This is a genomic window from Bianquea renquensis (assembly GCF_014384895.1).
GTDB lineage: Bacteria > Bacillota > Clostridia > Lachnospirales > Bianqueaceae > Bianquea > Bianquea renquensis.
Map to the genome: position 1 here is coordinate 1 of NZ_JACRSQ010000006.1, position 115,343 is coordinate 115,343.

At 52.4% G+C, this 115,343-nt stretch carries 96 protein-coding genes, 1 tRNA gene and 1 riboswitch (1 of these 98 running past the window's edge); of the genes, 26 read left to right on the top strand and 71 right to left on the bottom strand.

Annotated features, from left to right (window positions below):
• Positions 1 to 336: 336 nt before the first annotated feature.
• Positions 337 to 1,305 carry an AraC family transcriptional regulator gene (locus H8730_RS05455; RefSeq protein WP_177715334.1) on the bottom strand — a complete coding sequence of 323 codons (969 nt, stop codon included), beginning with the start codon at positions 1,303 to 1,305 and terminating at the stop codon, positions 337 to 339.
• A gap of 138 nt (positions 1,306 to 1,443) precedes the next feature.
• On the opposite strand from H8730_RS05455, the gene H8730_RS05460 reads away from it, so the two are divergent.
• The 5 genes from H8730_RS05460 to H8730_RS05480 all read left to right on the top strand — a co-directional run bounded on the left by H8730_RS05460 (position 1,444) and on the right by H8730_RS05480 (position 6,415).
• Entirely contained in the window at positions 1,444 to 3,264 is a 1,821-nt protein-coding gene (locus tag H8730_RS05460) for an ADP-ribosylglycohydrolase family protein (RefSeq protein ID WP_177715333.1), read from the top strand.
• Positions 3,261 to 4,052 carry an HAD family hydrolase gene (locus tag H8730_RS05465; protein ID WP_177715331.1) on the top strand — a complete coding sequence of 264 codons (792 nt, stop codon included), beginning with the start codon at positions 3,261 to 3,263 and terminating at the stop codon, positions 4,050 to 4,052. The genes H8730_RS05460 and H8730_RS05465 overlap by 4 nt, the downstream gene beginning before the upstream one ends.
• Before the next feature lie 21 nt (positions 4,053 to 4,073).
• On the top strand, positions 4,074 to 4,889 hold the full coding sequence (locus H8730_RS05470) for a sugar phosphate isomerase/epimerase family protein (protein WP_177715329.1): 816 nt from the start codon (positions 4,074 to 4,076) through the stop codon (positions 4,887 to 4,889).
• A 42-nt stretch (positions 4,890 to 4,931) separates the two neighbouring features.
• Positions 4,932 to 6,149, top strand: coding sequence for an NPCBM/NEW2 domain-containing protein (locus H8730_RS05475; protein ID WP_177715327.1), 1,218 nt, complete (start codon positions 4,932 to 4,934; stop codon positions 6,147 to 6,149).
• A gap of 89 nt (positions 6,150 to 6,238) precedes the next feature.
• Positions 6,239 to 6,415, top strand: coding sequence for a hypothetical protein (locus H8730_RS05480; protein WP_177715325.1), 177 nt, complete (start codon positions 6,239 to 6,241; stop codon positions 6,413 to 6,415).
• Positions 6,416 to 6,467: 52 nt separating this feature from the next.
• Here H8730_RS05480 and thiD read toward each other — a convergent pair whose 3' ends face one another.
• The 4 genes from thiD to H8730_RS05500 form a co-directional block, all read right to left on the bottom strand.
• Entirely contained in the window at positions 6,468 to 7,259 is a 792-nt protein-coding gene (gene thiD, locus H8730_RS05485) for a bifunctional hydroxymethylpyrimidine kinase/phosphomethylpyrimidine kinase (protein WP_249289550.1), read from the bottom strand.
• Entirely contained in the window at positions 7,259 to 8,554 is a 1,296-nt protein-coding gene (gene thiC / locus H8730_RS05490; protein ID WP_177715196.1) for a phosphomethylpyrimidine synthase ThiC, read from the bottom strand. Before thiC ends, thiD begins: the two co-directional genes overlap by 1 nt.
• Positions 8,555 to 8,725: 171 nt before the next feature.
• Positions 8,726 to 8,824: riboswitch (TPP riboswitch) on the bottom strand.
• Positions 8,825 to 8,897: 73 nt separating this feature from the next.
• Complete coding sequence (locus H8730_RS05495) at positions 8,898 to 9,560, bottom strand: peptidoglycan recognition protein family protein (RefSeq protein WP_177715195.1); 663 nt, start codon at positions 9,558 to 9,560, stop codon at positions 8,898 to 8,900.
• A gap of 65 nt (positions 9,561 to 9,625) precedes the next feature.
• Positions 9,626 to 10,093 carry a diacylglycerol kinase family protein gene (locus H8730_RS05500; RefSeq protein ID WP_177715193.1) on the bottom strand — a complete coding sequence of 156 codons (468 nt, stop codon included), beginning with the start codon at positions 10,091 to 10,093 and terminating at the stop codon, positions 9,626 to 9,628.
• 50 nt (positions 10,094 to 10,143) lie between these two features.
• Between H8730_RS05500 and mnmL the strand changes: the two genes are divergently transcribed.
• Positions 10,144 to 11,046 carry a tRNA modification radical SAM protein MnmL/YtqA gene (mnmL, locus tag H8730_RS05505; RefSeq protein WP_177715191.1) on the top strand — a complete coding sequence of 301 codons (903 nt, stop codon included), beginning with the start codon at positions 10,144 to 10,146 and terminating at the stop codon, positions 11,044 to 11,046.
• 3 nt (positions 11,047 to 11,049) lie between these two features.
• On the opposite strand, the gene H8730_RS05510 is transcribed toward mnmL, so the two are convergent.
• From H8730_RS05510 to miaB, 12 genes are all read right to left on the bottom strand, one after another.
• The gene (locus H8730_RS05510; protein WP_177715189.1) at positions 11,050 to 12,033 is read right to left on the bottom strand and encodes an N-acetylmuramoyl-L-alanine amidase family protein; all 984 of its coding nucleotides are present in this window, start codon (positions 12,031 to 12,033) and stop codon (positions 11,050 to 11,052) included.
• 16 nt (positions 12,034 to 12,049) lie between these two features.
• Positions 12,050 to 14,218, bottom strand: a complete 2,169-nt coding sequence (locus H8730_RS05515) for an ATP-binding protein (protein ID WP_177715188.1) — start codon at positions 14,216 to 14,218, stop codon at positions 12,050 to 12,052.
• Between the two features lie 11 nt (positions 14,219 to 14,229).
• A complete protein-coding gene (locus tag H8730_RS05520; RefSeq protein ID WP_177715186.1) occupies positions 14,230 to 15,369 on the bottom strand; it encodes a metallophosphoesterase family protein in 1,140 nt (379 codons plus the stop codon).
• 11 nt (positions 15,370 to 15,380) lie between these two features.
• Positions 15,381 to 16,508, bottom strand: coding sequence for an FAD-binding protein (locus H8730_RS05525; RefSeq protein WP_177715184.1), 1,128 nt, complete (start codon positions 16,506 to 16,508; stop codon positions 15,381 to 15,383).
• Entirely contained in the window at positions 16,501 to 18,441 is a 1,941-nt protein-coding gene (locus tag H8730_RS05530) for a YgiQ family radical SAM protein (RefSeq protein WP_177715182.1), read from the bottom strand. Before H8730_RS05530 ends, H8730_RS05525 begins: the two co-directional genes overlap by 8 nt.
• A gap of 11 nt (positions 18,442 to 18,452) precedes the next feature.
• Positions 18,453 to 19,835: an RsmB/NOP family class I SAM-dependent RNA methyltransferase gene (locus H8730_RS05535; protein WP_177715180.1), complete on the bottom strand. Its 1,383-nt coding sequence runs from the start codon at positions 19,833 to 19,835 to the stop codon at positions 18,453 to 18,455.
• Between the two features lie 176 nt (positions 19,836 to 20,011).
• Positions 20,012 to 21,307, bottom strand: a complete 1,296-nt coding sequence (locus H8730_RS05540) for a methionine gamma-lyase family protein (RefSeq protein WP_177715178.1) — start codon at positions 21,305 to 21,307, stop codon at positions 20,012 to 20,014.
• A 5-nt stretch (positions 21,308 to 21,312) separates the two neighbouring features.
• Entirely contained in the window at positions 21,313 to 21,561 is a 249-nt protein-coding gene (hfq, locus tag H8730_RS05545; RefSeq protein WP_249289551.1) for an RNA chaperone Hfq, read from the bottom strand.
• Between the two features lie 215 nt (positions 21,562 to 21,776).
• Positions 21,777 to 22,745: a tRNA (adenosine(37)-N6)-dimethylallyltransferase MiaA gene (gene miaA / locus H8730_RS05550; protein WP_177715174.1), complete on the bottom strand. Its 969-nt coding sequence runs from the start codon at positions 22,743 to 22,745 to the stop codon at positions 21,777 to 21,779.
• Positions 22,746 to 22,760: 15 nt separating this feature from the next.
• Positions 22,761 to 24,563, bottom strand: a complete 1,803-nt coding sequence (mutL, locus tag H8730_RS05555) for a DNA mismatch repair endonuclease MutL (RefSeq protein ID WP_177715172.1) — start codon at positions 24,561 to 24,563, stop codon at positions 22,761 to 22,763.
• A 27-nt stretch (positions 24,564 to 24,590) separates the two neighbouring features.
• Positions 24,591 to 27,224 carry a DNA mismatch repair protein MutS gene (gene mutS / locus H8730_RS05560; protein ID WP_346726557.1) on the bottom strand — a complete coding sequence of 878 codons (2,634 nt, stop codon included), beginning with the start codon at positions 27,222 to 27,224 and terminating at the stop codon, positions 24,591 to 24,593.
• Positions 27,217 to 28,653, bottom strand: a complete 1,437-nt coding sequence (gene miaB / locus H8730_RS05565) for a tRNA (N6-isopentenyl adenosine(37)-C2)-methylthiotransferase MiaB (RefSeq protein WP_177715169.1) — start codon at positions 28,651 to 28,653, stop codon at positions 27,217 to 27,219. Before miaB ends, mutS begins: the two co-directional genes overlap by 8 nt.
• Positions 28,654 to 28,970: 317 nt before the next feature.
• Here miaB and H8730_RS05570 point away from each other — a divergent pair, with 317 nt between their 5' ends.
• A complete protein-coding gene (locus tag H8730_RS05570; protein WP_177720316.1) occupies positions 28,971 to 29,531 on the top strand; it encodes an SF0329 family protein in 561 nt (186 codons plus the stop codon).
• Positions 29,491 to 30,690, top strand: coding sequence for a ribonuclease H-like domain-containing protein (locus H8730_RS05575; RefSeq protein WP_177720318.1), 1,200 nt, complete (start codon positions 29,491 to 29,493; stop codon positions 30,688 to 30,690). The genes H8730_RS05570 and H8730_RS05575 overlap by 41 nt, the downstream gene beginning before the upstream one ends.
• Here H8730_RS05575 and H8730_RS05580 read toward each other — a convergent pair.
• The 17 genes from H8730_RS05580 to H8730_RS05660 form a co-directional block, all read right to left on the bottom strand.
• Positions 30,641 to 31,675 carry a sugar kinase gene (locus H8730_RS05580; protein WP_177720320.1) on the bottom strand — a complete coding sequence of 345 codons (1,035 nt, stop codon included), beginning with the start codon at positions 31,673 to 31,675 and terminating at the stop codon, positions 30,641 to 30,643. The two genes, H8730_RS05575 and H8730_RS05580, sit on opposite strands and share 50 nt — an antisense overlap.
• Positions 31,676 to 31,727: 52 nt before the next feature.
• Entirely contained in the window at positions 31,728 to 32,651 is a 924-nt protein-coding gene (gene pfkB, locus H8730_RS05585) for a 1-phosphofructokinase (RefSeq protein ID WP_177720322.1), read from the bottom strand.
• A gap of 74 nt (positions 32,652 to 32,725) precedes the next feature.
• Positions 32,726 to 34,675, bottom strand: coding sequence for a bifunctional 4-hydroxy-3-methylbut-2-enyl diphosphate reductase/30S ribosomal protein S1 (locus H8730_RS05590; protein WP_177720324.1), 1,950 nt, complete (start codon positions 34,673 to 34,675; stop codon positions 32,726 to 32,728).
• Positions 34,672 to 35,340, bottom strand: a complete 669-nt coding sequence (gene cmk / locus H8730_RS05595; RefSeq protein ID WP_177720327.1) for a (d)CMP kinase — start codon at positions 35,338 to 35,340, stop codon at positions 34,672 to 34,674. The genes H8730_RS05590 and cmk overlap by 4 nt, the downstream gene beginning before the upstream one ends.
• A 17-nt stretch (positions 35,341 to 35,357) precedes the next feature.
• Positions 35,358 to 36,626 (bottom strand): BaiN/RdsA family NAD(P)/FAD-dependent oxidoreductase, encoded by a 1,269-nt coding sequence (locus H8730_RS05600; RefSeq protein WP_177720329.1) that lies wholly within the window; start codon positions 36,624 to 36,626, stop codon positions 35,358 to 35,360.
• Positions 36,623 to 37,522, bottom strand: coding sequence for a MurR/RpiR family transcriptional regulator (locus tag H8730_RS05605; RefSeq protein ID WP_177720331.1), 900 nt, complete (start codon positions 37,520 to 37,522; stop codon positions 36,623 to 36,625). The genes H8730_RS05600 and H8730_RS05605 overlap by 4 nt, the downstream gene beginning before the upstream one ends.
• A gap of 255 nt (positions 37,523 to 37,777) precedes the next feature.
• Complete coding sequence (locus H8730_RS05610; protein WP_249289552.1) at positions 37,778 to 39,190, bottom strand: oxaloacetate decarboxylase subunit alpha; 1,413 nt, start codon at positions 39,188 to 39,190, stop codon at positions 37,778 to 37,780.
• A gap of 28 nt (positions 39,191 to 39,218) precedes the next feature.
• The gene (locus tag H8730_RS05615; RefSeq protein WP_283243877.1) at positions 39,219 to 40,382 is read right to left on the bottom strand and encodes a sodium ion-translocating decarboxylase subunit beta; all 1,164 of its coding nucleotides are present in this window, start codon (positions 40,380 to 40,382) and stop codon (positions 39,219 to 39,221) included.
• Positions 40,383 to 40,442: 60 nt separating this feature from the next.
• Positions 40,443 to 40,835: a biotin/lipoyl-containing protein gene (locus H8730_RS05620; RefSeq protein ID WP_249289553.1), complete on the bottom strand. Its 393-nt coding sequence runs from the start codon at positions 40,833 to 40,835 to the stop codon at positions 40,443 to 40,445.
• Between the two features lie 40 nt (positions 40,836 to 40,875).
• Complete coding sequence (locus H8730_RS05625; RefSeq protein ID WP_177717652.1) at positions 40,876 to 41,268, bottom strand: OadG family transporter subunit; 393 nt, start codon at positions 41,266 to 41,268, stop codon at positions 40,876 to 40,878.
• 15 nt (positions 41,269 to 41,283) lie between these two features.
• The gene (locus tag H8730_RS05630; RefSeq protein ID WP_177717650.1) at positions 41,284 to 42,762 is read right to left on the bottom strand and encodes an acyl-CoA carboxylase subunit beta; all 1,479 of its coding nucleotides are present in this window, start codon (positions 42,760 to 42,762) and stop codon (positions 41,284 to 41,286) included.
• Between the two features lie 193 nt (positions 42,763 to 42,955).
• Positions 42,956 to 43,534 (bottom strand): tRNA 5-(aminomethyl)-2-thiouridylate-methyltransferase MnmM, encoded by a 579-nt coding sequence (gene mnmM / locus H8730_RS05635; RefSeq protein WP_177717648.1) that lies wholly within the window; start codon positions 43,532 to 43,534, stop codon positions 42,956 to 42,958.
• Positions 43,531 to 44,283, bottom strand: coding sequence for a pseudouridine synthase (locus H8730_RS05640; protein WP_249289554.1), 753 nt, complete (start codon positions 44,281 to 44,283; stop codon positions 43,531 to 43,533). The genes mnmM and H8730_RS05640 overlap by 4 nt, the downstream gene beginning before the upstream one ends.
• 8 nt (positions 44,284 to 44,291) lie before the next feature.
• Positions 44,292 to 45,470: a D-alanyl-D-alanine carboxypeptidase family protein gene (locus H8730_RS05645; RefSeq protein ID WP_177717646.1), complete on the bottom strand. Its 1,179-nt coding sequence runs from the start codon at positions 45,468 to 45,470 to the stop codon at positions 44,292 to 44,294.
• Positions 45,471 to 45,526: 56 nt separating this feature from the next.
• A complete protein-coding gene (scpB, locus tag H8730_RS05650; RefSeq protein ID WP_177717644.1) occupies positions 45,527 to 46,111 on the bottom strand; it encodes an SMC-Scp complex subunit ScpB in 585 nt (194 codons plus the stop codon).
• Positions 46,092 to 46,859, bottom strand: coding sequence for a segregation/condensation protein A (locus H8730_RS05655; protein WP_177717642.1), 768 nt, complete (start codon positions 46,857 to 46,859; stop codon positions 46,092 to 46,094). The genes scpB and H8730_RS05655 overlap by 20 nt, the downstream gene beginning before the upstream one ends.
• Before the next feature lie 120 nt (positions 46,860 to 46,979).
• On the bottom strand, positions 46,980 to 48,149 hold the full coding sequence (locus tag H8730_RS05660) for a D-alanyl-D-alanine carboxypeptidase family protein (protein ID WP_177717640.1): 1,170 nt from the start codon (positions 48,147 to 48,149) through the stop codon (positions 46,980 to 46,982).
• A 150-nt stretch (positions 48,150 to 48,299) separates the two neighbouring features.
• Here H8730_RS05660 and H8730_RS05665 point away from each other — a divergent pair, with 150 nt between their 5' ends.
• Both H8730_RS05665 and H8730_RS05670 read left to right on the top strand, forming a co-directional pair.
• Positions 48,300 to 49,178, top strand: coding sequence for a DegV family protein (locus tag H8730_RS05665; RefSeq protein WP_177717638.1), 879 nt, complete (start codon positions 48,300 to 48,302; stop codon positions 49,176 to 49,178).
• A 24-nt stretch (positions 49,179 to 49,202) separates the two neighbouring features.
• On the top strand, positions 49,203 to 50,120 hold the full coding sequence (locus tag H8730_RS05670) for a S66 peptidase family protein (RefSeq protein ID WP_177717636.1): 918 nt from the start codon (positions 49,203 to 49,205) through the stop codon (positions 50,118 to 50,120).
• Positions 50,121 to 50,127: 7 nt separating this feature from the next.
• Here the strand turns inward: H8730_RS05670 and H8730_RS05675 are convergent, their stop codons facing one another.
• Genes H8730_RS05675 through H8730_RS05685 form a run of 3 tightly spaced genes read right to left on the bottom strand, consistent with a single transcriptional unit; the run spans position 50,128 to position 52,479 of the window.
• The gene (locus H8730_RS05675; RefSeq protein ID WP_177717633.1) at positions 50,128 to 51,309 is read right to left on the bottom strand and encodes an iron-containing alcohol dehydrogenase; all 1,182 of its coding nucleotides are present in this window, start codon (positions 51,307 to 51,309) and stop codon (positions 50,128 to 50,130) included.
• The gene (locus tag H8730_RS05680) at positions 51,296 to 52,075 is read right to left on the bottom strand and encodes an inositol monophosphatase family protein (RefSeq protein ID WP_177717631.1); all 780 of its coding nucleotides are present in this window, start codon (positions 52,073 to 52,075) and stop codon (positions 51,296 to 51,298) included. The genes H8730_RS05675 and H8730_RS05680 overlap by 14 nt, the downstream gene beginning before the upstream one ends.
• An 11-nt stretch (positions 52,076 to 52,086) precedes the next feature.
• Positions 52,087 to 52,479, bottom strand: coding sequence for a MerR family transcriptional regulator (locus H8730_RS05685; protein WP_177717629.1), 393 nt, complete (start codon positions 52,477 to 52,479; stop codon positions 52,087 to 52,089).
• A gap of 141 nt (positions 52,480 to 52,620) precedes the next feature.
• Here H8730_RS05685 and H8730_RS05690 point away from each other — a divergent pair, with 141 nt between their 5' ends.
• On the top strand, positions 52,621 to 53,730 hold the full coding sequence (locus tag H8730_RS05690) for an aldo/keto reductase (RefSeq protein WP_249289555.1): 1,110 nt from the start codon (positions 52,621 to 52,623) through the stop codon (positions 53,728 to 53,730).
• 58 nt (positions 53,731 to 53,788) lie between these two features.
• Here the strand turns inward: H8730_RS05690 and H8730_RS05695 are convergent, their stop codons facing one another.
• Positions 53,789 to 54,886: a sialidase family protein gene (locus H8730_RS05695; RefSeq protein WP_177717627.1), complete on the bottom strand. Its 1,098-nt coding sequence runs from the start codon at positions 54,884 to 54,886 to the stop codon at positions 53,789 to 53,791.
• 149 nt (positions 54,887 to 55,035) lie between these two features.
• Between H8730_RS05695 and H8730_RS05700 the strand changes: the two genes are divergently transcribed.
• Positions 55,036 to 56,733 carry an ABC-ATPase domain-containing protein gene (locus H8730_RS05700; RefSeq protein ID WP_177717625.1) on the top strand — a complete coding sequence of 566 codons (1,698 nt, stop codon included), beginning with the start codon at positions 55,036 to 55,038 and terminating at the stop codon, positions 56,731 to 56,733.
• A gap of 5 nt (positions 56,734 to 56,738) precedes the next feature.
• Here H8730_RS05700 and H8730_RS05705 read toward each other — a convergent pair whose 3' ends face one another.
• The gene (locus tag H8730_RS05705; RefSeq protein WP_177717623.1) at positions 56,739 to 59,231 is read right to left on the bottom strand and encodes a GH116 family glycosyl-hydrolase; all 2,493 of its coding nucleotides are present in this window, start codon (positions 59,229 to 59,231) and stop codon (positions 56,739 to 56,741) included.
• A 1,312-nt stretch (positions 59,232 to 60,543) separates the two neighbouring features.
• Positions 60,544 to 61,338: a hypothetical protein gene (locus tag H8730_RS05710; protein WP_177713921.1), complete on the bottom strand. Its 795-nt coding sequence runs from the start codon at positions 61,336 to 61,338 to the stop codon at positions 60,544 to 60,546.
• A 182-nt stretch (positions 61,339 to 61,520) separates the two neighbouring features.
• On the opposite strand from H8730_RS05710, the gene H8730_RS05715 reads away from it, so the two are divergent.
• Positions 61,521 to 62,492, top strand: a complete 972-nt coding sequence (locus H8730_RS05715; protein ID WP_177713920.1) for a LacI family DNA-binding transcriptional regulator — start codon at positions 61,521 to 61,523, stop codon at positions 62,490 to 62,492.
• Positions 62,493 to 62,515: 23 nt separating this feature from the next.
• Here the strand turns inward: H8730_RS05715 and H8730_RS05720 are convergent, their stop codons facing one another.
• From H8730_RS05720 to H8730_RS05740, 5 genes are read right to left on the bottom strand one after another with little or no spacing between them, the layout of a single operon-like run.
• The gene (locus H8730_RS05720; RefSeq protein ID WP_177713919.1) at positions 62,516 to 62,935 is read right to left on the bottom strand and encodes a GerW family sporulation protein; all 420 of its coding nucleotides are present in this window, start codon (positions 62,933 to 62,935) and stop codon (positions 62,516 to 62,518) included.
• Between the two features lie 11 nt (positions 62,936 to 62,946).
• Complete coding sequence (locus tag H8730_RS05725; protein WP_177713918.1) at positions 62,947 to 63,783, bottom strand: DUF2953 domain-containing protein; 837 nt, start codon at positions 63,781 to 63,783, stop codon at positions 62,947 to 62,949.
• A gap of 4 nt (positions 63,784 to 63,787) precedes the next feature.
• On the bottom strand, positions 63,788 to 64,495 hold the full coding sequence (locus H8730_RS05730) for a TIGR01906 family membrane protein (protein ID WP_177713917.1): 708 nt from the start codon (positions 64,493 to 64,495) through the stop codon (positions 63,788 to 63,790).
• Entirely contained in the window at positions 64,492 to 64,803 is a 312-nt protein-coding gene (locus H8730_RS05735) for a hypothetical protein (RefSeq protein WP_177713916.1), read from the bottom strand. Before H8730_RS05735 ends, H8730_RS05730 begins: the two co-directional genes overlap by 4 nt.
• Before the next feature lie 32 nt (positions 64,804 to 64,835).
• A complete protein-coding gene (locus tag H8730_RS05740; protein ID WP_177713915.1) occupies positions 64,836 to 65,300 on the bottom strand; it encodes a hypothetical protein in 465 nt (154 codons plus the stop codon).
• A gap of 165 nt (positions 65,301 to 65,465) precedes the next feature.
• On the opposite strand from H8730_RS05740, the gene H8730_RS05745 reads away from it, so the two are divergent.
• The 3 genes from H8730_RS05745 (at position 65,466) to H8730_RS05755 (ending at position 68,148) form a co-directional block, all read left to right on the top strand.
• On the top strand, positions 65,466 to 66,476 hold the full coding sequence (locus tag H8730_RS05745) for an ABC transporter substrate-binding protein (protein ID WP_177713914.1): 1,011 nt from the start codon (positions 65,466 to 65,468) through the stop codon (positions 66,474 to 66,476).
• Positions 66,477 to 66,542: 66 nt separating this feature from the next.
• Entirely contained in the window at positions 66,543 to 67,307 is a 765-nt protein-coding gene (locus H8730_RS05750; protein ID WP_177713913.1) for an ABC transporter ATP-binding protein, read from the top strand.
• Positions 67,297 to 68,148 (top strand): ABC transporter permease, encoded by an 852-nt coding sequence (locus H8730_RS05755; protein ID WP_249289556.1) that lies wholly within the window; start codon positions 67,297 to 67,299, stop codon positions 68,146 to 68,148. The genes H8730_RS05750 and H8730_RS05755 overlap by 11 nt, the downstream gene beginning before the upstream one ends.
• Positions 68,149 to 68,197: 49 nt before the next feature.
• Here H8730_RS05755 and H8730_RS05760 read toward each other — a convergent pair whose 3' ends face one another.
• The 4 genes from H8730_RS05760 to H8730_RS05775 form a co-directional block, all read right to left on the bottom strand.
• Complete coding sequence (locus tag H8730_RS05760; RefSeq protein ID WP_177713912.1) at positions 68,198 to 68,557, bottom strand: type II toxin-antitoxin system PemK/MazF family toxin; 360 nt, start codon at positions 68,555 to 68,557, stop codon at positions 68,198 to 68,200.
• A gap of 124 nt (positions 68,558 to 68,681) precedes the next feature.
• Entirely contained in the window at positions 68,682 to 69,836 is a 1,155-nt protein-coding gene (gene alr, locus H8730_RS05765) for an alanine racemase (protein ID WP_249289557.1), read from the bottom strand.
• A complete protein-coding gene (locus H8730_RS05770) occupies positions 69,837 to 70,529 on the bottom strand; it encodes a LolA family protein (RefSeq protein ID WP_177716761.1) in 693 nt (230 codons plus the stop codon).
• A gap of 64 nt (positions 70,530 to 70,593) precedes the next feature.
• Positions 70,594 to 72,165: an NAD(P)H-hydrate dehydratase gene (locus H8730_RS05775; protein ID WP_177716759.1), complete on the bottom strand. Its 1,572-nt coding sequence runs from the start codon at positions 72,163 to 72,165 to the stop codon at positions 70,594 to 70,596.
• Between the two features lie 390 nt (positions 72,166 to 72,555).
• On the opposite strand from H8730_RS05775, the gene H8730_RS05780 reads away from it, so the two are divergent.
• Positions 72,556 to 73,722: an amidohydrolase gene (locus tag H8730_RS05780; RefSeq protein WP_177716757.1), complete on the top strand. Its 1,167-nt coding sequence runs from the start codon at positions 72,556 to 72,558 to the stop codon at positions 73,720 to 73,722.
• 2 nt (positions 73,723 to 73,724) lie between these two features.
• On the top strand, positions 73,725 to 74,399 hold the full coding sequence (locus H8730_RS05785) for a uracil-DNA glycosylase (protein WP_177716755.1): 675 nt from the start codon (positions 73,725 to 73,727) through the stop codon (positions 74,397 to 74,399).
• A 73-nt stretch (positions 74,400 to 74,472) separates the two neighbouring features.
• Here the strand turns inward: H8730_RS05785 and H8730_RS05790 are convergent, their stop codons facing one another.
• A complete protein-coding gene (locus H8730_RS05790; RefSeq protein ID WP_177716753.1) occupies positions 74,473 to 76,197 on the bottom strand; it encodes a homocysteine S-methyltransferase family protein in 1,725 nt (574 codons plus the stop codon).
• Between H8730_RS05790 and H8730_RS17560 the strand changes: the two genes are divergently transcribed.
• On the top strand, positions 76,187 to 76,321 hold the full coding sequence (locus H8730_RS17560) for a hypothetical protein (RefSeq protein ID WP_283243872.1): 135 nt from the start codon (positions 76,187 to 76,189) through the stop codon (positions 76,319 to 76,321). The two genes, H8730_RS05790 and H8730_RS17560, sit on opposite strands and share 11 nt — an antisense overlap.
• A gap of 13 nt (positions 76,322 to 76,334) precedes the next feature.
• A complete protein-coding gene (ispD, locus tag H8730_RS05795; protein WP_249289558.1) occupies positions 76,335 to 77,072 on the top strand; it encodes a 2-C-methyl-D-erythritol 4-phosphate cytidylyltransferase in 738 nt (245 codons plus the stop codon).
• On the opposite strand, the gene H8730_RS05800 is transcribed toward ispD, so the two are convergent.
• The 12 genes from H8730_RS05800 to pheS form a co-directional block, all read right to left on the bottom strand.
• Positions 76,999 to 79,659, bottom strand: coding sequence for a family 78 glycoside hydrolase catalytic domain (locus tag H8730_RS05800; protein WP_177714509.1), 2,661 nt, complete (start codon positions 79,657 to 79,659; stop codon positions 76,999 to 77,001). The genes ispD and H8730_RS05800 overlap by 74 nt on opposite strands.
• A gap of 18 nt (positions 79,660 to 79,677) precedes the next feature.
• The gene (locus H8730_RS05805) at positions 79,678 to 81,819 is read right to left on the bottom strand and encodes a helix-turn-helix domain-containing protein (protein ID WP_177714508.1); all 2,142 of its coding nucleotides are present in this window, start codon (positions 81,817 to 81,819) and stop codon (positions 79,678 to 79,680) included.
• 135 nt (positions 81,820 to 81,954) lie between these two features.
• Entirely contained in the window at positions 81,955 to 83,667 is a 1,713-nt protein-coding gene (locus tag H8730_RS05810; RefSeq protein ID WP_249289559.1) for a type 2 periplasmic-binding domain-containing protein, read from the bottom strand.
• 131 nt (positions 83,668 to 83,798) lie between these two features.
• Positions 83,799 to 84,722: a carbohydrate ABC transporter permease gene (locus tag H8730_RS05815; RefSeq protein WP_177714506.1), complete on the bottom strand. Its 924-nt coding sequence runs from the start codon at positions 84,720 to 84,722 to the stop codon at positions 83,799 to 83,801.
• A gap of 16 nt (positions 84,723 to 84,738) precedes the next feature.
• Positions 84,739 to 85,695 (bottom strand): ABC transporter permease, encoded by a 957-nt coding sequence (locus tag H8730_RS05820; protein WP_177714505.1) that lies wholly within the window; start codon positions 85,693 to 85,695, stop codon positions 84,739 to 84,741.
• A 254-nt stretch (positions 85,696 to 85,949) separates the two neighbouring features.
• Positions 85,950 to 86,918, bottom strand: a complete 969-nt coding sequence (locus H8730_RS05825) for a uroporphyrinogen decarboxylase family protein (protein WP_177714504.1) — start codon at positions 86,916 to 86,918, stop codon at positions 85,950 to 85,952.
• Between the two features lie 170 nt (positions 86,919 to 87,088).
• Entirely contained in the window at positions 87,089 to 88,930 is a 1,842-nt protein-coding gene (locus tag H8730_RS17850) for a heparinase II/III domain-containing protein (protein WP_177714503.1), read from the bottom strand.
• A 155-nt stretch (positions 88,931 to 89,085) separates the two neighbouring features.
• Positions 89,086 to 89,733, bottom strand: coding sequence for a hypothetical protein (locus tag H8730_RS05835; RefSeq protein WP_177714502.1), 648 nt, complete (start codon positions 89,731 to 89,733; stop codon positions 89,086 to 89,088).
• Between the two features lie 71 nt (positions 89,734 to 89,804).
• Positions 89,805 to 91,037 (bottom strand): helix-turn-helix domain-containing protein, encoded by a 1,233-nt coding sequence (locus H8730_RS05840; protein WP_283243873.1) that lies wholly within the window; start codon positions 91,035 to 91,037, stop codon positions 89,805 to 89,807.
• Positions 91,038 to 91,243: 206 nt separating this feature from the next.
• Positions 91,244 to 91,316 (bottom strand) — tRNA-Trp (locus H8730_RS05845).
• A gap of 179 nt (positions 91,317 to 91,495) precedes the next feature.
• Positions 91,496 to 93,877: a phenylalanine--tRNA ligase subunit beta gene (gene pheT, locus H8730_RS05850; RefSeq protein ID WP_177716482.1), complete on the bottom strand. Its 2,382-nt coding sequence runs from the start codon at positions 93,875 to 93,877 to the stop codon at positions 91,496 to 91,498.
• A gap of 21 nt (positions 93,878 to 93,898) precedes the next feature.
• Positions 93,899 to 94,927, bottom strand: a complete 1,029-nt coding sequence (pheS, locus tag H8730_RS05855) for a phenylalanine--tRNA ligase subunit alpha (RefSeq protein WP_249289560.1) — start codon at positions 94,925 to 94,927, stop codon at positions 93,899 to 93,901.
• A 461-nt stretch (positions 94,928 to 95,388) separates the two neighbouring features.
• On the opposite strand from pheS, the gene H8730_RS05860 reads away from it, so the two are divergent.
• From H8730_RS05860 to H8730_RS05870, 3 genes are read left to right on the top strand one after another with little or no spacing between them, the layout of a single operon-like run.
• Positions 95,389 to 98,625, top strand: a complete 3,237-nt coding sequence (locus H8730_RS05860; RefSeq protein WP_177716486.1) for a UvrD-helicase domain-containing protein — start codon at positions 95,389 to 95,391, stop codon at positions 98,623 to 98,625.
• Positions 98,626 to 98,668: 43 nt separating this feature from the next.
• Positions 98,669 to 99,286, top strand: coding sequence for a flavodoxin family protein (locus H8730_RS05865; RefSeq protein ID WP_177716488.1), 618 nt, complete (start codon positions 98,669 to 98,671; stop codon positions 99,284 to 99,286).
• Between the two features lie 38 nt (positions 99,287 to 99,324).
• Positions 99,325 to 100,302: a uroporphyrinogen decarboxylase family protein gene (locus H8730_RS05870; RefSeq protein ID WP_177716490.1), complete on the top strand. Its 978-nt coding sequence runs from the start codon at positions 99,325 to 99,327 to the stop codon at positions 100,300 to 100,302.
• Between the two features lie 42 nt (positions 100,303 to 100,344).
• On the opposite strand, the gene H8730_RS05875 is transcribed toward H8730_RS05870, so the two are convergent.
• Positions 100,345 to 100,590: a YgaP family membrane protein gene (locus H8730_RS05875; RefSeq protein ID WP_177716492.1), complete on the bottom strand. Its 246-nt coding sequence runs from the start codon at positions 100,588 to 100,590 to the stop codon at positions 100,345 to 100,347.
• A gap of 167 nt (positions 100,591 to 100,757) precedes the next feature.
• On the opposite strand from H8730_RS05875, the gene H8730_RS05880 reads away from it, so the two are divergent.
• The 3 genes from H8730_RS05880 to H8730_RS05890 all read left to right on the top strand — a co-directional run bounded on the left by H8730_RS05880 (position 100,758) and on the right by H8730_RS05890 (position 103,101).
• Positions 100,758 to 101,546, top strand: coding sequence for an amino acid ABC transporter substrate-binding protein (locus tag H8730_RS05880; protein ID WP_177716494.1), 789 nt, complete (start codon positions 100,758 to 100,760; stop codon positions 101,544 to 101,546).
• A 73-nt stretch (positions 101,547 to 101,619) separates the two neighbouring features.
• Complete coding sequence (locus tag H8730_RS05885) at positions 101,620 to 102,294, top strand: amino acid ABC transporter permease (RefSeq protein WP_177716496.1); 675 nt, start codon at positions 101,620 to 101,622, stop codon at positions 102,292 to 102,294.
• A gap of 15 nt (positions 102,295 to 102,309) precedes the next feature.
• Positions 102,310 to 103,101 carry an amino acid ABC transporter ATP-binding protein gene (locus H8730_RS05890; protein WP_177716498.1) on the top strand — a complete coding sequence of 264 codons (792 nt, stop codon included), beginning with the start codon at positions 102,310 to 102,312 and terminating at the stop codon, positions 103,099 to 103,101.
• 1 nt (position 103,102) lies between these two features.
• Here the strand turns inward: H8730_RS05890 and H8730_RS05895 are convergent, their stop codons facing one another.
• From H8730_RS05895 to smc, 8 genes are all read right to left on the bottom strand, one after another.
• Positions 103,103 to 103,867: a transposase gene (locus H8730_RS05895; protein ID WP_177716500.1), complete on the bottom strand. Its 765-nt coding sequence runs from the start codon at positions 103,865 to 103,867 to the stop codon at positions 103,103 to 103,105.
• 273 nt (positions 103,868 to 104,140) lie between these two features.
• The gene (locus tag H8730_RS05900; RefSeq protein WP_249289561.1) at positions 104,141 to 104,713 is read right to left on the bottom strand and encodes an L-rhamnose mutarotase; all 573 of its coding nucleotides are present in this window, start codon (positions 104,711 to 104,713) and stop codon (positions 104,141 to 104,143) included.
• 15 nt (positions 104,714 to 104,728) lie between these two features.
• Positions 104,729 to 108,550, bottom strand: a complete 3,822-nt coding sequence (locus tag H8730_RS05905) for a glycoside hydrolase family 2 protein (protein ID WP_249289562.1) — start codon at positions 108,548 to 108,550, stop codon at positions 104,729 to 104,731.
• 91 nt (positions 108,551 to 108,641) lie between these two features.
• Positions 108,642 to 109,925, bottom strand: a complete 1,284-nt coding sequence (gene hemL, locus H8730_RS05910) for a glutamate-1-semialdehyde 2,1-aminomutase (RefSeq protein WP_177719752.1) — start codon at positions 109,923 to 109,925, stop codon at positions 108,642 to 108,644.
• Complete coding sequence (gene hemB / locus H8730_RS05915; protein ID WP_177719751.1) at positions 109,925 to 110,902, bottom strand: porphobilinogen synthase; 978 nt, start codon at positions 110,900 to 110,902, stop codon at positions 109,925 to 109,927. The genes hemL and hemB overlap by 1 nt, the downstream gene beginning before the upstream one ends.
• A gap of 25 nt (positions 110,903 to 110,927) precedes the next feature.
• Entirely contained in the window at positions 110,928 to 111,758 is an 831-nt protein-coding gene (kduI, locus tag H8730_RS05920) for a 5-dehydro-4-deoxy-D-glucuronate isomerase (protein WP_177719750.1), read from the bottom strand.
• A 30-nt stretch (positions 111,759 to 111,788) separates the two neighbouring features.
• Positions 111,789 to 112,697: a signal recognition particle-docking protein FtsY gene (gene ftsY, locus H8730_RS05925; RefSeq protein ID WP_177719749.1), complete on the bottom strand. Its 909-nt coding sequence runs from the start codon at positions 112,695 to 112,697 to the stop codon at positions 111,789 to 111,791.
• A 21-nt stretch (positions 112,698 to 112,718) separates the two neighbouring features.
• Positions 112,719 to 115,343 carry the 3' portion of a chromosome segregation protein SMC gene (smc, locus tag H8730_RS05930; RefSeq protein ID WP_177719748.1) on the bottom strand. Its footprint extends 936 nt past the window's final position, so 2,625 of the gene's 3,561 nt are visible here — the last part of the coding sequence; its start codon lies off the right edge, out of view; it ends in the stop codon at positions 112,719 to 112,721.

Below are 115,343 nucleotides of genomic sequence, written 5' to 3' on the forward strand. Positions count from 1 at the left end.
TTCTCAGGGCAGCGCCCTGAGCCCTCGGAGAGCTTTTCGGAATCAATATCTGCAATTTTCAAGGTTCATTTGAGCCTGTTTTTTTCGGCTCAGTTTTTCATAGATTACTTGACACTACCTTTGAGGGCAATAAAATACAAGTTTGATATACCATACAATCGGAATAATTACAATGCATATTCTGGATATTTCAATTTTATTTTGCCGATAGTGAATTTTTGGAGAGTATGCGCCGAATCCTTTTGAATGTGCAGGCCTTTAAAAAGCATTTAGCAGAGCAGGAGCGCACCAAAGCAAAAAGGGCATAGCCAAAGGCTATGCCGCTTAACGAAATCTTCACCAGACTTGCGGATTCTTTTTATATTCCAGCGGCGTCATCTTCATGACCTGTTTGAAGATGCGGTGGAAGTACTCTACACTCTCGTAGCCAACCGCGTAGGCAATGTTCTGTACCGGGAGCGCCGAACTTCTCAGCAACCGGCACGCATGGTACATCTTAATATCGATCACGATCCTGTTGAAAGAAGAATTGGTATATCGCTTAAAGAGCCGGCATAGATGCGTCGGCGTATAATTGAATCGCCTGGACAGCTCCTCCATCGTCACGGAGCGATAATGGTCCTGCACATACTGCAGAATCTCTACGATCCGCTCTTCCTTGGAGCAGGATTCTCCCTCTTCGCTCTGCCACCCCGTACATGTCCGAAGGATCCAGGCAAAAAATTGCACGAGCATGGCTTCCAGGCAGGGATTGCTGTAGCGGTCATACTCCACGCTCTCCTCAATCATTTTCTCCACCAACGCTTTCATTGGATCGCAGGGCGGACATTGCATGTATAAATACTTTTTGCGATTCGTCCCATACAGGATACCGCCGAGAAATTCTGACAGCGGATTGTCCTCCTCCTCCGCTACAGGGTACAGCGATGTCAAATACTCCTTTGTTACCAGGATATTGATGATGATTCCGTCGCACGCTTCAATGAGATGGTAGATCTCCGGCGAGATTATACACACGTCCCCTGTGGTCATCTGCATCGTCTTTCCCTCCACAAGGTGAACGCAGTTTCCACTGTATAAGTACAAAATTTCAACAAAACTGTGCATATGGTACTCGCCAGTTGTAAACCGGGGATGGCGGCAAATGGCCACCTTCTGCCCTTCTTGAAAGACAAAGAAGGAATCTGTAAACTTTTTTCCGTTGGGATATACGCGATCAATGGCTTCCTCCTGGGGCCTTGTGTCCCTGTCACGGTCCTCCACTGCGAAACTGAATAACCACTCTTTTAATTGCTCTTGCGTCATGGGATCTTCTCCTTCGTGTGCTTTCTCCCTCTAGTATGCACGAAATGTTGAAAATAGTCAACCAATAATGTCGGTCTCGGTCATTCCAATTTCCGCCTTGTGTGATATAATTTGGGAAACTTCGAAAGGGGACTTTCTATGACTCTATCCTATACAACCTATCACAATAAGCTCCGCAGCTGTTTTCTGGGAAAGACTGTGGGCGGAACACTGGGAATGCCGTACGAGGGAAACTTGGACACGAGGGCCGTAACCTTCTACGATCCGGTTCCAACCCGCATGGTTCCCAATGATGATCTGGATCTCCAGGTCGTCAACCTGGAGACGCTTTTGCGATACGGCTTTCCTGTCAATCGCCGGCACTTAGGTGACCTTTGGAGACGCCACATACTGGACTTTCCGGATGAGTACGGTGTGGCGCAGCATAACACCCTGGCAGGACTGTATGCCCCCCTGAGCGGACGCTACAATAATAAGTTCCATGGCGGAATGGGCGCGGCCATTCGCAGCGAACTGTGGGCCTGCTTAGCTCCGGGGGATCCCAACCTCGCCGCCGCTCTCGCCCGGGAAGATGCCTGTACTGACCACACGGAGGATGGCATCGATGCCGCCATGTTTCTGGCTGCCGTAGAAAGCCTCGCCTTTGTGGAAAGGGATCTTGCGGCACTAGTACACACAGGAATGTCCTGTATTTCTCCTGAAGGACGTTTATACCGCGCACTGCAAAGTGTGCTGGACTGGTGGGACCAGAGCCTTGATACGCTGAAGATCCGAGAGCTGATCCTCAGCACATATCCCTCTGACAACTGGACCGACGTGTCCATCAACCTGGCCTTCATCCTGTTGGCTTGGCTTGCCGGCGAACAGGACTTCTCAAAGGCTATCTGCACCGCCGCCGGTCTCGGCTATGACACTGACTGCACTTGCGCAACCCTCGGCGCCATCATGGGGATTCTGTATCCGGATGGGATCGAAAGACGATGGCTGGAACCCATCGGCGAGGATTTGGTTCTATCGGACTGCATCGTAGGCATCCATGAGCCGAATTCCATCTCCTCCTTCTGTGAGATCATCGCGTCTCTTTGTCCACAGACGCTTCGGTATTACCACAGTTTCATGCAGCTCGCCGATATACCGGAGACAGCACAGAAAGTATCCCTTCCCGCTCCCTGGAGCCCATCGCCCTGTGTCATCGAGTGGGATCGCGACTCCGCTGAATCCCTGGTGGCCCTCTCACCCCTGGCGATACTCCTACAGTATCCTTCCACTGTGGCCTTACAGCCCAATGTGCCGGGTGATTTCACTGTCAAACTTCGCAATAGCAGCCCCTCAGCCTTTGACGGGACCTTATGCCTCCGCGTTCCCCTTGGCTGGAAGATCACCCCGTCCACCTTTTCTCTGCACATCCGTCCTCTGGAGGAGGTCACACTGCCTGTGGTGATCACCCCAGGCCCCTGCACCAAGCGCCGGCCCAATTACAATCCAATTCTCTTTGTCCTGGAGCGCTCTGATGGGTTTCGCTGGCAGGAGGAGGCAGGACTCGTTCTGACAATCCCGTGGATGCGAAAAGCGGAGTCCTCCAACGACTGGGAAGCCATCGAGGCTGCGCAAAACTTTCAGATCGTGCCGCGGGGAGCCTATCATTACCGCACTGCCGTCAAATTTCCATCCGGAAAGGGCCTCTGCCGCATGACAGTACAGGGAACGCGCAAGCTGACGGCCTCCTTAAACGGCACGCCGATCCTCAGCCATGATGGCCTCGTGTATGTTCCGGCCTTTCACCGGAGCGCGCCTGTCGCCGCGTTTACCATGAAAAGCGGATGGAATATTCTAGATATTGCCGTGGAAGATGGGGATGCAGGGGAAATCTTCGTTGGATTTGCATCCATCGCCGGATGCGGCGAATGGATCAATGGGTGTGAATGGAGTACGGCGCCGCTGGAGGTGGATGGCGTATGATTAAGCTGCTGGCCTTGGATTATGATTGGACGATGTTGGATTATTCCGCCCATAAGCCTGCTTTCAGTCAGGATCTGTTGGACTATCTGACCCGCTTCATCGCCGCGGGGGGGATCGCTGGCATTGTATCTGGCCGCACAGAGGAATCCTTGCGGCATGAGGCCTCCGCCAATGGGTGGGACTGGGAAGCCCCATTCCCCTCCTTCTGCGTCCTACAGGAAGCTTACGCCAAAGTTCCCCAGGATGCCCTGGCCGAGCTCAACCTTCAAAATCGAAGGAAAATCGATGCACTCTCCCGTCAGCTGTCCCATTTTGTGGACCCCTGGCTTACAATTTTTGCCGAAAGAGGACTGCCTCCTCAGACCTGGAGCCTTTCCAGCTCCTATCCCCTGGCTTTTGAATTCTCGTCGCCTGCGGAAGCTTCAAAGGCATGGCCTGTCTTAGAACAATGTCTCGCCAGCGCGCATCTGGACGCATGCCGGATTCACCGGAACTGTCACATTCTAGCCCTGTATCACCCCGCCTGCTGTAAGGGAAGTCTGCTGAAAGCTGTTGCGGAGCACTATGGGATTGCACCCGGTGAAGTTCTGGCCATCGGGGACAGCTTGAACGATGCCACTATGCTGGATGGCGAATACGGTTTTTACTGCGGAGCGCCTGAGAACGCAGACCCTTTGATCCGATCCTTGGTCTTGTCCCGAGGCGGAAAGCTGGGCAAGGGGACGGCTTATACCGGCGTTCTGGATATCTACCGCCAGTACCGGGACGAGCATCTATTGCCATTTTAGATTAAAGAGGAGAGGTGTATCATGAGACAATATAACGTAGGCTGTAGTATGGTAAAAGACGGGTCTAACGGCAAATATTCCTTGGAGGAACGCTTGTCCATTCTGCGTCAGTACCACAAGCTGGGGGTGCGGCATATTGAATACTCCCATCCCCAGACCACAACGGAAGAGGAAGCACAAACTCTTCGCCGCTATGCGAGACAGCTAGGGCTCATTCTGTGGTCCGCCCACGCCACTTGCTATCGTGAAAGCACGAGGGAGGCCTCCATGGCCCAGCTTCGGCATGATGCCAAAATCGCAGCGTTACTAGATGCTACAGTCCTTGTATTCCACCCGACAGAACTTCTGCCAGACGGTTCCCACCATATGGATGTATACCGGTGGATGGCAGATGTCGCGGAAGAAAATGGGTTGCAGCTGGCTCTGGAAACAGGAATTCCCACAGACAACTCTATGCTGGGCTATCTTCAACTTATCGACCTAGTCGATGCCATCGACCGCCCTCACGTCGGCATCTGTATTGATACCGGTCACTCGTATATGCGGGACCGGCCGGATGTGGAATCGGTTGTGCGCGCTGTGGGAAATCGCCTAAAGACGCTGCATCTTCACGATAACTATGGCCAGCACGACGATCATCAGATGCCCGGTCTCGGTCTAATCAACTGGCCGGAGGTCATCCGCGCGCTAAAGGAAAGCGAGTACGACGGTCCCCTCATGCTGGAAATGTCGGATATCAAGGAGGGGCGCACGGTTCCCCAGCTTTCTTTATTGACAATTGAGAAAGAAATTCTTTTCTCCAACGCGTATCTCCGATATCTCTGGGATCTTGTCTGATGTCTGCGAGGACATTCCAACCACAGAAGGAGTCTTGTCTAGATGAATGGTATCAATCACAAACGAATTGCGGGCAAAAGCCTACATTATTTAAGTGAACCTGTCCGCAAGTTTTGGCAACCGCAGGAGCTTCTGGAGGATGCCTCCAACTTTCCCGATATCTTCTGGCCAGGGGAAAACTCTTCCCCAGACTATATACAGAAATATCCGGATTGGAAAGAGTACATCATGATCCCTTGCAACGACACACTCGTCAATTGTCATAGTGCCTTTGACTCGCTGAAGATCTGGGAGACGTATCCTGTGGTCCTGAATTTTTTAGTCCACAGAGCCCTGGACGCCATGGATTCCGGTGATCAGGAACTCGCTGTCAAAATCGCGGGCGTCCTGTCCCATATCATTGGAGATACTGGACAGGCCGCCCACGTGTTTGACAGCATGCAGCTGAGTTTGCTTTTTCAAGGCGATGAGGATATCTACCTAATCCATTCGCTAATAGAAAACAATCCCATGGTGTCGTACCCGGATCACCCCTATACGGCGCGCTGTCTGGGTGACAATGTGGATGAATTCTTGTGGCGTCTGCTTCAAGAGCTCGTCAAGCTGAAAAAGCGAAGTACAAGGACCATCGTTCCCATCATGACCGCAACGCTCAAGGATGACTTGGATACCGCAGCCCAATACGCCTCCGCAACTGTTGGGGAGTGCGCCGATCTCTTTGCCGATGTGCTCTACACACTGACGCTGATCCACCTCAGAGAGAAAAAGGGGCCCGACGCCATGTCTCTGCTTCAGCTGGAACCGGAGCGATGGCACTGCGACGGCATGTTCAATTTCCTGCCGCAGAAAAATTATATTCCCGGGCCGACTCGCAGAACACCGCTACCGCTCCATATTGGAAATGGACCTCAGCTCGGCATCGCTCTGCTGCCGGATATGTTTCCCGGCTGTACCGGCGGCCGCTGCGCCTTTGTGGAATATCCGCTTCCGCCAGGGGTGTTTCAAAAATTTACTTTTTCCTGTGGATTGAATCGTGCCGCCGACCGCAATGAAACGGCAGGAATCTTTGAAATCCGACTGGATGACAAAACGGTCTGGGAGTCGCCGGCTTTAGATATCCACTCCCCTTCCGTCAGCGCGGAAGTCAATCTCGGCCGTGCCGAACGGCTCCAACTATTGGTAAAGGACGCGCGGCGTGATACTGCGGAGACCAAGTTTTTCTATCCCTGTTTCATTGAACCTGTCCTTTGGCGGAACTAAAGGCCGGCTTTTGATCCCGCACACAAATTTGGCAGATCGCCCGCATAGCACCGTTCCATTCTGCACATCCTATAGCCGAGGTGATTCCAATGCAAAACCAATATTCCGATCTTCGCAGTATGCTAGCCCAAGATGAAGAGGCCTACCAGTATTTCATGGGGCTGCCTGACTACGTGAGGGATCAAATTAACCAGCGCAGCGGCAATGTCAAAACTTTCGAGAGCTTGCAGGATTATGCAGAAAATTTGCTCCGCGGGGATGACTGACTCGCAGACGGGGTGTAGCAGAAAACAAGACTGCTACACCCCGTATTTTGTCCTATCCCTTCACCTTCCAGCGATACCCGTGATCCAACGGGCCTCGCCCATGGCCAATGGTAAGCCCTGCGGCTATGGCCTCTGTGATATAGATCTTAGCGTGCCGCACCGCTTCCCGGAGCGTTAGCCCCTTCGCCAAACCCGCCGCTATGGCCGACGATAAAGTACAGCCTGTCCCGTGCGTGTTGGGGTTCGCCTGCACCTCGCCGGGATACCAGGTTATCTGTCCCTGGCTGTACAAAAGATCATCGCAGCAACCAGCCAAATGGCCTCCTTTAACGAGAATCGCGCCGGGATAGTCTCCGCCAATGGCCTCCGCCGCCCGCGCCATATCCCTCTTATCCCGGATCGGTAGACCACTCAGCCGCTGAGCTTCCGCAAGATTCGGCGTTATCACATGGGTCAAGGGCAGCAGAGTATCCTTCACACGGGCAAAGGCGGACTCCCCCATCAGCGAAGTACCGCTGGTGGAAGCCATGACCGGATCATAGACGATATGCGCCGGCTGGAATTCCTCCAATATCTGGGCGGTCACCAGCACCGCCTCCTCGTCGCCCAACATCCCAATTTTAACTGCGTCCGGCGGGATATCCTCAAACACCGCTCTGAGCTGGGCCTCAATCATAGACGGCGATACAGGATCAATCCTGGTCACCCCCAAGGTGTTCTGGGCGGTGATCGCCGTCACGGCGCTCATCCCGTAGACGCCAAGAGCCATATAGGTTTTCAGGTCCGCCTGTATGCCAGCGCCGCCGCTGCTGTCGGAGCCGGCAATGGTCAGAACCGTCTTCATCACACTACGTCCACGGCGGTCCCATTGAGAATGGCATTCATATTCCGAACCGCGCACATTTTCCCGCACATGCTACAGGAATCTTCATGCTCTGGCTTTGATTCTTCCCGATACCGGCGCGCCTTTTCCGGATCCATGGCTAGCCGAAACATCTCATCCCAATCCAGATTTTTCCTTGCAGTGCTCATCTGCCGGTCCCAGTCCGCCGCGCCCTTGATTCCCTTTGCGATATCCGCCGCGTGGGCCGCAATTTTGGACGCGATGATTCCCTCCTTCATATCGTCCAGGGTGGGAAGCCGCAGATGCTCCGCCGGCGTTACATAGCACAGGAAAGAGGCTCCAGCCGATGCTGCAATAGCGCCTCCGATGGCGGATGTGATGTGATCGTATCCAGGCGCAACATCGGTGACGATGGGGCCCAGCACATAAAAGGGAGCTCCTTTGCAGATCTTCTGCTGAAGCTGCATATTCGCGGCAATCTCATTCAGCGGCATGTGACCAGGGCCTTCGATGATCACCTGAACATCTCGGTCCCATGCCCGCTGGGTCAACTCCGCTAAGGTCACCAGCTCTTCAATCTGGCTGATATCCGTGCTGTCCGCGATGCAGCCGGGCCGGCACGCGTCGCCAAGGCTGATGGTCACGTCATACTGAGCACAGATTTCTAAAACCTCGTCATAGTATTCATAAAAGGGATTCTCCTGCCCCGTCATCTCCATCCAGGCGAAGATCAGCGATCCGCCTCTGGATACAATATTCGTGAGCCTTCCCGCTTTTTTAAAGCGCTCCCCTGTCGCCTTGGTGATGCCACAGTGGATCGTCATGAAATCTACACCGTCCTCCGCATGCATGTGCACCACATCCAGCCACTCTTTCGCCGTGATCTCCTGCAACGGCTTGTTGTAATACACAATGGCATCGTAGATGGGCACGGTCCCAATAATCGCCGGGCATTCCTGGACCAATTTTCGCCGAAAGGCCGCTGTATCGCCAAAAGAGCTGAGATCCATGATGGATTCTGCTCCCATCTCCACCGCCTTCTGTACTTTTTCCATCTCCACGTCCAAGTTGACGCAATCCCGGGAGGTCCCCAGGTTGACATTGATCTTAGTCTTTAAGGCATGTCCAACTCCGTGAGGAACCAAACACGTGTGCCGGTGATTGGCAGGGATCGCCACCTTCCCCTCCGCCACCAATTCCCGAAGCTCCTGAACCTCCGTTCCCTCTTCCCGCGCCACCGCTTCCATCTGCGGCGTAACAATCCCTTCTCTCGCGGCTTTTCTCTGTGTTGCCATACATATGCTCCTTTCCAAATTGTTAAATTTCTGGCCTGGAAAGCGTATCCGCTTTTTCCGAGGAAGACACTTCGCAGAAAATATAGATACGTTCGCCTCTTCCAATCTCGGTCCGCCTCACGGTGGACTTTCCTATAGGATGAAAAAAACGTCCGCCATAAGCGAACGTCCACCCTTCGATGATTTGCTCCCTACGCCAGTATTAACTAACAGGTTCCAAGGGTCAGGTTTTAACCTTCTCAACTATTGCTAGTCCCCCTGCAAATGCCTACCCTATATTCAATTCCATATCAGTATATCACACCCACGGCCAAAAGTAAAGAGGCCAATCGATGACGCATCTCTATATCGTGCCCATGTAATGTTTGACAGCCTCCAGGAAAGCATCCCAGCGCCCTTCCTCCCGGATACGATGAGGACAATCTTTACCGGAATACTCATGGTGCTGATAGACATCATCCAGACTCAAATGGTATTGCTTCACCAGATAGGCCGTAAGCTGTGCCGCGTTGTCCAATGCTTTCTCGAAGTCTCCGTCCTCATTGACGCAGATCTCAACACCGATCCCCTCCTCATTTCCCTCCGCCGTTCCCGCATGGTACCCTATCTCCTGATCCGGCAGATGATGATAGATCTCATGGTCGTCAACGGTATAATGCCAGGAGATTTTTGTGCTCTTCGCCTCATTCATCAGATACCGGCTATGATTTTCGCTGTCGGTCCCTTTTGCCGTATTGGCCGTCTCATGGATGACGACGCTTCGAATTTCGCGCAGCGTACCGGGGCGCCCCGCATATCCCTCCGGAATATACTTGGTATGTACAGGGATAGCACCTATGAAATCGGGTGTTTCTCCCTCCTGAATCACGTTCGGATTCAGAATCTGGATCAACCGAACTACCAGCACGAGGATGGCGACCGCTGCCACTGTCAGCATCCCTCGCAGGATTTTAACCTGTCGCTTTCTCTTGCGCCTTTGCTTCGATCTCCTCTCCGCGTTTGTCATTTTTTTCGTCCCCCCATCTATCTTTCCCCTTTTTCCATTTGTGCTTTTGGCCGGCCTGTGCTATACTAAGATCCACTGTGGGGTTTCCATCCAAAAATAAACCACACCGCTGCACCGGCATAAACGGCAGTCAGCAAGCCAGACCACCATGAGCTGAACAACCTTCCTATGACGTCGACGATCCGCGTCCAATCGTGGAATACGATTACGGCAATCCCAACGGCAAATAGAGCGGCCAAAAGAACCATGCCCGCCGCCACATCCTTGGCAATTTTTGCATATACGTTCTTCTCCTGTGTGATAAGGTCCACAACGGCTTCAATGGCGGTATTCATCATCTCCATGGTCATGACCGTGGCCACCGCCACCGCCAGCAAAGCCCTCTGGCCGGTGTCTACGCCGTAGAGCCAGGCAAACAGGACCACGGTTACGGCCGCCACCGTATGGATTCGAAAATTGCGTTCATGGACGAGGCAACGCCCAATCCCGTCAATCGCATGGCGCAGACTTTCTCTCAGCGTTATCTTGGTCATAGGGTCCCTGTCCCTCCCTTTCGTCTTCGCTTACCTCAAATAAAAAGGCTGTGATTGTCATTCATACTATCTATACTGCAAATCAATATTTTCAAGACTGTTTTGGTCAAAAAGTTTACAAAATCGCCATCGACGCTGGATTGACCTGTCCCAATCGAGATGGCACCGCTGGCTACGGCGGCTGCACCTTTTGCAGTGCTGGTGGAAGCGGAGAGTTCGCACAGCGCTGGGATGGAACCCCGGCATCCATCTCCGCGCAACTCGAACAGGGCGCGGCCCGCCTGCGGCAAAAATATAAGGGAAATGCCTATATCGCCTACTTCCAAAGCTTCACCAATACCTATGCGCCGGTGGAAATTTTGGAAGCGCTGTACCGCCCAGTCCTGGCGCATCCCTCCATTGTCGGCCTCGCCATCGCGACTCGGCCAGACTGCCTTCCCGACGATGTGATCAGGCTATTGCGGGATCTGGCACTCCAAAAACCGATCTTTTTGGAACTCGGCCTCCAGACGGTTCACGAGGCAACCGCCAGGCGAATCCACCGGGGGTATTCCCTGGACCTTTTCGAAGACACTTGGGCACGCCTTCAAGGACTTCCCTTCCACAAAATTATCCATGTGATTTTGGGGCTCCCAGGGGAAACTATGCAGGACATGTTGGATACGGTGGACTATGTGGTGAGGATCAGGGCAGATGGAATCAAGCTGGCACTTCTCCACGTTTTAAAGGGGACGCCACTGGCGGCAGACTATGAGGCGGGAACACTCCCTCTGCTAAGCCGGGAGGCCTATATCGACATCGCCGCCCGCTGCCTCAGCCGTATCCCCCCCTCCATGGTCGTGCATCGGATTACCGGTGATGGACCTCGCTCTCTGCTGCTGGCTCCGCTCTGGAGCACTGACAAAAAGGCCATTCGAAATCATATTTTGAGACGGCTATCCGAGATCACCTGATGGTCACGATTCCGAGGAGTCCTCCCCTGAATCTTCGGCGGAGCCGTCCCCTGAATCCGAGACATTTCGCGGCTCATAGCCCCTGAGAATCTCCACGACGGCATCCGCCATGGCCTGAGCACCCTGCTCTTGGATCTCAGGATCGCACAGAGCCGCGTCGTCCTCCGCATTGCTCAAATACCCCAGCTCCATGAGAACAGCCGGCATTTCACAGCTGTACAATACCTCCAGCGTCTGTTTGGAAGCTTCCCTCTGGCGGAGTCCGAATCCCGCGGCCGCTTTTTCCAGCAGCACCTGCGCCGCCGCCTGGGATCTCATGCCAATCTCCTGCTTTTCCTCCGCCTTGGCAATCCAGTACCTTGTCTCCAACCCATTGACCGAGGTATCATCCTGGAAAGAATTGCAGTGAATGCTGATAAAGAAATCCGCCTGCAACTCATTGGCCAGCTTAGCGCGCTCCTCAAGGCTCACATAGGTGTCGTCCTCCCTCGTCATGATGACCTGGATCTCAGGGGCTTTTTCGCGCAAAGCGTTTCGAAGCTTAAGGGCAATCTCAAGATTCAGAACGCTTTCTTTCACCTCCCCCTGATCATTGCCGCCATCGTTGCCGCCGTGGCCCGGGTCAATCACTAAACGGTAGACGTAGGAGGCCGGATTCGAATTCTCGCTGTACGATTCTTCCGGCTCCAAATCCGGCACTGTAGGATAGTTTCCAGGATTGGCCAAAATCATACCCGTCATATAGCCGACCATCTGGTTCTTAATACTGCTGATGTCCGAGGCCGAAACGGTTTGTACCGCTGGCGGAACATACGAGGTCTCGGATGACTGGGAAATCTCCTGCACCACCGCTTCGCTCTTAGGTGGGCTACCGCTGATCAGCAATTTTAATAGCAGTGCCAGCAATAGAATGACGATGCATAACGTGAAGACAAGCCTCCAAGGCTTTACAAGCTTATACTGCTTTCTACGCCTCTGTTTTGCCATCCTCTCGCCTCCTTTTCTAGACTGTAACGATTTTGCAGGGTATGCCCAAATCTCGGATTCGCCTGCCTTCTCGCTCCTGACAGGTCATGAGCAGGATCTGCCTTTTTTTCTGTTCCTGGTTAAGAAATTGCAGCATTTGGCCAAGGCGTTCCTCATCCCAAAATCCCAGAACGTCATCCAGAATCAGAGGCAGAGACCGTCCTTTTGTCAAGATTTCCGCCATCCCCAGCCGAAGGGCGAAATAGATCTGGCAGACCGTGCCGGCAGAGAGCTGTTCCAGTGCCACCATGCGCTTTTCCTTTGGCTCCTGCACCATCACTTTCATTTCTTCGAGAATTCGGACGTGCCCATAGCGCTGGCTCGTCAAATTCTCTACATATCGCTGAACCGTATCATTCAATGCGGGCCCTAGCTGCCGTTCCATCTCGCTGGACAGCTCTTCGATGGTATCCACCGCCATTTTTAAGGCTGCCTGCCGCTTATCCAGCTGCGCCCACTCTTGCCGCAGACCCTCCAACTCTTCCTCAATCTCATCGGTGGACCGCCCACCCTCCCGCAGGAATCGTCTCTTTTCCTTGAGGCGTTCCATCTCCAGCTTCCATGCTTCCAGCTCCCGCTCATAGACGGCTAGCTGTTCGTCCAATTCCGCGGAGCCAATGACCGCAGGCGCTGTCCGGGCGGCTTCCTCGAGTTCAACCTGAAACTCTTCCTCGTCCATGCTCTCCGGCATTCCCTTTTGCTTAAGCCAGCGGCTTTTCTCCTCTGCTAACATCTCCTGCTTATCCATCAACTTCTGACAGGCTATCTTCCGCTCGAGACAGCGCCTATATTCCTCTATGGAATCAACGCCAGCCTGCTCCAACAAAAGGCGCAGCTTCTCCTCCACGGCCAAACAGTCAGATCTGCGCTCCATTGCCATCTCCCTCGCGTCCTTCTGGAGCATGGACAATCCATGATGGTCCTTTTCCATCTGCTCCTGCCGCTGCCGCCAAATCTCCTGACGATTCGCCTGAAAACGCCGGCTTCCGATGGAGACGAAAAATAAAATCAGCGCCGGGAGAGCTCCCAAGGCCAGCACCGGTTTCTCAAAAATAAAGCTGAGCAGCAAAAACAACGCGCAGCACGCCAGGCCAGTCCATTGCAAAACTCGATTCCCCCATATTCCTTTTCCTGCCGTTCGGATTTCCCGGTCTAGCTCATTTTGATTCTCCACTGAGATCTGTATCTTCGCTTCGATCTCCTGCACGGCTTTCTTCGCCTCTGCCCAGCTCTGCCGGGCACTCCGCACCTGTGCGGAACAGCGCACGGCCTCCTCATACCCGGATACGGACACGAGGCGAGAATCTTCCATGCCCGTCATCTGCTCCTGGACCTCCTGAATCCTCTGATTCCAGGACTCCAGCTCTTGTAGGCAGAGAGCGGCGGATTGACCCGCCAGCTGCTTCTTTCGAGTGGCCAGCAGCGGCTCCTTCTCGCGGAGACTTCGGATCGCCGCCTGAACCTGGGCAAGTTCCGTTTCCCGCTGTAGCGCTTCCCTCTGCTCCGCCTCCAGCACCTGAATTCGCTTGGAGAGATATGTCTTCTGTCCATTCTTCGCCTGCCGGAGCGTTCCAATATCCGTGATCTTAGCGCGCAGCCGCTTGACCGCCCTCTCCACGGAAATATCGTCCCCGCCCCCCTCCTGCGCATTAGCCAGGTATTCCTTGACCTGCGCCGCCAGCTCCGGTCCATTGGGATGAGGGGCATCTTGCGATATCAACAGTGTATTTCGAAACGTGGCCGCGCTTAAGCCCATGTCCCGGGATGCAGGCTGCACTTGCCGGTAGCTCTCCGAATAGGCAAAGAGCTGGGTCATCTCCTCCCCTGTCTGCTGGTCAAAAATGTGAACTGTATCGCGGTTCTTTGCAAAGCAGCGCTCGATCCGGACTTGTTGTTCGCCCTCCTGGTAAATCAGGACCCCGCCGTAGGAGCCTTGATCCCACGGCTCGTAAAGGTCGCGATCCTCTGTATATTGCCGGCGCTTTGTCGGCTTGTAGAACCCATACAGCATTCCCTCTATGAATTTGACGAGAGTCGTCTTTCCAGCTTCGTTGGGAGCCTCCACGAGATTCAAGCCCTCCTCGAATTCAAAGGTGGTATCGCGGAACCGGCCGAATCCCTGAATATGTACTGTCTGAATCCACATATGGCCGCCTCCTATCGCTTCTTCATTTCCTGTAAAAGCGCGTCCAATCCTTGGTACAGCGCTTCCTGGGCATACGGCTCCTGGCGGTCGATCTTCTCTTCCATTGTCTCGATGAAGCGGCCAATGATGGAGCCGGCGTACTCTTTTTTCAGGCTGTCCAGGTCATAGAATGGCTCCGTCTCATCCTGGACCTCCACATAGTAGAAGCCAGAATCCAAGAGTCTCCAGCGAAGCTCTTCCACATCCAACCCCTCAAAATTCTCCCGATATCCGGTGAGGCGGAAACGGCATAGATCGCGTTTTCTCTCCATTTCTCCTACTCCTGCCTCCATCCGGGCAAACACTTCCTGTTCCGACAAATCAGGTGTCAGAGCAAAATCGAGTATCCGAAATTGTCTCTGTGCCACGGGAATGAACTCAAAGTCAAGGCGGACTTCGCCTCCTTCACGCCGCAAAGTCCCTTTGATTACGCCATGGGATCCTGTTTCCGAGAAATCTAACGGCTCAGGACTTCCCGGGTAGGCCGCCCCGCGCCCGTCAGGAAACCGAAAGATATCCGGTTTGTGGATGTGCCCTAGGGCTGTATAGTGCGCCGGAATCTCCTGCAACCGCTGGAGGTCCAGGGGCAGATAGGGGCTATCCTTGCCGTACAGATCCCCGTGAAGGAGTAGGATGTGGAACAGGGAGTCATCTCCATCCCACGCCATTTCAGGAAGAGCCGTCATCTCCGCCGTATCCCAGCTGACAGCCCCGATCGCCGTTTTTTTATCGACAAAACGCTGTACGGAAAAACCCGGTGGCATGACTGTCACGTTAGACGGCCATGCGGAATCCGCATAGATACTGTCCTTTGACAAATAATCATGATTTCCCGCAATCAAAATAACCTGGAGATCGCTCTGCCCAGCCGCCTGCTCCAGTTTCCACTGAATGTTGCGCAGATCTCGCCTGCTGATGTACTCCGCTTCCACCAGGTCGCCCGCTATCAAAAGAAAATCGACCCTCGCCTCCACCGCCATATCCACAATGCGGTAAAACGTGTCCATAATCTCTCGCCTGCGGGACTTTCCAAGAACTGAGCCGAAGCTGGCATGGTGGAAATTTTTCCCGGCGTGCAAATCTGCCATGTGCAGGAATGAAATTGAATCCATGGCGCCTCTCCTTACCACATTTGTTTTGGAGACCAAGCAAACGCTCCCTTTTCCTCAACTGGCATACTTAGAAGCCTGCTTCGGAACACGAGGCCCCGAGGAATCGGGGAATACATAATCGGGGATTTGAAGCTTTTCAGGAAAATGCTGAGGCGGAGCGCGCTGGTTTTCTGGTAATACATCCGCTGTAGCGCCTCTTCCTCTGCGCTCATAAAGGTATGCACCAATGCCAGGGCACTGTTTAGGGCATAGCTTATCCCTTCCGCGGAGCAAGGGCTGATGAGGCCCGCCGCCTCGCCAGTGAGGAACACACGGCCACCGCCTGTATCGACACTGCCGAAGGGGCGCGGCCGCAGGATAATCGCACCCCGCGTCTTCTCCGGCTGGCACAGCCCAAATCCCCTCTCCATCAGTCTGGCCTTGAGGTACTCGAATTTCAGCCGCGCATCCGGCGATTTTGGAATGGCGCTTCCCAGCAGAACACGCCCGTTTTCCGGGATCATCCAGGAATAGAAATCCGTAATATATTGGTCAAAGATCGCCAGAAAGTACGGCATATCCTCCTTTACCGGCAGCCACTGCTGTATGCTCACATATTCTCGAGGCATTCGGGACACCAGCGGATATGAGAATTCTTTATGACGGCGCACCATGGAAGCCGCGCCGTCCGCCCCCACTAAATACCGGGCGTTGGCATACTGCACCTTTCCATTCTGCTTGATCTTGACCTGAATAAAATGCGGGTCCTCCCGGAAGCCCACGACAGAGGCTTCCTCCATCAGCGTCACCCCCCGCTGGGCGATGGCCTTCTGGACCAGCCATCGGTCAAACTCCCCTCGATCCACGTTGACATACTGTTTCTGATAATACCGCTCCATTTTGTTGTCCAGGTCGATGGCGCGGATGGCAAAGACTTGCGGAGAGGCCAGCACCGACTTCGGCAGAGCCAGATTTAATCTCGTCAGCGCCTTTTGTGCGCTTGGGTCCAGCAGTCCCCCACAGCTCTTCTCGTGGTGCTCCCTCCTAGCCTCACTGTCAAAATTCCGCTTATCTACCAGCAATACCCGATAGCGCTGTCCCAACCCTCTTGCCAGTGTGGCTCCTGCGGGCCCTGCTCCAACGATGATCATATCATACATGTCGATACCGTCCTTTCTTTTTGCCGGATGCCTTTCTGGGGTTCACGGCCACCGGATGCTTTTCTAGATACCGTTCCCATTCCCTCTGCACCGATGGATCCTGAAAAGACATCTGGATGCCCTGCCGCTTCGGCGGCGCAATCAGCGCATTTTTTCCATATCCGATGAGATCCCAGCGCTTTGTCCGGAGCAATGCTTCCAAGACTAAACTGTAGTTTCGAGGATCGCTATATTGAATCAGAGCTCTCTGCATTGCTTTCTCATGGGGAGACCGCGGTACATATACCGGTTTCAGATCCCGCGGGTCCAAACCGGTATAGTACATGCAGGTGGATGCGGTGGATGGAGTCGGGTAGAAATCCTGCACCTGCTCCGGCCTGAGCCCACAGTCCCGCAAATACTCGGAGAGCAAAACCGCATCTTTCAGCGTCGAACCTGGATGGCTCGACATAAAATAGGGGACCAAGTATTGCTTTCTGCCAAGCTTCGCGTTAACATCCTCATATTTTTGAACAAAGCGGTCAAAGACAGCGTGGTCTGGCTTTCCCATGTAATATAATACCCGGGGCGAGACATGCTCCGGCGCCACTTTCAGCTGGCCGCTCACGTGGTGGGCCGCCAAAACCCGCAAAAAATCGGAATGCGTATCGGCTAGCACATAGTCAAACCGGATGCCAGAGCGGATAAAAACCTTCTTCACGCCTGGCAGCTGGCGCAGCTCTCTCAGCAGTTCCATATAGTCTCGGTGATCCGCCTCCAGATTCGGGCACGCCTGTGGAAACAGACACTGCCGATGGGCGCAGGCTCCGTGGCTGGCCTGCTTCGCGCAAGCGGGGCCTCGAAAATTAGCTGTCGGCCCCCCCACGTCGTGGATATACCCTTTAAAGTCCGGCTGCTCTATCATTCCCTTAGCTTCCTCCACAACCGATTCCCGGCTGCGGGATGTGACGATTCGCCCCTGATGAAAGGTCAGAGCACAAAAATTGCATCCCCCAAAACAGCCTCGATTATGTGCGATGGAAAACCGCACCTCCGAAATCGCGGGGACGCCGCCCTCCGCTTCATACAGCGCCGGGTACGTTCTCTGATACGGAAGACCCATGATCCGGTCCAACTCATCCCGGTCCAAAGGGTAGGCTGGCGGATTCTGCACGATATACCCATCCTCATAGGGCTCCACAAGCGTCTTGGCTGTATAGGGATCGGTGTTGCTCATCTGTGTCTGGAAACTGCGCGCGTAGTCCAGTTTCCCTTCCTTTGTCGGCCTGCTGACGGAGGAAAAGGGGGGCAGCGTCAAGTAGTCTACCTCCCGGTCCAACACGGGATTTTGATAGACCGTCCCCCGCACATAGGTGATCTCACCGATGGGGATTCCGGATTCCAGACTCTGTGCGACCTCCACAATGCTGGTCTCGCCCATCCCATAGATGAGAAGGTCGGCCCCACTGTCCAGCAAAATGGAGGGCATAACCTGATCTCTCCAGTAGTCGTAATGCCCCAGCCGGCGCAAGCTGGCCTCCAGGCCCCCCAGGAGAACAGGGCAATCTGGATACGCCCTTTTCGCCAGCCGGGAGTATACCACCACAGCGCGGTCTGGCCGTCTCCCCGCCTTTCCGCCCGGTGAGTACAGATCCTGGCCCCGTTTTCGTTTCGATACCGTATAGGCGTTGACCATGGAATCCAGATTTCCAGAGGTGATGAGAAATCCGAGGCGCGGCCGGCCAAACCGTGTAAAATCAGTGGGCCGGTCCCATCTAGGCTGAGACAGGATGGCAATGCGGTAACCATAGGATTCCAGCACACGGCTGATGACCGCGATTCCGAAAGAGGGATGATCAACATACGCATCCCCTGTGACCGCAACAAAATCCACACCGTCCCAGCCTCTCTCCTGAACCTCGCTTCGACTCATGGGCAGAAAGCCTGTCCCCATCCCATCACCTCCTATTGATATCGCCAACCTCTTAAATATTTATTTTTTAACAGGCTGCCGCTCGCCTTCCCCCAGCCAAGGCCAAAGGGACCGGCGCACACCAGGTTCCAGCCTGGAGCAAACTGGCTGGGCAGTGTCTCCCCCTTCAAATAGCGAATCACCATTGGATCCTCCGTATCAAACACCGCCAGTTTGCGGACCTGCTCTTTTTTCAGGGCAAGGGCGAATGCCTGCGACGGTTCAAACCGTCCCCCTTTGACGTCTCCAGCGTACAGGCCGTTGCGCAGGATGCGAAGACCCGCCAGCGCCTCCATCTCCACAGGCATCCAGTACAGCCGCTCTCCCAAAAGCTGTGGCATTTGGTGTGCGCCAGGCAACGACGCCGCTTCCACCGCCAACGTATCCTCCACAAATCGATAGAAGGGCTCCAACTCTCGCTTTCGCCCGGCGGATTCGGCCTTATCTCTCCACGGCAACGCCGTTCCTTCCTTCTGAAAGAGGGCAGCAAAATGGCCTTCTCCCCGCAGACGGTGGGGCCAAAATCTGGCGCACCGACGCAGCGCGGAGTCCCCCTCAGGGATCCACTCCGGCCGCCCGTCGGCCATCCCTCCACATTTCGGGATCTCCACAAGCTGATACTCCCTGTGCCGCTGCAAAAAATTCTGCACCGTCTGCTCGTCCTCCAGCGGCGAAAAGGTACATGTGGAATATAGCAACATCCCGCCAGGGGCTAACATTGCAGCCGCACTGTCCAGGATCTCCTCCTGTATCTTGGCGTAATATTCGTTGCCGTACTGTTCCCAATTCTTCACAATGGACGGGTCCTTGTGAAACATCCCCTCCCCGGAACAGGGGGCATCCACGAGAATCTTGGAAAAATATCCCGCAAACCGGGACGCAAGCTTATACGGCGCCTCCGACGTGACCACCGCGTTCTCCGTGCCAAAGAGCTCCAAATTCTTGAGCAGCGCCTTTGCCCTGGAAGCGCTGACATCGTTGGAGACGAGGACCCCTCTCCCTTCAAGGCGCGCTGCCAAATGGGTACTTTTTCCCCCTGGAGCCGCACAGAGATCTAAAACCCTGTCCCCCGGTTCAACGGGAAGGATAGCCGCCGGCGCCATGGCGCTGGGCTCCTGCAAATAGTATGCCCCCGCAAAATAAAATGGATGTTTCGATGGAGGTTTTCCCCCTGGGCTCAGATAAAATCCCGCCGGGCACCATGGCACGGACTCCAAAGGATCACCCCAAAGTCCTAAAAATGCTTCCGGGGATATCTTTCTCGTGTTGACCCGGAGCCCCTGGCTGTACTCCCGCTCAAACGATTCCATGTAAGCCTCGCACTCATCCCCCAAAAGCTCTTGCATCCGACGGGCATATGTTTCAGGCAGCCGCATAGCATCCCCCTGTTCTATTGTTTGCGCTCCGCGGCATAGCCGCCATTCCGCTTAACCAAAAGTTCGCCTTGCGGCGGAATTTCCCATGCTGTGAAAAAAGGGCGCATCCTTCCCCGCTCCTGTCCGTCCGGCGCAGATAGGATCGGAAAAACGCCCCCATAATCTTTCTCATTTGTTCAACGGCCCTTTTGGAGCAGACCGTCATTCTTCAATTCCTGCAACGCTTTCATAATTCCGAATTTTCCATGGCTCCATGTCAGCCCCCCCTGGAAATACACAATGTATGGTGGCTTCATTGGTCCGTCCGCCGATAGTTCGATGGAGGATCCCTGCACGAAAGCGCCCGCGGCCATGACAACTGGGCAATCATAGCCAGGCATGTCCCACGGCTCCGGGGTCACATAGGAGTCAACGGGAGCCGCCTTCTGAATGCCCCGGCAGAAGGATAAGACCGCCTCCGGCCTCCCCAGTGCAATCGCCTGTACGATATCATGGCGGCTCTCTTCCGGCCCCGGTGAAACCTGATATCCAAGCCGCTGAAACAGGGCGGAGGCAAAGACGGCCGTTTTCACCGCCCCGGCTGTCACCTGGGGCGCTAAGAACAGCCCTTGATAGAGGGACCGGTTCACTCCCAGTGTGGCGCCAGCTTCCTTTCCAAGCCCTGGAGCTGATAACCGGACGGCGCACCGTTGGATCAAATCTTTGCGCCCCACAATATATCCCCCGATGGGCGCCAGCCCCCCACCTGGATTTTTGATCAGCGAGCCTACTGTCAGATCTGCCCCAACTTCGCAGGGTTCCTGGTCTTCCACAAACTCTCCGTAACAGTTGTCAACCATGCAAATGCAGTCGGGATTGGCGCTCTTCACCGCGCGGATGATCTCTCCGATCTCTCCGATGGACAGGGAATGTCGAAAGGAATAGCCTTTGGACCTCTGTATCGTCACCATCCTGGTGGAGGCTTTGACCGCGCGGGCAATCCCCGCTACATCCGGCCGGCCATCCCGCCCGAGCTCTACCTGCTCGTATCGGACTCCCATTTCCGCCAGGGAGCCCACCTCAGGCCGAATTCCGATGACGCCCTGGAGCGTATCGTAGGGTGCACCAACCGCTGATATCAGCTCATCCCCCGGCCGCAGACACGCGAACAGCGCTGTCGAGAGGGCATGGGTCCCGGAGATCATCTGCGGGCGGACCAGCGCATCCTCCCCTGCAAAGACTTTCGCATAGACTGCCTCCAGGCAGTCCCGGCCCACATCGTTATATCCATATCCTGTGCTCGCTTCGAAGTGCATCGGGGCCACCCGCTGATCCTGCATCGCCCCCAATACCTTCCACTGATTTTCCTCCAGGATCTGTTCAATACGGGTGAACTGACTTGTAAGAGACTGTTCAGTCTCCTCACAGAAACGAACAGTCTCCTGGTCAATGCCCATATCGAACAAACGCTGTCCCTTACCCCTGAAATCCATCTGAACTATTCCTGATTGCCTGTTGTCTCACGGGGAGTCACAAAGACAACGGGACGTGACGGTGCGATGGTCGAAATGGCGTGCTTATACAGCATCTGCTGTTTTCCGTCCGAATCCATCATCACCACAAAATTGTCATAGCCTTTGATACACCCTTTCAGCTGATACCCGTTGGTCAGAAACACGGTCACTTCCGTGCGCTCCTTCCACAGCGTATTTAAGAACATGTCCTGTAAATTAATCTGTTTGGTCATCCCAAGCTCCTCCTCAAAAAGTAAAATCCCCTCCGGCCATATTTTCCAGGTTCCGGTAAGGTGTATAAGCCCCTGACATTCCCATTTTAACCCGATTTGCAGGCTCTTATATCTCTACAGTCTATTGTATAGTATTTGCGCCTCAAGTTCAAGTATTTTTTCCAGGTTTAAAAAAATTTAATCTGCCTGTAAGGTCCCGCTGTGTTTGGCGGGCGTCAAATCTCTTTCTGTTGGGCGGCCCCCTGTGTCCGCCTCCAGAGCTCAATGGCTGCATCCACAAGACTAACGCCGTCCCGCTCCGCCTCCTCAGGTGACAGCCAGATCGCCTCCTTCTCCGCCTTGAACCACGTGATCTGCCTTTTGGCGAAATGTCTCGTATCCCTCTTTAAAATGTAGACCGCTTCTTCTTTCGTCATGCGGCCCTCAAGATAGTCGATCATCTCCTTGTACCCCAGGCCCTGCATGGAGACCATTTGGCGGTGGCATCCGTTTTGGATAAGCCGGCGCACTTCCTCCTCCAACCCCTGCTCCACCATGCTGTCCACCCGCGCATCGATTCTCCGATAGAGCTGCTCCCTATCCATAGAAAGGACCAGATAACAGAGCCGGTAGGGTGTCGTTTTCTGCTTTTCTCTTCGGTTGTGGACACTGATTGGTTCTCCCGTCGCCTGATAATACTCAAGAGCGCGGATCACCCGCTTCACATTATTCCTGTGAATCGCATGGGCCGATTCGGGATCGATCTCCGCCAATCTCCGGTGTAAGCTCTCAGCCCCCAACTCCCGCGCTTGCTGCTCCAGTTCTCTTCGAAGCCCGGCATCCCCGGGCTGTTGGGTAAAATCCGTATCATAGGCGAGAGCATGGAGATAAAACCCCGTTCCACCTACGACGATGGGCAAGTGCCCTCGGGAGCGGATCTGCTCCATCGCCTCCTTCGCCTTCCTGACAAAAAGCATCACATTCCATTCATCCCACGGCTGGCAGACATCCAACAGATGATGCGGGATGCCCTCCATCTCCTCCTCTCGGATTTTGGCCGTCCCGATATCCATTCCCCGGTACACCTGCATGGAATCTCCCGATAGGATCTCCCCATTTAGCCGTTTGGCAAGCTCAATCGACAGCTTTGTCTTGCCTGCCGCCGTGGGGCCTGCCAGTAGTAACAGTGGCTGTCGCTCGTCCATTCCCTGCCTCGTCTCCTATGCCCGCTTAAATTTTCGTTCCAGCTCATAGCGCGTCATGGTGATCATCGTCGGCCTCCCGTGGGGACAGTTGTACGGGTTCTCCGACGCTAATAGCTGCTCAAGTAGCCCCTTCATCTCCTGGAAAGAAATCGCATCGTTCCCCTTTACCGCCGCCTTGCAGGACATCATCGCCATCCGGTCTAGACATACATCCAGGGACACATTGTGATTGCCCTCCTGACAGAGATCCACCATACTCTGAAAATCCTGTTTGTCAAGCGGGCCATTGAAGATATATGGCACCGCCCGCACCAACATCGCGTCCTCCCCAAAAGCCTCCATCTCATACCCCAGCTGTTCAAACACCGGCCGGCATTGCTCTAATCGAAGCATCTCCTTTTCCGTGACAGAAAATACCTCCGGCTCAAGTAAAATCTGTGAGTCAAGCTTTCCATCCCGCAGACGGGCGCGAATGCGGTCATACAGGACCCTTTCATGTGCCGCGTGTTGGTCAATGATGTACAGCTGCTCCTGACTCTCTGCAAACCAGTAGGTTCGAAATGCCTGGCCAATCAGCGCAAAGTCAGCCCGTTTCTGATCCTCCCTCCGCGCTCCCACCTCCGGCTCCAGCAGCGGCGTTTCCTCGACAAACATCTGCTCGCTCCGGGGCGGCTCTTGTTCCGCCGGTGCCACCGGTTCCTTCTGTAAAAGCTCTTCTCTCCTCCTCATGAGCTCCGCCAGCAGCGCTTCCTCTGCCGGATCCGCTTTCTTCGCTTCCATAGCCGGCGGCTCGGACCTCGGCGGCTCGATATGGAGGGATGCCGTAAGGTTCGACTCCCGCAGCTTTCTGGAAACGGCTTCAAACACCGCCTCCCTCACCTGCTCCTCCGCCGAAAACCGCACCTCCATTTTCGTTGGATGGACATTGACGTCGAGAACCTGCGGATCCATTCGAATGTGCAAAATCGTCACGGGATAGGTGCCTGGAACAACATAATCTTTGTAAGCTTCCTCCAGCGCCTTCTCGATAACCTGGCTCTTAATATAACGGCCGTTTAAAAAATAGTTCTCATAGCTTCGATTGGCGCGAGTCAGCTCCGGCTTCGAGATGTATCCATCTATGCTGATCTCACCTGTCTCCTCCAAACTCAGCAATTGGGACAGCATCTCTTTCCCAAAGACGGCAAACACACAGTTCTTAAGCTGATTGTTGCCTGGCGTATGCAGAATCGGAGTCCCGCCGCCGCGCATGTATTTAAAGGAAATCTCCGGATGCCCCAGCGCCATCTTCTGACAGAAATCCGTGATGTACGCCGCTTCCGCCGCCGGCTTCTTCAAAAATTTTTTTCTGGCAGGTGTGTTGAAAAAAAGATTTTCAACCCGAAGGGTGGTTCCCGCCGGGCAGGCGATCTCCTCCAGTATCTGCGGCCGTCCACCTTCGATTACATATCGAACTCCCGTCATGTCCTCCGCGCGTCTCGTCAAAATCTCAACCCGCGCCACCGCCGCGATACTGGCCAGCGCTTCCCCCCGGAAGCCCAAGGATGAAATGGTCTGCAAATCCTCTGCTCTCTCGATTTTGCTTGTGCTGTGACGCAAAAACGCGATTTCTACTTGATCCGCCGCAATCCCCGCCCCATTGTCCGTCACGCGGAGATAGGAAATGCCACCGTCGCGAATATCCACGGTTATGGTACTGGCGCCAGCGTCGATGGCATTCTCCACCAGCTCCTTGACAATGGACGCGGGCCTTTCAATCACTTCGCCAGCGGCGATTTTATTGATCGTGGCTGGATCTAACATCTGAATCTGTGCCATTTATGTCCTCCCCTCCTCGGGCGCCCCTCATCCGAGGGTCTTCGCTTTATTTTGCAGATCGTACAGCGTCTGCATCGCCTGGAGCGGCGTCATCTCCATGACGGAAAGCCCTTTGAGCTCCTCCAAGAGGGCCTCCTTTTCACTGTCCCCAGAGCCAAACAGCGAAATTTGTAGGGGATCCTCCTCCACCTGCTTTTTCGCTTTTATATTGGACGCTTTTTTTGCCACATCCTTTTGGAGCAGCTCCTCCAGTATCTCCTGGGCGCGCTTAACGACCCATCCCGGCAGCCCCGCCAGCTTTGCCACCTCGATGCCATAGCTCTGATCCCCGCTGCCCCGCTGGATCTTGCGGAGAAAAATTATATCCTCTCCACTCTCCTTGATGGCGACACAGTAATTCTTCACGCCGCTCAATTGCCCCTCCAGCTCCGTCAGCTCGTGGTAGTGGGTCGCAAATAGGGTCTTAGCCCCGATGATCTTCTTATCGCTGATGTATTCCGCCACCGCCCAGGCAATGCTGAGCCCGTCAAAGGTGGAAGTTCCCCGCCCGATTTCATCTAAGATCAGCAGACTTGCGGATGTGGCATGGCGCAAAATATTGCTCACCTCAGACATCTCCACCATGAACGTGCTCTGGCCGCCCGCCAGATCGTCCGAAGCCCCTACCCGGGTAAAAATCCGGTCCGCAATGGAAATGCTGGCCGATGAGGCCGGAACAAAGGAGCCGATCTGGGCCATGAGCTGAATGATGGCCACCTGCCGCATGTACGTTGATTTTCCGGCCATGTTGGGTCCCGTAATAATGGCAATGCGGTCATCCTTTGTGTCAAGATAGGTATCATTGGGAATGAATGCCTCGTCCGGCAACATCTTCTCCACAACGGGATGCCGGCCCTGATGAATCTCCAGGACCCCTTTTTTATTGTGCAAAATCTCGGGTTTACAGTACTGATTCCGATACGCCGCCTCCCCCAGAGAGCGCAACACATCCATCTGGGCGATATCATCGGCGGTCTTCTGGATTCGCGTCATCTGCGCGTTAACCCTATCCCGGATCTCGCAGAACAGCTGATATTCCAGCTCCACAACCTTATCCTGTGCCCCCAGCAATGTATCTTCGATCTCTTTTAGCTCCTGGGTGATGTACCGTTCCCCATTGGTTAACGTCTGTTTGCGGACAAAGCGGTCCGGCACTAGCGGAATGTTTCCCTTGCTCACTTCAATATAATACCCGAATACCCGATTGTAACCGACCCGCAGGTTCTTGATCCCTGTCGCTTCCCGCTCTTTTGCCTCCAGCTTCGCCAGCCATGTTTTCCCATCCACGGATGCCAGCCGGAGTTTATCCACCTGTGGATCGTATCCCTCCTTGATAATCTGGCCCTCGCGGATTGTGATGGGTGGCTCCTCATGGATTCCTCTCTCCAGCAGCTGACACACGTCCGCCAAATCATCGAAGGTCTTTTCCATGGCCTGAAAATGTGGGACCTCCAGCGCACGCAGGAGCGCCTTCACTCCCGTCAGTCCTGCCAGAGAATTTTTCAAGGCCAGCATATCCCTTGCATTGGCCGTACCGTAGGAAATCTTCCCCATGAGCCGCTCCATGTCGTAAATGCCACTGAGCATCTCCCGCAGTTCCTCACTCACCATAGGATCGCTGACAAAGCATTCCACCGCGTCCAGCCGGTCCTCGATGGCCGCCTTATCCACCAGCGGCTGTTCTAGCCATTTGCGCAGTAGTCGTCCGCCCATGGCCGTGCTGGTATAATCCAACACCCACAGCAGTGAGCCCTTCCTCCCTTTGTCTCGCAGAGTCTGGGTCAATTCTAGGTTGCGCCTGGTGGTGGCGTCCAGCATCATGTACTGTTGTAGTGAATAAGTGGTCAGCTTGCTGATATGGCCGAGATCCCGCTTTTGGGTCTCCAGCAGATAGTCCAGCAGGGCTCCCGCCGCCGTGGCGCCGAGAGGCATCTCCTGTAGCCCCAGCCCTTCCAGGGACAGAACCTTAAAATGCTGAAGAATCCTATCTTTACAGCGCTGATATTGGTAGTGATAGTTGGGATAGGGGTTGACGAACACGGAGTACGTCTTGGCAATCCGGTCAAAATCCAGGCTCTCCATATTTTTCAAGTCTTCGCTGACCAAAAGCTCTGTGGGGCGGTATTTGGCCAGCTCATCCCAGAATTTTTCTTCCTCGGTCAGCTCCGTCACCAAAAATTCGCCTGTGGTGACATCCGCCACCGCCAGCCCCATGACGTCCTCCACCCGATTGACTGAACAGATGTAATTATTCTTGTTTTCTTCCAGCGACTCGGCGTTCATATTGGTGCCCGGCGTCACAATCCGCGTGATCTCCCGCTTGACAATCCCTTTGGCAAGCTTCGGATCCTCCATCTGTTCGCAGATGGCAACTTTATATCCCTTTTGGATCAGCCGCTGGATATAGGTCTCCGCCGCGTGATACGGCACACCGCACATGGGAGCCCGCTCCTCCTGGCCGCAGCTTCTGCCCGTCAGGGTGATCTCCAGCTCCTTTGACGCGGTGAGCGCGTCATCAAAAAACATTTCATAAAAATCCCCGAGTCGGAAAAACAACAGGCATCCGGGATTTTGCTTCTTGACTTCAAGATACTGCTCCATCATTGGTGTAAGCTTATTCACTTGGGATTCGCTCTCCTGTAAAATAAAATGTCTGATTCTCTACAATTTTGACCGGCACGACGGATCCGATCAGGGCTCTGTCTCCCTGAAAATGGACTAACTGATTGTGAGGTGTCCTCCCTGTCAGCATCCCCTCGTCATGCTTGCTCGTCTCCTCCGCCAGCACCAAAACCGTGCGTCCAACCCATGTTTCATTTTTCGCATGGATATCCTCCTTCAAGACATCCAACAGCCTGTCAAAATGTCGTTTTGCTTCTTCCTCCGGCACTTGCTCCGCCATGGCCGCCGCGGGCGTTCCCTCCCGCTTGGAATAGAGAAAGGTAAAGGCGCTGTCAAATTGCACATCCCGCACAACTTTAACCGTCTCTTCAAAATCATCGTCCGTCTCTCCTGGAAACCCGACGATGATATCCGTCGTCAGGGAGATATCCGGAACCGCCTCCCGAAGCCGTCTCACCACATCCAGATACCGCGCCTGGTCATAATGGCGGTTCATCTTCTCTAAAATCCGGCTGCTCCCAGACTGAAGCGGCAGATGGAAATGGGGACAGACCTTGGGCAGAGTTGCCATGGCATCGATCAAGTCCTGGGACAGATCCTTGGGATGCGAAGTCATAAAACGGATTCTCTCAATGCCGTCGATCTGGCTGATCTCCTGTAATAGCTGGGCGAAAGAGATGGGGTGCTCCAGTGTCTTGCCGTAGGAATTGACGTTCTGTCCCAGCAGCTGGACTTCCTTTACGCCGTCCTGGGCCAACTGGGAAATTTCTTTCAGGATCTCCTCCGGCCGGCGGCTGCGCTCGCGCCCCCGCACATAAGGTACAATACAATAGGTACAAAAATTGTTGCACCCAAACATAACGTTGACGGAGGCTTTAAAGGAGTATTTCCGGTTGGAGGGCAGATCCTCCACAATCTCTCCGTGCTCCTTCCAGATGTCGATGATCCGCTCTCCGCTGGACAGCATGGCCTGTAGAAGTTCCGGGAATTTATACAGATTGTGGGTTCCAAAAATTAAATCCACTTGTGGATAGGATTTTTTCAGCTTCTCCAGCACAAGATTCTCCTGCATCATGCAGCCGCAGAGGGCGATCTTCATCTCGGGACGGCGCTTCTTATAATTCTTCAGGTATCCTAACCGGCCGTACACCTTTTGTTCCGCATTCTCCCGCACACAGCACGTATTGTAGATGACCAGGTCTGCGCTTTCCTCCGCCTCGCTCCTGCGGTAGCCGATCTCCTCCAGAATGCCGGACAGCTTCTCCGAATCCCTGGCGTTCATCTGACAGCCCAGTGTGGTAATCCAGTATGTCTTGTTCCATCCTTTTTGAGTGAATTCATCCCGCAGTTCCCGAATAATGGCTCTCTGTCTGGCGGATTCCTCCACCCCGGGATCAATGGAAACCCCTGCATCTTTTTCCTTGGACATGGTTGCCTCCCTGCCGGCAGCGCCGGCTTTATAAAAAAGAACCTTCGGTTCTTCGAATTATGTCCGCCTTACGGCGGTCTTTCCTATTTCAAATTTAAACTGCCTTATGGCAGACCATCCTATAGGCAAAAAGGGACGATTCGCCCTCCAAAAACTCCATGGTAGGTATATTGTAGCATAGAATCCAGGGTCCGCGCAACCCTGGATTTTGGTTTTTGCGACAGATTCCGACTCTTTTCCGTCCTCAAACCGCGTTGAAATCGACACAAGCCTGTGGTATACTCTATCTGTATAAAGGGTAACCGGGAGGCGGCATAATGGAACACTATAAATCATGGTCGAATCTTAACAAATTCTTGCATCAAATGCTCTGCGACAGCTTAAAGGGACAAATCCATTATTTTTTAACTCGCTACCACCAGGTCCACAATTCATATGGCAGAGCCGCGATTCAGCTGAATGGAAGGGAAATCGTATGTTTTTCATGGATCGAGATGTACCATCAGGAACGCGATGCTTCAACGCTATATGAAAAAAATCCCCATCTCTCTTGCGACGATATTGAAGCCATTATGAAGCCCAAATGGGATGATGCGTGCACCTACTGTGAAATGGATTTTTTGTCGGCGGCGCTCCAATTCCGCAATATGCCAATCCAAACGGCTCTACATTCAGACAATTCTATTATAAAGATATTGGCGATTCTGGATGGCCGTGTTGGCAAAAGAACGTTGCAACAGATTGCTGATGAAGATGCCTATACGGAATATCCATTCTGGGTGCGACAGTTTTACCATCTACGATTATCTGATTTAAATCCAACTATAGGAGGAGATCATGAAAATTTTGAAGACTCAGCTTTCCCTATCGTCCAATGAGACGGAAAGCATCAAGGCTCAACTGCTGACGCTAGGCCCTCTTGAACAGAGCGTGTTCCTCGATATTGAAACCACCGGCTTCAACCGCACCTATGACAGCGTATACCTCATCGGATATCTGTACTATGAAAACCACTCCTTTTACATAGAACAGCATCTAGCCTCCTCGCTGCAAGATGAGCCGGTATTGTTGACATCCTATACAGAGCGGATGCAGGATTTTTCCCTGTGCATCACCTACAATGGGGATATGTTTGATCTCGCATTTCTGGAAAGCCGCATGAAAACGTTGCATATTCCCTGTGACTTTCTTTCCTTCCGCTCCCTGGATCTCCTGAAGCAGTATCGCCCCTACGCCAAATTTTTTGGCTGGGACAATTGCAAGCTGAAAACAGTGGAGCAATTCTTAGGAACTCGGCGCGACGACGCTTTTGACGGTGGACAGCTCATCGACGTGTACTATGAGTATATCCGCCGGGATGACCCCGCCTTGGAGCGCGTTCTCCTGCTCCACAATTTTGAAGATGTTCAGAACCTAGCGAGGCTCATGCGGATACGGGAATTTTTATCCATCTTGACAGACAGCGCTGTGCTGACCGTAGCACTTCGAGACTCTCTCATCAGTGAAGAGGGCGAGTGGAGGTCCCTAGAGATTCATCTCGACCGCCAGATCCCCTTTTCCCATGAGACATGGATACCTCTACAAAAAAAGAGCCCCCTGGAAGGACTCTTCTCCTTTGAAGCGGGAAGCTCCATCTGCTATGTAACACTCCCCGTAACAGAGGAAACCTTGCGCTATTACTTGCCGAATCCGAAAGACTATTATTATCTGCCAGAGCAAGATACAATCCTTCATAAATCCTTAGCTGCGGACATCCCGCCGCGCCTTCGCAGAGCCGCAACCGCCGCTACCTGCTGTGTCCCAAGGCAGGGGCTCTTCTTATATGGCGGGCCTCCCCTAGCCGACGCCAGCGCGCATCCTCTTCACGGGTTCCGCCGCGGCCCGAAAGACGCCACTGTGTACTATGAGCTTGACGAATTGACCCACTGGTTCTCCCAACAGACGTCCCCCATGCTCACCGCTTATATCCGGGGGCTGTGGAAAATCCCTATCGCTTCATCTCACTCTGGGGCCCCTTCGACTGATGCGCCGCGATGATCATTTTGATCTCCTCCGCGTCGCTGGCCGGCAGATCGCCCGGTATTGTATTTTTCACTGCGGACATGGCGTTGCCGAATTCCACAGCTCGCTGACAATCCTGGTACTGTAACAACCCGTACAGGGCTCCCGCCAGATACGCATCTCCGCTTCCTACCCGGTCCACGACCTCGATATCCCGGTACGGTTCTTCCCGATAAAACCGATCCTCCTGCGCATCATACAGCGTCGATCCAAAGGTGTGCCGGGTGGGACTCGTAACCTGCCGCGCCGTCGTCGCGACCATGGAGACGCCATAGTCTTGGGCATACCTCTTCATAATGTCCTCCAGATCTCCGGTCTTTCGGAACATCCGCCGGGAAGATTCCTCCGACACGAATAAAATGTCCACAGACGGCAGCAGCGCTTCAATGGTTCTGCGCGCCTCATCCTCGCTCCACAGCGAAGCTCGATAGTTGACATCAAAGGAGATGAGCGTTCCCCTCTCCTTGAATCTCCGGATTACCTCCAGCGCAGTGGACCGGCACGTAGGGCTAAGCGCCAATGAAATACCGCTGGTGTGGAACAGCTGCGCCTTCTCATAGATCGCAGGGTCAATTTCCTCCACGGACAGGGTGTTGATGGAGGAGGCTTTCCTGTCATACACCACGGATGGCCGCCGCGGATATACGCCTCCCTCGTAATAGTAAACCCCTAGTCTGGCGTCATCGCTGGTGTCATAGACTACGCAATCATCGCTGACGCCACAGAAACGGACTTGGTTCTTGACAAATTTTCCAATCTCATTGTCCGGCAGCTTGGTGATAAGCCCCGTCCGAAGTCCTAGCATGGAGATTCCAGACACGACGTTGAGCTCGGAGCCCCCCGCCCGCTTTTCGAAAGTCTCTCCCTGGGAGATCCGTTCCTTTCCCGAAGGCGACAGACGGAGCATCACTTCTCCAAATCCCACGGCGCTGAATTCTCTCTGCTTATCGATGGTGACCATTGTAACCTCCATTCTGCCGCTTAGCGGCAAATTATCAGTGTTGTTTTCATCGCTATGACTTTCTAGTCACTTGTACCGGCTGAATCTCCGCTGCAAGGCGCATAACCAGAGACCGGCACCCGAGCCCCGGGCTGAAGGCCGTGGCACTGCCTGCTGCGACTGCCATGCTCAATGCTTTGCCCAAATCCGGTTTCTTCGAAAACTCGCTCAAAAAACCGGCAACCATGGAATCTCCAGCGCCGACAGTTCCTATAACCTTGCCCTGAGGGGCCTGTGCGCGGTATACAGCGTCTTCCGCTGCGAGCAGTGCTCCGCCTCCGCCCATGGAGACGAGGACATTCTGCGCCCCCTCCCTCCGCAGCTCGTCGGCTGCGCGAAGCACCTCTTCGTCCGATTTCAGCGGTTGACCAAAAAGCTCCTCCAGTTCCTGCAAGTTCGGCTTGATTAAAAAGGGATGGTACGGAAGACAGTCCCTCAACAGTTCTCCTGTGGCATCGACGGCGAGAGGAATCCGTTTTTGTTCCGCCCAACAGGCGATTTCTCCATAGATGTTCATGGGCAAAGTCGCAGGGATGCTCCCGGAGAGGACAATGATATCCTGTTTCTCCGCCTTTTCCAGTACGCGGAAAAGCCGTCTCACATCGGAGCCGGCGACCATTGGACCGGTTCCGTTGATCTCCGTCTCCTCCTCAGCCCAAAGCTTTACATTGATCCGTGACAAACCGCTTACCGTCAGAAATTCTGCCGCAATCCCCTCTCCGCTGAGCTGCGCGGTAATTTCATCTCCCGTAAAACCGGCGACAAATCCAGTCGCTCTGTTCTCCACGTTCAGTCGATTTAACATCAACGAAACGTTGATACCCTTTCCGCCCGCCCGAATGTACGTGCCTTTCGCTCGATTCGTCCTGCCAAGCCTTACCTGCTCGAGCTCGACCACATAATCCAGACATGGATTCATGGTAACTGTATAGATCAACCGCACCACTCCCTAAAACTATAAAAAGAACAAGTCCGCCTCAAGGCGAACTTGTATCGACACGGAACGGCAGGTTACTCCTGCTCCTCCGTGATCTCCTCCGGCTCTGGATTCTCCACAATCTCCACAGCCTCGTCCTCAGGCTCCAGATCCCGAAGACTCAGGCTGATCCGCTTCTGTTCCAGATCCAGGTCAATGATTTTCGCCTGGATTCGTTCTCCGATGGTCAGCACATCCGAGGGCTGCTTGACAAACTTTCTGGACAGGTGGGAGATATGTATCAACGCATCCACGCCTTTCTCCAGCTCAACAAACGCGCCAAAGTCCGCAAATCGAACCACGGTCCCCTCCACAATACTGCCGACGGCGTACTTTTCTTCCGCGCCATTCCATGGGTTGGTCTCAGGAAATTTGGTGCTCAACGAGATCTTTCGATTCTCCAGATCCATATCCTTAATCATAACCTCGATCTGCTGGCCTTCCTTCAGAACATGGGCCGGGTGCCGGACTACGCTCCATCCCATCTCCGAAATATGCAACATCCCATCGATGCCCCCAAGGTCAACAAAGGCACAGTAGTTGGTCAGCGTCTTGACCACGCCGTTGACGCGAGCTCCGATCTCCAGCTTCTTCAATGTCTCTTCCCGCTTTTCATTCAGCTCCTCCAGCAGAACGCTTCTGCGGTCGCCCAAAATCCGATTGCGCTTGCGCTGTAGCCGAATAATCCGAAATTGAACTTCCTGTCCCACCAATGTCTTCAGGTCCACCCTCCGAACGTCGGCCAACGATGCCGGGATGAAAACTTTGCTTCCCTTATACTGCACAGTGACGCCATTGTCAAAGGCTTCCTGAACTGTACCCGTCAGAATCGCCTTTGTCTCGAAGGCCTCCTCCAATTCCGCATAGGTCTTGTCCTGAAGCAGACGGCGGCGACTCAGCAAGATCTCGCTATCCCCCACCTTGACGACCAGAACCTCCATCACATCGCCCACTTTGACCTGCTCCGTCAACGGCGCATCCGTACCGCCGTACTCCTCCCGGGTCATGGTTCCATCACACTTGTAGCCTATATTCAAAACGATCTCACTGTCCGTTACCTGAACCACGGTCCCGGTGACGATATCCCTGGAATGAACTTCTTTAAAACTTTCATTCAATAACTCTTCAAACGTATTGATCTCACTCATCTTCCTAATAACCTCCTGCATGATAAAATTCGGCGTGGATGCCCCGGCTGTAATCCCCACCTTCTCCATCTTCATGGATCGGATCTCCTCCGGGGAAAGCTCTTGGGCGTTCTCGATATATAGAGCCTTCGGACAGCGCTGAAGGCACAGCTCATAAAGCTTCCGGGTATTCGAGCTATGTTTCCCGCCAATTACGATCATCACATCCACTTGCTCTGCCAAATCAATCGCTTCCTGCTGGTGCTCATGGGTTGATTTGCAAATCGTAGGAAACACTCTTAAATTATACCCTATTTCTCTCAATTTCTCAACAATTTTCTGAAATTTAAATATATTAAATGTCGTTTGGGCGACCAGGCAGATTTCTTGTTCTTTTCTTTGTGGAAGTTTTCCAAAATCTTCCTCAGACTGTATAATAAAACAGTCATTTTGACACCATCCCTGGATCCCCTTCACTTCTGGGTGTTCTGGATTCCCTAAAATGATCACCGGACATCCCGCAAGGCTTTCCTCCCGGACGATGTTGTGTATCTTCTTGACATAGGGACATGTGGCATCCAGGATGTCAACCTGTTGTTCCTCCAAACGGCGGTATACCGCCTCCCCTACGCCGTGAGCCCGGATTGCCGCCTCATCGCCAGCGCCCAGCTCACTCACATCGGCTACTGTTTTAACCCCCTGTCCTTCCAGGCGGGCCACCACATCCGGATTGTGAATCAGGGGACCAATGGTGTACAGCGTCTTCCCATTCTTTTCAGCCGCTCGCTTTTCCACAAGCTCCAGCGCATTTCGAACGCCAAAGCAAAATCCCGCCGTCTTTGCCACCTGAATGGTCATGACACCTTTCCTCCGGCTAACGTGCAGATACGGTCAACAACCTCTTGCACCGTCAGCTGTGTCGAATCCACCATAACTGCATCCTCCGCCTGTCGAAGCGGCGCAATGGCGCGATGTGTGTCCCGATAATCTCGGGATGCAATCTCCTCCTGGATGGCCTCCTGGGAAAAGCCAGTCTCGCCTTTATCGCAGAGCTCTTGATACCGCCTTCTGGCCCGCTCTTCCACTGAGGCAGTCAAATAGATCTTCACACCTGCGTCCGGCAAAACCGCTGTCCCGATATCCCGCCCATCCATAATGACATCATATCGCACGGCAAGTTCCCTCTGTAACCCTAACAGCTTGTCTCTGACACATGGATAGACCGCTATTTTGCTGGCGGCCTCCCCCACATCCTGGGCGCGAAGCAGGTCCGTCACATCCTGCCCTGCAATGTACATTCTCTGTACTCCGCCGGAAAACTGGATGGTGGCGCTGACAGAAGATAGCGCGTCTTCCACAGCCGCCTCATCTGAAAGGCAGACCCCCTCCTGCAGCAAATACCATCCCAGCGTTCGGTACATGGCGCCGGTATCCACATAATGAATTCCCAACTGTTTTGCTACTAATTTAGCCACCGTGCTCTTCCCTGCGCCGGAAGGCCCATCTAACGCAATCGTCCGCATTCGATCCTCCTCATTTCCTATTGAAATCGCCTATCCGCCGCGTACACGCCTGCCGCAACGCCGGTGGAGAAGGCTATCTGCAAATTAAAACCGCCGGTCAGCGCATCCACATCCAACACTTCTCCTGCAAAAAATAGCCCTGGACACCGTTTGGATTCCATCGTCTTAGGATTGATCTCCCGCACATCCACGCCTCCCATGGTGATGATGGCTTCCTCCATTCCACGGCTCTGGTGAACTGTCACCGTAAAATCTTTGAGAAGATTTCGCAGCGCCGACCGCTGCTCTCTCGTAATGGCGTTGACCTTTGTTCCTGCGGGAATACCCGACCGCTCAAGGATGACAGGGATAAGCGTTTGCGGCAGCAGATCATCCAGCGCATTCTGAAAATCGCGCAGAGCGAATTTTTCAAAATCGCGGAGCAAGCGCTTGTCCAAAGCATCCTCATCGAGCCCAGGCTTTAAGTCCATGTGAAATACAAAACCTGCCTCACCAAAATCCAATCCATTTTGGGCTAGCCAGCGCTGCATATAGCTGGATGCGCTCAACACCACCGGACCGCTTATGCCAAAGTGGGTGAAGAGTAGCTCTCCGAAATCACGGCAGACCACCTTTCCTCCCCTCTCCGTAACCCAAACCGCTGTATTTCGAAGGGATAGCCCTTGCAGTTTGCGGATCCAGCTTTCCCGGCAGACTAGAGGAACCAGACCTGGCCGCCGCGGAGTTACACTGTGCCCCAGAGTTTCGGCCCATCGGTAACCATCGCCAGTGGATCCCGTCCTCGGATAGCTCCTGCCTCCCGTGGCAATGACCACAGCTTTGCCACGATACGCGCCTTGCCCCGTGATGACAGACCAATACCCCTCTTCCGGCTCAACGGCATTCACTTCTTCCTTCAGATGAAGTCTGGCACCGGCTTCCGACCCATAGCGGGCCAACGCCGCCACGATATCGGAGGCCCGATCACTCACAGGAAAAATTCGGCCTCCCCGTTCTTCTTTCACTGGCACGCCCATCTTCTCGAAGAACTCCATCACATCCAGGTTGGAGAAGCTGTGAAAGCTGGAGTACAGAAAGCGTCCGTTGGACACCACATGGTCCATAAATGTTTTCACGTCCGCAATATTCGTGACGTTGCACCGGCCCTTGCCAGTGATGCCGACCTTAACGCCGGGACGTGGATTTTTTTCTAACACCAGCGCGCTGGCCCCTTCTTCAGCGGCCTTCCCTGCCGCCATCAAGCCGGCTGCCCCGGCGCCGATGACAATCACATCCCATGTCCTCATGGCAACGGCTTCCCAAACACAAGATCATCTCTCTCCTCGCTGTCATAGACATCATACTCTTTCCAGATGCTCTCCAGACTGCTGAGGGAATGGGTGATCTCATCCCTGCGCCCTATGCTCAGCGCAACGATGAGGGAATTCAATAAACTCAGAGGCGCCACGAGGGAATCCACAAAGGATACCATGTCACTCCTCGCTTTCAAGGTATAGTCGGAAAAAGGAATTAATGGCGAGACGTCGCTGTCTGTGACGGCCACGACTTTCGCACCCCTGGACTTGGCAAATTCCATAGCGCGGACGGTTCGCTTGGAATACCGCGGAAAACTGATTCCAATCACCACGTCCTCCGCACCAATCTTCAACATCTGCTCAAAGGTCTCGCTGACACTGTTCGTATGGATCAACCGCACATCGTCGAACAGCAGATTCATATAAAATCCGAGAAAGGCGGCTAGCGACGCACAGCTTCGGACACCGAGAATATAAATCCGGCGTGAGCGCAGGATCGCATCCACTGCCTTTTTAAATCCTTCTTCATCCGCCATCTCCAGCGTAGCCTTGATATTGTCCATGTCCGCCTGCAAGATGGACGTAAGAATATGGGATTGATCCATCCTCCCCTTGGACACTTCCATTCTTTGCAGCGCTGTCAGCCGGACTTTGACTAACTCTTCCAGTGCGCGCTGCAAACTCGGATAGCCATCGTACCCCAGCTCATTGGCGAACCGGACCACCGTGGACTCGGATACACCTACAATCTGCCCCAGCTTGGATGCCGTGAGATACACTGCCTTCTCATAGTGCTCCGTGATATAGTTGGCCAATAGCTTCTGCCCTTTGCTCAAATGAGGATACCGCTCATTGATTCTCTTTAACACATCATTGCCCTGTGCCATGACTCCACCTTCTTGTTCCTCTTTCCTTCAATTTTCCAACGATTGAATTTTTCTGCTACGCAAAAATCACATCTATCATTATAACGCAGATTTTGAGATTTGCAAGTCCCTTCCAAAGATTTTTCCGCGGAGGATGACTGCAAAAAAGGTTGCAAGAACCTTCGGTTCTTTAAATCTAGGTCCGCCTCCCGGCGGACTTTCTGGTGGATAAAAAACTGCTGTCTCCTGGGAGACAGCAGCTTCCTACTCTGCTTATTATACCGGGTACACTTTATGATCCGCATCGACGAGGGTCGGGTCGATCTTCGTCTTCTGCGCTTCCCGGTACTTGAAAAATTCCTCCGCCACCTGGGGGAACAGCGCATAGGACAGCACATCCTCGTCCTGCTCCTTCCACTGCTTCATCTGAGCTTCGATGGTCGCCAGCTCCGGTTTCAGCAGATCTGCCGGCCGGCAGGTGATGGGCTCTTCATCTCCGATAATTTTCTTTCGGATTTCTTCCGATATGGGAGCCGGTGTCTGTCCATACTCGCCGCGGACGATGGCCTTGGATTCCTTCGTCACGTTCTTATAGCGCTCTCCCATGACGACGTTGAATACGGCCTGGGTGCCCACAATCTGGCTGGACGGCGTGACAAGCGGCGGATATCCAAAATCTGCGCGAACCCGCGGGATTTCTTTAAGGACTTCCTCATATTTATCTTCTGCCCCCAGCGTCTTCAACTGGGATAGCAGATTGGAGAGCATTCCACCTGGAACCTGATACAGAAGCGCCTGAATATCCACACCCAAAACTTTCGGGTTCAGCAAGCCGGTATCCAGCGCGCGCTGACGGATGGGGCGGAAGTAATCCGCAATCTCGGCTAACAGGTTATTGTCCAACCCTGTGTCATAAGGGGTTCCCTTAAAGGTTTCCACCATGACTTCCGTTGCCGGCTGGCTGGTTCCCAGGGCAAAGGGCGAGATCGCCGTATCGATGATATCACACCCTGCCTCAACTGCCTTCAACTGCGTCATGGACGCGACGCCGGAGGTGTAATGGGTGTGCAGATCAATGGGCAGGCTCACGTTTTCTTTCAGCGCCTTGACCAACTCCGCAGCCTTGTAGGGTACCAACAATCCGGCCATATCTTTGATACAGATGGAGTCAGCGCCCATATCCTCAATGCGCTTTGCAAGATCGACCCAGTATTCCAGCGTATGCACGTCGCTCAGCGTGTAGCACAGCGCCAGCTGCGCATGACCGCCCTCTCTCTTCGTCGCCGCCACGGCCGTCTTGACATTTCGAAGGTCATTGAGCGCGTCAAAGATACGGATAATGTCCATACCGTTGGCAACCGCTTTCTGCACGAAGTATTCCACCACATCGTCGGCATAGTGACGGTATCCAAGAATATTTTGTCCGCGCAGGAGCATCTGCAACTTCGTATTTTTAAATCCATCGCGGAATTTGCGAAGGCGTTCCCACGGATCTTCCTTCATGAATCGAAGACAAGCGTCAAAGGTAGCGCCTCCCCAACACTCGACAGCGTAGTATCCCACCTTATCCATCTTCTCAACGATGGGCAACATCTCCTCTGTCGACATGCGGGTCGCGATCAGAGACTGCGGCGCGTCGCGAAGGGCCGTGTCCACAATCTTCACAGGTTTGTTTATATTTTCAGCCATATGCGATTATCCTCCTTATTTATTCGCCTTAACCAAAGAACTTCAGGAATACGCCGGCGGCAATGGCGGAGCCGATGACTCCAGCCACGTTGGGTCCCATCGCGTGCATGAGCAGGAAATTGGTGGGGTCCTCCTGGCTGCCGACCTTCTGTGCGACACGGGCCGCCATGGGCACCGCCGACACGCCCGCCGCTCCGATGAGAGGATTCACCTTGCCGTGGGTTGCCTTGCACATGATCTTTCCGAACAGGACACCTCCCGCCGTACTCACCATGAAGGCGACGACGCCCAGCAACAAGATACCCAGCGTCTGGAAGGTTAAAAATGTCTCTGCCTGTGCCGAAGCGCCCACCGCTGTTCCCAGCATGATGGTTATGATATACATAAGGGCGTTGGACGCAGTCTCCGCCAGCTGTTTTGTAACCAGGCATTCCTTTAACAGATTGCCGAACATGAGCATACCGATCAAAGGCGCTGTATCCGGCAAGATGAGAATGACCAGAATCGACACGACGATGGGGAATAGAATCTTCTCCCTCTGGGAAACCGGCCGCAGCTGTTCCATCTTGATGCAGCGCTCTTCCTTCGTCGTCAGCGCCTTCATAATCGGCGGCTGAATAACTGGCACCAACGCCATGTAGGAATACGCAGCCACCGCAATGGGAGCCAGATAGTCCGTCGCCAACTTCGTCGTGGTCAGTATCGCCGTGGGACCGTCAGCACCGCCGATAATTCCGATGGAAGCCGCCAATCCGTACGTCATGTTCATGCTCGGGAAGGCGAGCCCTAACACAATAGCCCCCAGGAAGGCGAAGAAGATTCCCATCTGCGCCGCCGCTCCCAGCAGGATGCTCTTCGGGTTGGCGATCAGCGGCCCAAAGTCCGTCATGGCGCCGACGCCCATGAAGATCAGGGACGGGAAAATTCCCTTCAAACTATAAAAAACATGGAGAAGCCCTTCCTCCTGGATGACCGTGTCACCCTCCTTCACCAGTTCGTTCATCATTCCGGACAGCGGCAGATTGGACAGAAGCATCCCGATGGAAATGGGCACGAGCAATAAGGGTTCATATTGTTTGCCGATGGCTAAATACAGGCATACCAATGCGACCCCGATCATAATCAGATTTTTCCAGCCAACGCCGTTGAAAAACTGAGCAAATCCGGATTCGACGCCAAACTTTACAAGCATGTCGCCCAAATCCGACAAGAAATTCATTGCAATGAGGTTCATTGTCTTTCCTCCTTAAAATTAGCCGATGGTAATCAACACATCTCCCGTTTCCACAGAAGCTCCTTTATTCACATTGACAGTGGCAACCTTGCCATCGACCGGCGCCACGATCTCATTCTCCATCTTCATTGCCTCTAAGATCGCCACGACCTGTCCTCTCTTCACATCGTCGCCGGCGGCAACCTTCACATCCAAAATCTTTCCGGGCATGGGAGCGCTGACCTTATTGGCTCCGGCGGCTCCAGCGGGCGCGGCAGGTTTCGCGGCGGGTGCGGGCGCGGCTTTCGGCGCAGCGGGCGCGGCCGTGGGGGCAACAGGTGCAGCCGTGGCCGCAGCCGGTGTGGATGCGCCAAGTTCCTCTACTTCAACCTCATATGCAGTACCATTAACGGTAATCATGAACTTTCTCATAATCGAATCCTCCTGATTTAATATAATGTCGTTCTATCCATTACCGCCCTGTCCAGGAACGGCCATTTCCTCCAACCCGCCGGTATGAGCGAACTACCAGCCCATCAGCCGGCCGGTCCATGCAAGCGGCAACCGCCGCTGTCAGCACCGCAACAAGCTCTTCCTCGTCCACAGTCTCTTCCACTTGGGTTACAGGCGCAGCAGGCTCCGGCACCGCTGCCGGCTCAATCTCCGGCAAGGGCTTTTGCTTTCCCTCCGCCAGCCTGGCAAAGACGCTGATCAGGGCGGCAATGATCAGGAGAGCCGCGAAAACGATGACCAGTCCTGCGACGGTGACGCCCAGCCCTTGTCCCAGGGCCCCCAGCCAGCCGTCTTCCGTGACCAACCTGTCGGCCAATCGTCCGGACGCTTCCAATACTACAGTATTCATCATAGGATCGTCACCTCACTACAGTATGGTGCCATGTTTTTTGGCAGGGCCTTCCTGGCGCTTGCTGATCAGCATTCCCAGAGCAACAAGAAGGTGTTTGCGCGTCAACGCCGGTTCGATGATATCATCGATATACCCGCGGCTGGCCGCCGCATAAGGGGAGGACAGCACCTCAAAATCCGCCGCTTTCTCCGATAAATCAGCGCCCGCCTCCACATCCTTGGCAAACATGATCCGCGCTGCCGACACGGAATTCATAACGGAAATATCAGCGGTCGGCCAGGCGTACACAACATCGGCTCCGATGTGCTTGGAATTCATGGTGACATAGGCGCTGCCATAGGCCTTCCGCAAAATCACATTGATCTTTGGCGCCGTGGCGCTGGCAAAGGCAAACGTCATCTTCGAGACCGCATCGGCCAGACCTCCGTTTTCTTCCTGCACACTCGCCGCGAATCCAGCGGTATCCGTCAGCGTCAGAATCGGAATGGAGAAAGCATCACAAAAGGCAACGAATCCGGCTGCTTTCCGGCATCCAGCGATGGTCAGAATGCCATCCTCCACCGCGCTGTTATTGGCGACGACTCCAACAGTTCCCCCGTTGAGCCGCACAAAACCGGTCACCATCCCTGGAGCAAAATCCGCTTTCGTCTCCACAAAGATTGCGTTGTCCGCCAGCTCGCCGATGACGCCCCGCACATCGAATCCTTCCCCGTCTTCCGGTACTATGGAATCCAACACCTCACTCACTCGGTTGAGATCATCCATGTCCTCGTAGACCGGAGCATCCTCCGCATTGTTGGCCGGCAGCAGGTCCACCAGAGTGCGCACCTTGGCAAAGCAGTCCGCCTCATCCTCGCAGACAAAGTCTGCCATGCCGCTCTTCGCTCCGTGAACCTTGGCTCCCGCGATATCCTCCTCCTTCGTCCCCTTTTCCATGGCATTGGGACTGGAGACAAACACCTTAGATTGCTTTTCCAGCATAAATGTAAAATCCGACATGCCGGGCAACAATGTCTCTCCGCCAGCACACATACCCGCAACGACGGTAATCTGTGGTATCACACCGGAGGCTTTCGCTTTGACCTGGTAGATGGCGCCATAGCCCTCCAGCGCATCTGTCAACTCCTGCAAGCGAAGACCGGCGGAATCCAGAATCCCGATCACCGGCGCTCCCATCTCCAGCGCCTTCTCATAAAGCTTTGCAATCTTTCTGGCATGCATCTCCCCAACGGCTCCGCCCATGACGGACGCGTCCTGGCTGTATACATAAACCAGTCTCCCCTGGATGGTTCCGTACCCGGTTACCACGCCATCGGCAGGCGTATCCTGGGAAACCATGTTAAAATCTGTGCTCCTGTGGTTGACAAAGGCGCCGATCTCAACGAAGCTCAACGGATCCAATACCATGGAAATCCGTTCTCTTGCCGCTTTTCCGCTGGATTCAAGCGCTGCGCGACTCTTTTTGAGTTCTTGAATCTTCTCCACTGTACTCATTGGCTACCTCCACTATAAAATTATTTTATTCTTGGCCGAAGGTTCACAGTTCAACCAAATGTGAGTCCTTTCGACTCAGAACTGTTATAAAAATAACAACCCAACTTTTGACCAAGATAAATTATACATCAGTTTCCGTCAATTTACAATGGCAAATTTAATATAAAAAAAAGAAATTCTTTCGAATTTCATACTACATGGGATACGAAATTGATTTTTCTATCAAAATCAGGACCGGTGGCGACTGGGGACTATTGCTCCATCGCATCTCCACCACCTGCGCCATGTGCCTGTCCAGCCGCGACGCATATGCCGATACGGCCCTGTACTCGTCCATTCCCCCCGGATGGCCTGTGTAGCACAGAAGTGATATGAAACCGCCCTTTTTTAGCAGCGCCAGCGCCTTGTCCAACGCCTCACAGGTACTTTCTCCCCTTGTCACCACAGTTGGATCGCCTCCTGGAAGGTACCCCAGGTTAAACATCATGCCGTCTATGGGCGCCTTCACATATGCGTCTAGCTTCGCATGGGAATCGAGGATCAAATCCACCGAAGCCGTGACCTCATGGGTTAACAGTCTTGCTCTCGTCTGTACAAGCGCCTCTCCCTGAATGTCAAAGGCGTAGATCTTGCCAGCTGCTCCAACATGGCTCGCCAAAAACAGCGTGTCCCGTCCACCTCCTGCCGTCGCATCGACGTACACGCCACCCTTTTGAATGTGCGGCTCCAGCATTGTATGCAGCTGGCCCGTGATATGGGATGAAATGATCATAGCGTCTCCTGGATCAGAGCGCTGTCTTTCAGAGCCTGAATCTCCTCCTGGGTTAGGACTCGGTATTCGCCCTCCTCCAACCTTCCCAGTCGCACACTGCCCACCGCCACGCGCCGGAGTTTCAGCACTGGATGGCCAATCGCCCTGGCCATTCTTCGCACCTGGTGGTTCTTTCCCTCATAGACAGTAATCTCCACACGGCTGTGGCTGCCCGCAGCTCCAAGATATTTAGCCTGCGCCGGCCTCGTCACGTAGCCATCCTCCAGTGTCACGCCTGCCCGCAGCTTCTCTATGTCCTCCTGCTGCACCATTCCTTTTAGTATGCCGTGGTACACCTTTGCTACATGGTGTTTCGGATGGGTCATGGCGTAGGCAAGCTCCCCATCGTTGGTCAGCAGCAGTAGACCTGTGGTCTGATAGTCCAACCGGCCGATGGGATACAGCCGCACCCCTGGGAGGTCGATCAATTCACACACATTGGGCCGGCCAAATTGGTCCTTACTGGTGGTGATGTAGCCGGCTGGTTTATTTAGAGCGACGGTCACCTTTTTCTCTTCCAGTTGTATTCTTTTCCCACGGAACTGGACTGTATCCTGCTCTGGATCGATCTTCGTGCCCAATTCTGTGACAATCGCGCCATTGACCCGCACCTGTCCATCGGCAATCCAGGCCTCACATTTCCTCCTGGATCCACATCCAGCCAAAGCCATAAACTTTTGTAAACGCATGTTCTCCATTGTACTCTCCATTTCTTCTCCTACATTTGAACTTCTGTATGAAAAAAACCTTCCAACACCCTATGTAAAAAATAGGTAAAATCCATTCGCGCCGATCCCTCCGCCGTTACAACCGGCAGAGACTGCGCTGCCTTTCCATCCACATAGACCGTAGCCTCTCCCACCACCTCACCGGCCTCAACCGGCGCCTCCAACACATAGGGGAGGTCATAGTGAATCTCCAGCTGGTCATCGTCTTTCATAAAATATTTGAAATCGCCTTCGATTTTGGTTCCCACCTGCGCCGTCGTACCGCGGGACACCTCAATCGCCTCTTGGGTATCCTTTCCATCAAGGGGTACGGTCTTCCAGGTATAATTCAGGAACCCGTAGTCCAATAACTTCTTTGTATCCGCGATTCGATATTGGGAATGGGGCGGCCACCCAGATCCTAAGACCACGGAGATAAGCTGAACACCATCGCGGGAGGCGATCCCCACAAGGCAAAGCCCCGCTTGGGAGGTAAACCCCGTCTTGCCACCGGTGGCGCCGGGGTAGGCTGTCAACAGCGGATTTTTATTGGATAGGGATACACTGCGGCTGTTCCCCCGATTTTGCTGAATCTCATAGGATTGGGTCCCCACGATCTTCATAAAAGTCTCATTCTGGACTGCATAGGCCGTAATGAGGGCCAAATCCGCCGCTGTCGTCTGATGTCCTTCCGCGTCCAAACCACTTGGCGTTTTAAAGCATGTGTTCTTTGCCCCGATCTCCTGCGCTTTCTCCGTCATCATGGCACAAAAATTTTCAACGGATCCGCCAACGTGTTCTGCCACAGCGACAGCCACATCATTGTAGGATTGCAGCATTAGAGCGTACAGTAAGTCCTCCAATACGAATGTTTCTCCTTCTCGAAGATTCATATTGACCTCCGGCTGCTGCGCCGCATTGGCGCTGACGGATACCATGTCGGAGAGATTGCCGTTTTCCAGCGCAACGGTCAGGGTCATGATCTTCGTCGTACTCGCCATGGCGCGAGGCTCGGATCCATTTTTATCATATAGGATCCTCCCTGATTCGGCTTCCATAACGACGGCCGATAAGGCGTTGAGATCCGATTGCTCCGGCGCCCCATCCCCACAGATAAGGTTAGGCCAAAACAAAACCAACACAAGCACGATTCCATATACAATCCGGAATCCATACTTCTTCCTCTTCACAGCATCACATCCAAATATTCATCGTCTAAGAAGAGTATAGTATGTTGCCGCTTAATTTATTCCTCGTCCTCGTTTGAAACCTGGAAAAAATCCTTGGGTAAATCCCCCTCCTCCAGCTGCTCTGCATTTTGCAAATAGGGGAGATCGCGGATGCTTCGGAAACCAAAATACCGCAGAAATTCATCTGTGGTTCCAAAGAGAATGGGACGTCCCGGCGCTTTCAGCCTCCCCTTTTCCACAACGAGGTTAAAATCGATCAGGCGGTTGATGATGTTGTCCGACCGAACGCCTCGAATCTCCTCCACCTCCTGCTTCGTGACCGGTTGCCGGTATGCAATGATGGCCAGGGTTTCCAGCTGGGTTTCTGTCAGGGTGATTTTCTGCCCGGATCGGTATAAGAGCTTGATATGAGTATAGTAGTCAGGACGGCTTGTCATCTGATAGGAATTTTCGATCTCCAGAATCTGCATTCCACGCTCTTCCCGGTCATAATAGTCTTTAAGCTGACTGACGATCTTCCGGGCGGTGGAAGGATTCTGCCCAAGAACTCTGGCGATACTGTCCAGGCTAACTGGCTCTCCAGCAGCGAATAGCAGCGATTCCGCGATCTTTTCCAACCGTTTAAGATTCAACTCTTCCATCCTCTACCTCTTCTCTCCTCATGACCATGATAATATCAGAAAAAATACCGTCCTGCCTCAATACGACCCGGTTCATCCGGCTGAGTTCCAACATTGCCATAAAGTATGTAATCGTCTCGATTTTCGACCGGCTCTTTTCCCGCAAGCTGTAAAAGCTGACTTCCTCCAGCAATTCCATGGTCTTCATGAGAGACTCGATTTTCTCCTCTATGGTGTATTCGTCCTTCTCCACGGAGTTAAACTGGGAGCGCACCATGTCCACACTATCCCGCTTGCCCCGCATCAGCTTCGTATAAACCGAATACAGTTCCTGCAGCGTCACACCCTCCAGCAATTCCTCCAGGGTGGGCATGGGGCGTTCTCCTTGGATGTCCTCCGGCTTCCGGTATAGGATCAATTCTGAATCCCCCGTCTGATTTTCTCGCAGAAATGCAGCGGCCTGTTTATATTTCTTGTACTCCAGGAGTCTAGCAATCAGCGCCTCCCGCGGATCCTCTTCCTCCTCTTCGTTTTTTTGCGCCGCCGGCAGAAGCATCCGCGCCTTGATGTTGATCAGGGTTGCCGCCATGACCACAAATTCACTGGCGATTTCCATGTTCATCTCGTTCATCTGCCTCAGATACTCCAGATACTGCTTTGTCACCTCAAAGATGGGGATATCATAAATATTCAGCTGATTTTTTTCAATCAAGTGCAACAGCAGATCCAACGGCCCTTCAAATACCGGCAGCCTGACTTCCAGCGCCACCTAGCTCCCTCCCTTCGCCCTCGCAATCGACAATATCTTTTATTGTACAAGTTCCCTCCCAAAAATGCAAGAAAAAAGCAGAAATAATTTAATTATTATATCTGCTTTCTCGATATCACCTTACATCCATTTGGCTAAAAGTTTCTGGAGGATTCGGGTAAAATCCATCTTCTGCACATCGGCGGCCGCGACTAGGGGAAGTCTGGCGACCTCCTTCCCATCTAGGGAATATACGATTTCTCCCAGGGCATCCCCCGCTTTCACCGGCGCCTCGATGCCATCCTTCAATTGCACTTCTTTCGTCAGGCTCTCCGCACTAATGGGATTACTCTTTTCTGTGAGCATTTGGACGTTTCCTTGGACCAGCGCCACGACTTCATCCGCATCGCCGCCGCGAATGGGAACCGTTCCCGCCTCATTGCCATCGGTCTCCACCTTAAAAAAGCCGTACCCTCCAAATCCATAGTCCAAAAGGGTGCATACATCGGCGGAGCGCTGGTCCTTTGTTTCCGCCCCCATAACCACCGCGATCAATTGCAAGTCACCGCGTTTTGCCGTCGCCGAGATGGAATACTTGGCTAGCCGGGTAAATCCCGTCTTTAAACCGTTCATCCCCTCGTAGCTCTGGATGAGCTTGTTGGTGTTGACCATGTCGGTCTCGCCGGCTCCCTTTTTCCACTGATGAGGCATCATCTCATGCCAGATGGTGGTATACTCGAATACTTCCGGAAAATTATTGATCAGCTCTCTCGACATCAGGGCAATATCATAGGCACTTGTCACATGGCCGTCCGCGTCCAGGCCGCAGGGATTGACAAAATGCGTGTCGTTCATCCCCAGCTCCTTTGCGCGGGCGTTCATCATCTCGACAAAGCCATCCTGGCTTCCACCGATATATTCCGCCGTCGCGATTGCGGCGTCATTGCCTGATGCGACGCACATCCCTTTGATCAAATTGCTGAGTGCGATGGATTCCCCCGCCTCCAGCAAAATCGTAGACCCTCCGTATCCTGCTGCATTTTCGCTGACGGTGACCATATCCTCCATCGAGGCTTTTCCATCGCGCACTGCCTCATAGGCCAGCAAAATGGTCATGACTTTCGTGACGCTGGCGGGACGCAGCGCTTCATGGCTATTGCTCTCGTACAGAACCTGTCCCGTAGATGGCTCCATCAAAACAGCTGATGGAGCGGAAATATTCAGAGAAGTCTCCGCCTCGACTGTCCTAGCTGGAGTCCAAAGGGAAAGGACCATGCACGTGCAAAGCAGGAGAACTATAGGTTTTCTCATGATGATACTACCTCCTAAACACTTGTATTGTATCGTTAGAATCTGTCATTTATAAAAAAATATGCAAAAAACTTGTAGTTTGCTGTAAAATCATATATAATATCTCCTATACCTTTTTCAGGCAGACCAACAATACTAAAGGAGGATTTTATGCGTCCAATTCGGATCCTGTCAGATAGTTCCTGTGACTTACCGGCAGACGAAATTCAAGCTCATCAGATACAAGTGATTCCGTTTTATATTTCCTTTGATAAAACCCATTACCAGAAGGAGGGCGTGGAATTATCGCGGGATGATTTTTTTAAACAGTTGACCGGCGGGATTTTTCCCAAGACTTCCGTACCCACCATTGAAGACTACAGCAATGCCTTTGCCGACAGCATCGAAGCGGGATACGATGTCATATGCATCTGCATCACTGACGCTTTTTCCGGTTCCGCCCAGTCAGCCTTCAACGCGGCTTCCATGACCTGCGAAAAATATCCCGGCGCCCGGGTGGAAGTGCTCAACTCACGCCTGGCGACCGGAGCCCAGGGATTGTTGGTTTTAGAGGCCTGCCGGATGCGGGACGCCGGCCTGTCCGTCGATTCCATTATGGACAAACTGACAATTCTTAAGGACACCGCGCGGATTCAATTTACTTTGGATACCCTTGAGTATCTCCAAAAGGGGGGCCGAATCGGCAAGGTGAGCGCCATCGCTGGATCTGTTCTGAACATCCAACCGCTGATCGTGTTGAAAGACGGCGAATTAATCCCCTTTGGAAAAGCCCGCGGCCGAAAAAGGGCCATGCAGAAGATTCTGGAAATGTTTCAAGATGACGTTCCCTCCGAAGATTACGCCTCGTACCGCTTTGGCGTTGAGGTTGGGACCTGCTATGAGGACGGCGCCATTATTCAGGATCAACTGGAATCCATGTTGGGCCGCCCTGTCGACGTACAATATCTGCCTACCGGCGCAACCATCGGGACGTATACGGGTCCTTCCGCTCTCGGAATTTGTTATATTCGCAGGTTTGAGACCATATAGTAATACAAAAAAATGAGGTGCTCTATGGTAAAACCAAGACCACTGCAAAAAGGATCCCGCGCTGCTCTCATCGCCCCCTCCGGTCCCGTCTCCCCTGGCGAGCCAGAACAGTGCTCCCGCGTGCTGGAAGAATTGGGCCTTGTTCCAGTACTGTATCCCAGCGTCCATCTCCGCCACGGCTATCTGGCCGGCGATGACAGTGCCCGCGCAAAGGACTTGATGGAAGCATTTTTGGACCCGGCCATCGACGGAATTTTCTGCATTCGAGGCGGCTACGGCGCATCCCGCATCCTGCCTCTCCTGGATTTTGACCGTATACGGTCATGCCCTAAGTTTTTTGGAGGCTTTAGCGATATAACCGCCCTCCACATCTGTCTAAATCAGTTTTGCCAACTCATGACCTATCACATTCCCATGCCATCCACCATTGTACACAAAGGTCTGGATCCCTATACGCGCCGCCAAATCTTGAACTGCATGGCAGGATTCGAGGAGGACGCAATTGAAAATCCGCCGGACATTCCCTTCCTGCCCTTGGTATCTGGACAGGCGGAAGGTGAATTGACCGGCGGTAATCTGACCCTCGTCGCTTCTTCTCTGGGAACTCCCTATGAGATCGATACGCGGGGGAAAATTTTATTTTTGGAAGATGTCAAGGAACAGCCATACCAGATTGACCGGATGCTGGTCCAGCTGCGAAATGCAGGAAAATTCAAGGATTGCGCTGGGATTTTGCTGGGCGAATGGACCGATTGCGATCCCGCTAACCCTGAATCTTCCCTTCCTCTTGGCCGAATCTTTCAAGATCTTCTTGTTCCAGAGGGAAAGCCCATACTGGAAAATCTTGTGTGTGGCCATTGTATGCCATCGCTATGCCTGCCTCTCGGCGCACAGGTTTTTGTGGACGCGGAAAAGGGGCGGATCTCATTTCCTGGGAAATAATGGAATTTTAGCCCAGCGCTAACCGGTAGATCTCCATAATCTCAGCTTTTCCCAGAGGCTTATAGTCTGGCAGGATCCGCTTGCCAAAGAAGGTACATTTTTCCGCCATCTCTTCTAGCTTCTCTGCTCCGATGCCCAGTTCTCTCAGACGGACCGGCATACCAAGAGACGCAAAAAACGCCTCCGTAGCGGCAATTCCTGCTTTCGCTGTCTCCTCCGGATGTTCATAGTCCATCTCCAGGTTCCAGACCCGCACTGCAAACTGACAGAACCGCTGAGTGGCATAGGGATACTGAAATTTAGCCCAGGCCGGAAATAGGACAGACAGACCTGCGCCGTGTGCCACGAAATCATACATGCCTGACAGCTCATGTTCCATTTGATGGACGCCCATGAAAACCTGCCGCCCTGCCCCGGTTAAATCATTGTGGGACAGACTGCCTGCCCACATCAGGGTGGCTCTGGCCTCATAGTCGCGGGGATTGTCTATTGCCCTTTTCCCTGCCGCAATCACGGATTTTAAAAGCCCTTCCGCTAAATGGTCTGTCAGATCCACATTCTCCGACAAGGTAAAATAGCGCTCCATGGTGTGCATCATGATATCGACAATGCCGCAACCTGTCTGGAATGGGCTGACGGTGAAGGTAAGCTCGGGATTTAGAATGGAAAAGAGAGGGCGGTGATAGGGGGAATTAAAGCCGCGCTTGAACCACCCCTCCTCGTTGGTGATGACGCAGGAAGCGCTCATCTCACTGCCGGAGGCGGCCAGGGTCAAAATGGCGCCCACAGGGAGCGCGCCCTGTGGCTCCCTCTTCTTTTCAAAGAATTCCCATGTCTCCACATCTGGATTGGCAGCGCCGTCCGCAATGCATTTTGCGGAGTCTAGGACGCTCCCGCCGCCGGCTGCCAGGATGAATTCTACGTTTTCAGCCCGGCAAAGTTCCATTCCCTGCTTAGCCAGCGACAGCTTCGGATTTGGGGAAACTCCTCCCAGCTCCACCCACGCAATGTCGTGCTCCCGCAGGGACGTCACAATCGCATTGTACAGCCCGCTTCTATGAATACTGCCGCCTCCATAGTGCAACAAAATCTTGTGAAATCCGTAGCCTGCAATGATCTCTCCAACTTTTTTGTGCGTATCCCGGCCAAAATAGATTTTGGTCGGCGTGTAAAATTCAAAATTTTCCATGTGTATCCTCCACAATAGTCTTAAGCGCTTGAAATGCTTTTTGATTTCCAGCTACGATGCCGATGGGCTTGCCGTATCCCCACGCATCTGGCGCGATGGCGTCAATCATTCCGCCGGCTTCCTGAATCAGCACGGACGCCGCCGCGTAATCCCACGGGGAGAGGACCATTTCGAAGAACCCTTCACAGCGGCCGGCGGCGAGATAGCAGAGATCCAGCGCCGCAGACCCGGAGCGCCGTATATCGCCGCAGCTCTGAAAGATGGTCTGGGCCGCGCTGAAGGTTTTCTTCGCAAGATCCCTCCGGTAGGGGGATGTTCCCAAGATGACGAGCCCCGTCTCCAGCGGCCGCTCCGATACTTTGATAGGGCGATCGTTGACGAAGGCTCCTCCTCCTCGAACTGCCCAGAACATTTCCTGTAAGTATGGATCATAGACGACGCCGAGACATCCCTTCCCTTCCGCCACTAGGGCGACAGAGATAGCGGAATGTTGATACCCGTTGATAAAGTTCTGCGTGCCGTCGATAGGGTCGATGAGCCAGGTAAGGCCCGCTGGTTCCCCATTGTCCTTCTCTTCCGCGATAAAGGACGCGCCTGGCACCACATCCTGTAACTTTTCCATCAGCTCGTTCTGAATGCTAACATCCATATCCGTGACAAAATTTGCATGTCCCTCTTTTGTGTGAATCTGCATGTTACACACCTGGCGCATTTTGATTCCCGCCTGCCTGACGATGTCTGTAACTTTCGATGCTAATTCCATCATTTGCTTTCCCCCTACGCCTCTTTTTCATCGCGCTGCTTCTGATATGCGGCACATGCTTGATTGTAGAACTGGATTTTGTGCTCAACCCTTTTTAGATGCTGTTGCATCGCCTCAATCTGTTCTAAAACCCGCTCTCTTTGCTCAATAAAGATCTGCCGGCGCTCCTCCAGCGTTTCATCTCCCTGTATGCAGAGGGCGATAAAATCTCGGATTTGTTTCACCGACATCCCCGTACCTTTCAAGCAATTGATCAGCCCGATCCATTCTAAATCTTCATCCGTAAAGGAGCGGTTTCCCCTCTCCGTCCGCTGGATAAAGGGCAATAGCCCCTCTTTATCATAATACCGGAGCGTATAGACGCTCAGCCCTGTTTTTTCCGCTACCTGGGCAATGCTGTATGCCATACTCGGCCTCCCTTTCACTGGCTTGTCTCTTTAGTTTACTCCGCCTTGAAACATTTGTCAAATATCTTTAAAAATTATCTTGACTTATAGTTATCTATAGGATGTACAATAGACGAAACTAATTGATTGGAGGAATATCACGTGTATACTCGGGCGTACAAAGGTTCTGACCAGGTCTCCGTTCTCGGACTTGGCTGCATGCGGCTGCCTCGACTGAATTCAGAGGCACAGGAGATCGATTATGTGAAGGCGCAGGAGATTGTGGACTATGCTTTTGCTTCGGGGATCAACTATTTCGACACGGCATATAAATATCATGATGGCGGCTCGGAAGTTTTTCTTGGCAGCGCCCTGAAGAAATATGACCGGTCCAGCTTTTATTTGGCGACAAAGATGCCCATATGGGAAGCGGATTCTCCGGACGCCATGCGGCGCATCTTTTATCATCAGCTGGAGAGGTTACAGACGGACTATTTTGATTTTTATCTCTTTCACGCGCTGAATCAAGACAATTTTCGGAAATGTGTCGACTTTGGCCTCTACGAGTTTCTATCGGAGAAGAAACGGGAGGGTGTGATCCGCAACCTGGGCTTTTCCTTCCACGACTCTCCCCAGGTTCTGGAACAGATTGTAGATGCCTATGAGTGGGATTTCGCGCAGATTCAGTTGAATTATCTGGACTGGGATATGCAGAATGCAAAACGGCAGTATGAGATCCTCACAGACCACCACTTGCCGGTCATTGTGATGGAGCCCGTAAGGGGTGGCGTTCTGGCGAACCCTTGCGAGGCGGCTAACGCGCTATTTCGTGAGGCGCGGCCCGACCAGAGCATAGCCTCCTGGGCCATCCGCTATGCCGCCAGCCTTCCCAATGTGATGACGGTTCTCAGCGGCATGTCCACCATGGAGCAAATTGAAGATAACGTCAGGACCATGACGAATTTTGAACCCCTTACGGAAGCGGACTATGAGGTGATCGACAGGGCAGTGGACGCATACCGAAAAAAGGATACCATCCCCTGTACTGGCTGCCGCTATTGCATGGATTGTCCGTCGGGGGTGGAGATTCCGACGGTATTCTCTCTTTATAATCAGTATGCCCTGAATCAAAACAAAGAGGTTTTTGACGAGATCGACGCGACTGCGCGGGCAGAACAGTGCATCGCCTGCGGTCAGTGTATGGAGCACTGTCCACAATCCATTCCGATTCCGGAAAAGATGGCGATGATCGCGGAATTGATTCAATCATGACCAAAAAAGGGGCTGTGAAAAAATGAGACATCATTTTTCACAGCTTTTTGTTGCAGCTTTATCTGAGCCGCCAGCGCGTCCACAGGATGCTTGTCATCTTTTGACCATTGGGAACGCCATAGTAGACCGTCAGAAGATCCCCATTGTCCAGTTCCACGCTGGCCGGATACCCAAGGTCCCCCTTATATGGCCGGTCTGCGTCCTCCTCCCACAGGATGGAATCAATCTCCCATGTTTGGGCACCATCCTCACTGATCATGACTCGAATCCCCGTGCGATCCCCCACACGCTTGCCGTATGTGCACAGGAGCGCTCCGGATGAGTGCTGCAACAGATGTGGCGGCGCTCCCTGCGCACCTGTGGGCTGGGGTACAGTCCAGGTCTTTCCCCCGTCGTCGCTAATGGACTGACAGATGGTAAAGATCTGCTCCTCACTGAGAACCCCCTGGACCCGAATATGCAGAACTAGACGTCCGGAGGGAAGCTCAACAAGATGTGGCTCCGTAAAGATTCCCTCTGAAAGCTCTGGACACATGGCGACCTGCCCCACTTTGGTAAAGGTACGGCCGTCTTGGCTCCCGTATACATGAATGGGATAAGGCGCCCCCTGGGGACTTGCGGGAAAGGGAGTTCCAGCATAAAGCAGCGCTCCGCTCCGCAGCCGGATCGGTCCATGGGGCGCTGTGATCGGGACAAGAAATGGCTCTCCCCAGGTCCGGCCGCCATCCTCACTGATCGAGACGGTGGAACCACAATACCGCGCTTCCTGTTCCTCTGTAATCAAGGATACATAGGCGCGGACTAGCTCCGCCTTGATGTCACTTCGCCCTTCTTTACACTGTCGCTGCATCTCGCGGGAGTTTGTGAAAGATGTCAGCAACAGCCGGTTGTGACCTAAATTTACGATTCCCGCATCCCTGTCATCCAGCGGCGTATTGATGGCCGTGATCGGCGCAGACCAGGTTTTGCCTTCATCCAAACTTCTCACCGCCAACACCCGCCCAAAGGGACAAACGTGCTCCAAACGATCTCCTGAGAAACAGGCCAATAGACTCCCATCATCACAGCGGCAGATGGATGGCCATCCATTGTACGAAAAGATTGCATTCGGTTTTGTATAGACGATCCCATGATCAACAATCTTGACATTTCCCATAAGTTTCTCTCCTTCCATTTCTTTTGCTCAGTCTACAGGATTTTTGCGAAAAGATCAATAGATTTGACAAATTTTCCCCTTGCTCTCTTGCCATCTTGGAACAATACGTAGTATACTAACATGTATATTCTATGAAAGAGGTCGATCCAATGAAAACGATGCAAGAACTTAGAACTCTTCTCACATCCATAGATCACAAAAGCTATCCGGCTTACAAGGCTCTCCAGGGAGCCTATCGGTATTCTGACTTTGTACTCTCCATCGATCATGTTCAAGGGGATCCCTTTGCGGCGCCCTCCTGTGTCAGCGTCCTTGTCCCGATGAAGGCCGCGGGCTTTCCCGCCGACTTTCTCTCGCCCTCCTATAAGAGGATTGCACTCCAGGATCATTTGCTCCGGCTGTTTTCAAAAAAACTGGACTCCTATGCCTTTCGGGCAAAGGGGTCCGGAAAAAGTGGTCTTCTGAGCTGTAGCCGGTGTGGACAGCAAATTTTGGAGCGCACCTCCTGCACAATCACCGGCGAAGGCGTTCAACTTCGCTTCGAAATCGGCTTCCCAGCCAACGGCCGCACCATCAATGCTGCGGAGCTCGCCAAGATCCTGTTTGACTTTTTGCCGGTCTGTGTCCACACGACTCTCCTTTACGGACAACTGGATGCCAAGGCCGTCGCCGACGTGTTGAGCCTAGCGGAAGATCAGGCCTATATCCGCCACGAATTGAACCGTCAGGGCCTGGTCGCATTTGTGGGAAACGGGTCCATTCTTCCGCGGGAAAGCGGTGTCTCCCAAAAACCCTTGCCGGGCGCCATTCCTTTTACCTCGCCTTCCTCCATGGAGATTTCTCTATCCCTTCCCAGCGGCAAAACAATACAGGGAATGGGCATACCCAGGGGGATTACCCTCATCGTGGGCGGCGGCTATCACGGGAAATCAACGCTTCTCAAGGCATTGGAAACCGGCGTTTATAATCATATCCGGGGAGATGGCCGCGAGTACGTGATCACCGTTTCGGATGCAATGAAAATCCGCGCAGAGGATGGCCGAAGCATCAGCCAAATGGACATCTCGCTCTTCATCAATCACCTTCCTGGCGGTAGCGATACCACCGCGTTTTCCACCCCCGATGCCAGCGGAAGTACCTCGCAAGCGGCCAATGTGATGGAGAGTCTTGAGAGCGGTGCGTCGGTCCTTCTGTTGGATGAGGATACTTCTGCGACTAACTTCATGATCCGAGATGAGCTAATGCAGCAGGTAATCCATCGAGATCAAGAACCCATCACTCCTTTTCTAGAGCGCGCGCGGCTCTTGTATGAACGCTTTGGCGTCTCCATCGTCCTCGTGGCTGGCAGCTGTGGGGCCTTCTTCCACATTGCGGATACTATTCTTCAGCTGGATTCCTACCAAACCTATGAGATTACCCAAAAGGCTAAGGAGATCAGCGCCCATTACCCCTGGACGCCTTCCGCCCCTCCTTACACGAATCCATGCCCACCTCGAATTCCCTGCCGCTCCCCTAAAATCGCCCAGGAAGATCGCCTAAAGCTGCGAATTCAAGGTACAGATGGCATTGTACTTGGCCACGAAGCTGTGGACCTGCGGTGTGTGGAGCAACTTTTGGACGCAGAACAGACGGCAGCCCTGGGATATCTCTTCCTCTATGCCTGCCGTCATCTCTTCGACGGACAAACCCCACTCCCCTCCATTGTCCGCATGTTGTACGCCGAAATTCAGGATCGAGGAATGGCATTTCTGGTTGAATCAAAGTGGATTCCCAACCCAATGGCGCTCCCCAGGCCACAGGAATTTTTCGCCTTTGTCAACCGGTACCGCGGCCGCCTCTTCCGCTAAATCGCTTATACCTGTATCCATTCTTGAACCGTCATGGGCTCGTCAAATTGAATTCGTCCGCCCTGACATTTCACTTTAACACTCTGTCCATCCACCCGCACGGTGTGGATTTCTCTTGTGACGAAGGGAAGCTGCAACTCCCGAAGGGTTAGTTGACCACTGAGAATTTGGATCAAGACTTGCTCTCCCTTAATCTGCACGTTTCCCCATGCACTGTCCAAACTCCAGATGCACCGAAACACATCCTTTTGCAGGATAGGATTGAATCCTATTACCCCCTTCGGCATGTCAAAGATAAAGCCTGAGAAGATGGGAATCATGGAATAACTCGCCATGGACCGGGCGTAGTTATTGCCACATTCGATTTCGTTCCATGGATTTCTTTTTTTGCCATCATATCGGTCTCGAATCATGGCCACGATCTCAACGCCTTCCTCAATCATGCCTTCGCTGATCATCAGGGCCGCCAGCTGGTATTCAAAGCCATGCATCGTCTCCTGACAGTAGGGGATTGGAATCGCTGGCTTTTTCGTACCTTCAGGATACTCACAGATGACAGCTCCCCCTTCATCGTTGAGGCAAAAAAGCCGCCATGGGTTATAGAAGTCTCGCATGGAACGTTTTACATTCTGTTGATATAGGCTGCTCAGCGCTGTTTTTACATGCTCTTTGTCAAAAATTGTGCCAAGGCCTACAATGTTGGCGTGCCATTGGGCGCAGATCTGGTCGATCTCACAGCCTTCGCCAATCTGATATTTTATTTCGCCCACTTCCTTGTTCCAGTACTCTTTCGCTCCTTCAAAGGGCTCTAGAATGGACGCATCCTTCAGATCGATCTGCTGTATGTAATAACGCCCGTTGAATAGATGTTCCTCACTCCAGGCCTTTCCCCTTTCAAATAGCTCCCTGTACTCGTCGGCGCTATCCTCCTCGCCCAGGTATCTCGCCATCTCCTCTCCGGCCTTAAGCGCCGCAAGATAAAAGCCTTCCAGCCAAGAGCTGGGGCCGAATAGCTCCATATCAAGTGTATGGTGCTGGCGCCCTTCCAGGACACCATCTTGATCGAGGTCCCACCGGTCCTCGTTATCCTCACTCCACGCATATTCTAGGGACTTTTTGACAGCCGGCCAGATTTCTTTGAGCCAAAGGTCGTCGCCACTGATTTTCCACTCCCGATAGACCTTCACAATTCCGCCCATCTGTCCGTCCACACAGGCGCGGAACGTCCCTCTCGGCCGCTCAAGTGGAAGCATCATTCGAAATTGCATCCGACCGCTTTCATCCTGATTGTAACGGTAATCCAGGTTTCGAATGGATCGCTCCAGTTTCGGAAATAAAAATGGCAACACATAGGCATAGTTCCATACATGGGTACATGTTCCCTCACACGATCCTACATTCTTGTGGAGCCCTTCCCAGCCATAAATTGATCCATCTTCTAGTCTGAGAACCGTCGCTGTCTTTAAAACGGACATCGTCGCCGATATGGCTTCGATCACCACGTCTGGCAAGCTGCACGCGTATAGTTCATCTTTAAATCGCTTTGTCTCCCCATAGAGCCGGTCCCAATTGGCAAGGCCGTATGCCGCGCTTTCCTGTGCGCTGGAAAATAGAACGGCATAATAATTTTTCCATGTTATATGTTTATAATTGGGATTCCAGTAAGTATAGTTGTTCGGATAGTTCCAAGATAGAATAAAACGAATTCGCACTGATTCTCCAGCGGGAACCATCTGTTTTACGCAGAGGGTTCCATGATCTCCGTCACCCGGTTCTTCATATCGCCGCGCTTTTAGGTTGCTCTGCTCAGTAAAGTTTCGCCAATAAGTTTCCAGACTGTCCGACCAGCCTCCCCGATACCAATACTCCTGATGACTAATTTCGCCATCTGCGTCCGTTGCCAGGCATAGTTCACCGAACTGCGGATGGTCCTCAGCGTACTGCGTCGTCAAAAAACGCAGTTCTTTTTTTACAAATTGATTCCTTCCTTTTTGATCTGGGTTTCGCACTGTAAAAGCGGCTGAATATTGAAGTTCCTCCTTGCCATCATTTTGAAACTCTACTTCCATGAAGGCCGCTGGTATGCTAGAATCTGTATCATTCAGAGGAATAAATGGATTGAAGGCCCGCAAAGTCACTTTCCCGGGAAAATGATCATCTTCAAACTGTATTTCTGCCAATGGGAACTCTCCATAAAAAACGCACTTTTTAAAATGAGGAAACCCCGCCATACTTGTGTTCTCCAGGCCCGTTCCTGGTCCGCTGTACCCCTTGTTCACATCGCCATTAAGCACGCGGGCATCCAGAAGCTTCCCCTGTCTCTCCGCTTTCACGGCTATGTGGCTGAACCCATTGTACGATTCCTTGTTGGGACGATTGAAAATCTCCCAGTCGATCAATCTTCCGTTGCCTGCAAGCCCGATGCTGCCACTTCCGATACCCCCTAATGGAAATGATATCTCATTGGTACGATCTCCAACATATTCTGTTCTCCGCATAAGAATTCCCCCTTAATTCGTGTACGTACACAAATTATACGTCTTTTAGCTTTCATTGTCAAGCTACTGAATGTCTTTTTCTCCGCTCTCCCTCTGTCGTTTCACTTCTCTCTCTTCGGCCTTCTCCTTTTTAGCGGCTGTTTTTGCTTTCTACACCATCGCTTTTATGGCTGGCTAATTTTTAGTGGCTATCGCCTTCGTTTGTCTTTTTCTCCGCTATGGCTGTCTGCCCGCTTTCCCTCTGTCTTTTCACGTCTGTCTTCCTTTCGCCTTGTCTGCTTTCCCCTTGTTTCCGGCCTTCTCCTTTTAGCGGCTGTTTTTCTCTTTTGCTTGCTTTCTCTACCATCGCTTTTATGGCTGGCTGATTTTTAGTGGCTATCGTCTTCGTTTGTCTTTTTCTCCGCTATGGCTGTCCGCCCGCTTTCCCTCTGTCTTTTCACGTCTGTCTTCCTTTCGCCTTGTCTGCTTTCCCCTTGTCTTCGGCCTTCTCCTTTTAGCGGCTGCTTTTCTCTACCATCGCTTTTATGACTGGCTGATTTTAGTGGCTATCATCTTCGTTTGTTTTTTTCTCCGCTATGGCTGTCTGCCCGCTTTCCCTCTGTCTTTTCACGTCTGTCTTCCTTTCGCCTTGTCTCCGGCCTTCTCCTTTTAGCGGCTGTTTTTCTCTACCATCGCTTTTATGGCTGGCTGCTTTTAGTGGCTATCATCTTCGTTTGTCTTTTTCTCCGCTATGGCTGTCCGCCCGCTTTCCCTCTGTCTTTTCACGTCTCTCTTCCTTTCGCCTTGTCTGCTTTCCCCTTGTTTTCGGCCTTCTCCTTTTAGCGGCTGTTTTTCTCTTTTGCTTGCTTTCTCTACCATCGCTTTTATGACTGGCTAATTTTTAGTGGCTATCGTCTTCGTTTGTCTTTTTCTCCGCTATGGCTGGCTGCCCGCTTTCCCTCTGTCTTTTCACGTCTCTCTTCCTTTCGCCTTGTTTCCGGCCTTCTCCTTTTAGCGGCTGTTTTTCTCTACCATCGCTTTTATGGCTGGCTGCTTTTAGTGGCTATCATCTTCGTTTGTCTTTTTCTCCGCTATGGCTGTCCGCCCGCTTTCCCTCTGTCTTTTCACGTCTGTCTTCCTTTCGCCTTGTCTTCGGCCTTCTCCTTTTAGCGGCTGCTTTTCTCTACCATCGCTTTTATGGCTGGCTGATTTTTAGTGGCTATCGTCTTCGTTTATCTTTTTCTCCGATCTTCTTCCAATAAAAAAACGCCCCCTTCTGTGACGCCGTGACACTTCTCTTTTTACAGCAAGAGGCTCTGGCCTCCCGCTCCCTCTATATGATTTTGTACACTTTCAACATATTCATTATTTCCTGCGCGTCCAACCCTCCCTTATCCTCGTACGTCTCGATCAGATTCTTTCCCACACGATACCCATTCCCCCTGTACTCCCTCTGCTTTTCCGCCGCCTTCTCCCGGTACTCTTCCTCCTCCATCATCCCATAGTGCTCCCAGTAGTACTCCCTCCTCGGGTTCACCTTCGACTGCAACCAAAAATCTCCTCTCACTTCCCGCTTCCCCAGTCTCACCTTCGGCTCGTACCGATACGGTATGCCCAGCGCATACAGCAAATTCGCTATCACTTGCTCCGACTTCGACCGCACATATTCCCCTCTTACTGTCCGGTACCGGCACCCCTCTCCATACGGCTTCTGTCTCGCCGCCTCTCTCTCCGCTTCCTTCTCCCTGTCCTGCCTCACGCTCTCCCGTCGCTCCGCCTCATAGCTCTCCATCACTGCCTCCCCTTTCACTCGAAAATGCCGCAGACATTTTCGCAGTTCCTCCAGATACCTCTTCTGGCCTCTCAGTTCTTCCTCCTGATGGCGTCGCACCTCGATCTGGCTCTGGATTCGCTCCACCTCTTCCTTGCGCACATACGTCCGCTTCCGCTTCCCTTCCTCCCACACCTGTAGATCGTAGTATGAGTACTTTCCGACTTTCTTCTTCACCAAAGTCCCTCGTATGGCTCCCGCCAGCTCTTTCGTCAACCGCTGCACTTTCAGATAGGTAAGGCAGTACTCCTGCTTCAGCCGTTCCAAATAATCGACTCGCTCCATTGCTGTCTCCATCCCATTCCCCCTTTCCTTTTAGTATACGGGATTTTACAAAAAGCGACAAGCCTTCCGTATGTTTAATTCTATACCTTTTGTTGCACAGCAAAATAAGCAGAATTGCGATGCCCTCAATTCTTGACAGGGTTACAGAATCTGTGCTATTCTAACGGTATTATAAGATAAGGATGGCTATTCAGATGCGTAAAGATAAAATAACCAGCGATGAACTTGCCCGCCTGTGCGGCGTTTCTCAAGGAACCATAGACCGGGCGCTTAACAACCGTCCTGGCATAAGCCCCAAGACAAAGCAAAAGGTTTTACAGATGGCTAAGGATCATGGATTCATCAAAAATCAGTACGCCAGCTCCTTATCCCGTGGGACATCCAATTTGATCGGAGTCGTCATGCTGAATTTAAAGAATGAGTTCTTCTCTCAACTCCTGACCTCTATCGAATCCACTGCCAGATCGTTTGGCTATACGACCGCAATCATGCTATCCGACAATTTAGAACAGGTGGAACGGCAATGCGTGGAAACGCTGGTTGGAATGAACGCCGCCGGCATTTTACTCTGCTCAGTCATACCAGACCCTGCATATGGCAAACAACTCCTTCAGTATTCCACCTCTCTAGTGAGCTTAGGCAATCACATCTGCGGCGAAATTCCCCATATAGGAATTGATGACTGTGCGGCTATGTTCGACAGCACCCGATACGTTCTTCGCCATTCGTATGACCATATCTACTATGTTTCGCCTGTCCTATCCCGTTCGTCAAAAGAAAATATCGACGCGCAGACACAGCGTTTCAAGGGTTTTGAGAAGGCGATGGCACTGCAACCATCTGTGCACTATACAGTGCTGAGGGATCCGGACACATACCAATCCATCCTAAAGTCGATTCCGGCAAACGGTGGCCGCTCCGCTGTCATCTGTTCCAGTGACTCCTATACCATTCAATGCTTACAGTTGTTCAAAAATTCGGATGTCGGAATCATGGGATTTGATAATCCCACAATGCTACGAAGGCTATACCCACAGCTTTCCACCATCAGCTACCCTATCGATGCAATCGGACAGCTTGCAGTAAAGACCGTTCTGAGCCCTGTAAAAGAACAAAAAAGCCATTATTTAGCGCACACGTTAATTTCAGGTACCACAATAAAATAAAAGGGGGAATGTCCCCCTTTTCTTTACGCCTTTTTGTCCTCGTCAGCGCTCTGGCCCGCCGCCTTCTGATACGCGTCCAAAATTTCTTGGTCTTCCTTTTTATGGTTTCCCTTAAATTTATCAATCAAATCTGGCACCATATCCAAAACCTTCGTTATTGTATCCTGCTGCTTGATATTGACCAGTCGAATCTGTCCATCCTTGATTACGAGAATCGCGCTAGCTGACATCTTAGCGCCAACCCCACCGCCGGCGCCCAGTCCATTGTTCTTCTCCGCCGACTTTTCTTTCGCTCCCGCACCGGCGCCGAAGGACACATCCACCAGAGGCAAAATAATCGTATTGTCGATGTGAATCGGCTCTCCGACCACTGTCTTCGTCGTGACAAAGGCCTCCAATTCCTGTAACAAATCTTTCAATGAATCTCGCGCTGATATTGCCATTGGTCTTCCTCCTAATTTTTCTTATTTCGAATATAGGCTATCAAATAGCGTGTATGCCTGTCCAGATACGTCCGAAGCAGAAGCCAGAGCAAATAGCCTATTGTGAACCGCCCTTTCCCCTTCGCCTCCACCTCCAGCACTTTCTCCTGGAAATTGGGGATAACCTCCAACTGACCCGCCCTATTGGGAAACGGTAAAAAGGGCATGATCATATAATAAAGCCCCAGTATATACCCCGTCATGGCGGGATCCTCCATTCCTATCTGAACGCGGGCTTGAAACTTTCTGGGCAGGAGAGCCTTCAGAAGTTTTTTTATTAAATTCCAAAGTACCGCAAAGGTTTCCATTTTCTCAGGATACGCATCTAGCTTTTCCCGAAATTCCATCAACTTATTCTTAAGCTCCCGGAGCCGGCCTCTCTTACTGCCCTTCCGCTCCTCCTGCGGCTCTTCGCGGGAGGATGGCTCATCGGATGACGGCGGTGGCTCAATCGGAGCCGACTCGGCCTGGACCGATGGCTCCTCCAAATCCACAGAAGGCTCCTGTACGTCCGCCTGCTTCTTTTCCTGTGGCTCATCTTCGCCGTCGGGAGAATCCGAAGCAACGGTCTTCCAAGCGGCTTTCAAGCTCCAGGCCAGCTGCCCCTCCTGCCATGTGAGACGAAACCGAATCAGTTGAAAAAGCCAGCCTGCGCGCACGTTCACCCAGGCGGCATCCGGCTTTTTCTCCGCCGCAAAGGTATAGGTGACCGGTGAAAGAAGAAGGATCAGCAAAATCAAGAGGATCAGTCCCAGAATGCTCAACAAAATCCAGACAAGCGTTAAGAGTATCGTCAGGACGACTCCCATGGCCTCATTCCTTTCTCTTTCGGTTTCGAACGGAGCATGTCCAATAGAGAATGCTGCCGGCAAAAATACAGAACGCCGGAATCAGAAAGCTGACTCCGATTGTCATGGCCGTATCATAGAAAAAGGGTTCCGGCACAATATTGATCATTAAATCGGTGGCGGGATTCAGTATCCAAAGATCATTGTCAAAAAAGAGGAGATGAAAAATCGTAAAATATCGGTTGAAATCCTTCATAAATAAAATAACCAAAATGGCCACCACCGCAAAAAAAGCTCCGAAAACAATGCTAAGGGACTTGCCATATGTTCTCCAGATCTCTCTCCGGCGGCCTCTCCAAAACACAGCCACGGCGATTGTACCTGTCAGAACGACAAGACTGACATTGCGAACGGCGAACCCAGCGCTAAACAAACGCTTGACATCCACCATGTGCTGCTTTTCCCTATCGTTAAACGCCTCTCTGACTTCGCCCGCAATGGGCGCTTCAATCACAAGATCCTCTCGCTTATCGGACAGATAGTCCAGCATTTTCCAAAAAAGCTCCAGAAGATCTGACTCCTCCATCTGAACGCTCTGCGCAATCTTCAGCTTTCTCATCTCGGACTCAATATATCCCTTATTAAAAATCACTCCCTGAAAGGCTGTAAAAAATAGTACCAACAACAGGCTCAATGAAAAAACTGAGCCCAACAATCTGCGCATCCAACTCATCGATAAATCTCCCCTATAGTCTCTTTCATGCGTCGAAGCTGGGGATCTCGTTCTACCAGGCATTCCATCAGGCCGACAATCATGCTCAGCGCCTCCTCCTTGTTTCTGGCCAACGCCACCACATGATACTCTTTCTCCTGTTTCAGCGCCTTGTACAGCTCTTTAGCCTCAAAGATCTCCAAAGGATACGGATGGTTGGGACAGGCGCAGATACAATACAGATTCACCGCTTTCCGACGCCGAAGCTGACGTTGAAGCTTCCCGCGATCTCCATCCGGATACAGCAGCATGTTCTGTGCAAAGGTCACCTACATAGCCTCCGTTTCCTGTCTGTGGAATATTAAAATTCACGGCCGCAATTGACGCATTTCACAGCATCGGGGTGATTGCCGACCTTACAGAAGGGACAGAACTTCAATACAAAGTATCCCTCCTCATTCCTCTGAGGATGCACTTCCTCCTCGCTCGCTTCCCCTCCAGCCTGATCTGCGGTCTTCTCTTGTTTGCTCTGTTTTTTCGACTCCTTCTTCTTCGCCTTCTCGCCATTCAGCTCTTCCAGTCGAGTCAGGCATTTCTCAATGCGCTTGCAGGCAGCGGCTACAATCTGATCGTCCCGGGTCAAGGATCCCATCTCGACCTGATATACTATTTGTCCTAACGCCTTATACTCCTTATCAAGGTTGCTCAACGTCTTTTTGGTCTCAACCTCCAGCTTCGCCATGTCCACTGTCTCGGAGGTCTTGTCATATACGACGCCGCAGGCTTTCTTTACACCCTTTACCAAATCCTTAAAATGTTGCTTCATAATGGACGCTCTCCTTTCTCTATTCTAACTTTTACCATTATACCCTTTTTTAAGAGGAACTTCAACCGCTGTAAGAAAAAAGTTTGTTTTTATCTTGTCTTCTGACACGCTGCACTTTTCTTTGGCATAGGATAAAGAGTAAAGTTGATAAACGGAGGTATCCACATGAAAAAACTCTTTACCGTATTGATGGCTTCCTGTCTGCTTCTTGGCGCCGTGGTAACCGGCTGTCAGAAAAAAGACGACACCACTCTCACCCCTCTGACCCTAAACGAGGTCGTCCACTCCATTTTCTACGCTCCCCAGTACGTGGCCATGGAGAAGGGATTCTTCGAAGAGGAGGGCATCGACTTGAAAGTTGATGTCGGATACGGAGCTGACAAATCTATGACAGCCGTTTTATCAGGGAACGCTGATGTTGCCCTGTGTGGGACGGAGGCCGCTATTTACGTACACAACGAAGGGCGTGAGGATGTGCCCATTGTCTTTGCACAGCTGACACAGCGGGCTGGCAACTTCCTTGTGGGCCGAGAGGCGGATCCTGATTTCACGTGGGATAAAGTGCGGGGCACTACGATCATCGGCGGACGAGAAGGCGGAATGCCAGAAATGATTTTGGAGTACATCCTGCACCAGAATGGGCTGGACCCAAAGACAGATCTGGAGATCATCACCAATCTAGATTTATCCGCCACAGCAGGGGCCTTCACAAGCGGGACAGGTGACTATACCACAGAGTTTGAACCAGGTGCTACCACGCTAGAAATGGCAGGAAGTGGGCATGTTGTCGCTTCCCTCGGCGTCGATTCAGGGTATGTTCCCTATACCGTCTACATGACGACGCAGTCTTTCCTCGACAAAAAACCTGAGTTAGCGCAAGGCTTCACAAACGCCATCTACAAAGGCCTCCTCTGGTGTCAGACTCACACCGCAGAAGAAATTGCCCAAGCGATCCAGCCACAATTCAAAGAGACAGACCTTGAGACCCTCACCAACATTGTCGCCCGGTATTTGGAGCAAGACACGTGGATCACGACGCCTGTGTTTGAAAAAGAATCGCTGGATCTCATTCAGGACGTACTGGAATACGCCGGAACTCTAACCAACCGTGTTGAATACGAGGCCATCATCAACCGCACCTTTGCTGAAAAATCTGTATCAGAAGTTGAAAAGTAAAATGATTCACATTTTTCTCCAGCCCTAATATAGTATAAGTAAGCCATTGTACAAGGAGGTTCAGTTATGGGTACTCTTCTTGAGATACAGCACCTATACCTCGCCTATCATACACGAAGCGGTGAAACGCCTGCCCTGGAGGATATCAATCTGTGCGTTGACAGCGGTGAGTTTGTCAGCCTGGTTGGCCCCTCCGGCTGCGGCAAATCAACCCTTCTTTCTGCCATTGCTCATCTCCAGGAACCCTCATCCGGCAACATTCTCATCCACAGCGAGCTCCTGGAAAACAAAACGGCTCCCGTTGGATATATGTTTCAGCACGATCAGCTCCTGGAGTGGCGGACAGTGCTTTCCAATGCTTGTTTAGGGCTGGAAATACAAAAGAAGCTTACAAAGGAGAATCTAACCTATGTTCATCACTTATTAGAAGCCTACGGACTCGATCAGTTTCAAAACCATTACCCTTCCCAGCTCTCAGGCGGCATGCGGCAGCGTGCCGCTCTGATTCGAACGATGGCATTGAAACCTGAGATCCTTTTACTGGATGAACCCTTTTCCGCTCTGGACTACCAAACGCGGCTACAGGTATCGGACGAAATCTACAGTATACTGAAAAAGGCAGGAAAAACGGCGATCCTAGTCACACATGATATCTCAGAGGCGATCAGCCTGGGAGACCGGGTTGTCGTTCTATCGAAACGCCCGGGCCATGTGCTTCGGGATATCCCCATCGATTTCGGGTCAGAGCGCATGCCGCTCAAGGTGCGGAAGCATCCGAATTTTCAGCAATACTTTCAAGAAATCTGGGAGGTGATGACCCGTGAAGAATGAAAACGCATACAACTCGGCTATGCTGGTGAAGCGTCGAAAAGCCTCCGAAGTGTCGTCGGAGCAAAACGCGTACCTGCGCTCCTTAAAGCAGCATACGCGCAAAATTATGGCCGGCCGTTTTCTGCTGTTAGCGACCTTTCTCCTCCTCTGGGAAATCGCCGCGCGTCAGAAGTGGATCGATGCCTTTATCTTCTCTAGTCCATCGGATCTAGCAGAAACGTTCTGGGATCTTCTCTGGAATGGAAATCTTCTTCTTCACTTTGGGATTACCCTTGGAGAAACCCTACTCAGCTTTTTCATCAGCACCTTTCTGGGAATCTGCATCGCAATTTTACTGTGGTGGATTCCGTCGGTTTACGAAGTGACGGAACCCTATTGGGTTGCCCTCAACAGTCTTCCTAAATCAGCACTGGCACCTATCCTAATCGTCTGGTTTGGCAATACAACGAAAACGATCATCATCGCGTCTGTCTCGCTAACCATCATCGTCACAATTCTGACAGTCCTCAACGGATTTCAATCGGTCGAAGAAGAAAAGGTGAACCTCATCTATGCCCTCGGCGGCTCAAAATCCCACGTCATGGTGAAGCTCCTTCTGCCATACAATATTCCCGTTATTATGAATGTCCTGAAAGTTAATATCGGGCTATGCCTGATCGGTGTTATCATCGGCGAATTCTTATCTGCTCGGGCGGGCCTTGGGTATCTCATCATCTACGGCAGCCAGATCTTCCGCATGAACTGGGTCATTCTCAGCATCCTGATCCTCTGTGTGCTGGCCGTAGCCCAGTACCAGCTACTTCTCTGGGTTGGCAATAAAATCTCAAACCGATTTCAATGACAATAGGAAAAGAGGCTCCGTACCGGTCCACTGCCGGACAGAGCCTTTCTTATTGCCTCTCCTGAAGGGCAAGCCCCAAGCTGATCAAGACGCACTGGTCCACCCGCTCCATAACCTGATCGTTTAAATGGCATATCTTCTCTTTTAGCCTTTTTTTATCAATGGTCCGAATCTGTTCCAGCAGTATCACGGAGTCTTTGACCAATTCATCCTGCCCTGCCTCGATCTCCACATGGGTCGGCATCTTGGCCTTGTTAATCTTTGATGTGATGGCGGCACAGATAACCGTAGGACTGTACCGATTGCCAATATCATTCTGAATGATGACCACCGGACGGATCCCCCCCTGTTCCGAACCGACGACTGGCCTTAAATCCGCATAAAATACGTCACCTCGTTTGACAATCATATCTGCACCCCGCATTTCGATCCCTTCATATGTAATACCAACTCCTAACTCAAAATTCAATTTCTCTACCCTATTTTTGCCAGCTGCTCTCTCTTTTATTCCACGCTGCTAGAAAATATATTCATCATTTTATAATCCTTGGCACCCGCTTGGAAACCATGCACACCATTTCATAGTTGATCGTACCGATGAGCCGTGCCAGCTCATCTACGGACAAGCCTTCGCCGAAGAGGATGGCCTCGTCGCCTTCCTGGATATCAGGAAAAGACGTGAGATCAACCATAAACTGATCCATACAGATTCGCCCGGCGATAGGAACGAGATGGCCTCGTATGAGGACATGTCCGATTCCTGACAGCCGTCTGGAATACCCATCGGCATAGCCCACAGGTATTGTGCCGATGCGCCTAGTCCCCTCGGCCACGTAGGTACCGCCATAGCTGATGGGCGATCCATCCGGCACCTCCTTGCAAAAGATCACATGGCTCTTAAAGGTCATGACTGGGCGGAGTGCAAGGGTCTCCCGCCGCATCTCGTCCGAAGGGTACAGGCCATATAAAATAATCCCTGCGCGGACCATGTTACAATTCATATCCGGCAATTCCATAATTGCAGCTGAATTGGAAACATGCCGCACAGGAAACGTCACGCCCCTTTTCTCCAGCTCATCACACATCCACTGAAATCTTTTATACTGCTGCCTTGTCGCGGACTTATCCCTCTCATCAGCTCTCGCAAAGTGGGTAAAGATCCCTTCCAGCTGGAGGCCGGGCAATTGTGAAATCGCATGGATTTCATCCAGCGCTGATTCCGTGCAGGCAAATCCGATTCGGCCCATCCCCGTGTCAAGCTTGATATGTACCTTGGCCGCACGTTGCATTGACACTGCCGCATCCGACATTGCCTTGGCCATGGAAGACGTAAAAATCGTCTGCGTCAGCCCCTCTGCAATGACGGTCCCATAGTCGGAAGGAGCCGTATAACCCAATATTAATACAGGAAGGGGCGATCCCATGCGTCTGAGAGAGATGCCCTCTTCCAACACGGCCACCGCTAGCTGATCGATCCCGCTCTTTTCCAAAGTCGGATAGATTTCCCGCAGCCCGTGTCCATATCCATCCGCTTTCACGACTGCCATCAATTGTGTTCCCGGGTTAAGCGCCTTTCGAATTGCCTTGATATTTTGTGAAAGCGCCTCGCAGTCGATCTGCGCCATAACCCGATAGTACTGTGTATTCACCGTTCCTCGCGCCTTTCCTTCGTAATGTGTCGGTTCCATCTAATCTTCTGTTGAAAACAGAGAATCTTCCAGTTGAGGGTTCATCTGAAAATTCTGGTAGAGAATGACAATGGATGGATTTCCACTTTTGTCCGTGATCTCCATCTTGACCGGCGCCGCCGTGTAGGCGTCGACCCAAAGCTTTTGATGAGCTAGCTTCGGATGGTCGCCTGGCAACTCTGTCTCTAGCAGCGTTAGGGAGCTTTCCACCTCTGTCCCCGACGATTCCTCTGTGACTCCAGCGGACGCCATGGTTACGCCGACGGATGACGCGCTAGCCTCGCTCTGCAGATAATTCTGTAAAAATGGATACAGTAGCAGCGCATCGCGGACTGGAGTATCCTGCGCCTCAATCTTGCCTCCAATGCTGGGGTCTACCTGGACAACCTTTGTTCCGTCAGAGATGGTCAAAATCCCCTTGTTGTTTTCAGGTTCCAAAATTTCCATGCGGTAAGGTCCTGACGCTTTTGCCTGCTGCAATACGACATATGTATTGGAGCCCTTGTTGGAGAAAAAGGTAATCTTCGCCTCTGTCTCATAGGATTGCATCTGCTGAAGTTTTTGATGAACCTCCTCCAAGGCTAAGGGCTTACCCCCTCCGCTGCCAGAACATCCCGTTACAAGACCGAACATCCCTATCATACACCCGATTACCCAAATTTTCAAGAGCTTTTTCCATTTTTTGCCAATCATTTTTCTTCCTCCTGACCGCTTTGCTATAATATACGGAGGAGGGTTTTTCCATTATACCGCTTTTTTAGTTTATTTTTGAAAACCGTAGATTCCGGCAGATATCCGACGCCGTCATGCTGTACGCTCCTTCTTTCTGAGCGGCGAGATCGCCTGCCGCTCCATGCAGGTAAACACCGAGATAGGCTGCTTTAAAAGCGGACAGTCCCTGTGCGGCCAAACCGGCAATAATCCCTGCCAGCACATCGCCGGACCCTGCCGTCGCCATGCCGTGGTTGCCAGTCTGGTTGATATAGAGCTTTCCTTCCGGCGACGCAACCAACGTCACCGCATCCTTTAAAGCGACACAGGCATTATATTTTTCCGTAAGCTGGCGGACGGAATCCATCAGATTCGCAGAAATCTCCTGTACCGGCTTCTGCAGGAGCCGAGCCGCCTCGCCCAAATGTGGCGTTAAAATTGTGTGGCCACCTCGCCGGCATACTCTCTCAGCCATTTCTGGGCGGGAGGCAAGGATATTCAGCGCATCCGCATCCAGCACCATGGGGATGTGGGAAGGTGTCATATCCAGCAGAACGCCCAAGAGTTCTTGCACATAACAAACCTGACTCCAGCCTGGTCCTGCCAGCACCGCACTGCAGATGGCCAACTGTTCCCGCAGCGGTGCCAAAGAGGACTGCTCAATTGTAGAGCCGCAATCCACTGTCTCTTTGATGATCTCATACGGGGTAATGACGACTTCCGGCAGACTTGTCTGAATGACGGGGCGAATCTCCTTTGGCAGCGCCATATCCACCAATCCCACCCCTGTCTTATAGGCGGACCTGGCACTTAAGATGGCGGCACCTGTCATGTTCCGGGACCCAGCGGCCATGAGCAGCCGGCCGTAAGACCCCTTATGGCTTCGATTGTATCTGACTGGCAATAAGGCCGGGATATCGTCCCGTTCCAGGGTGAATTTCACCTCTTCCTCCAGGGCAGGGACAGAGTCAGGAATGCCTATGTCAGCCACCGTCACATGTCCAGCGTGCTCCTTTCCGGGATACAACATCAAGCCTGGCTTCTTGCAGACGAAGGTCACCGTCTCATCTGCCTTAACTGCACACCCCCGAATCTGTCCCGAATCCGCATCAATCCCGGATGGAATGTCAACGGCCATCACCTTGGCCCCATTTTCTTCGCGCGCGCGATTGATGTGGTGTATAATCTGCTCTGTCAGCCCATCGATATCTCGTGCCAGCCCTGTGCCAAACAGCGCATCCACGAGCCATTCGGACTGGTCGATCAGACTGTCGAGGATGTAGACCTGGTCCTGGCGAAGCACCGGTATTTTATAGGCGCTCAACATGGAATAATTGGTCAAGGCATCCCCCTTCAAGCGGTCTGGATCCCCATTTAAAAAAATTTTGACATTCATGCCTTTCTGTTTCAGCATTCTGGCAATGGCAAACCCATCGCCTCCATTATTTCCCATCCCACAGAAGACCAAAACACGACCGCCCGGCGTGCACTGCACCGTCAGGCGCTCCACCACAGACCGCGCGGCGGCCTCCATCAGTATGATTCCAGGAATCTTGCAGACCTGCATCGCATACTCATCTGCCGCATGCATGTCCGCTCCAAACAACACTTTGCTCATCTCAACCCGTCTCCTTCCCAGTATGACAAATGCGACGGATACGTGGATCTGCCAAAAAACTCGCAAGTCCAGATTCCATCGCCCTCACAGCTGCTTCCGCAATCTTATATGCAATTTCCTGCTGCATGTACACCTGTTGCTAACAAATGTTGCCGGCGGCAGGTTTTTTCAATTCGTGCGATTTCCAGGATATCCTTTCCAATTTCAATGATATCTTCTGTGAAAACCCTTGAAACTATTCTTATTATAGCACAGGTAAAAATGTTCTACAATACGGTTTTTTCTTGCTTTTTTCTTAAAAAACCTGTAGGCCCGTTCATTCTTTCTTGCAGTTGCGGCTTGCCTCTGCTATAATAATAGTGTATTACAAAAAGGAGGCTATCATTCACAATGCTGTTAATACAAAACGGAACCTTATATACGATGGAGGATAACCAGGTATTCACCGGCGACATTCTCATCGACGGGAAAATAATCGCGAAAATCGCCCCTGATATACCCGTTGAAAATGAGGACTGGGAGGTCATAAACGCCGACGGCAAATTAGTCTTCCCCGGCTTTATTGACGCCCACTGCCATCTGGGCATGCAGGAGGAAGCCATCGGATTTGAGGGAAACGATGTCAATGAGATGACGGACCCGATTACGCCTCAGCTGCGGGCCATAGACGGTTTCAATCCCATGGACATTTCCCTGAGGGAGGCCTATGAGCACGGTGTAACTACTGTCGCTACAGGGCCGGGCTCTGCTAATGTGATCGGCGGTCAGTTCGCTGCCATCAAGACCTATGGCCACCGCGTGGATTCCATGGTTGTCAAGGAGCCTTTAGCGATGAAATGCGCTTTCGGTGAAAACCCGAAGCGGGTCTACAACAGCAAGCAGAAAGCCCCCACAACCCGCATGGCGACAGCGGCGCTGCTTCGGGAAACGCTGTTCAAGGCAGATGAGTATCGCAACCAAATGGAAAACATGGAGCACGCAGAACCGAGCATCAAAAGTGATTTTAAGCTGGATGCCCTGCTGCCGGTGTTGCGCCGCGAGATCCCGCTCAAGGCTCACGCACACCGGGCGGATGATATTTTTACTGCTCTGCGCATCGCCAAAGAATTTGGTATCCGAATTACGCTGGATCACTGCACAGAAGGTCATCTCATAGCGGAGGATCTGGCTGAGGAGGGCGTGGACGCCATCGTTGGTCCAACCTTCGGCAGCCGCAGCAAGTATGAGCTGACGAACAAAACCTTTGACACTCCGAGGATTTTATATGAGGCGGGCGTCAAAATTGCAATCATGACGGATCACCCTGTGATTCCATGCCAGCACCTCTCGCTCTGCGCTGCCCTTGCTTTCAAAGCTGGTCTTCCCAAAATGGAAGCCTTGAAAGCGATTACCATCAATGCGGCACAGATCTTGGATTTGGATGAGGAGATCGGCAGCCTGAAGGAAGGGAAGGACGCAGATCTTGTCATCTACGACGGGGATCCCATGGAAGACATCGAAGCCCATCCGGTATGTACGGTCATCAACGGCTCTGTTGTATTCCGGATGGAGGAGTAGCCATGGCGGTGGAATTTAAAAATGACTGGCAGGGGCTTCTAGCCCATGAATTTCAGAAGGAGTATTACACATCTCTGCACCGTTTTCTTGCCCATGAGTATCACACGTACACCGTGTATCCTTCTATGTATGACATCTTCAATTGCCTGCACTATACCGCATATGGAGATGTGAAGGTTGTCATTATCGGCCAGGACCCCTATCACGGTCCCGGCCAGGCCCACGGCCTCAGCTTTTCCGTGCAGCCGGGGATCAGCGTACCTCCGTCTTTGCAGAATATATATCAGGAACTGCACGACGATGTGGGCTGCTACATACCCCAGTCTGGATATCTGAAAAAATGGACTGATCAAGGTGTTCTCCTGTTAAATGCGGTGCTGACAGTCCGCGCTGGCATGGCCAATTCTCATCGCGGAAAAGGGTGGGAGATCTTCACCGATCATATTATCAGCCTGCTGAACGACCGCCCTGATCCTGTTGTGTTCCTCCTCTGGGGGCGAAATGCCAGAGAGAAAAAGGTTCTCATCACCAACCCCCAGCATTTGATTCTGGAGGCGCCGCACCCCAGCCCTTATTCTGCAACCTATGGCTTCTTCGGATGCCGCCACTTTTCCAAGACCAATGCGTTTCTGGAGCGCAATGGGATGACTCCCATCGATTGGCAGATTGAACCGTAAAGAGGGCACGGCTGTTTGGGCAATCGTCCTGCCCTCTTTTTTTAGTGGCGGATAGGCCGGCTTCTTCTTCGTTTCACAGCAATATTTGTTTTTTCCTTGCTTCGGTCTCGCGATCACGTCTTTGCTGTGATCTCTTATACCGGCCAATGTACCGCAACCCATTCTCATCCAGACCACACAGCGTCTGATAGGCATCCCTGGCTCCCCGCACAGGTTCGCAGCCGGGGTCTAGGATCGCCATGTCCACCCCTGCCTGAAGGGCCATGGTGTAGAAGGCCGCGTTGAGATTCGCTCTCCCGGGGAGACCGTAGGAAACATTGGAAATTCCTAGAATCGTAGGAACCTGCAAGGTCATTTTGATCAGCCGCAGCGATTCCAGCGCCGTGACAGCTCCTCGGGCAATTGAACTGACCGCTAGAACCATTGGATCTACGATGATGTCCTTCTTCTCGATGCCATAGGCCGCCGCCTCCCGGATCATTTTCCGTGCTACCGCAAGTCGTCCTTCCGGAGTTTCCGGGATCCCCCCTTCATCCAAGGGCAAGGCCACGACTACGCCGCCATACTTAGCAACCAATGGAAAAACTGCATCCATGGTGCGCTGTCTTCCGTTCACCGAGTTGACCACCGGTTTACCATTGTACACCCGCATGGCCCCTTCTAAAACATCCGGGCGGGCGCTGTCCAGCAACAGAGGCAGGGCCACAACCTGCTGGATGGCGAGAACCGCCTCCTGCATCGTCTGCCGCTCATCGATGCCCGGCATTCCCACATTGACATCCAAGAGCTGCGCACCAGACTCTCCCTGTGCCATCGCCTCCCGCTGTACATAGCTCCAGTCATGATCTTGCAGGGCCTGCTGAAGCCTCCTCTTGCCCGTGGGGTTGATTCGCTCCCCCACCATTAAAGACCCGCTGTCCCCACCTCCGATCCGCTGGGCGATGGCATAGGACGATGCAACGGTGATCTCCTCTTGCTGGATCACCGCTGGATGAAGGGAATCGCATCGCTTGGCCATACACCGTATATGAGCCGGAGTCGTTCCGCCACTTCCCCCTCCCAAATGAGCGCCCGCCTCCATCAGTTCCCGCATGTCCAGCGCAAATTCCTCCGCCGGACTGTGGAGTCTCCTGTTGGGGGTGGCAATGATGGGGATGGAGCATCGACCGGCCAGTTCCCTCACCAGGGGTAGGATATCGTTTGGGTTCGTCCCACCTTGCAATCCGAGGGCGTCCACGCGCAGCCCCTCCATGAGCGCCGCAAAACACGCCGGGTCCCTCTCCAGACTCTGTGCCATCGTAACAAAAATGGGGAGGGACGTATTTTCTTTTGCGGCTAGCACCGCAGCTTTCATCTCGTACAGTTCCTGGAAACTGTCGAGGAAGATCACATTCGCCCCTTCCTCTTCCGCGATTTGAACCATCTCCGCGAAGGAGGGAATGGCCTCTTCCATGGGCTTAGCGCCCGAAGGGCCGATGTCGAAGGCAACATAGCGCGGCTTCTCCTCTGTCGATGCATGGGCTGCCGCCCGCCTCGCAATCTGAATTCCCTCCCGAATGATCTGCTGATACTTGACGTCGCTGCACTTCCATCCATTGACGCCAAATGTGTTGGTTCTAAGGATATCCGCGCCCGCCTCCAGATACTCCCTGTGGACATTGTAAACCCACTCCGGATGGACAAGATTCATCATTTCCGGATGGGCGAATGGAGCCATTCCCATTTCCATCAGTCTTATGTCCATAGCGCCATCCAAAAATAAAAGCTCCGAGCGGAGCTGTTGTCGTATGGATTTCATAACGGACCCCCTTTCTGACTATATCATACCGCAAAGGGCAACGGTTTACAAGTCCTATAGCGCTATAGCACAGACCTATGATATAATACTCGCAAAAGCCACGGCCACCACAGAATTGACCTGAAAGGAGACACCCCATGATACAGATCACGCAGAGTGCCGGCAAAGTCTGGGCTGTAGTCCCAGCAGCCGGTACTGGCAGCCGGATGGGAACGGCGGTCAAAAAGCAATTTATGGAGTTGGAGGGCGTTCCCATCTTAGCCCGAACTGTAACCGTATTGGACGCATGTTCCATGATCGATGGGCTTGTCGTTGTCACGGCGGCGGAGGACATGGCGCAATGCCAGGAGCTTCTGCGGCAAAAGTACCGGTATCATACGCCTCTCCACATCCTGCCGGGCGGCGCGACCCGCCAGGAATCCGTCTATCTGGGCCTGAAAGCGCTGCCATCCGACTGTGCATTCGTTCTAATCCACGACGGCGCCCGGCCCCTTGTGGATCCTACGATCGTAGAGACAAGTGTACAGACGGCCGCCGCGTGGGGTGGCTGTGTCGTTGCCGTGCCGGCTAAGGACACCATCAAGGTTGCCGATGACAACGGCTTCGTCAAGGAAACCCCGCCGCGCCAGCGTCTTTGGAACGTGCAGACGCCTCAGACCTTTCGATACGCTGACATTCTACATGCCTATGAACAGGCAATGGCGGTGATGGACCTGACCCACACAGACGACAGTTCCATCGCCGAGCGATATGGATCCATACAAATCAAGCTTTTGCAGGGCTCTTATTCCAACATCAAGATCACAACGCCGGAGGATTTAAGTCTTGCTGAACAGATCTTGCGGTCGCAACAACCAGGCGATACTGCCCGCTAACCAACTGGATGGCCGATTCTGCATCTCCGTCCAGCCACACACGGTCATCCTCCAAAACCTGGCTGTGCTCCGGCAGATACAGTGTCGCGCAGGAGCCCACCGGTATATGCACCTCCAGTTGAACGGCATCCCCTTCCTTTGACCACGAGCATCGGATCTCTCCGTGCAGGCTATGGACTTTGCAGGAAACGGCTGACAGGCCGCTGGTAAGGGCCGGCCTTAGAAGAATATGGTCAAACCCCGGATCGCTCTCGTCTGGGCTGATTCCTCCGATATATTTATATAAGAACGCGGAAAAATCGCTAAATACCTGGTGATTGTGAGAGCCCCCTCCATTCCAGCACTCCCACATGGTGGTGGCTCCCTGTTCTATCCAGCAGGAGACACTGGGATAGGATCGCTGGGCTAACATCCGATATCCAACGTCGCTTCGTCCCATACTTCCCAGCGTGTGCATGACCGCTTTCATCCCTAACACTCCAAAATCAATATGCCAATCCTGCCTTTCAATCTGCTTTAGCAACACGTCCAACAGCTCCGCTTGCTCCTCCGGGAATGCCAAACCGTGGTACAGCATCGCGGCCGTGGCTGTCTGGCAATCTCCCGCGACAAGTTTTGTCTCCGGGTCATAATAGGCGCGGCGGAAAGCCCCTCGGATCTCATCCGCCACCTCCTCGTACCGGGATGCATCCTCCTCATACCCCAGGATCCGCGCCATCCGGGCCAAAGTTCGCACACTGCTGTGAAAATACGCATTGTCTGTGACTTCCGTTGGACACTTGAAGCTGGACATATTGGCGGAGATTGCAGGGCCGTCAAAGGGAGGGCACCAATCTCCCAGGCCGTAGTGAACCAGGTATCCATCGGCCATGCTGAGCATAAACTCGCAGTGGCTTCGAATCGCCTCATAGTTTTCCCGCAGCGCTGTCACATCGCGATGATACAGATAGAGCATCCACGGAACTGTTGTCAGGGCGCTGGCCCAATCGGGGCCATTCATGGAATTGTACCCCCAGCCTGTGGAAGGGATCACAACGGGAATCGAGCCCGCTGGCCGCTGTGCGTCCCGCACATCGCCCATCCACTTCGTCCAAAAAGCCTGGGATCCAAAATTGATGAGCATCTGCTCACAGGATAGCCCTGCATCCCCGGTCCATGCATTTTTTTCCCGATGGGGGCAGTCCGTCGGCACACTGAAACAGTTGGAAACAGTAGACCACCAGCACAGAGACTGTAGACGGTTCAGCAGCCCGTCAGAACATGAAAATTCTCCTGTGCTAGAGAAATCATTGTGCATTGTGAAAGCCCGCACATCCGCCAGCTCCGGCTCCACATCCGTACCCGTGATCTCGATATATTGAAAGCCATGGTAGACAAATCTCGGATGCCAACACTCCGGCTCATCACTTTTTTTCGTATATTGATCTGTCTGGAAACCGTGGCTCCGGATGAACCCTGACATGGCCATATTCAGCGTGCCATCTTCATGCAACAGATCGGAATAGCGCACAGTAATAGTCGTTCCCGCTTTGCCGTGAAAACAGAAATCCCCAATCCCCGCCTGATTTTGTCCAATATCAAAAATCCATCCACCTGGAACAGCCCATTTCGACACAGCGCGGTGAACTTGACAGATCCGGATGGGTTCCATCTCAAAGGCTTTCAGCGCCCCTCCCGGTCCGCGCACGATCCGGCAATTCTCCCAGGCCTGATCATCAAAGCCCGCCTCGTTCCACCCGGGCAGCTCCAGTCTCGCATCATAATGCTCCCCATTTCGAATGCCGTTAAAAATGATGGGACTTCCATGGCATTTCCATCGGGGATCCGTAACAATCACGTCCTCGGAGCCATCCTCAAAGGCCAAGTGCAGTTCCGCCAGCATTTTCACTACGTCCCGCCAGGAAGCCTCTTTGGAATTCCATGGATCTTCCGCAAAACAGTTATACCATCCATTTCCGAGAAGGACTCCCAGGGCGTTCTGTCCCTCCCGAATCTGCGCCGTCACATCGAAGACGCGGTACAACACCGTTTTATCGAATCTCGTATAGGCAGTGCACAACATATCGTCGCTGACAGCCACACCGTTAAGGTACGCCTCAAAATATCCGAGTCCGCATATGTAGAGCCGCGCCTCCCGAACCGGGGACGGGACGGCAAAAGAGCGCCGCAGATACGGAGCCTGCAAATCTTCATTCATTTTCCGCAAAAAGGAGGCCGTAATCCAATTGCCGCTCCACCCCTGCCCCCTTTTTCCTGTCTCAAAAATGGCAATCTCTGAATTGAGGCGTTCCCCCTGCTCATTCCATGCCGAGACAGACCAATAATACCGGCACCGCGGCTGAAGCACCACGCCATTCGGTAACTCCACGTGGGTGCTGACGGAGCTGAGCACACGGCCGCTGGCATACACATCTCCCGCCATGGCCTGCGCCTGCTCCAGCGTTGAAGACACGCGAATTTCATATGCGCATTGCTGTGCCCCCCGCCGCTGCGATAAAATCTGCCAGAAGAATCGCGGGGCGCTGTCCAGCCCCAACGGATTCTCCAAATAATTGACCCGCAATCCTGTTATTCGATCTTGCACCATGCCTTCCATCCCCTTTTCTCAAAATTCACCTTTCGCATAATTAGAAGGCAGTACCCCGACGATGGTTTTAAATGTCTTGATAAAGTGTGAGATATTGGTATACCCTACGTACCGCGCTGTATCTGCCACCGACATTCCCTCCTGCGCCAACAGCCGTTTGGCTTCCTCCATCCGGATCGAAATCAGAAAATCTCGATATGTCAAGTTCGTCGCCTTTTTTAACACCCGATTGACGCCGCTGACGCTCATCCCACAGTTTTCCGCCAAACTTTCCATAGAGAAATCATTCTCCCGGTAATGCAGCCAGATATAGTCCATGATTTTCTGCGCTTTGTCCTGTTGCGCCGTACCTTTCTCCCCCTGTACGCCATTGCAGATACAGAGAAGGAATTGTTGCATTCCTTCGTAAAAGCTGGTCTCATTTCTGGCGCACAGTATCTGACTGATCTGCGCTTCCGTTGCTGGCACAGCCAGACTTTGCGCCAGCGCTACCGTCTTGGATAATATATCAGAAAATATGAATCGCATCCGGAACTCGGAACAATTTTCCGCCTTCAGCTCGTCTAGGAAGGCGCGCAGACTCGCGCTCGCCTCTTCCGCTTCGCCGTGGCGGACCGCGTTCATCATCTGGATGATCCGCTTTCCATTATATTGCAGCGGGTCGCTTTGACCCGTACTTTTTTCCATAGAGGAATACACCATCTCCCCCTGCCTTAATAACATGCTCTGGCAGCTGGTCTTCGCTTCCAAATAGGAGAGCTGAACTGCGGACAGCTCTTTGCAGACCCGTCCTTCCCCGACCTCCACATCCAACTGCTCCGCGTCAAACAGCGCCACAATGCTCTCCTTGATATCCTGTCCTTCATAGGCTTCCGCTGCATTAAATAGCACCACGATCGCACTCTCCTCCGGAAGGGCCATGGCATACAGGTAGATCCCGTCAACCGAAAGATCTTCGACTAAATCCGCCATTTCATGGCAGACTGGTTCGCCGACGGCCTCCATAAGCTGAACATATTGAACTCCAAAATAAGTCTCCGATAAATGAACATTGGACAGCAGGATCCTATTTTTCATCGAGTCCGTATAATCGCCGCTGATCAAGAGTAACATCATTTGGTTTTTCATGACGCGGGATATCCTGCCAATCTGCTCATCGACGGATTTGCTCTTCTCCTGTGCTGTCTCCAACAGGGTGTCAAGACTGGAAAATTCATTATTGAGCCCACTCTCGTCCTCCTTTCCATATTTCAGCATAAGCCTGCGAATGGGGCGGTAGGTAAGAGACGCGAAGAAGAGGATGAGAACAAAACTCAAAATAAGGAAGACGAAGAAAAATACCAGATTCAACCTGGAATTCCACGGCAGAGAGTACAATGCGTTCTCCTCGTAGTTGAGATACATGGTAAAGCCGTAGCTTTCGTTTTGTTGAACTAGGCTTTGCTTCCCCAAATCCGCTAACTCTTGGGCATCGCTGTTTTCTCCGGTCAGGCACAACCCCGCATCCCCCATATAGACGGAAAACTCAACGTCATACAGACCAGAGACTTCCTGTAGCCGTTCCCGCACTCTGCTTTTGGAAATCACAAAGGAGAGTGTCGCTCGGACGGAGGAGCCAGAAAATTTTCCAACATTCACCGGCACGGCGAAGAGAAATAACTCATCATCCCCATAGTCCAGCATGGTAAAGTGGGTAACCCCAGTAATTCTGGAGTACAGCGTTTTCGAGCCTGTTGTCTTTAGTATATTGGGCGCATAGTAAGAAAAATAGCTGGTGTGCCCCGTAGACTGATATACAACATCGCTATTGCTGTAAAGCAAAAAGTATTGTGAGGTATAAGGCGAATAGCTGATATACTTGCCTAAACTCTCCACAAGTTCGATCTCATTGAATTTACTTTCCTGAAAAAAGCTGGGGTTGAATTCGTTGTGCAGCAGGATATCGCCCGCAATATCCTCCAGAATGTTGCACTGGGTCTCCAAATCCTGTAAGGCCAACTCCATCTTTTGTTCCATGACCTGTCTGTTCTGTGCATCCACCGCTTTTATCGTGCTGTATATGAATACCATTCCCAGTATCGCGCAGGATAAAAGAACGATACCAAAATAGGAAAAAACGTACTGAAGAAAAACACTTCCCATCCACTTTTTTCTTTTCATCGACAGCCACCTCAACAACTAGTATACGGATTAATATGAACTCAATATGAACTTTTGCTAGTGTTTGAAAATTCTAAAACGCTAAACCGGCATTCATGCCGGTTTAGCGCATGTGGATATGGGATATAAAATTATTTACTGTACCGATGGCAGATACACGTCGTTATAATAGTCGACGTAATACTGCAGGTATTCTTGGAAACCGATGGCGTCCAATCCGTCGAAATAGGCGGTAAGTTCCTCGTCTGTCACAGCTCTCTTGCCTGTGACAAATTCGGCGACATTTTCTTTGATATACGCGTTGATAACCGAGGACAAGTCGGTAATGGCTGTATTCTGTTCATCGGTAAAGGATTGGATAACCGGATAGTACTCATCGGTTATCTGAGGCGTTATGATATCCTGCTCACCGCGAGTGTTGCTCGCAGGCGAACTGCGATACTGACTGTCTTCAAACAAGTCATAGCAGAGGCCCACATAGCCGCCGATGATTCCCTGAATCTTTGCGTAGTGGTACTCACCCGCCGTCGGATAGGAGCCATCTTCAACTGCCGGATACACTTTCGTCGCATCGTCTTCATCATCCGTCGCATACGTCCATCCACTGTCGATCTTCCCTAAGAATAGATCTTCCTGTTCCGCGGTAGGCCCAAAGATGGCCAGGTGGTAATTATCATAATCGAACCACCAATCGACAAAGCGCATCGCCAACTCTGGTGTTTTACAAGTATGGGAGATGGCAAAGGATTGATTGGAGACAGAATTATAATTGCTGGCCACCTTTGCTGTATCATTGTATTCACTTGTCAGGAAGGGAGCGGCACTCCACTCGGTTTCATTATTGGGTGCGAAGGAGATAAACGACGACTGGCCAAATCCGATCTTTCCATTCTGCATCAGCGCCCGTGTCGTTTCATTGTCGATGGTATACAAGTCTTGTGACAGATATCCCTTCTCATAGTATTCTGCCACAGTCTTTAAATATTCACCGAACACTTCCCGGTCTCCTGCGGGAATCACCGGTTGTCCGTTGCGCATCGCAATGGTTGTCTGTGACTCGGCTGCGTGGGTTACATACCCGAATGCGTTCAGCAGGTAGCGCGTGGAATCACCCGCATCCCCAGCCATGGGCACGATATCGCTGCCGCGCTGTTTAAATGCCTCCATCGCCGCCGTGAAATCCTCCAAAGTCGTGGGGAGTTCCATGTTGGCCTCCTCCAGCCATTGTTTGTTAATATAGAATGTCATCGCCGCACTCTTAGGATTTGTGATGCCTCCCAGTGAGTAGATGGCGCCGGAGGGGGATGTAATCTTACCTAAATACTCTGGATATTCATTGTAAATCCTCATCATATTGGGAGTCAGCGTCTCATTGATATACCCGGACAAGTCAATTAGCTGCTCTTCCCGCTCCCCGTAGGTCAGCTGTTCAACAGAGGTTAAGAACATCTGAAACCATATATCCGGCAGAGAGTCGGTGGCAAACGCGGTTGATTTGTATTCCGCAGAGGATGTCACCTGGGTTACATCAAAATCAATGTTCATCTCCTGGCGGGCATATTCCCAAAACCAGATGTCATCCGCCTTTCCCTGTCCCGACCGCTGATAGACGACAATGCTCATCTTCTGCGTCTCGTTGGCCAATGGCAGCGCGCTGTCCAGATTCAGGTAATCGGGATAGTCTGTTCCTGTCGTCGTTCCCTGGCTTGCATCCGATGAAGTAACGTCCCCACTGGTGGAACTCTGAGAACTCTGACTGGACGTATTCTCACCACCGCCTTGGCAGCCAACCGCTGAGATGACCAGCATAGCGGCCAGCACAGCAACGATTCCTCGTTTTGCTTTCATATGTTTCCTCCTCTTTCCTATTTGTATTTATAACAAGATTTGTGAGCCAAAAGCCGCTGGTCGCCGCAATCTCTCATATGCGGACAGTCCCGTAGCTTTTGGCGCCAAACCTTTGTTAACGGTATTCCCGATCAGCCCTTGACAGAACCGATCATAACGCCTTTTACAAAATGTTTCTGTACAAAGGGGTAGATAACGAGCAGCGGTGCGCTGGAGATGAAGATCAGCGCATATTTCATGGTGTACACCATCTGCGATTGCCGAATCGCCCACTCCTGCTCATCCTTTGACATTTCTTCCAGAGACAGGGCTGCTGTCTCTCCAAGAATCAGAATCTTTCTCAATACCATCTGTAATGGCCAGTAGTCTTGATTCGTAATGTAAATCATAGCGGTATAGTAGCTATTCCAGCACCCGACAATATTGAACAGCGCCATGACGGCCAGAATGGAGCCCGACAGCGGCAGGGCAATTTTGATAAAAGACTGCCACTCCGTCGCGCCATCGATATACGCGGACTCATACAGCTCATCGGGTATGTTGCTGGAAAAGAAAGTTCTCGTGACAATCAGATTATAACAGCTGACGCCTACGCCCACAATCATAATCCACGGCGTATTCACCAGATGAAGGGCTTTGTTCAAGATATAACTTGGAATGAGACCGCCGCCAAAATACATGGTGATAAAGAAATACCAGGAAATAGCGCCTCGAAAGGGAAGATATTTTTTTGTCAAAACATAGGCGGCTGGAATGGTAAGGCCTAAGCAGTACAGTGTGTTGGCCACTGTGTAGAGAATCGTATTCCGGTATCCAACCCAGATCTCGTTGTTGCGAAATACATTCTGATAGGCTTCCAGGGTAAATCCCTTGGGCCATAGATAGACACTGCCAGACGCCACTGCTTCCGGCGACGATAGCGATACAATAACGGTAAAATAGAGCGGATACACCATAATCAGCATAATCAGGCTGCATATCAGGATATTGAATACATCGAAGACCTGGTCCGCCTTTGTCTTTTTGATCAGATTTCCTGCCTTGTGACTTGCCATAGTACACCTTCCCCCCTCACCAAAGTGCAACGTCTGTTACAACTTTCGATATTTTATTTACAATCAATATAAGCACAATGTTGATGATATTATTAAACAGTCCGATGGCGGAGGAATAGCTGAATTGACCGCCCTTTAGCCCGATCTCGTAGGTATATGTGGAAATGACGCGCGAGACGTTCATATTCAAATCATTCTGCAAAAGGAAAATCTTTTCAAATCCAACGCCGACTAAACTTCCAACCCGCAAAATCAGCAACGTGATGACGGTTGGCAATATGGAGGGGATGTTGATATGCCATACGATCTTGAATCGGGTGGCGCCGTCGATCCGCGCGGCTTCGATTAACTCCGGCGATATGGAAGACAGCGCTGCCAGATAAATGATTGTCCCCCACCCTAAGCCTTGCCAGACTCCACTCCAAGTATACAGATGGTCAAAACACTTTGGATCCGTCAAAAAGGAATACCGCTCTCCGCCCAGGGCTGCAATCACATTGTTTACAATTCCGTTTGACCTGTCAAAGAACAACATCAGCATAGAACACACCACAACGGTGGATATAAAATGGGGTGCGTAGGTAATCATCTGAACGGTCTTCTTAAATTTCTGATTATCCAGCTCATTCAATAACAGAGCAAAGATTAAGGAGCAGGGGAACGTGGCAAAGCCATACAGGCTGATGCGAAGGGTATTCCAGAAGATTCGCCAGAAATCTGGGTATTGTAAAAATCGTTTGAAGTGTTTTAATCCTACCCATTCACTACCCCAGATGCCAAGGCTTGTTCGAAAGTCCTTAAAGGCAATCTGCACTCCATAAATTGGTATGTAGTGAAAAATAAACACTGTCGTAATGGCCGGCAAAATCATAAGGTAGAGCTGCCAACAGCGCCTTAAGTCCCGCCGTCGACAGGCGCGCCTTATTTGTTTTGCAGATAAGGCCGCTGTGCCCCCCTGTACTCCTGTCTTCATAGCGATCTCTCCTCTTTTTTTCTCATTTTGGATCGAACCAGTTTTCCTGCTGGTTTTGATCATGGTCCAATTCTAACACTCCCTTACGGGCCTGTAAATAATCTGTTTCGGTCATAGGGATACCGCTATCTCTCCCGCCGTTATACTTGGCTTTCCAAGCTGGTTCACAATTCGCGTATTTTTTTACATGACAAAATACCGGCATTCCATTGCTGGAATACCGGTATTAGAATCGTCTACCTTTACAAGTTCTTTCACACAATCTCCGTCTTCTTAAAGGCATCTGTCATCCATTTAAGATAGGAGTCCGTCATCCCCACAGCTTTTGGCTGGGGATACGTTTTGGCAATAAAACCGCCAGCCGGTGAGGCAAAAGCGCGCAACATCTCTTCAACGCGCTGCTGAATCTGCTCTTGTGTCATATCAAGGGTTCTCTGAATATCAAGCGGACAATAGAAACAGATCCGGCCCTTGTAGCGCTTTGATATCTCCTCAATGCCCATGTTGTCCTGCTGGTCCAGATTGATGGCGTCACAGCCTGCATCAATCAACTCTTCCATGATGTCCAACGTGTAACCGCAGCTGTGCATAAATGTATCAAGCCCGAGGGAGTGCGCATAGTCAAATACTCTCTTGTATCGAGGCTTGAAGATCTCATTAAAAGCCTCCATGCTGATCATCGGCCGATCCTGTAGCGCTGTATCGTCGATGAGGATAATGCCATCCACGCCGCACTCCGCCATTTTCTTTGTGCAGGCTATGGCGCTGAGGCAAAACCGCTCACATACTTCCTCGATCAGCTCCGGATTCACGCCTACATTGACCATAAAGTCCATAAAACCGAAGAGATCAATCATCGTCTGGAACAGGCCATTGGGCAGCATGCCCAGCACATACTTTTCCTCCACATTTTCCGCGATTGTCTTGCGCATCGCCTCATACCGCCAGTCTTCGCTGAAATCTGGAAACGTATAGCCATCCAGCGTCTCTTTGCCTTCCAGCGGGAAGACTTTGGGCTCACCGAAGCTTTCTCCGATGGATTCGTACACGACACCCCATTCGTCCACCCCGTTTACTTTAGGCCGCCGCGTGGCGGATACCCAGATCATATCCTCGCCATACTCGATTCCGTCTGCCGGCGTGCGGTTCGCGTCAAAGTTGACCGGCAACCGGTCCGGATATTGAAAATGCAGACTTCGCTTAACTCGCTCTCTGCTCGTCATGTCACTCGCTCCTTCTGCGTCATTTCGTCTACCAGTATAGCCTCTCGGACTCAAAATGTAAAGGGACAGCCCTTTTCTTTTTAGGACAAAATCAAGGACATTCCCCTCATCTGAAATAAAAAATCCCCATTCTACATAGCGAACGGGGATTTTCCCTCTGTGCTCTGATTTTAATCTTTGAGGATCTGGAATGGCAAAACCGTCTCCCCCTCGATCCTCCCTCTCAGCCGCAGACGATACAGCGCATCTCGGTTCCAAGGTTGCCCGATCTTTGTCCCCTTTACCTCGATCTCTTCGATTTCTGGCACAAGGGTATGGGGATAGAGGAGGGACAGATCCTCTGTCAGCACAGCTCGCCCCGGCGCCGCGATATCAGGCCGGTCGCGCAACAGATAATGCAGTTCTACCTCCTCCGGCACCTCCGGCTCCACAGTCTCCGAAATCAAGATTTTCCCCTCCGCTAGCTGTACTTTCCGGATCCACCGGCGCACTCGCGCTTCTTTGGGATAGGCGCCTGCGATATCCAGCGAGACTGACATTTGCTCCTGTGATACCGTGAAATCTTTCGCCCGATACGCTTCCCCGGCCTCCTGCTCCACCCCATTGATATCCGGCAGAGTATGGTAGGAGGACCGCATGGACCAAATGGTATATCGCAGTGGGCTAAAGGTCTTTTCCGTATATGTGTCAACGCCGGCATCGATCACAACCGGCATCCCATCACTATACACGATAAAATTGCCTACGTCATTATGGTTATGGCTCTCTCCGTTGTGTCCCCCCTTGATCGCAACGTACAAACCTTTGTCGGACCGTGGCTGCTCCCGCATGGCGACAATCTGGATTCCTGGCAGATATTCAAATGTCTTCGGAGCATACTCAATGGAAGGCTGGGATTTGGGAACATCCCAGAGATTTTTCAAACGCCGGTACAGATTGTAGCCGTTGTCAAAAGCTGGTCTTTCCTCTGAACCGATTTGGGATACGGCGAAATCCTCCAGACTCTTGCTCTTTACGCGGCGCCCAAATCGCGCTATCATAAAGGCATTCACCCGAATCTGTCCGTGACAGTCTGCAAAATTGATAAAATAGTTGCCATGAATATACATCTTCATTATGTACTCGCCCATGGCGCGGACCAACGGCTGCTGGAAAATGTCGAGCTCTCCCCCCGTCATGTCATACAGGAGCTCTGAGGCGTCGAAGAAAGCGGCTCCGGCTTCCCCCCAATAGCTCGGCCCTTCATCGCAGCCGCCGTCGTCATCGTAGGAAGCGGCAAAATAATCTAGAATGTACAGGGAGCGTGTGATGATCGCCTGCCGCCGTTCTCGATTCTCTTCGCAGAGCGCTGCGACCGCCAGCACATTGGAAACAATCCAGGGATTCCAGTTATTCACAAATCCCCCATCGAGTCCCATCCATGGCATATCATATTGGAGATACGGCTCCAGTATCCTCCGGTTCAGTTCATACTGCATGCGGTCCACGATTACATGGGGCACCGCCTCTTCCAACACGTCTTTTAAAAAGTGGTAAACCCATGCCAACAGTGACCCTGTCTCCGCCGAAAATAAGTCCACATACCGAATCTCGCCCCGGTAGGCGTCCGGCAGCTGATATTTTGCACCGTCCAGCGATGTGTTGTGGGCGGGGATCACCCAGGATGTCTCCTCCAATATCGCCCAGATTCCATCAATGAGTTTGTCCACAAAGCGCCCCTGTCCTTCCAGGCACTCCGCCACCATAAGGTCACATACCATCTGGCGCCGCTTGAAATAGACGTCCTCATAGCGGCTTCGATTGCCGTTCCGGCAAAATTCTCGGTACAGCTCGGCTGTCAAAAGAGGATATTCCATCGCAAGGCTCTCTTCCCCCCGCTGGATAAGCTCTGTCCTCAGCTCGCCTGTCAGCGCACCCCAGACGCCTCCATCACTCAAATCAAGAAAGGGCTTAAACCTCTCATATGGGATGACCTTTCCCTCTACCGTGTATCCCTCTAATATTCTTGGCACTGTCCTTACCTCCTGTCCTTCCCATGATAGGTGCATTATACCGTATCGGCTGTGGAATTACAAGATGGAACTGTGACTATTTTATTAAGCCTTCCTGACTTTCCCTTTGTCATTTTGGGACCAGGCTGAATGGTAGATAGCAAACAAGGAAGTACCTACCCCTTCTTCTTTACAGGAACCGTGACATAGCTTTCGCCGCTATAGCAATAATACTCCATCTCATCGTTTCCTTTCCCGTTACCTCCGTTAAACTCATAATTGTAATGATAGGGCCCATCCTCACAGAAAATGCGGCGGATCAATCCAAAAAGGGGCGCCATATGCCATTGTGGATTCTCTTCTCCTGTTATTTTTTTTGTTAAGGCCCAGGCCTCATCTGTAGATCTCACTTTGATGAGCAAAGTCGGTTCTGCCTCTATAACGTGAATCCCCTTCGGTTGGTTAGCATTCCGTGTCTCCTGTCCATGGAGAATGGCGCATGGCCGCTCAGGCGTTGCGTAATCAATGCTAATACAAATCATGCGATCCGGCGTAACGCTATCAACAATTTGGCCTCTGTTGTCTTGAAACCACTGACAACTCGCTTCTACATCCGGCTCCGAATTTAGATCAGGGGCAACAAAATAGGATCCCGCATACAATGTTTTGGCTTTTTCAATAATTGTAAATTCCACGCCCTCTATCACAATTGTATCCAAGATCTTTTCCGTGCACAATTCCTCCGCCATACTGATGATCACCGGTCTGCTTTTGGGGGCATAACTCTCCGGGCTCTGTTCCATTTTCCTTACGGGTACACTCATACTCTCATTCTTCCTTTCTTATAAATTTATGACTTCATAATAAGATTATAGTGTATGATTGCCTGTCTGTGTTATCCGTTTTTGTCATCTTTTAGCCGTTTATATAATTTCATACAAATATTTTCTGCATCGTAACTGCCATCTGTAATTTCATAAATAGCAAAAGCTGGTTCATTTTCATGAGGAATCCCGTTATTCTGCAGCCACGAATCCATTTTCTCGCGAACAACGCGGGTATCGCCATAACAGTTTCCCGACAGCACGGCATATCGTCCCGCCGGCATATGGATGAGGTCTATACCACAGCTCATACGCTGTTTAAGCGGCGTAGTCAGCCAAAAATCGCTGTCGCATTCGACCCCGCACTCGTATACGCCATTATAGGTGCAAACGTAAAACCTTTGAGCATTGCGAATCAGTAATGGATGCTGCTGCAAAAAAGCCATCACCATTTCGGATGCCTTCCTCTCGGCGTTATACCCTTTCTCTTTTGCGATGATAAACGTCTTCTCGGGTTCAGCCGTAATCGTGATGTGCTGCTCAACTTTTCGCTTTTTAACAGGTAGATATAATTTCAATTTGCGTGGTTTGCCATTTTGAAAGAAATACTCCTCAAAGATCCCTTCGCCCGATTCCTCAAACATACTGGCGGAAAGCCAATTGTTATACAAGTAATTCCAGCCGTTGCTGATATCCGCGTCATCATAATTGACCACACAAGTGGCATATAGGCTGGTTCTTATCTCACCAGGTATTTCAGTCATCACTTCATAACAGAATCGGTTTCCCATCTGTTTGCCATTCCGTCCGAAAACCCGGCCGGATATATTCCCCAATCCCAATGCCTTAATCGCATTATCCTCGATCCCTACTTGGCAGGAACTGTAAAAACGTGTTGTGGTATACGCTGGGATGGATTCCATGCCAACTTTTACGGCTACCCCCCTCTCATAGGTAGCAAAAGGGTAAAAATAAAAGTAACTGTCATTCATCCGATATTCCATCGGGGTCATGCCGACAGTTCTTTTGAATATCTTGTGAAACGACTGTATGGTCTGATAACCGCTTTCATCTGCGATGACGGTGAGAGACAACGCTGAACATTTGATTTTCTCACACGCGTTTGAAATGCGACGCTTACGTATATATTCCTTAATGGAATGACCTGTACAATCGTAAAAATCCCTATATAACTGGCTCACTGAGACAAAATGCCTTCTGGCAATATTTTCAGGTGTTAAAGCTTCCGTTAAATGTCTCTCAATATAGGATAGTACGGCATTGATATAATCATTTTTGGGCATAGGTCACCTCGCGATCCATCATTATACTGATTTCAGCTCACTCAATTCCGGCACACACTCCCCCAGAAATCAGTGGGTCGTTGGGATGAATTGACAAGGGAGCTACATAACAAAAAACCGCGCCTGAGACCTTGACATAGGTTTTCTCTTAGGCACGATTCGTCTTAATATAATCACAGCCCGCTATCTAAGCGGGCTGCCCATACCAGGGGCAGAAGGACTCGAACCCTCGACATCCGGTTTTGGAGACCGACGTTCTACCGACTGAACTATACCCCTACATCAAATTTTTGACGCTCATATATAATACCGTATTTCCAATCATTTGTCAATCCCCTTTTTTCAAAAGTTCGCTTCCGCGAACTTTTTCAGGTCCGCCTCTCGGCGGACTTTCCTATAGGACTAAAAAGATTAGGCAGGGTGCTCTCCCTGCCCGATCTCCTTCTGTCCATGGCGCGTCAGTTGTCTTTGACCTGCGCTCCCATCTTCTCGCCCGCTTCAATGAGCCGATTGACGAGGGCCTGAACTTCCTCGCTCTCTAGGGTCCGCTCCTGCGAGCAGAAGACAAATCGAATGGTCACGCTCTTTTGCTTCTTCCAGGCAGGGTCCTGATAGATCCCCACCAACTCATAGCTCTCTAAAAATGGTAACGCCAGGGTTTCCACCATACTCTGGAAGGCAGAATACGGCACCTCCGACGCGATCAAATAGCTCAGGTCCGCCGTCACACTCGGAAATTTGCTAGGTTCCCTATATTGCGGCAGCATCTTGGCGATTTTGCTCAGTTCATCCACATTCAGCTCCACCGCAATAATCGAAGCCTTTTTATCAATCTTATCCGTCACCTGGGGGTGAACGATTCCCATCAGCCCCAGCAGCGTCTGCCCAAAGGAGATCTGAAACGCATTGTAGGGATGCATCCAGGGCTTTGGCGCTTCCGTCATCGAGTAATAGGAGAATTTTTCATTGTAAAAAGCGCTGGCAATGCCTTCCACAAAACCTTTTGCCTTCATAAGCAGCGCCTCTTCCTCCGTCCGGCGGCCATAAAAGACAACGCTGAGCCGCCGTTCTTCCTTGGCTAGCCCCTCCTTGTCGATTCCCGCCACGACGCTGCCAATTTCAAAGATACTGAATTCCGGCGCATAGCTCCGATTCTTTTCCACAGTGCACAGCAGCGCCGGCGTCAAATCACAGCGCAGCAAATCAATGTCCGGCGATACGGAATTTTTCAGCCGGACAAAACCTTCCGCCTCCAAACCGATCTCTTTCAATTTTCGAGCGTCATTCCAGAGGTAGGTGTGAACCTCATGGCTTCCGTAAGACAGCGCCAGCAATGTCTTCAACTCGTCGATCAGAACCTTGCGCGGCTCTCTCGCCATGGGTGCAACCGCACAGGTGGCCGTCTGGATTGCAAAATTGTCGTACCCGTAGATTCTGGTAATCTCTTCAATAATGTCGGCCTTGATGCTCACATCCTTTGTGGCGCGCCAAGAGGGAACCTGCACGGTAAAGGCATCACCGCGCCTCTCAACGCCGAAGCCGAGCCGAGTCAATGTATCCTCGATCTGCCCCACACTGATGTCGATCCCCGTGTACCGGTCCACATAGGCTTTATCAAATTCAATTTGAATCTTGGGATACCGCCGGATATAGAGGTCGCTGAGGGAGGAGATGACGCGGACCCCGGGATCGATGGAAAACAGGAGAGACAGATACCGCTGGATTGCGGGAATGGTCATCTCGGGATCCAAAGTTTTCTCATAGCGCATGGACGCATCCGTCCGGAGTCCCAGATAGCTGGAGGATTTCCTCACGTTGACTGCATCGAAGTTGGCGCTCTCCAGCAGGAAGCTCGTCGTCTCCTCTGTGATCTCACTTTCATAGCCGCCCATGATCCCCGCAATGGCCACAGGTGTCCCCTTGCTCTTGATCATCAATGTCTCCGGGTGTACCTCCCGCACTTTTCCGTCCAAAGTCTCAAATTGAATCGATTGCGGAAAATTTCCAACCTCAATCTGGCTAACCCGCTGGTAATCAAAGGCATGCATAGGCTGCCCCATCTCCAGCATAATATAGTTGGTCAAATCTGCCAGCAAGTTGATGGCCCGCATTCCACAGCGGTACAGCCGAATCCGCATATTGACCGGACTGATTTTCACCGATATATTTTCGACTGCCATGGCGGAATAGCGGAGCAGATGCTCCTGATTCTCCGCTGCTATGGGGACGGCCGGAAGCGATTCATAGGCGCCTGTGTCCACCTTTTGGACCTCTTGCAGTGGACGGCCCGCCAGCGCTGCAATTTCTCTGGCAATGCCATAGTGTCCCCATAAATCGGGCCGGTTGGTCAAAGATTTGTTGTCCACCTCAAAAATTGTGTCTTCAATCTCGTACAGTTTCTTGATATCGGTTCCCACCGGCGAATCCTCGGGCAGAATCATAAGCCCGGAATGATCGTCGCTGATCCCGATCTCCTTCTCACTACAACACATGCCGCAGCTCTCATAGCCAGCGACGGGCCGCCGCTCGATTTTCATCCCGCCGACTTGCCCCCCCTCCTTGGCAAAGGGAACCTTGATCCCCACCGCCACGTTGGGCGCGCCGCAGACCACATCATAGATCGCATCGCCTCCGTCCACTTTCAGCAGATGCAGTTTTTTGGAGTTAGGGTGCTTCTCCATGGATACAATCTTGCCCACCACCACATTTTGAATATCCCGCCCAACATGCTGGATTTCTTCCACCTCCGCTGTCGCTAAGGTGAACTTCTGTATCAAAGTATCAATCTCAATGCCATCCAGATTGACAAAGTCCCGAATCCAATTGATTGACAGTTTCATGCTCCGACCTCCTCCTTATCTTTATTGAATCGTAAACTGTTCCAGCGATTTTAAATTGCCGCTGTTGAAGACTCGAATATCACGGATTCCAAATTTCATCATGGCAAGCCTTGTGAGGCCAAGACCAAATGCGAACCCCGTATATTTTTCACTGTCGATGCCCGCCATGGTCAGAACATTGGGGTGGATCATACCGCACGGGCACAGCTCAATCCAGCCGCCTTGCTTGCATGTGGGGCACCCCGTTCCACCACAGACGTGACACTGGATATCCAGTTCAAAGCCAGGCTCCACGAAGGGGAAAAAGCCAGGCCGCAGGCGGACCGTGATATCCTTCTGGAATACCTCCGACAACATAGTCTTCATAAAATAGATCAGATTGGAGATGGAGATATCTTCCCCCACCATGATCCCCTCCATCTGGAAAAACGTATTCTCATGGCTGGCGTCGATGGCTTCGTTGCGGAAGCAGCGTCCGGGGAAGATGGCACGGCAGGGAGCGCCATATTTGCGCAGGATGGTGTTCTGGGCTGCGGAGGTATGAGTTTTGAGAACTTGCCCGTTGTCGAGATAATAAGTGTCCTGCATATCTCGGGCCGGATGGTACTTGGGAATATTGACGGCCTCAAAATTATCATATTCCGTCACCACCTCTTTAAAATCTTCCACGGCAAATCCCATGCTCCGGAAAATATCCTCCAGTTCGCGCTGGACAATGGTGATGGGATGCAGCGTCCCCGTCACCGGTTTGGCGGGAAGAGAGATATCATAGCGGGTATCCTGCTGGAGCCGGGCTTGGGCAAGCGCCGCCTCAAGCTCCGACGATTTCGCCGCGATAAATTCGCTGACCTGCTGCTTCAGCTGATTGATCTGCTGCCCTGCCTCCCTCTTGGCGTCAGCGTTCAGATCCTTTAGATTCTTCATCAGATCTGTGATAAGACCTTTTTTCCCGAGATACGCAACGCGGATTTTTTCTAACTCCTCTGTCCCACAGATGGACTGCATCTCTTCTTGAAATCGAGCTTTGACTTGTTCGATTTTATCCTTCATTTCCATATCCTCCTTATCATAAAAATAACCCGTCCAACTACTTGGACGGGATTCTTCCGTGGTACCACCAAACTGCAAAGTCTCGCAGCGGACGCTACGAAACCTCCTCAATACCCCATAATGCGGTGGACTGCATCCGCCCTTACGAAACTCTCTTTCAGGGCGACGGCTCCGATAGTGAAATTCACTGCTAGCGAATATCAAATCCTGCTTTCAGCCGGTGACAGGATCTCTCTGCTGCCTCTCTCTAGCCGCTACTGTACATACCTTCTCAGCCTTATAAATTGGAGTATAGCACGATTGCGTTTTTTTGTCAAGCCGTATTGTTTTCTTTCCCTGATGGTTTCGATAAATTGGGAGACAATTCTAGTTTTGTCTTGCATTTACCAAATGATTCGATTATACTAATATGGTAATCCCATACGGCATTTTCGTCAATTTATGTATTGAAGGTGAGTCCCATGTTCATAGCTGATCTACATATTCATTCCAAATATTCTCGCGCCACAAGCAGAGACTGTGTTCCCGAATACTTAGACCTTTGGGCCCGGCGCAAAGGGATCGATCTTATTGGAACCGGCGATTTCACACACCCCGCATGGCGCGCGGAGCTTAAAGAAAAGCTCACACCCGCTGAAGATGGATTGTACTGTCTGCGCAGCGAGTGCCGTCTAGATGATGTCCTCTCTTCCAGCGAGGTCCGTCCCCGCTTTGTCCTGTCGAGTGAAATCAGCTCGATCTACAAAAAAAATGGGAGGACTCGGAAGGTTCACAATGTCATCCTCCTCCCGAGCCTGGAAGCGGCTGAGTCCTTATCTGTCAAGCTCGAGGCCATTGGAAATATTCATTCCGATGGGCGGCCTATCCTCGGTCTGGACAGCCGAGATCTCCTGGAAATCACACTGGAAACCTGTCCTGACGCTATTTTCATTCCCGCCCATATTTGGACGCCCCACTTTTCACTGTTTGGTGCATTTTCCGGCTTTGACACCATCGAAGAGTGCTTTGAGGATCTCACCCCCTATATCCATGCGCTTGAGACTGGTCTCTCCTCTGACCCGCCTATGAACTGGCGTCTCTCCGCCTTGGACCGCTTTACATTGGTCTCCAACTCCGACGCTCATTCTCCCTCAAAACTTGGCCGGGAAGCGAATCTGTTGGACACCGCCATGACCTATCCCGCGCTGGCATCTGCCATACAGGGCGGAACTGAGAAAGGCTTTGCTGGGACTCTGGAATTTTTCCCGGAAGAAGGAAAATATCACTACGATGGCCATCGAAATTGTCATGTATGCCTCAAGCCGTCGGACGCGGAGGCTGTATCGGGTCTCTGCCCTGTCTGCGGGAAAAAAATGACCATCGGTGTGGACCATCGCGTTGAACAGCTGGCGGACCGCCCAGAGGGCTATCGCCCCTCCTCTGCCGGCTATTATCAGAGTTTGGTCCCTCTGCCGGAAGTCATCGGAGCCTCCACCGGGCTCTCAAGCACCAGCAAAAAAGTGCTGGCCCAATATGAAACAATGCTACGGGATATCGGCCCTGAATTCTACATTTTGCGGGAGGCTCCCTTTGAAACAATCCTTCCAATTGCGGGGCCCTGTGTGGAGGAGGGAATTCGGCGGCTGCGGGATGGGCGTGTAAGCCGGACACCCGGCTACGACGGGGAATACGGCACCATCCAACTTCTCAGCCAATCCGAAATTGACTCCTTGACAGGCCAGCTCAGCTTATTCGCCGTTACCGGTTTGGCCGCGCCGGCCTCGAAGAGAAAGGCGGGCAGAAAAGCGAGCCCTTCCTCCAACAAGCCAGCGGCAGCCCAGCCTTCCACCGGCAGTTCCACCGCCAGCAACCTGCTGGCAGAGCTCAACCCAGAGCAGCAGGAGGCCGTGCTGGCGTCAGAACCGGCCATAGCGGTTATTGCCGGCCCTGGAACTGGCAAAACCAAAACCTTGATATCCCGAATCGCATATCTGGTGGAGCATCAGGGCGTAAACCCCTCCGAGATCACCGCTGTGACCTTTACCAACAAAGCCGCCGGCGAAATGAAAGAGCGGCTGGACGCCCATTTTCACTCCAAACAAATCACCCGTGCCATGACCATCGGCACCTTTCACTCCATCTGTCTACAATTTTTGTCAAATCAGCTGGAGGCTGTAACGCTCGTCGATGAGTATGAGTCCTTGGATATTGCCAAAGAAGTTCTCCTCTCCTGTGATCTTTCCCTTTCACCTCGCCAGTTTCTCCGGGCTATTTCCACGTGGAAGTGTCATATGGAGAGGGAAGCGCCATCGGAGCTGATGGATGCATTCCTCCTGTATCAGCAGCGCCTGTCCCAGATTGGAGCTCTGGATTTTGATGATCTCCTGATAAAGGCATGGGAGGGGTGGCAAAAGGAATCACTGCCTTTTGATGGATTTGCTTATCTCTGTGTCGATGAGTTTCAGGACATCAATGAAATCCAATATCAGCTGATCCGCTCCTGGAGCCGACATTGCAAGGGACTTTTTGTAATCGGGGATCCCGACCAATCGATCTACGGATTCCGCGGCTCCGATTCTCGTTGTTTCAGCCGCCTCACAGACGATTTTCCGTCTCTTCGCCTCATTCGCCTTCTCCAAAACTATCGCTCGACACCGGAAATTTTGTACAGTGCTCTGCCTATGATTTCTCAGAATGAGGGTCCTATCCGGGAGCTTCGGCCCTGGAAACCTAGTGGCTCTCCTGTTCGAATTCTGATGGCGGAGAGCGACTTGTCGGAGGCCATCTTTATTGCGAAGGAAATCAATCGAATGGTAGGCGGTATCGACATGCTGGACGCCCACACCCAGAATAATCAAGCAGAACAGGATCACATCCGGAGTTTTTCCGATATGGCGATTCTGTATCGCACACATAGGCAGGGGGACATGCTGGAGCGCTGTCTGCGGCAAGAGGGGATTCCCTATGTGGTGGCTGGCCGAGATGATTTTTTGGCAGATGAATTTGTCCGCGCCTCCCTGGGTTTCTTCCGCTTTATACTGAACCCAGGCGATATCGCCTCCTTGATCCAGTGCCTTCAGACACGCTGGAAATGCCCTGAGGATATCCGTCACGCATTGCGCGCCCAATGGATGGAAGCTCTTCCAGCCAATCAGGGCGATGCCTTTGTTCGACTGCAAAACTGGGAGCCCCTCCGGGAGTGTCTACGACTTTTACAGTTCTATCGGACAAAAATTGTAGAGGATTCTCCCCGCACTTTGCTGGAGAGCTGGATTCAGGATTGGAACGTCACAGACCATGAACCATTGCAGCGCCTGATCAATATGTCCATTTTTCATGATCGGATGGAGCCGTTTCTCCAGACGCTGCTCCTCGGCGAGGAGAGCGATCTTCTCCGTTCCGGCGGCCGCACCTACGACGCAGGGACGGTCACTCTCATGACCCTCCACGGCTCCAAAGGCTTGGAATTTCCCGTGGTCTTCCTCTGTGGTGTCAATAAAGGGCTGATCCCGCTGGAATCCGCCCAACATCCCGCTGATATTCCCGAAGAACGGCGCTTGTTCTATGTGGGAATGACCCGTGCAAAAGAGGATCTGATTCTCCTCACCAGCTCCGACCCTTCTCCCTTTTTGTCCGATATTCCCATGGACCACGTTCAATCCAGTCCTGTCGCAGGGCGCCGGCGTCCCTCCTGCGAGACACAGCTGAGCTTATTTTAATCGAAAACTTTACTGAGATTATGTATGGTAGGAGGAATTTACAATGAAGGTTGTCGCTGTCAATGGAAGTCCCCGCCCAATGGGGAATACGTTTCAGGCGATTCAGACCGTGCTGAATGTGATAGAATCTGCCGGGATTGAAACTGAGATCTTACAGATCGGCGGACTCGACATCCGCGGCTGTATCGCCTGTGGTGGCTGTTCGGATGGGATGTGTGTTTTCGCGGATGAGGCATTCTGTACATGGACCCACACCCTTGAGGAGGCAGACGGGATCCTACTCGCCTGTCCGGTTTACTATGCGGGAATTCCAGGCACGATGAAGGCTTTTTTAGACCGCATCTTCTATCAATCCGGCGGCCGTTTTCGCCTAAAAGTTGGAGCCAGCATTGCGGTACTGCGCCGCTCTGGAGGGGTGGCCACCTTCGACCAGCTCAATCATTACCTTCTGATCTCCGAGATGATCGTTGCGCCGTCCTTCTACTGGAATGTCGCCCACGGCAGACAGCCCGGAGAGGTGCTGGAGGATCAGGAGGCGCTGTCCGTACTTCAAAATCTGGGGCAAAACATGGCCTATCTTCTGGAGATGCAAAGGCGCACCCGGGACGAACTCCCGCCCCCTGAGCCAGTGGCCAGGGCCTGGACCAATTTCATCCGCTGACTCAAGCAAAACACATCCTCTGGGAGGAGGCTTTATACATGACACCGAGGGAAAAATTTATCAAATGCTTGAAGCGTGAACCCATCACCGGCCGGGTTCCTCATTTTGAACTTGTCTTCTTTCTCACCATGGAGGTTCTGGGAAAGGTCCACCCCCAGCATCGAAATTATAGCCAATGGGATCAGATGTCTGCCCGTGAACAGGAGTTACACATTCGGGATATCGCGTCCTGTTACGTGGATATTGCAAAGATCTATGGACACAGCGCTATCTTTTTCCAGACAAGCCTCTCCAATTTTGCATTCAATATCCGTGTAATGCAAAAAATCCGAGAGATCTCAGGGGATACGTATTTCATCATGATGCACGGCGATCCTACCTTCGGCATTCCCGATGGGGACACTATGATGGAGTTTTCCCGCCAGATGTACGAGGAGGAGGACGCCCTCAAGGCCATTGAGCAAAAAAATGTGGAGGACTGCCTGTTCTGGGCGGAAGAGTATGCAAGGCATCCAGGGCTTTTGGACGGCGTTGCCCTCTGCTCCGATTACTGCTTCAACACCAATCCATTTTTTAGTCCTGGTATCTTTGAAGATCTCATCGCTCCCTATCTGGCGAAGGTCACGAAGGGCTATCACGATGCCGGCTTATATGTCATCAAGCACACCGACGGTAACATCAATCCCATTGTGGAGCAGATGGTACAATGTGGACCGGACGCACTTCATTCCCTGGACCCACAGGGTGGCGTGGATCTGAAGGAAATCAAACAAAAATTTGGCGACCGGGTCTGTCTCATCGGGAATGTCAACTGCGGTCTTTTGCAGACGGGAACAGAGGAAGCGTGCGCCGAGGACGTCCGCCGCTCCCTCCGGGAAGGAATGCCGGGATACGGCTACATTTTTTCCACGTCCAACTGCGTCTACACTGGCCTGGACCTGTCAAGATATGAGTTGATGCACAGCATTTGGGAACGAGAAGGGAATTATCCAGACGACAACCGCTTTACGCCATAAAAGGGACATCTCCACGGCAGCGCTGCCGTGGAGATGTCCCTTTTAATCTTCCATAACCCTTTCGATATCGTCCATAATATCTTTGCAAAAGGAACCCTTAACCGTGTTTCGGCCCAAGAGATGTAAAACTGGGCAGAACCGTGTGATACCCTCTGCGATTTTTAGGCTTCCTAGCACCGTCATCCACCCGGAATCCTTTTTCTGCCCCATGGACAGAAGGGTATACCCTAGCGTTATCCTCATGAACGCGTCGAGGATGCCAACATTTTCCTTCACTTTTTTCTTCATATGCCATTCCCTCATTTCACAACCATTTTCATTCTTGCCTTCGCTCTATAGCCTCCCCTATCGCACCAAAATTATTCACACTCGGCCTTTACTTTATCATACTAATATGGTAGAATAGTTGTGCGATATCGTCATAACGCAATCATTACATATGTGGAGGAGAACTCATGAAGAGGATTAAAAAAGCGATGGCGCTCTGCCTGGCCGTGGGCCTGATTACCGTCTTCGCGCTGACTGGATGTAAGAGCAATTCTGGCGACAAATTGGTTGTAGGACTGGACGACGGATTTCCGCCCATGGGGTATCGGGATGACAACGGCAATCTTGTAGGTTTTGACATCGATCTGGCGAAGGAGGTTGCCAAGCGTCTGAACATGGAAGTTGAATTCAAGCCCATCAACTGGACTACAAACATACAGGAAGTGGACGCGGGAAATGTGGACTGCCTCTGGAACGGCATGACCGTCACCCCTGACCGGGAGGAAGCGCTGCTTCTCAGCTCGCCCTATATGAAGAACAATCAGGTGTTGGTCGTCAAGAGCGATTCTGACTATCAGACCAAAGACGATTTGAATGGCAAGGTCCTGGCTCTTCAAGCTGGTTCCAGCGCCTATGATGCCTTCAACGACGAGGCGAACGCGGATTTCAAAGGGACCATCTCCAAGGTTCTGGAATACGACAACAACGTGAAAGCCCTACAGGATTTGGAAGCTGGCGGCTGCGATGTGGTTCTGGTCGATGAGGTTGTCGCCAACTATTATGTGACGAAATTGGAGGGCCCCTACCGTGTCCTGGATGGATCTCTGGCCGCGGAGGAATACGCCATCGGGTTCAAGAAAGACAACACGGAATTAAGGGATAAAGTTGAAAAGGCACTGAAAGAAATGGCTGCCGACGGTACTCTGGCGAAAATCTCCAACGAATGGTTCGGCCATGATGTAACCGTAATTCAATAAGCTTGTGAAGGGCGCTGTCTGTTGTTTTTTCAGACTCGCCCTTTTTTCTACTGACTCGGGAGGTCGTATCGATATGCTGGATCCTTTGATTCAATTTTTTAAGGGTTTGCCGAGCTTACTCATGCAACTATGGAATGGATATCTCGTCACCCTGTCCATCTTTTTTCTCACATTGCTCTTTTCTCTTCCCCTTGCGCTTCCTGTGGCTTTAGGCCGCATGTCGAAGCATAAATGGGTGCGCAAGCCCGTGGAATGGTTCCTGCTCGTGATTCGTGGCACACCCCTCATGCTACAGCTCATTTTCGTGTATTTCGCCCCCTATTATCTGTTCGGGTTGCCGCTGGCCGGATACCGGTTTCCGGCGACAATCATAGCGTTCACCCTCAATTACGCCGCGTATTTTGCGGAGATCTACCGGGGCGGTCTGGAAAGCATTCCGAAGGGACAACACGAGGCCGCCCATGTCCTCGGCTACAGTAAATCGCAAACCTTTTTCCGCATCATACTCCCCCAGGTATGCAAACGGATTCTTCCGCCCATGTCCAATGAAGTGATCACGCTTATCAAGGATACGGCGCTGGCACAGACCATCGCCGTCTATGAAATGTTTCGAATCGCGGAGACGGCTGTCACAGCCCGCGCTTCCCTGACGCCTATCATCATCGCGGGCATATTCTATCTCATCTCCACCTTTTTTATCACACGTCTTTTCAATCTTGCTGAGCGGAAACTCAGCTATTATCAGTAAGGAGGTCCTTGTCCCATGCCGGTATTAGACGTACAAAATGCCAAAAAGGCCTTTGGCGACAATGAGGTCCTGCACGACATTTCCTTTCATGTGGACCAGGGGGAGGTTGTGGCGATCATCGGCCCTTCCGGTTCCGGGAAATCCACACTTCTTCGCTGCTGCACCACACTGGAAACGCTGGACGGCGGAAGCATTTACTTTGGGGAGGACGCCCTTGTCCAGGCAACCCCGTCAGGCGGCTGCGCCTACTCCGACAGGGAGACACAGCAGCGAATCCGCCGGCGCTTTGGCCTGGTCTTCCAGAATTTCAATCTCTTTCCCCATTTTTCTGTGATGCAGAATCTGTGCGACGCCCCCATCCACATTGCTGGCATTGGGAGGGAGCAGGCCATGGCCAAAGCAACGGAACTTCTGCAAAAAATGGGACTGGCGGATAAAGCTGACGCGTATCCCTGCCAGCTGTCCGGAGGTCAGCAGCAGCGCGTGGCAATCGCCCGCGCCTTGGCTCTGGACCCGGAAATTCTGTTCTTCGATGAGCCGACCTCTGCCCTTGACCCAGAACTCACCGGTGAGATCTTACAGGTCATGCGTCAGCTGGCCAATGAACATATGACCATGGTGGTTGTCACCCATGAGATGATCTTCGCCCGGGATGTGGCGGACCGGGTCATCTTCATGGACAAGGGCTTCATCGTGGAGGAGGGCGATCCGCGCCAGGTCATCGACCATCCGGTTCAGGATCGGACGAAAGCCTTTTTGAAGCGGACTTTTGGCGCCTCCAAGGGATTGGACCAGGATATGGAATAGCCTACTCGTCCGGCTTCCTCAGCTTTTGGATGATGCTCCGGCCCAGCTGAGTCACTCTGGCCAGCTGTGTGACGGATACCTTGTCGTCAAATCGAAGCTTTGCCAGGATGGCATCCCGCATGTCGGCCGGCATATAGCGCAGCTCTTCTATAGCCTTCCCACCCAGGCGATTCAACAGCAAAGCTCTAACCTCCCGGTCCGTCTTTCCAAATCGCGGCGGCACTTCCTCCAGATACACGGCGGGTTCCGGTACCTTCATATAATTCTCATAGGGACCCCAGTAGTGGAGACGGTCCAGAATGGCTTCCGAGTCGATAAAGCTATTTCGATATAAGTACAGGCGGTAGCTGCTCCACAGGTACTCCTCCATCTCCTTGACCAGCCCCACTTTGACAGGCTCCTGGTGGATATAACGGGCGACCTGGAGAATCTGGCTTTCATCCTGTAGCGGCTCGCTCATGTACCGCCCTCTAAACACAGGGCCTTCCACCGCGTGATTCATCTTGTACCAGTGGACAAAGCTGACTCCCACCCTGCGCATGAAGCTGGAGATGTCGATCTCTCCCTCCTTCAGCAGCAGATGGGCGTGATTGGGCAGTATGCAGTATGCGTATAGCCGCATGTCAAAGCGCTCTTTAAAGCGCAGCACGATATCGAGATACAGATCTTTGTCCTCATTCTCCTCAAAGATTTTCTGGTGATCGAGCCCTTGCACTACCACATGGTGAATTCCGCTCTCTTCTCTCGCCCTCGGCGTCCTAGGCATTGTTACAGTGCTCCTTTCTACTCCTTGATTCCTGACGGGATGGTTTTATTGTAGCGGATTTGCCGTTGGCTGACCAGAACATAACATGTCAAAAAACGGGTAAAATTTGACATAGTATGTCAAATTTCGTCTTGACAATAAGAACAAATTTGCCGTCAATTTGTACTCTTTCCTCCTCCACCCCTCTCTCCAAATCAGAGAAGAGCCGCTGCTCCGCAGACTGAACATCTACGTTGCAACGGCTCCTCTGGTATTTTCCGTTCGATACCACTCCTACTGCACCAACTCCATGGATCGCCATTCCTTTTTCCCATTTTCCCACGGCTGGAAATGTGGGTCCATGACCTTCCCCCATTGATCATGGGGCGTGATGTGGGTGGTTAGACTCCCCGAGTATTTTTCTGTCTCCGGCTCGGTTGGGGTCTCCAGATACATCACCAGCCGATTGCCGCTGATAAAAATAATCCCGTATTTATCCCCGTCGCCAGGCATTTCCTCCTGGTACTGGTAGTGATAGTAGATGTAGCTTGCCACCATTTCCGGCCGAACATAGTTTATCCGGAATTCCGGCGTCTTGCCCTGGATTTTTCGCTGCCAATGCTCTCGGGAAAGGGGCCTGGAATAGTGGAATATTTCCATCATTCTCTGCCAGCAACGGCCGTCGGGATAAGGCGTCATCGCCCCCTCCACCACCGCCTCCGGCGGCAAGTCCTCCATCTGGGATTCATAATATAAAAATACAAGCCCATTCTTCTCTGCCATAGAGGCGTGTTCTGCGCCGCTATTCTCTTTGAGTGCCATCGGGCCATCCGAATAGCCCTGATACATAAAGCGATACACCATCATCCCATCCTCCTTTTCTTATTTTGGGTCTACCTCATCCACTGTTGTCCGATACAGCAGGTCGGTGGCGAAACTACCGTCTGGGTTTTTGAATACCAGACGCAGCCGCACATCGTCTTTACCCGCGCGGACAAGCAGGAACACCCGATTGATCCCATTTCTCAAAATCACTCGGCTATCGTTGACACTCTCGCCGTTGAGATAGAAAGTACAGTCCGAATTGGACTCAAGATCGGCGCGATACTCCTTATCCGCTCCTGAAAGCCCGTGGACAAAGCAGGTCACAAACATAATCCTGCCGGCACTTCCCGTCAGCGTTAGAAATCCGTCCTTTTGATCCCGTTCAAACTTCTTCATCCAGCCATAGAGGCCTTCCCCCAGATTGTTCAGGCTGAATTCCGGATCCGAATAGTACTGAAATGCCCTGTCATAGTTCTCATAAGACTCATAGGGCAAGGCGAGCATACTCTCCACCGCATATCGCCCGGCGTCCTTGATGGTCTCCATCTCCCCGTCATCAAACTGCGCCCCCAGATTCGCCAAAAGCCGCGTATAAACCCGGACGGATTTCTCATCCTCCGCGCTCACAATAAATTGAGACATGACAATGGTATCCACCTTGGCCATATAACACCGGGGTTGCTCCGCCTGCTCCTTTTTATAGGCTACCAGGGCACGCTTACAGTATTCTGCTGTATTGCCGTCGATAAACAGGTCCTCCCAGATTGTGTCCTCCACACTCTCGGCGAGCTTCACCGCTCCGGGAATGGAGATTGCCGATTCGGCCACAAAGCGGTTTGTCACCTCCCGTGGCGACATTCCGACCTTATCCATGCCGAACAAATCCACCACCGAGATCCCACATAGCTCCGCCGCCCCATGGGCCGGCCAAATCTGATAGGTTGGGCGGTTTTCCGTGATCACGGGCCGCCCTGTCACCGCGGACAAGAAACTGCCGTCGCTGACAGGAAGACAGAGAAGCTTCCCGCCACGCCCGACAAATTCACGGATCTCCCTTTCCCGACCGACAGCAGCCGAAGGCGATACAATCAGGAGCTTGACGGTCTCCCAGTCAAATTCATCCCGATAGACCAGACCTAAAGCATCAAAGAATTGTTTTTCTGCCGCCCCGGCAATCACACCGGTCTCCGCGTACACATATGTTGTCTCCTCCAGATAGGACAGCATATTCCGAACCAGTATGCACGCCTGGGGCACCTCTGCAAAATGCTTCATCACTTCAAGCTGACAGGCAAGAACCGCCCCCTGCCCCTTCCTGTATTCCAACAGCGGCGTCCACAGATCACCGCCGTCGTTGAAATCGCCAAAACTGCACTCCAGAAGGATCTGAAAGTCGCCGCGCTGCGGTTTCTCAAAAGCGCTGTGAATGAAAGAGTCTGGACCGTATTCGCCCGCGTGAGGGAGCCAGCAACTAAAATCATCATTTTGCAGCCCCTTCAGCACCGGGTGGGAATATTCGCTGGCATGGGCGCGCAAAAAGTCCTTTTTATTTATGGTCATACTGCCGAAAGAAAATCCCTTTTGTTCCAGGATCAGGATGCGCCCGCCGCCCGTCATAAAGTCGTACAGCCCACTGTGCAAATCTGCCTCCTGCTCTTCCAGCCCGCTGCCGAGAACAAGAATTTTTTCCGGGCCCGCCTCCTGAATTGACCCTATCCGGCGACAGTTGGGCGCCAGCCTGCGGATCGTTTCATAATCCGCCTCATTGCCAAAATAGCATATCGGGGCATGAATCGCTTTTTCTGTTTTCAGCTCTGCCGGATAGACTGAATACTCTCGGTGGAGCGTGAACATAAGCTTTTCCCCGTGATATAGCTCTGCCGACAGAGAAAGCGCAGTCCGCTCCGTGCATTTTGCAGGCTGAATGCTGATTCCAACGGATATATACTCGCCTGGCTCCTGGGTAAAGCTTTTGCTCTCCTCATAGACCATATCGGAACCCTGTACGGCCCGCATCCTCAGTGTTACTAGCTGACGGTGCAGCGTATCGTTGTAAACATCCAGCGTTCGATGAATGGGGGTGTCGTCATAAAAGGAATGATCGTATTCCCGTGGGATGATTGTCACGGGCCGCATTCCCTCGACCGCGTACTGGCAGGTCACATTGGGGCGATAGCGGGGATATTCCGGCGGTAGGAGGCCGTTGTTTATGGTCAATGAATTTTTTCTGATTGTCCTGGGCGGATTCTCAATGGGGATATCCTCGCCCGGCATACTGGTGGCAAAATAGTGGGCAAAATTAAAGCTGGATATCCCTGAAACCTCTTTGCGCCGCGCATACTCCATGAACAGCTGCTCTTTGATGGAAATCCCTTCCGCGCAAGTTTCGTGGTCATGATAGGCTTGAAGCCCCATATACATACTACTATTTTGAGGGCAGACATACCACAGCCCGCCGTGCTCTCCGATGGTCAGCGGCGTTTTTCGATCCCACTGATTGATCATGCCGTCAATATTATAATGCAAGCTGGCGATCTCCGTGTGCTCCTTGTCAATGAGGCGGTTATCACCGTCTAAGGAAATCAGACGCCCGGAATGGTCGGCTTGATGAAAGATATCCATCAAAGCCGGCACATGTTTTTTATATTCATCTCGTCCATCCACCCAGCGCATTTCGTTCTGCAGACTCCAGATCACCACAGACGGATGATTTTTATCGCGCTGCACAAAATTTCGGATATGCCGGCGGCAGTTGTCCAAAAATTCTGGATTCGCCGCATCCATGGACTTGCCAGAACCATAGATTGCCGTCTCATCGACTATCAGAATTCCCATCTCATCTGCCGCATCCAGATAATACGAAGGATAAGGGTTGGCATGGTATCGAATGCTGTTGACACCGTACTCTTTGCATGTCCTGCACCAGTTCAGGGCATAGTCCTTCGTCTGTTGGACAGCGCCCTGAAAATGCCAGGAGTCGCCGCGCAGATTGATGCGGGTCCCGTTCAGCATGAAATTCTGCCCATCCGCCCAGAATTCCCGGAATCCAAACCGCTGGCGCACACTGTCCAGAACCGCTCCATTTTCCGTCAGATGCACGTCCATATAGTACAGATGGGGATTCTCTATATCCCACAAAATCGGATTCTCCCAGCCTTCCTTCAATTCGACCAGGCTTTTCCCGTTGGCAGCACAGGAGATGTACTTAACCTCATCCTCCCCGTCATATACGGAGACCTCCACTGAGAGCGCCTTCCCCTCTGCACCGCACAGCTCTGTCATAACGCTGAGTGTCCCTTCTCGCACCGATGTGACGATTTCCACATCGGCAATGCAGGTTTTCGGCATGATGAGCAGATTGACATCCTGCCAGATGCCTCGGTATAGCTTGTGGAACCAGGAACCAGCCAAGCCTGTCACCTTCTTCTGGCCGGAGGCGATGAAACAGCTGTTAAAACTGGTACAGACTACGTGTAATTGGTTTTCTCCCTCCCGTCCCTTTCCGGTGATGTCCACATATGTAGGCAGATACGCCTCTTGCGTTTCGGCAAGCATCTCTCCGTTCCAATAGATATAGGCTTTCTGAAAAATGCCGTTAAACTGCAAAACAAGCCTTTGTCCAATCTGGTCTTTCTCCAGAGTGACGACCCTGTGCAGCACTCCGGATTCTGCCTCATCCCATATTGCTGGATACTCAAACATGTGAAACGGGTCAAATCCATATTTTTCGATCCGGAATTCCTGGCTCGACTGCCGCCACGAGGATGGCACCTGTACCGGCTCCGGCGCATAACAGATCTCCTCCGGCAGACCTGAAACATGTTGCTGGTAAAGGGGCATAAAATCCCATGTTCCGTTGAGTGAAATCGTGTCTCGCATATTTAACCTCCTTCTTGTCTTAAAGAACTGGCGGTTTCTCCCGATTCAATACAGCTTTGCATTTTCATAAAAATCTCGGTACGTAATCTCCCTATATCGTTTTCATAACCCCACGCGCGTCCTGAATCGTCCGGTCCAGATCCTCTTTTGTATGGGCATATCCCAAGAAGATGGCTTCAAACTGAGACGGAGCAAAATAGTGACCTCTCGTTAGCATGGCGTTAAAATACCGAGCGAATCTCTTCGTGTCGCTGGACTTTGCGCTGCCATAGTCATCCACCGGGGAGCCGGTGAAAAAGAGACAGGCCAGGGAACCGATCTGGTGGACCGTCAAGGGCACCTCTGCCTCTGCGGCTGCCTTTTGAAGCCCCTCCACAAGATAGGCACAGGATTGTTCAATCTGCCCGTAAACCTGTGGATTGTCCAGCAAAAATCTCAGCTGGGCCAGTCCAGCCGCCATGGCGACGGGATTCCCCGAGAGGGTTCCTGCCTGATACACGCCTCCCAACGGAGCCACCGTCTCCATGATTTCTCTCCGCCCCCCGTAGGCGCCCACTGGCATACCGCCGCCTATGATCTTCCCGTACGTCACCAAGTCCGCCTGAACCCCGAAATACTCCTGCGCACCCCCGAAGGCCAAACGGAACCCTGTAATGACCTCATCGAAGATCAAGAGCGCTCCATTGGTATCGCACATGTTCCGCAGTTTTTGCAAAAATCCTTCTTTTGGCAGCACGACCCCCATATTGGCCGCCACCGGCTCCAAAATGACGGCGGCAACATCCCCTCTGTGTTGCTGGAAGAGCTGCTCCACGCTGTCAAGATCATTGTACACTGCCGTCAGTGTGTCTGCGGCACATCCCCCCGGGACTCCCAGACTATCGGGAATCCCCGCGGTCATGACGCCGGAACCCGCCTTGACCAACATTCCATCACTGTGCCCATGATAGCAGCCTTCAAACTTGATGATCTTCGAACGCCCCGTAAACCCTCGAGCGGCCCGAACGGCACTCATGACCGCCTCCGTCCCACTATTGACCATTCGAATCATCTCCACGCCAGGCACATGCTGGGTGATCAGCTCTGCAATCAGTACCTCCCTCTCTGTGGGCGCACCGAAGCTCAAGCCCCCCTCCAGCGCTTTCAATACCGCTTCCTGTACAACGGGCGCTTTATGTCCCAAAATCATCGGTCCCCAGGAGCCTACATAGTCCGTATAGCGGTTTCCATCTGCGTCATAGATATACTGACCCTCTGCCCGCTCAATGAACAGAGGATGCCGGCCAACGGAGCGAAATGCCCGCACTGGGCTGTTGACACCGCCAGGGATCACCTTTTGCGCACGCTCAAATAAAGCCTCACTCTTTGTCTCCATTATCCGATATCTCCTTTTCCCATGGCATCTGCAATCTCCTTCGCATAATACGAGATGAGAATATCCGCTCCCGCGCGGTAGATCCCAATGGCACTCTCACACATGACGCCATATTCATCGATCAGGCCCTGGGCCGCCGCCGCCTTGATCATGGCGTATTCACCGCTGACGCTGTAAGCGGCCAGGGGCAGCAGCGTCTCCTGCTTAACTTGATACATGACATCGAGATAGGACATGGCCGGTTTCACCATCAAAATGTCAGCGCCCTCCTCCACGTCCAGCTGCGCTTCCTTCCGCGCTTCCCGAACATTGTGGTAATCCATCTGATACCCCTTTCGATTGCCAAAGGAGGGGGCGGAACCCGCCGCCTCCCGAAAGGGGCCGTAGAAGGAGGAGGCGTATTTCACCGCGTAGGACATGATGGGCGTACCATAAAATCCTGCTTCATCCAATCCCTGCCGGATGGCGAGAACCCTTCCATCCATCATATCCGACGGCGCCACCATATCGGCACCAGCCCGAACATGGGATACTGCAATGGCGGCGAGGTATGGCAGCGTCGCATCGTTATCCACCTCCGTCTCACAGAGAATTCCGCAGTGCCCGTGGGACGTATATTCACACATGCAGACGTCGGTGATGAGGTAGAGCTGCGGGTACCGCTCCTTCAGCCTGCGGATTCCCTGCTGCACAACGCCGTCATCCGCATAGGCGGCGGACCCAAGAGGATCCTTTTTTTCAGGAAGACCAAAGAGCAGCAAGGCTCCGACACCGTGAGCCAACGCCTCCTCCGCTGCTTGATCCACTCGATCTGGGCTATATCGGAATTGCCCGGCAAGGGAGGGAATCTCCTCTCGAATATTAGACCCCTCTTTGATAAAAAGAGGATAGATCAAGGAAGAGGGCGAGACTCGCGTCTCCCGCACCATCTTCCGCAAAGAATCTCCTCCCCGAAGTCTCCTAGGACGTATCTCCATCAAATCAACACCCCTCTCTCAAAACCTACTGGATATCTGCCAGGGACACGGCATCCATATCGCCGAAGGCTTGATTTTCTCCCGCCATAGCCCATGCTAGAGAATATCGCCCTGTCCCGCAACCGCCATGCATAGACCAGCTGGGAGAGAGAACCGCTTCCCGCGGACGCACGACAAGATGCCGCGTCTGTGTGGGATGGCCCATGAGATAGAAGACCACATCCTCCTCCTGCATATCAAAATAGAGAAACGCTTCTGCCCGGCGCTCATGGGTGTGAAATGGCGGCGCATTCCACACACTGCCGCTGTCCAGAGTGGTGACGCCCATCAAAAGCTGACAGCTTTTGCAGACGGAGGGGTGAATATACTGAAAGATCGTCCGCGTATTACATTGAGCCTCGCTCCCCGCCCGCTGTACAATGGCTTCGGCCTTTGAAATCTTAACGCATTCATAGGACTTGTGCGCTGGAACCGAGACAAAATAGAATTTTGCCGGGTCGGCCGGATTCGCGCTGGAAAAAGAGAGCTCCTTTGTCCCCATACCGACGTAGAGCGCATCGCTGTACTGTAGGCTATACTCGGCGCCGTCTGCCTTAACAATCCCTTCGCCGCCGATATTGAGAATTCCCATCTCCCGCCTTTCCATAAAATACGCGCATCCAAGCTGACGTCCATCCTCCGGCACCAGCGCCGCCGTGGTGGGCATTGCAGAGCCTACGATCATGCGGTCCTCATGGTAATATACACTCTTGATCTCCCCATATTGGAAGAGATCCGTAATCAGAAAATGATCTCGCAGCTCCTCTGTGGTGTAATATTTCACATCCTCTGGGTGACTGGAATAACGTATCTCCATTGATATTCCTCCTGTATGTCTCGATTTATCTTACTCAAACAGCGCCGCCGCAAATTCTTCTGCGCGAAAGGGCTGCAAGTCTTCGATGCCCTCCCCCACTCCGATATACTTCACCGGGATTTTCAGTTCACCGGCGATGCCAATGACGACGCCGCCCTTAGCCGTCCCGTCCAATTTGGTCAACACGATTCCGGTAATCGGCGCTGCCTCGGCAAATAACTTCGCCTGCTGCAAAGCATTCTGCCCCGTCGTTGCATCTAACACCAACAAAACCTCTCTGTGGGCGTCCGGAAATTCCCGGTCGAGGATGCGGTTCATCTTCTTTAGCTCCTCCATCAGGTTCTTCTTATTGTGAAGCCGCCCTGCTGTATCGCAGATGAGCACATCCGCCTTCCTGGACCGGGCCGCCGCCGCCGCGTCAAAGACTACAGCGCCTGGGTCCGCGCCCTCCTGATGATAGATGATATCCACATCCGCCCTCTGGGCCCACACTTTCAGCTGGTCGATGGCGGCGGCCCGGAAGGTGTCCGCGGCCGCCAACAGGACTTTGTTGCCCTCACTCTTGAGCTGGGCGGCGATCTTGCCGATGCTGGTGGTCTTGCCGACTCCATTGACACCGATGACCAAAATGACGTTCATTTTTCCCGCCTCTATAATCCCGGGTTCTGAGGTCTTCAAGATCCCGGCAATCTCTTCCACCAGCAGTTCACGGACTTCCTCGGGTTTCTTTAAGCGCTGTTCCCTTGCCTTTTTTCGAAGAGACTCCACGATCCGCACTGTCGTTTCCATTCCCAGATCGCTTAAAATCAGCGCTTCTTCCAGCTCCTCATAAAAATCGTCATCCACTTCGTCGTAGGCTCCAAACAGCGATTCAATATTGCCGACGATGCTGTTGCGGGTTTTTTCCAACCCTTTCTTTAGCGTATCAAAAAATCCCATTTTTATCCCTGCTCCTGCTCCTTATTCAAACTTAACAGAAATACACTTGGAAACGCCCTTTTCCTCCATGGTGATTCCATACATGGTGTGGGCGGCCTCCATGGTTCCCTTTCGGTGTGTGATGACAATGAATTGCGTGCGGTCGCAAAGTTCCTTCAGATAGCTCGCAAACCGGACGACGTTGGCGTCGTCCAGCGCTGCTTCAATCTCGTCCAATATACAGAATGGCGCGGGGTTAAGCTGCTGGATGGCAAAGAGAAGCGCGATAGCCGTCAATGCCTTTTCTCCGCCGGACAGCAGCATCATACTCTGTAGCTTCTTTCCCGGCGGCTGTGCGATGATCTCGATACCCGCCTCCAGGACTCCCTCGCCCTCCGCCAGCCTCAAGAGCCCTCGGCCTCCGCCGAACAGCTTCCGAAAAACTTGGTTAAACAGCTCTGCGATCCGAGTGAAACCTTCAACAAACTGCTCCTCCATCTGTTTCGTCAGCCGCTGGATGATCTCCTGCAAGCTCTGTTCTGCTTTCAAGATATCGTCCCGCTGTGCCGTAAGGAAATCGCAGCGCTCCGTCAGAGCGGCATACTCCGCAATCGCACCCACATGCACATCGCCAAGCGCTTTGATCTGCTCCTTCAACTGTGTAATCCGCCTGGCAATGCTGGCGCTGCTGCCCAGTTCCTCCTGCTCCATGGCAGCGGCGACATTGTAGGTCATCTCATATTCTTCCCAAATTCGGTCCTGAAGATCCGTCAAATCCTTTTTCGCCCGGCTTGCCAGATTCTCCAGGCGAACCTGCTCCTTCTCCAGAGCGCTGAAGTTGCGCAATGTCTCCTCGGCCTCTCGGATTCCCTCATCCCGCTTGCGGTCTCTCTCATCCCGCTCCGCCTCCAGCGACTTGAGGCGCTCGCCTCTCTCCTCAATCTGCTTTGCAAGGTCACACTGTTCCTTCTCCAGGGCAAGGAGCCTTTGTTCCAGCTCTTTTTCCTCTGCCCGGTGCGAGGCCATCTCATCCAGAATGCCCTCCGCGTCCTGGGTTAGATTCTCAATCTCCTGGCGCTCCCATCCCATGGTGCGCTCCAGCGATTGGATCTGCTGGCGCACGCCACTCACATCGATGCGCACCTGCATGAGCTGGGCCTTCAACTCTTCCCTCTCCCGGCTCTTGCCCGCCGCGGCCTCTTGCAGCTGACGGACCTGCTCCAATTCCTCCTTCACCTGTAGCTCCAGGACGGCAATGGCTTCCTGATACTTTGCCATGGATTCCTGGTGCTCCTCAACCTGCACAAGAAGGGAGCGCTTGTCCTCATCAAGCCCACTCTGTTCTTGTCGGATATGTTCCAAAACAAACAGAAGCTGGTCCCGCTGTTTTTGAAGTTCTGAAAGGTTCGCTGTCGCCTCATCGCGCTTTGCTGCCGCCTCGTCCACCGCCTGCGCCTGTCTCTGACGCTCCGCCGATAGAGTGGCAACTTCCTGCTGCATAGCCCTGCCCTTAGCGCGCTTGTCCTCAATGGCATTGGCGAGGTTGTCCAGTTCTCCCTTTCGGCTCAATATATTGCCAGCCCGGTTTCCAGTGCTGCCTCCCGTGATGGAGCCACCAATGTTAAAAATATCGCCTTTCAGCGTGACGACCCGAAGCACATTGCCATACTCCTTAGAAATCGCCGCCGCCGTGTCAAAGTCTTCGGCCACCACCACGTATCCCAGGAGTCTGGACAGGATGGCCCCGTACTGTTCACGGTATTGGATCAGCTCGTTGGCAAAGCCCAGCACCCCCGGCATGGCTTTGACTTTCTGCGCGCCCGCGAAGGGAGCGCGGCCGGTCACAGTGTCAAGAGGCTGAAAGGTTGCCCTTCCACCGTTGCGGGAACGGAGATTTTCAATCAACGCTTTGGCGCATTCCTGATCTTCCGTTATAATATTCTGTATGGCGGGCCCCAGGGCAATCTCCATGGCTACGGCTAAATGAGATGGCACGGACACGACATCCGCCAGCGTTCCATGGATCTTCTGCCAGCGCTGTGGTTCCTTCTGTTTCAGCGACATAATACTCTTGACGCTGTTGCTGAACCCCTCATAATCTCGCTCCAGATCTTGGAGCCATTGAATGCGCGATTGATCGGCCCGGATCGCCGCTACGATTTCCTCCTCTTCCTTCTGCTTGTCGCGGATCGTCTGCCGCAGCTGGCCCACCTGCTCCATGAGAGCGGCCAGCTCCTTTTCCGCCTGCTCATGCGTCTCCTCCTGCGACTTTAGCTTCTGGTCAAGCTCTTGCAGGACAGCTTCTTTCTCCTGCCGCTCCTGGCTCAGCTGCGCACTCCTGGTCTCCAGCGACTCTTGCCTGTTTCGCCCCTGCTCCAACACAATTTCATGGCGCTGCGCCTTATTTTGCTTGTCCGCCAGCGATGTCTTCACAGCGCTCAACGAGGCTGTATGCTTCTCCAGGGAAGTCTCAACCTGCGATGCTTCCTCCGATAGATTTTTCTCCGCTTCACTCAGCAAGGCCATCCGATTTTCTCGGAGATTCAAGTCCTGGGACAGCTGCTCGCGGCGTTCTTCCTCCTTTCGGACAGTGGCCGCGCGGGCACTCAGCTTACTTTTCGTCTCGTCCAGCCGTTTTTGTGCGCCCTCCAATTCCTTACGCAGATA

Excerpts from the sequence above, each read along its gene's own strand:
- H8730_RS05455 (WP_177715334.1), bottom strand. The coding sequence starts at position 1,305 with ATGACGCAAGAGCAATTAAAAGAGTGGTTATTCAGTTTCGCAGTGGAG.
- H8730_RS05460 (WP_177715333.1), top strand. The coding sequence starts at position 1,444 with ATGACTCTATCCTATACAACCTATCACAATAAGCTCCGCAGCTGTTTT.
- H8730_RS05465 (WP_177715331.1), top strand. The coding sequence starts at position 3,261 with ATGATTAAGCTGCTGGCCTTGGATTATGATTGGACGATGTTGGATTAT.
- H8730_RS05470 (WP_177715329.1), top strand. The coding sequence starts at position 4,074 with ATGAGACAATATAACGTAGGCTGTAGTATGGTAAAAGACGGGTCTAAC.
- H8730_RS05475 (WP_177715327.1), top strand. The coding sequence starts at position 4,932 with ATGAATGGTATCAATCACAAACGAATTGCGGGCAAAAGCCTACATTAT.
- H8730_RS05480 (WP_177715325.1), top strand. The coding sequence starts at position 6,239 with ATGCAAAACCAATATTCCGATCTTCGCAGTATGCTAGCCCAAGATGAA.
- thiD (WP_249289550.1), bottom strand. The coding sequence starts at position 7,259 with ATGAAGACGGTTCTGACCATTGCCGGCTCCGACAGCAGCGGCGGCGCT.
- thiC (WP_177715196.1), bottom strand. The coding sequence starts at position 8,554 with ATGGCAACACAGAGAAAAGCCGCGAGAGAAGGGATTGTTACGCCGCAG.
- H8730_RS05495 (WP_177715195.1), bottom strand. The coding sequence starts at position 9,560 with ATGACAAACGCGGAGAGGAGATCGAAGCAAAGGCGCAAGAGAAAGCGA.
- H8730_RS05500 (WP_177715193.1), bottom strand. The coding sequence starts at position 10,093 with ATGACCAAGATAACGCTGAGAGAAAGTCTGCGCCATGCGATTGACGGG.
- H8730_RS05510 (WP_177715189.1), bottom strand. The coding sequence starts at position 12,033 with ATGGCAAAACAGAGGCGTAGAAAGCAGTATAAGCTTGTAAAGCCTTGG.
- H8730_RS05515 (WP_177715188.1), bottom strand. The coding sequence starts at position 14,218 with ATGTGGATTCAGACAGTACATATTCAGGGATTCGGCCGGTTCCGCGAT.
- H8730_RS05520 (WP_177715186.1), bottom strand. The coding sequence starts at position 15,369 with ATGGATTCAATTTCATTCCTGCACATGGCAGATTTGCACGCCGGGAAA.
- H8730_RS05525 (WP_177715184.1), bottom strand. The coding sequence starts at position 16,508 with ATGTATGATATGATCATCGTTGGAGCAGGGCCCGCAGGAGCCACACTG.
- H8730_RS05530 (WP_177715182.1), bottom strand. The coding sequence starts at position 18,441 with ATGGGGACAGGCTTTCTGCCCATGAGTCGAAGCGAGGTTCAGGAGAGA.
- H8730_RS05535 (WP_177715180.1), bottom strand. The coding sequence starts at position 19,835 with ATGCGGCTGCCTGAAACATATGCCCGTCGGATGCAAGAGCTTTTGGGG.
- H8730_RS05540 (WP_177715178.1), bottom strand. The coding sequence starts at position 21,307 with ATGGATTTCAGGGGTAAGGGACAGCGTTTGTTCGATATGGGCATTGAC.
- hfq (WP_249289551.1), bottom strand. The coding sequence starts at position 21,561 with ATGACCAAACAGATTAATTTACAGGACATGTTCTTAAATACGCTGTGG.
- miaA (WP_177715174.1), bottom strand. The coding sequence starts at position 22,745 with ATGGACGAGCGACAGCCACTGTTACTACTGGCAGGCCCCACGGCGGCA.
- mutL (WP_177715172.1), bottom strand. The coding sequence starts at position 24,563 with ATGGCACAGATTCAGATGTTAGATCCAGCCACGATCAATAAAATCGCC.
- miaB (WP_177715169.1), bottom strand. The coding sequence starts at position 28,653 with ATGTCCAAGGAAAAAGATGCAGGGGTTTCCATTGATCCCGGGGTGGAG.
- H8730_RS05570 (WP_177720316.1), top strand. The coding sequence starts at position 28,971 with ATGGAACACTATAAATCATGGTCGAATCTTAACAAATTCTTGCATCAA.
- H8730_RS05575 (WP_177720318.1), top strand. The coding sequence starts at position 29,491 with ATGAAAATTTTGAAGACTCAGCTTTCCCTATCGTCCAATGAGACGGAA.
- H8730_RS05580 (WP_177720320.1), bottom strand. The coding sequence starts at position 31,675 with ATGGTCACCATCGATAAGCAGAGAGAATTCAGCGCCGTGGGATTTGGA.
- H8730_RS05590 (WP_177720324.1), bottom strand. The coding sequence starts at position 34,675 with ATGACCATTCAGGTGGCAAAGACGGCGGGATTTTGCTTTGGCGTTCGA.
- cmk (WP_177720327.1), bottom strand. The coding sequence starts at position 35,340 with ATGCGGACGATTGCGTTAGATGGGCCTTCCGGCGCAGGGAAGAGCACG.
- H8730_RS05600 (WP_177720329.1), bottom strand. The coding sequence starts at position 36,626 with ATGAGGACATGGGATGTGATTGTCATCGGCGCCGGGGCAGCCGGCTTG.
- H8730_RS05605 (WP_177720331.1), bottom strand. The coding sequence starts at position 37,522 with ATGGCACAGGGCAATGATGTGTTAAAGAGAATCAATGAGCGGTATCCT.
- H8730_RS05610 (WP_249289552.1), bottom strand. The coding sequence starts at position 39,190 with ATGGCTGAAAATATAAACAAACCTGTGAAGATTGTGGACACGGCCCTT.
- H8730_RS05615 (WP_283243877.1), bottom strand. The coding sequence starts at position 40,382 with ATGCTTGTAAAGTTTGGCGTCGAATCCGGATTTGCTCAGTTTTTCAAC.
- H8730_RS05620 (WP_249289553.1), bottom strand. The coding sequence starts at position 40,835 with ATGAGAAAGTTCATGATTACCGTTAATGGTACTGCATATGAGGTTGAA.
- H8730_RS05625 (WP_177717652.1), bottom strand. The coding sequence starts at position 41,268 with ATGATGAATACTGTAGTATTGGAAGCGTCCGGACGATTGGCCGACAGG.
- H8730_RS05630 (WP_177717650.1), bottom strand. The coding sequence starts at position 42,762 with ATGAGTACAGTGGAGAAGATTCAAGAACTCAAAAAGAGTCGCGCAGCG.
- mnmM (WP_177717648.1), bottom strand. The coding sequence starts at position 43,534 with ATGATCATTTCATCCCATATCACGGGCCAGCTGCATACAATGCTGGAG.
- H8730_RS05640 (WP_249289554.1), bottom strand. The coding sequence starts at position 44,283 with ATGGAGAGTACAATGGAGAACATGCGTTTACAAAAGTTTATGGCTTTG.
- scpB (WP_177717644.1), bottom strand. The coding sequence starts at position 46,111 with ATGGAAGAGTTGAATCTTAAACGGTTGGAAAAGATCGCGGAATCGCTG.
- H8730_RS05660 (WP_177717640.1), bottom strand. The coding sequence starts at position 48,149 with ATGAGAAAACCTATAGTTCTCCTGCTTTGCACGTGCATGGTCCTTTCC.
- H8730_RS05665 (WP_177717638.1), top strand. The coding sequence starts at position 48,300 with ATGCGTCCAATTCGGATCCTGTCAGATAGTTCCTGTGACTTACCGGCA.
- H8730_RS05670 (WP_177717636.1), top strand. The coding sequence starts at position 49,203 with ATGGTAAAACCAAGACCACTGCAAAAAGGATCCCGCGCTGCTCTCATC.
- H8730_RS05675 (WP_177717633.1), bottom strand. The coding sequence starts at position 51,309 with ATGGAAAATTTTGAATTTTACACGCCGACCAAAATCTATTTTGGCCGG.
- H8730_RS05680 (WP_177717631.1), bottom strand. The coding sequence starts at position 52,075 with ATGATGGAATTAGCATCGAAAGTTACAGACATCGTCAGGCAGGCGGGA.
- H8730_RS05685 (WP_177717629.1), bottom strand. The coding sequence starts at position 52,479 with ATGGCATACAGCATTGCCCAGGTAGCGGAAAAAACAGGGCTGAGCGTC.
- H8730_RS05695 (WP_177717627.1), bottom strand. The coding sequence starts at position 54,886 with ATGGGAAATGTCAAGATTGTTGATCATGGGATCGTCTATACAAAACCG.
- H8730_RS05700 (WP_177717625.1), top strand. The coding sequence starts at position 55,036 with ATGAAAACGATGCAAGAACTTAGAACTCTTCTCACATCCATAGATCAC.
- H8730_RS05705 (WP_177717623.1), bottom strand. The coding sequence starts at position 59,231 with ATGCGGAGAACAGAATATGTTGGAGATCGTACCAATGAGATATCATTT.
- H8730_RS05710 (WP_177713921.1), bottom strand. The coding sequence starts at position 61,338 with ATGGAGACAGCAATGGAGCGAGTCGATTATTTGGAACGGCTGAAGCAG.
- H8730_RS05715 (WP_177713920.1), top strand. The coding sequence starts at position 61,521 with ATGCGTAAAGATAAAATAACCAGCGATGAACTTGCCCGCCTGTGCGGC.
- H8730_RS05720 (WP_177713919.1), bottom strand. The coding sequence starts at position 62,935 with ATGGCAATATCAGCGCGAGATTCATTGAAAGATTTGTTACAGGAATTG.
- H8730_RS05725 (WP_177713918.1), bottom strand. The coding sequence starts at position 63,783 with ATGGGAGTCGTCCTGACGATACTCTTAACGCTTGTCTGGATTTTGTTG.
- H8730_RS05730 (WP_177713917.1), bottom strand. The coding sequence starts at position 64,495 with ATGAGTTGGATGCGCAGATTGTTGGGCTCAGTTTTTTCATTGAGCCTG.
- H8730_RS05740 (WP_177713915.1), bottom strand. The coding sequence starts at position 65,300 with ATGAAGCAACATTTTAAGGATTTGGTAAAGGGTGTAAAGAAAGCCTGC.
- H8730_RS05745 (WP_177713914.1), top strand. The coding sequence starts at position 65,466 with ATGAAAAAACTCTTTACCGTATTGATGGCTTCCTGTCTGCTTCTTGGC.
- H8730_RS05750 (WP_177713913.1), top strand. The coding sequence starts at position 66,543 with ATGGGTACTCTTCTTGAGATACAGCACCTATACCTCGCCTATCATACA.
- H8730_RS05760 (WP_177713912.1), bottom strand. The coding sequence starts at position 68,557 with ATGATTGTCAAACGAGGTGACGTATTTTATGCGGATTTAAGGCCAGTC.
- alr (WP_249289557.1), bottom strand. The coding sequence starts at position 69,836 with ATGGAACCGACACATTACGAAGGAAAGGCGCGAGGAACGGTGAATACA.
- H8730_RS05770 (WP_177716761.1), bottom strand. The coding sequence starts at position 70,529 with ATGATTGGCAAAAAATGGAAAAAGCTCTTGAAAATTTGGGTAATCGGG.
- H8730_RS05775 (WP_177716759.1), bottom strand. The coding sequence starts at position 72,165 with ATGAGCAAAGTGTTGTTTGGAGCGGACATGCATGCGGCAGATGAGTAT.
- H8730_RS05780 (WP_177716757.1), top strand. The coding sequence starts at position 72,556 with ATGCTGTTAATACAAAACGGAACCTTATATACGATGGAGGATAACCAG.
- H8730_RS05785 (WP_177716755.1), top strand. The coding sequence starts at position 73,725 with ATGGCGGTGGAATTTAAAAATGACTGGCAGGGGCTTCTAGCCCATGAA.
- H8730_RS17560 (WP_283243872.1), top strand. The coding sequence starts at position 76,187 with ATGGATTTCATAACGGACCCCCTTTCTGACTATATCATACCGCAAAGG.
- H8730_RS05790 (WP_177716753.1), bottom strand. The coding sequence starts at position 76,197 with ATGAAATCCATACGACAACAGCTCCGCTCGGAGCTTTTATTTTTGGAT.
- ispD (WP_249289558.1), top strand. The coding sequence starts at position 76,335 with ATGATACAGATCACGCAGAGTGCCGGCAAAGTCTGGGCTGTAGTCCCA.
- H8730_RS05800 (WP_177714509.1), bottom strand. The coding sequence starts at position 79,659 with ATGGTGCAAGATCGAATAACAGGATTGCGGGTCAATTATTTGGAGAAT.
- H8730_RS05805 (WP_177714508.1), bottom strand. The coding sequence starts at position 81,819 with ATGAAAAGAAAAAAGTGGATGGGAAGTGTTTTTCTTCAGTACGTTTTT.
- H8730_RS05810 (WP_249289559.1), bottom strand. The coding sequence starts at position 83,667 with ATGAAAGCAAAACGAGGAATCGTTGCTGTGCTGGCCGCTATGCTGGTC.
- H8730_RS05815 (WP_177714506.1), bottom strand. The coding sequence starts at position 84,722 with ATGGCAAGTCACAAGGCAGGAAATCTGATCAAAAAGACAAAGGCGGAC.
- H8730_RS05820 (WP_177714505.1), bottom strand. The coding sequence starts at position 85,695 with ATGAAGACAGGAGTACAGGGGGGCACAGCGGCCTTATCTGCAAAACAA.
- H8730_RS05825 (WP_177714504.1), bottom strand. The coding sequence starts at position 86,918 with ATGACGAGCAGAGAGCGAGTTAAGCGAAGTCTGCATTTTCAATATCCG.
- H8730_RS05835 (WP_177714502.1), bottom strand. The coding sequence starts at position 89,733 with ATGAGTGTACCCGTAAGGAAAATGGAACAGAGCCCGGAGAGTTATGCC.
- H8730_RS05840 (WP_283243873.1), bottom strand. The coding sequence starts at position 91,037 with ATGCCCAAAAATGATTATATCAATGCCGTACTATCCTATATTGAGAGA.
- pheT (WP_177716482.1), bottom strand. The coding sequence starts at position 93,877 with ATGAAACTGTCAATCAATTGGATTCGGGACTTTGTCAATCTGGATGGC.
- pheS (WP_249289560.1), bottom strand. The coding sequence starts at position 94,927 with ATGAAGGATAAAATCGAACAAGTCAAAGCTCGATTTCAAGAAGAGATG.
- H8730_RS05860 (WP_177716486.1), top strand. The coding sequence starts at position 95,389 with ATGTTCATAGCTGATCTACATATTCATTCCAAATATTCTCGCGCCACA.
- H8730_RS05865 (WP_177716488.1), top strand. The coding sequence starts at position 98,669 with ATGAAGGTTGTCGCTGTCAATGGAAGTCCCCGCCCAATGGGGAATACG.
- H8730_RS05870 (WP_177716490.1), top strand. The coding sequence starts at position 99,325 with ATGACACCGAGGGAAAAATTTATCAAATGCTTGAAGCGTGAACCCATC.
- H8730_RS05875 (WP_177716492.1), bottom strand. The coding sequence starts at position 100,590 with ATGAAGAAAAAAGTGAAGGAAAATGTTGGCATCCTCGACGCGTTCATG.
- H8730_RS05880 (WP_177716494.1), top strand. The coding sequence starts at position 100,758 with ATGAAGAGGATTAAAAAAGCGATGGCGCTCTGCCTGGCCGTGGGCCTG.
- H8730_RS05885 (WP_177716496.1), top strand. The coding sequence starts at position 101,620 with ATGCTGGATCCTTTGATTCAATTTTTTAAGGGTTTGCCGAGCTTACTC.
- H8730_RS05890 (WP_177716498.1), top strand. The coding sequence starts at position 102,310 with ATGCCGGTATTAGACGTACAAAATGCCAAAAAGGCCTTTGGCGACAAT.
- H8730_RS05895 (WP_177716500.1), bottom strand. The coding sequence starts at position 103,867 with ATGCCTAGGACGCCGAGGGCGAGAGAAGAGAGCGGAATTCACCATGTG.
- H8730_RS05900 (WP_249289561.1), bottom strand. The coding sequence starts at position 104,713 with ATGATGGTGTATCGCTTTATGTATCAGGGCTATTCGGATGGCCCGATG.
- H8730_RS05905 (WP_249289562.1), bottom strand. The coding sequence starts at position 108,550 with ATGCGAGACACGATTTCACTCAACGGAACATGGGATTTTATGCCCCTT.
- hemL (WP_177719752.1), bottom strand. The coding sequence starts at position 109,925 with ATGGAGACAAAGAGTGAGGCTTTATTTGAGCGTGCGCAAAAGGTGATC.
- hemB (WP_177719751.1), bottom strand. The coding sequence starts at position 110,902 with ATGGAGATACGTCCTAGGAGACTTCGGGGAGGAGATTCTTTGCGGAAG.
- kduI (WP_177719750.1), bottom strand. The coding sequence starts at position 111,758 with ATGGAGATACGTTATTCCAGTCACCCAGAGGATGTGAAATATTACACC.
- ftsY (WP_177719749.1), bottom strand. The coding sequence starts at position 112,697 with ATGGGATTTTTTGATACGCTAAAGAAAGGGTTGGAAAAAACCCGCAAC.